Source organism: Microbacterium sp. cx-59, assembly GCF_020805625.1.
GTDB lineage: Bacteria > Actinomycetota > Actinomycetes > Actinomycetales > Microbacteriaceae > Microbacterium.
Map to the genome: position 1 here is coordinate 113,662 of NZ_JAJHGO010000003.1, position 89,511 is coordinate 203,172.

At 68.2% G+C, this 89,511-nt stretch carries 80 protein-coding genes, 5 tRNA genes and 1 other RNA gene; 51 read left to right on the top strand and 35 right to left on the bottom strand.

Annotated features, from left to right (window positions below; genetic code table 11):
- Positions 1-79 precede the first annotated feature (79 nt).
- Positions 80-583, top strand: coding sequence for a DUF3145 domain-containing protein (locus tag LMI96_RS02980; protein WP_223721126.1), 504 nt, complete (start codon positions 80-82; stop codon positions 581-583).
- 151 nt (positions 584-734) lie between these two features.
- On the opposite strand, the gene LMI96_RS02985 is transcribed toward LMI96_RS02980, so the two are convergent.
- The 10 genes from LMI96_RS02985 to LMI96_RS03030 form a co-directional block, all read right to left on the bottom strand.
- Entirely contained in the window at positions 735-1,973 is a 1,239-nt protein-coding gene (locus LMI96_RS02985; RefSeq protein ID WP_223721127.1) for a beta-ketoacyl synthase, read from the bottom strand.
- A 49-nt stretch (positions 1,974-2,022) separates the two neighbouring features.
- The gene (locus LMI96_RS02990) at positions 2,023-2,271 is read right to left on the bottom strand and encodes an acyl carrier protein (RefSeq protein WP_223721128.1); all 249 of its coding nucleotides are present in this window, start codon (positions 2,269-2,271) and stop codon (positions 2,023-2,025) included.
- Positions 2,272-2,340: 69 nt separating this feature from the next.
- Positions 2,341-3,342, bottom strand: coding sequence for a beta-ketoacyl-ACP synthase III (locus LMI96_RS02995; RefSeq protein ID WP_223721129.1), 1,002 nt, complete (start codon positions 3,340-3,342; stop codon positions 2,341-2,343).
- Entirely contained in the window at positions 3,339-4,259 is a 921-nt protein-coding gene (locus LMI96_RS03000; protein ID WP_228360423.1) for an ACP S-malonyltransferase, read from the bottom strand. The genes LMI96_RS02995 and LMI96_RS03000 overlap by 4 nt, the downstream gene beginning before the upstream one ends.
- 86 nt (positions 4,260-4,345) lie before the next feature.
- Positions 4,346-5,563, bottom strand: a complete 1,218-nt coding sequence (locus tag LMI96_RS03005) for a CdaR family transcriptional regulator (protein ID WP_228360424.1) — start codon at positions 5,561-5,563, stop codon at positions 4,346-4,348.
- Positions 5,564-5,565: 2 nt separating this feature from the next.
- A complete protein-coding gene (gene aceE / locus LMI96_RS03010; protein WP_228360425.1) occupies positions 5,566-8,292 on the bottom strand; it encodes a pyruvate dehydrogenase (acetyl-transferring), homodimeric type in 2,727 nt (908 codons plus the stop codon).
- Positions 8,293-8,821: 529 nt separating this feature from the next.
- Positions 8,822-8,894, bottom strand: a tRNA-Val gene (locus tag LMI96_RS03015).
- Between the two features lie 34 nt (positions 8,895-8,928).
- A complete protein-coding gene (locus LMI96_RS03020; protein WP_228360426.1) occupies positions 8,929-9,753 on the bottom strand; it encodes an ABC transporter permease in 825 nt (274 codons plus the stop codon).
- 26 nt (positions 9,754-9,779) lie between these two features.
- The gene (locus LMI96_RS03025; protein WP_228360427.1) at positions 9,780-10,787 is read right to left on the bottom strand and encodes an aliphatic sulfonate ABC transporter substrate-binding protein; all 1,008 of its coding nucleotides are present in this window, start codon (positions 10,785-10,787) and stop codon (positions 9,780-9,782) included.
- 55 nt (positions 10,788-10,842) lie between these two features.
- A complete protein-coding gene (locus LMI96_RS03030) occupies positions 10,843-11,649 on the bottom strand; it encodes an ABC transporter ATP-binding protein (RefSeq protein ID WP_228360428.1) in 807 nt (268 codons plus the stop codon).
- Between the two features lie 145 nt (positions 11,650-11,794).
- On the opposite strand from LMI96_RS03030, the gene LMI96_RS03035 reads away from it, so the two are divergent.
- From LMI96_RS03035 to rnpB, 3 genes are all read left to right on the top strand, one after another.
- Positions 11,795-12,526: a zinc ribbon domain-containing protein gene (locus LMI96_RS03035; protein ID WP_228360429.1), complete on the top strand. Its 732-nt coding sequence runs from the start codon at positions 11,795-11,797 to the stop codon at positions 12,524-12,526.
- Complete coding sequence (locus LMI96_RS03040; RefSeq protein WP_374197903.1) at positions 12,462-14,264, top strand: bifunctional 3'-5' exonuclease/DNA polymerase; 1,803 nt, start codon at positions 12,462-12,464, stop codon at positions 14,262-14,264. Before LMI96_RS03035 ends, LMI96_RS03040 begins: the two co-directional genes overlap by 65 nt.
- Positions 14,265-14,279: 15 nt before the next feature.
- Positions 14,280-14,649, top strand: an RNA gene (gene rnpB / locus LMI96_RS03045) — RNase P RNA component class A.
- Between the two features lie 81 nt (positions 14,650-14,730).
- On the opposite strand, the gene ppgK is transcribed toward rnpB, so the two are convergent.
- The gene (gene ppgK, locus LMI96_RS03050; protein WP_228360431.1) at positions 14,731-15,528 is read right to left on the bottom strand and encodes a polyphosphate--glucose phosphotransferase; all 798 of its coding nucleotides are present in this window, start codon (positions 15,526-15,528) and stop codon (positions 14,731-14,733) included.
- Positions 15,529-15,594: 66 nt separating this feature from the next.
- Between ppgK and LMI96_RS03055 the strand changes: the two genes are divergently transcribed.
- From LMI96_RS03055 to LMI96_RS03070, 4 genes are all read left to right on the top strand, one after another.
- Positions 15,595-15,777 carry an SPOR domain-containing protein gene (locus LMI96_RS03055; protein WP_223721139.1) on the top strand — a complete coding sequence of 61 codons (183 nt, stop codon included), beginning with the start codon at positions 15,595-15,597 and terminating at the stop codon, positions 15,775-15,777.
- A gap of 104 nt (positions 15,778-15,881) precedes the next feature.
- Positions 15,882-17,219 (top strand): type I glutamate--ammonia ligase, encoded by a 1,338-nt coding sequence (gene glnA / locus LMI96_RS03060; protein WP_223721140.1) that lies wholly within the window; start codon positions 15,882-15,884, stop codon positions 17,217-17,219.
- Positions 17,220-17,226: 7 nt separating this feature from the next.
- Positions 17,227-20,226, top strand: coding sequence for a bifunctional [glutamine synthetase] adenylyltransferase/[glutamine synthetase]-adenylyl-L-tyrosine phosphorylase (locus tag LMI96_RS03065; protein WP_228360432.1), 3,000 nt, complete (start codon positions 17,227-17,229; stop codon positions 20,224-20,226).
- A gap of 53 nt (positions 20,227-20,279) precedes the next feature.
- A complete protein-coding gene (locus LMI96_RS03070) occupies positions 20,280-20,789 on the top strand; it encodes a GNAT family N-acetyltransferase (RefSeq protein WP_228360433.1) in 510 nt (169 codons plus the stop codon).
- Here the strand turns inward: LMI96_RS03070 and LMI96_RS03075 are convergent.
- Together LMI96_RS03075 and glnA (LMI96_RS03080) are read right to left on the bottom strand one after the other, a co-directional pair.
- Complete coding sequence (locus LMI96_RS03075) at positions 20,780-21,112, bottom strand: YbjQ family protein (protein ID WP_223721143.1); 333 nt, start codon at positions 21,110-21,112, stop codon at positions 20,780-20,782. The genes LMI96_RS03070 and LMI96_RS03075 overlap by 10 nt on opposite strands.
- Positions 21,113-21,261: 149 nt before the next feature.
- Positions 21,262-22,686, bottom strand: coding sequence for a type I glutamate--ammonia ligase (gene glnA, locus LMI96_RS03080; RefSeq protein ID WP_223721144.1), 1,425 nt, complete (start codon positions 22,684-22,686; stop codon positions 21,262-21,264).
- Between the two features lie 133 nt (positions 22,687-22,819).
- Here glnA (LMI96_RS03080) and LMI96_RS03085 point away from each other — a divergent pair, with 133 nt between their 5' ends.
- The gene (locus tag LMI96_RS03085) at positions 22,820-23,221 is read left to right on the top strand and encodes an RDD family protein (RefSeq protein WP_228360434.1); all 402 of its coding nucleotides are present in this window, start codon (positions 22,820-22,822) and stop codon (positions 23,219-23,221) included.
- A gap of 198 nt (positions 23,222-23,419) precedes the next feature.
- On the opposite strand, the gene LMI96_RS03090 is transcribed toward LMI96_RS03085, so the two are convergent.
- The gene (locus tag LMI96_RS03090; RefSeq protein WP_228360435.1) at positions 23,420-24,130 is read right to left on the bottom strand and encodes a DUF4191 family protein; all 711 of its coding nucleotides are present in this window, start codon (positions 24,128-24,130) and stop codon (positions 23,420-23,422) included.
- A 119-nt stretch (positions 24,131-24,249) separates the two neighbouring features.
- Here LMI96_RS03090 and LMI96_RS03095 point away from each other — a divergent pair, with 119 nt between their 5' ends.
- On the top strand, positions 24,250-25,605 hold the full coding sequence (locus LMI96_RS03095) for a hypothetical protein (RefSeq protein WP_228360436.1): 1,356 nt from the start codon (positions 24,250-24,252) through the stop codon (positions 25,603-25,605).
- A 17-nt stretch (positions 25,606-25,622) separates the two neighbouring features.
- On the opposite strand, the gene sucB is transcribed toward LMI96_RS03095, so the two are convergent.
- The 3 genes from sucB to LMI96_RS03110 are packed head-to-tail and all read right to left on the bottom strand — an operon-like array spanning position 25,623 to position 30,276.
- Positions 25,623-27,383 carry a 2-oxoglutarate dehydrogenase, E2 component, dihydrolipoamide succinyltransferase gene (sucB, locus tag LMI96_RS03100; RefSeq protein ID WP_228360437.1) on the bottom strand — a complete coding sequence of 587 codons (1,761 nt, stop codon included), beginning with the start codon at positions 27,381-27,383 and terminating at the stop codon, positions 25,623-25,625.
- 54 nt (positions 27,384-27,437) lie between these two features.
- On the bottom strand, positions 27,438-28,802 hold the full coding sequence (gene lpdA / locus LMI96_RS03105) for a dihydrolipoyl dehydrogenase (RefSeq protein WP_228360438.1): 1,365 nt from the start codon (positions 28,800-28,802) through the stop codon (positions 27,438-27,440).
- Between the two features lies 1 nt (position 28,803).
- The gene (locus LMI96_RS03110; protein ID WP_228360439.1) at positions 28,804-30,276 is read right to left on the bottom strand and encodes a leucyl aminopeptidase; all 1,473 of its coding nucleotides are present in this window, start codon (positions 30,274-30,276) and stop codon (positions 28,804-28,806) included.
- 64 nt (positions 30,277-30,340) lie between these two features.
- On the opposite strand from LMI96_RS03110, the gene LMI96_RS03115 reads away from it, so the two are divergent.
- The 6 genes from LMI96_RS03115 (at position 30,341) to LMI96_RS03140 (ending at position 36,616) form a co-directional block, all read left to right on the top strand.
- The gene (locus LMI96_RS03115) at positions 30,341-31,270 is read left to right on the top strand and encodes a proteasome assembly chaperone family protein (protein WP_223721151.1); all 930 of its coding nucleotides are present in this window, start codon (positions 30,341-30,343) and stop codon (positions 31,268-31,270) included.
- Positions 31,271-31,465: 195 nt separating this feature from the next.
- On the top strand, positions 31,466-32,851 hold the full coding sequence (locus LMI96_RS03120; protein ID WP_228360440.1) for an RNA polymerase sigma factor: 1,386 nt from the start codon (positions 31,466-31,468) through the stop codon (positions 32,849-32,851).
- Between the two features lie 7 nt (positions 32,852-32,858).
- Positions 32,859-34,154 carry a MurT ligase domain-containing protein gene (locus LMI96_RS03125; protein ID WP_228360441.1) on the top strand — a complete coding sequence of 432 codons (1,296 nt, stop codon included), beginning with the start codon at positions 32,859-32,861 and terminating at the stop codon, positions 34,152-34,154.
- Complete coding sequence (locus tag LMI96_RS03130) at positions 34,151-34,906, top strand: glutamine amidotransferase (protein WP_228360442.1); 756 nt, start codon at positions 34,151-34,153, stop codon at positions 34,904-34,906. The genes LMI96_RS03125 and LMI96_RS03130 overlap by 4 nt, the downstream gene beginning before the upstream one ends.
- Before the next feature lie 7 nt (positions 34,907-34,913).
- A complete protein-coding gene (locus tag LMI96_RS03135) occupies positions 34,914-35,585 on the top strand; it encodes an alanine racemase C-terminal domain-containing protein (RefSeq protein WP_228360443.1) in 672 nt (223 codons plus the stop codon).
- Positions 35,582-36,616: an alanine racemase gene (locus LMI96_RS03140; protein WP_228360444.1), complete on the top strand. Its 1,035-nt coding sequence runs from the start codon at positions 35,582-35,584 to the stop codon at positions 36,614-36,616. The genes LMI96_RS03135 and LMI96_RS03140 overlap by 4 nt, the downstream gene beginning before the upstream one ends.
- A 7-nt stretch (positions 36,617-36,623) precedes the next feature.
- Here LMI96_RS03140 and LMI96_RS03145 read toward each other — a convergent pair whose 3' ends face one another.
- The gene (locus tag LMI96_RS03145; RefSeq protein ID WP_223721157.1) at positions 36,624-36,848 is read right to left on the bottom strand and encodes a hypothetical protein; all 225 of its coding nucleotides are present in this window, start codon (positions 36,846-36,848) and stop codon (positions 36,624-36,626) included.
- A gap of 167 nt (positions 36,849-37,015) precedes the next feature.
- On the opposite strand from LMI96_RS03145, the gene LMI96_RS03150 reads away from it, so the two are divergent.
- Positions 37,016-39,094, top strand: a complete 2,079-nt coding sequence (locus LMI96_RS03150; protein ID WP_228360445.1) for a type IIA DNA topoisomerase subunit B — start codon at positions 37,016-37,018, stop codon at positions 39,092-39,094.
- A gap of 453 nt (positions 39,095-39,547) precedes the next feature.
- Here LMI96_RS03150 and LMI96_RS03155 read toward each other — a convergent pair whose 3' ends face one another.
- On the bottom strand, positions 39,548-42,013 hold the full coding sequence (locus LMI96_RS03155) for a DNA topoisomerase (ATP-hydrolyzing) subunit A (protein ID WP_228360446.1): 2,466 nt from the start codon (positions 42,011-42,013) through the stop codon (positions 39,548-39,550).
- A 60-nt stretch (positions 42,014-42,073) separates the two neighbouring features.
- On the opposite strand from LMI96_RS03155, the gene LMI96_RS03160 reads away from it, so the two are divergent.
- Positions 42,074-43,189 (top strand): alkaline phosphatase family protein, encoded by a 1,116-nt coding sequence (locus LMI96_RS03160; RefSeq protein ID WP_228360447.1) that lies wholly within the window; start codon positions 42,074-42,076, stop codon positions 43,187-43,189.
- Positions 43,190-43,206: 17 nt separating this feature from the next.
- Here LMI96_RS03160 and sepH read toward each other — a convergent pair whose 3' ends face one another.
- Positions 43,207-44,220, bottom strand: coding sequence for a septation protein SepH (gene sepH / locus LMI96_RS03165; protein WP_228360448.1), 1,014 nt, complete (start codon positions 44,218-44,220; stop codon positions 43,207-43,209).
- 210 nt (positions 44,221-44,430) lie between these two features.
- On the opposite strand from sepH, the gene LMI96_RS03170 reads away from it, so the two are divergent.
- The gene (locus LMI96_RS03170; protein ID WP_223721162.1) at positions 44,431-44,724 is read left to right on the top strand and encodes a DUF4193 domain-containing protein; all 294 of its coding nucleotides are present in this window, start codon (positions 44,431-44,433) and stop codon (positions 44,722-44,724) included.
- Here LMI96_RS03170 and LMI96_RS03175 read toward each other — a convergent pair.
- Positions 44,697-45,194: a DUF3093 domain-containing protein gene (locus LMI96_RS03175; protein WP_228360449.1), complete on the bottom strand. Its 498-nt coding sequence runs from the start codon at positions 45,192-45,194 to the stop codon at positions 44,697-44,699. The genes LMI96_RS03170 and LMI96_RS03175 overlap by 28 nt on opposite strands.
- Positions 45,195-45,206: 12 nt before the next feature.
- Between LMI96_RS03175 and dut the strand changes: the two genes are divergently transcribed.
- The 5 genes from dut (at position 45,207) to dxs (ending at position 52,103) form a co-directional block, all read left to right on the top strand.
- Positions 45,207-45,659, top strand: a complete 453-nt coding sequence (gene dut, locus LMI96_RS03180) for a dUTP diphosphatase (protein WP_228360450.1) — start codon at positions 45,207-45,209, stop codon at positions 45,657-45,659.
- Positions 45,656-46,255, top strand: a complete 600-nt coding sequence (locus tag LMI96_RS03185; protein ID WP_223721164.1) for a DUF3710 domain-containing protein — start codon at positions 45,656-45,658, stop codon at positions 46,253-46,255. Before dut ends, LMI96_RS03185 begins: the two co-directional genes overlap by 4 nt.
- A complete protein-coding gene (locus LMI96_RS03190; protein WP_228360451.1) occupies positions 46,252-47,013 on the top strand; it encodes a DUF3159 domain-containing protein in 762 nt (253 codons plus the stop codon). The genes LMI96_RS03185 and LMI96_RS03190 overlap by 4 nt, the downstream gene beginning before the upstream one ends.
- Positions 47,014-47,152: 139 nt before the next feature.
- Positions 47,153-50,020 carry an aconitate hydratase gene (locus tag LMI96_RS03195; RefSeq protein ID WP_308015744.1) on the top strand — a complete coding sequence of 956 codons (2,868 nt, stop codon included), beginning with the start codon at positions 47,153-47,155 and terminating at the stop codon, positions 50,018-50,020.
- A 124-nt stretch (positions 50,021-50,144) separates the two neighbouring features.
- Complete coding sequence (dxs, locus tag LMI96_RS03200) at positions 50,145-52,103, top strand: 1-deoxy-D-xylulose-5-phosphate synthase (RefSeq protein WP_228360453.1); 1,959 nt, start codon at positions 50,145-50,147, stop codon at positions 52,101-52,103.
- 59 nt (positions 52,104-52,162) lie between these two features.
- Here the strand turns inward: dxs and LMI96_RS03205 are convergent, their stop codons facing one another.
- The 4 genes from LMI96_RS03205 to LMI96_RS03220 all read right to left on the bottom strand — a co-directional run bounded on the left by LMI96_RS03205 (position 52,163) and on the right by LMI96_RS03220 (position 57,379).
- Positions 52,163-54,310, bottom strand: coding sequence for a 3-hydroxyacyl-CoA dehydrogenase NAD-binding domain-containing protein (locus LMI96_RS03205; protein WP_228360489.1), 2,148 nt, complete (start codon positions 54,308-54,310; stop codon positions 52,163-52,165).
- Positions 54,311-54,321: 11 nt separating this feature from the next.
- Positions 54,322-55,530 (bottom strand): thiolase family protein, encoded by a 1,209-nt coding sequence (locus LMI96_RS03210; RefSeq protein ID WP_228360454.1) that lies wholly within the window; start codon positions 55,528-55,530, stop codon positions 54,322-54,324.
- 72 nt (positions 55,531-55,602) lie between these two features.
- A complete protein-coding gene (locus LMI96_RS03215) occupies positions 55,603-56,799 on the bottom strand; it encodes an HRDC domain-containing protein (protein WP_228360455.1) in 1,197 nt (398 codons plus the stop codon).
- Positions 56,792-57,379, bottom strand: a complete 588-nt coding sequence (locus tag LMI96_RS03220) for a DUF3000 domain-containing protein (protein ID WP_228360456.1) — start codon at positions 57,377-57,379, stop codon at positions 56,792-56,794. The genes LMI96_RS03215 and LMI96_RS03220 overlap by 8 nt, the downstream gene beginning before the upstream one ends.
- A 25-nt stretch (positions 57,380-57,404) precedes the next feature.
- Between LMI96_RS03220 and LMI96_RS03225 the strand changes: the two genes are divergently transcribed.
- Positions 57,405-58,628, top strand: coding sequence for a S9 family peptidase (locus LMI96_RS03225; protein WP_228360457.1), 1,224 nt, complete (start codon positions 57,405-57,407; stop codon positions 58,626-58,628).
- Here the strand turns inward: LMI96_RS03225 and LMI96_RS03230 are convergent.
- The 3 genes from LMI96_RS03230 to LMI96_RS03240 form a co-directional block, all read right to left on the bottom strand.
- Positions 58,597-59,304, bottom strand: coding sequence for a dihydrofolate reductase family protein (locus LMI96_RS03230; protein WP_228360458.1), 708 nt, complete (start codon positions 59,302-59,304; stop codon positions 58,597-58,599). The genes LMI96_RS03225 and LMI96_RS03230 overlap by 32 nt on opposite strands.
- A 7-nt stretch (positions 59,305-59,311) precedes the next feature.
- On the bottom strand, positions 59,312-59,752 hold the full coding sequence (locus LMI96_RS03235; RefSeq protein WP_223721173.1) for a SufE family protein: 441 nt from the start codon (positions 59,750-59,752) through the stop codon (positions 59,312-59,314).
- 78 nt (positions 59,753-59,830) lie between these two features.
- On the bottom strand, positions 59,831-60,733 hold the full coding sequence (locus tag LMI96_RS03240; protein ID WP_228360459.1) for a sulfurtransferase: 903 nt from the start codon (positions 60,731-60,733) through the stop codon (positions 59,831-59,833).
- A 123-nt stretch (positions 60,734-60,856) separates the two neighbouring features.
- Here LMI96_RS03240 and zapE point away from each other — a divergent pair, with 123 nt between their 5' ends.
- The 5 genes from zapE to LMI96_RS03265 all read left to right on the top strand — a co-directional run bounded on the left by zapE (position 60,857) and on the right by LMI96_RS03265 (position 64,440).
- Positions 60,857-61,894 (top strand): cell division protein ZapE, encoded by a 1,038-nt coding sequence (gene zapE, locus LMI96_RS03245; RefSeq protein WP_228360460.1) that lies wholly within the window; start codon positions 60,857-60,859, stop codon positions 61,892-61,894.
- Positions 61,895-61,899: 5 nt separating this feature from the next.
- Positions 61,900-63,126, top strand: coding sequence for an ammonium transporter (locus LMI96_RS03250; RefSeq protein WP_228360461.1), 1,227 nt, complete (start codon positions 61,900-61,902; stop codon positions 63,124-63,126).
- A gap of 22 nt (positions 63,127-63,148) precedes the next feature.
- The gene (locus LMI96_RS03255; protein ID WP_228360462.1) at positions 63,149-63,640 is read left to right on the top strand and encodes a type II toxin-antitoxin system PemK/MazF family toxin; all 492 of its coding nucleotides are present in this window, start codon (positions 63,149-63,151) and stop codon (positions 63,638-63,640) included.
- Between the two features lie 111 nt (positions 63,641-63,751).
- Positions 63,752-64,030 carry a hypothetical protein gene (locus LMI96_RS03260; RefSeq protein WP_228360463.1) on the top strand — a complete coding sequence of 93 codons (279 nt, stop codon included), beginning with the start codon at positions 63,752-63,754 and terminating at the stop codon, positions 64,028-64,030.
- Between the two features lie 77 nt (positions 64,031-64,107).
- Positions 64,108-64,440, top strand: coding sequence for an ATP-dependent DNA ligase (locus LMI96_RS03265; RefSeq protein ID WP_223721179.1), 333 nt, complete (start codon positions 64,108-64,110; stop codon positions 64,438-64,440).
- A 737-nt stretch (positions 64,441-65,177) separates the two neighbouring features.
- On the opposite strand, the gene LMI96_RS03270 is transcribed toward LMI96_RS03265, so the two are convergent.
- A complete protein-coding gene (locus LMI96_RS03270; RefSeq protein WP_228360464.1) occupies positions 65,178-66,260 on the bottom strand; it encodes a P63C domain-containing protein in 1,083 nt (360 codons plus the stop codon).
- A gap of 376 nt (positions 66,261-66,636) precedes the next feature.
- On the opposite strand from LMI96_RS03270, the gene LMI96_RS03275 reads away from it, so the two are divergent.
- Complete coding sequence (locus LMI96_RS03275) at positions 66,637-66,858, top strand: hypothetical protein (RefSeq protein ID WP_228360465.1); 222 nt, start codon at positions 66,637-66,639, stop codon at positions 66,856-66,858.
- Positions 66,859-67,012: 154 nt separating this feature from the next.
- Here LMI96_RS03275 and LMI96_RS03280 read toward each other — a convergent pair whose 3' ends face one another.
- Positions 67,013-67,618: a hypothetical protein gene (locus LMI96_RS03280; protein WP_228360466.1), complete on the bottom strand. Its 606-nt coding sequence runs from the start codon at positions 67,616-67,618 to the stop codon at positions 67,013-67,015.
- Here LMI96_RS03280 and LMI96_RS03285 point away from each other — a divergent pair.
- Positions 67,589-68,431, top strand: coding sequence for a site-specific integrase (locus tag LMI96_RS03285; RefSeq protein WP_228360467.1), 843 nt, complete (start codon positions 67,589-67,591; stop codon positions 68,429-68,431). The genes LMI96_RS03280 and LMI96_RS03285 overlap by 30 nt on opposite strands.
- Positions 68,432-68,486: 55 nt before the next feature.
- Here LMI96_RS03285 and LMI96_RS03290 read toward each other — a convergent pair.
- Positions 68,487-68,562: transfer RNA gene (locus tag LMI96_RS03290), tRNA-Val, on the bottom strand.
- A 157-nt stretch (positions 68,563-68,719) separates the two neighbouring features.
- Here LMI96_RS03290 and LMI96_RS03295 point away from each other — a divergent pair.
- The 6 genes from LMI96_RS03295 to LMI96_RS03320 all read left to right on the top strand — a co-directional run bounded on the left by LMI96_RS03295 (position 68,720) and on the right by LMI96_RS03320 (position 71,662).
- A tRNA-Gly gene (locus LMI96_RS03295) sits at positions 68,720-68,792 on the top strand.
- Between the two features lie 53 nt (positions 68,793-68,845).
- Positions 68,846-68,919: transfer RNA gene (locus tag LMI96_RS03300), tRNA-Cys, on the top strand.
- Between the two features lie 25 nt (positions 68,920-68,944).
- Positions 68,945-69,019: transfer RNA gene (locus tag LMI96_RS03305), tRNA-Val, on the top strand.
- A 318-nt stretch (positions 69,020-69,337) separates the two neighbouring features.
- Complete coding sequence (locus LMI96_RS03310) at positions 69,338-70,051, top strand: alpha/beta fold hydrolase (protein ID WP_228360468.1); 714 nt, start codon at positions 69,338-69,340, stop codon at positions 70,049-70,051.
- Positions 70,052-70,073: 22 nt separating this feature from the next.
- Positions 70,074-71,213 carry a helix-turn-helix domain-containing protein gene (locus LMI96_RS16280; RefSeq protein WP_228360469.1) on the top strand — a complete coding sequence of 380 codons (1,140 nt, stop codon included), beginning with the start codon at positions 70,074-70,076 and terminating at the stop codon, positions 71,211-71,213.
- 59 nt (positions 71,214-71,272) lie between these two features.
- Positions 71,273-71,662, top strand: coding sequence for an ester cyclase (locus LMI96_RS03320; RefSeq protein WP_228360470.1), 390 nt, complete (start codon positions 71,273-71,275; stop codon positions 71,660-71,662).
- A 24-nt stretch (positions 71,663-71,686) separates the two neighbouring features.
- Here the strand turns inward: LMI96_RS03320 and LMI96_RS03325 are convergent, their stop codons facing one another.
- Complete coding sequence (locus LMI96_RS03325; RefSeq protein ID WP_228360471.1) at positions 71,687-72,838, bottom strand: SLC13 family permease; 1,152 nt, start codon at positions 72,836-72,838, stop codon at positions 71,687-71,689.
- 312 nt (positions 72,839-73,150) lie between these two features.
- Here LMI96_RS03325 and thrS point away from each other — a divergent pair, with 312 nt between their 5' ends.
- From thrS to LMI96_RS03340, 3 genes are all read left to right on the top strand, one after another.
- Positions 73,151-75,154 carry a threonine--tRNA ligase gene (thrS, locus tag LMI96_RS03330; protein ID WP_228360472.1) on the top strand — a complete coding sequence of 668 codons (2,004 nt, stop codon included), beginning with the start codon at positions 73,151-73,153 and terminating at the stop codon, positions 75,152-75,154.
- On the top strand, positions 75,151-75,711 hold the full coding sequence (locus LMI96_RS03335; protein ID WP_228360473.1) for an HIT domain-containing protein: 561 nt from the start codon (positions 75,151-75,153) through the stop codon (positions 75,709-75,711). The genes thrS and LMI96_RS03335 overlap by 4 nt, the downstream gene beginning before the upstream one ends.
- An 80-nt stretch (positions 75,712-75,791) precedes the next feature.
- Positions 75,792-76,355, top strand: coding sequence for a hypothetical protein (locus tag LMI96_RS03340; RefSeq protein WP_228360474.1), 564 nt, complete (start codon positions 75,792-75,794; stop codon positions 76,353-76,355).
- A 15-nt stretch (positions 76,356-76,370) separates the two neighbouring features.
- On the opposite strand, the gene pdxY is transcribed toward LMI96_RS03340, so the two are convergent.
- Together pdxY and LMI96_RS03350 are read right to left on the bottom strand one after the other, a co-directional pair.
- On the bottom strand, positions 76,371-77,222 hold the full coding sequence (gene pdxY / locus LMI96_RS03345; RefSeq protein ID WP_228360475.1) for a pyridoxal kinase PdxY: 852 nt from the start codon (positions 77,220-77,222) through the stop codon (positions 76,371-76,373).
- 7 nt (positions 77,223-77,229) lie between these two features.
- Positions 77,230-78,576 (bottom strand): aminotransferase class I/II-fold pyridoxal phosphate-dependent enzyme, encoded by a 1,347-nt coding sequence (locus tag LMI96_RS03350; protein WP_228360476.1) that lies wholly within the window; start codon positions 78,574-78,576, stop codon positions 77,230-77,232.
- A gap of 89 nt (positions 78,577-78,665) precedes the next feature.
- Here LMI96_RS03350 and pdxS point away from each other — a divergent pair, with 89 nt between their 5' ends.
- The 10 genes from pdxS to LMI96_RS03400 all read left to right on the top strand — a co-directional run bounded on the left by pdxS (position 78,666) and on the right by LMI96_RS03400 (position 88,897).
- Positions 78,666-79,556, top strand: a complete 891-nt coding sequence (pdxS, locus tag LMI96_RS03355; RefSeq protein WP_228360477.1) for a pyridoxal 5'-phosphate synthase lyase subunit PdxS — start codon at positions 78,666-78,668, stop codon at positions 79,554-79,556.
- Positions 79,546-80,148, top strand: a complete 603-nt coding sequence (pdxT, locus tag LMI96_RS03360; RefSeq protein WP_228360478.1) for a pyridoxal 5'-phosphate synthase glutaminase subunit PdxT — start codon at positions 79,546-79,548, stop codon at positions 80,146-80,148. Before pdxS ends, pdxT begins: the two co-directional genes overlap by 11 nt.
- 41 nt (positions 80,149-80,189) lie before the next feature.
- On the top strand, positions 80,190-80,948 hold the full coding sequence (locus LMI96_RS03365) for a YebC/PmpR family DNA-binding transcriptional regulator (RefSeq protein WP_228360479.1): 759 nt from the start codon (positions 80,190-80,192) through the stop codon (positions 80,946-80,948).
- Between the two features lie 48 nt (positions 80,949-80,996).
- Positions 80,997-81,578 (top strand): crossover junction endodeoxyribonuclease RuvC, encoded by a 582-nt coding sequence (ruvC, locus tag LMI96_RS03370; RefSeq protein ID WP_223721190.1) that lies wholly within the window; start codon positions 80,997-80,999, stop codon positions 81,576-81,578.
- 44 nt (positions 81,579-81,622) lie between these two features.
- Complete coding sequence (gene ruvA, locus LMI96_RS03375) at positions 81,623-82,243, top strand: Holliday junction branch migration protein RuvA (protein WP_228360480.1); 621 nt, start codon at positions 81,623-81,625, stop codon at positions 82,241-82,243.
- The gene (gene ruvB, locus LMI96_RS03380; protein WP_228360481.1) at positions 82,236-83,264 is read left to right on the top strand and encodes a Holliday junction branch migration DNA helicase RuvB; all 1,029 of its coding nucleotides are present in this window, start codon (positions 82,236-82,238) and stop codon (positions 83,262-83,264) included. The genes ruvA and ruvB overlap by 8 nt, the downstream gene beginning before the upstream one ends.
- Before the next feature lie 79 nt (positions 83,265-83,343).
- Positions 83,344-83,799, top strand: coding sequence for a preprotein translocase subunit YajC (yajC, locus tag LMI96_RS03385; RefSeq protein ID WP_223721193.1), 456 nt, complete (start codon positions 83,344-83,346; stop codon positions 83,797-83,799).
- Between the two features lie 39 nt (positions 83,800-83,838).
- On the top strand, positions 83,839-85,590 hold the full coding sequence (gene secD / locus LMI96_RS03390; RefSeq protein ID WP_228360482.1) for a protein translocase subunit SecD: 1,752 nt from the start codon (positions 83,839-83,841) through the stop codon (positions 85,588-85,590).
- On the top strand, positions 85,590-86,579 hold the full coding sequence (secF, locus tag LMI96_RS03395) for a protein translocase subunit SecF (RefSeq protein WP_223721195.1): 990 nt from the start codon (positions 85,590-85,592) through the stop codon (positions 86,577-86,579). Before secD ends, secF begins: the two co-directional genes overlap by 1 nt.
- A gap of 65 nt (positions 86,580-86,644) precedes the next feature.
- Positions 86,645-88,897, top strand: a complete 2,253-nt coding sequence (locus LMI96_RS03400; protein WP_228360483.1) for a bifunctional (p)ppGpp synthetase/guanosine-3',5'-bis(diphosphate) 3'-pyrophosphohydrolase — start codon at positions 86,645-86,647, stop codon at positions 88,895-88,897.
- Here LMI96_RS03400 and LMI96_RS03405 read toward each other — a convergent pair.
- A complete protein-coding gene (locus tag LMI96_RS03405) occupies positions 88,884-89,426 on the bottom strand; it encodes a type IV toxin-antitoxin system AbiEi family antitoxin (protein ID WP_228360484.1) in 543 nt (180 codons plus the stop codon). The genes LMI96_RS03400 and LMI96_RS03405 overlap by 14 nt on opposite strands.
- Positions 89,427-89,511: the final 85 nt, after the last annotated feature.

The following is an 89,511-nucleotide window of genomic DNA, read 5'->3' on the forward strand; positions in this document are numbered from 1 at the left end:
ACCGTGTAACAATCGCATAACCAGCCTCACTCCGAGGCGCAGGTCGTAGGGGAAGACGTACCTGAGGATCGGAGAAAAGATGGCTGCTCACATGGCGCGCGGAGTGGTACTCATCCACTCGGCGCCACGCGCGTTGTGCCCCCACCTGGAGTGGGCTGTCGGTCGTGCCCTCGGGCGCGCAGTCAACTTCGACTGGATCGATCAGCCGGTACTGCCGGGCAGTCGGCGTGCCGAGTTCTACTGGGAAGCCCCGGGCGGCACCGGCGCGGCGCTCGCCAGTGCGATGCACGGGTGGGAGCACCTGCGCTTCGAGGTCTCGGAGGACCCCACTCCACGCAGCGACGGCGGTCGGTGGTTGCACACGCCCGACCTCGGCATCCATTTCGCCCAGACCGACACGGCGGGCAACATCGTCGTCGGTGAGGACCGCATCCGGTACGCCATGGAGATCGCCGCCGGTGACCCGATCGAACTCCAGCGCGAGCTGTCGGTCGCGCTGGGCGCGGCATGGGATGAAGAACTCGAGGCGTTCCGGCACGCCGGTGATGAAGTTCCGATCGTCTGGCTGCACAAGGTCGGCTGAGCCCCCACGCTTCGGGCGGCGGGAGTGCTGCTACCGGAGGTCGGTGATACGTCCCGGCACCGGGAAGGCGCACCGCCGCCCGACAGAAACGAGAGATGCCCCCGGAGCGTACTCCGGGGGCATCTCTCTGCGGTGATCGTCTCGGGACGGCTCAGACCGACGCGAACGCGGCGACGGCGTTGTGCCCGCCGAAACCGAACGAGTTGCTGATGGCGAGCTGATCGCCGGAGCCGAGGCTCTGCACCTCACCCGACACGCGGAACGGTACGGCCGGATCCTGAGTGGTCAAGTTGATCGTCGGGGGAGCCTGACGGTCGCGGATGGCGAGAATGGTGAAGATCGCCTCCAGCGCACCGGTCCCGCCGAGCAGGTGCCCGGTGGAAGCCTTGGTCGCCGACACCGGGATCTCGTCGATCCGCGCTCCGAAGACCTGGCGCAGCGCCTGATATTCGTTCGGATCGCCGACCGGCGTCGACGTCGCGTGCGCATTGATGTGGGTGACGTCGTCAGGAGATGCGCCCGCCATCTCCAGCGCGAGCGTGACCGCGCGCGCTGCGCCGTGCCCCTCGGGGTCGTTCGCCGTGATGTGGTACGAATCGGCGGTCACGCCACCGCCCACGACCGCCGCGTAGATCTTCGCACCGCGCGCTTTTGCGTGCTCCTCGGTCTCGAGGATGAGCGCCGCAGCGCCCTCGCCCATGACGAAACCGTCACGATCGATGCTGGTGGGACGGGATGCCGTGGCCGGGTCGTCGTTACGCTTGGAAAGCGCCTGCATCGAGGCAAAGGACGCCATTGTGATCGGGTGGATGGCGGACTCGGTGCCGCCGGCGATTACCACGTCGGCGAGACCCGCACGCAGATGCTCGACGGCGTTCACAATCGACTCGATGCTCGACGCGCACGCGCTGGCGACCGTCCGTGCGAAGGCTCGGGCACCGAAGTGCAGAGAGAGATTTCCGGCCGCCGCATTCGGCATGAGCATCGGCACCGTCATCGGCATGACGCGCCGCGGACCCTTCTCACGCAGGGTGTCCCACGCGTCGAGCAGGGTCCATACGCCGCCGATACCGGTCGCGAAGTCGACGCCCAGACGGACGGGATCGACCTCCGGGGCACCGGCATCCGCCCACGCTTCCATCGCGGCGATCAGCGCGAACTGCGAGGCGGGGTCGAGCCGCTTTGCCACGGGACGCGCAAGCACCTCTTCCGGGCGAACGATCGCCTCCGCAGCGAAGGTCACGGGCAGTCCGTACTTCTCCACCCATTCGTGCTCGAGGGTGCGAGAACCGGAGGCGCCGCCGAGCAAGGCGGTCCAGCTCTCCGGTGCGGTGCCGCCGATGGGCGTGGACGCACCGATTCCGGTGACGACGATGCGAGACGGGCTCATGTTCTCTCTCTGGTCGGTGCGGTGGGGACGAGGTCCCCACCGCGTCGGCTCACGCCTGGTTGCTGGTGATGAACGTGACCGCGTCGCCGACGGTCTTGAGGTTCTTGACCTCGTCGTCGGGGATGGTCACGGAGAACTTCTCCTCGGCGTTCACGACGATGGTCATCATCGAGATGGAGTCGATGTCGAGGTCATCGGTGAACGACTTCTCGAGGGCGACCTCGTCGGCCGAAATGCCGGTCTCATCGGTGATCAGCTCGGCGAGGCCCGCGAGAACTTCGTCAGTGGTGAAAGCCATGGTGTCTCCTTATGTTGAGGCTTAGGGGGTCGGTGACCGCGAATCAGTCTAGATGCGTCGCTTCGTCCGTCATGGGAGCACCACGACCTGGGCGCCGAAGACGAGTCCCGCGCCGAACCCGATCTGCAGGGCGAGACCGCCGCTGAGCTCGGGGTTCTCTTCCAGCAACCGGTGGGTGGCGAGCGGGATGGATGCCGCCGACGTGTTGCCGGTCGTGGCGATGTCGCGCCCGATGATCACCGTCTCGGGAAGCCCGAGCTGCTTGGCGAACTCATCGATGATGCGCATGTTGGCCTGGTGGGGCACGAACGCGGCGAGATCGGATGCCTCGATTCCCGCGGCCTCGATCGCGCGTCGCGCGACTTTCACCATCTCCCACACGGCCCACCGGAACACGACGGGCCCGTCCTGGCGCAGGGTCGGCCACGGGGCAGCGCCGTCGCGGAACTCGGTGAGGGTCGCGTCCATGCCGACCGCATCCGCCTTCGAGCCGTCCGATCCCCACACCGTAGGGCCGATGGCGGGAGTGTCGCTCGGTCCGACGACGACGGCGCCGGCACCGTCGCCGAGCAGGAACGAGATGCTGCGGTCGGTCGGGTCGACGACATCGGAGAGCTTCTCCGCGCCCACGACGACGGCGTAGTGCGCGGCACCCGCGCGGATGAGGGCGTCGGCCTGTGCGACCGCGTACGTGAATCCGGCGCAGGCGGCGTTGGCATCGTAGGCCGCCGCCGGGTTGGCGCCGATCCGATCGGCCACGACCGCAGACATCGACGGCGTCTGCCGCGAGTTGCTGATCGTAGCGATGATCACGAGATCGATCTGGTCGGGGGCGATACCGGAGCGTTCCACCGCCTCGGTCGCGGCGATCGTGGCCAGGTCGGTTGCGCTGGTCTCCGGCACCGCGCGCGTGCGCGTGATGATTCCGGTGCGCTGACGGATCCACTCGTCGCTCGAGTTGATGGGCTCGATCAGGTCGTCGTTGGTCACCGCGACCTCACCGCGGGCGGCCCCGTAGGAGTAGATCCGCGTGTAGGCGGGTCCCTGGGACTGCCGGATGGTGGGGGTCATGCGTTCTCCTCCGCGAGCAGCGCGACGGCCGCATCGAGATCGTCGGGCGTCTTGACGGCGACGGCGGGGGTGCCGCGCAGGCCGCGCTTGGCGAGGCCGACGAGGGTTCCGGCGGGCGCGAACTCGATGAGCCCGGTCACGCCGTGTTCCGCGAAGGAGGCCATGTCGAGGTCCCAGCGCACGGGCGCGGCGACCTGGCCGACGAGCAGGTCGAGCGCGGCGCGGCCGTGGGCGACGACGGAGCCGTCCGAGTTGGTCCAGAGCGTGCGGTCGGGGTCGTTCGGCGCCAGCGCCGCCGCAGCGCGCGCGAGAGCGTCGACCGCGGGCTGCATGTGGTGCGTGTGGAAGGCTCCGGCCACCTGCAACGGTACGACGCGGGTGCCGCGCGGGGCATCGGACGCCAGCGCCGTCAGTGCGTCGAGCGCGCCGGCAGCGACGATCTGACCGCCTCCGTTGCGGTTGGCGGGCGTCAGATCGAGCTCGGCGAGTCGCGCGAGCACCGTTTCCTCGTCGCCGCCGAGGATCGCGCTCATCCCGGTGGGCGAGACAGCGGCTGCGGCAGCCATGGCGCGGCCGCGAATGCCGACCAGACGAAGAGCGTCGTCGTCCGTGAGGACTCCGGATGCGGCGACCGCGGCGAGCTCGCCGACCGAGTGTCCGGCGACACCGCCGATCACGGCGTCGGTGCGCTCAGCGAGTGCGTGCCACGAGAGGAGCGCGGCGGCGACGATCAGCGGCTGTGCGATCTTCGTGTCGCGGATCTCGTCGGCATCCGCGTCGGTGCCGGCGGCGATCAGGTCGACCTGCGCAGCATCCGAGTAGGCCGCCATGCGCTCGCGGGCGCCCTCGAGTTCGAGCCACGGCGAGAGGAACCCGGGCGTCTGAGACCCCTGCCCGGGGAAAAGACCGATGATCACAATTCCATCCTGTCAAGATCGGGAGCGGCATTCTGGTGGAATCCAGACAAGAATCCGATCTTCCTTTGGTGCCGATCGATAGTCGGTCAGCGCGGGCGGCGTGTTGCCGACGAGCGTCGCCGTGTCGTGTCGGTTCCGATCGCCCCGAGAATGAGCGCGGTCTGCAGAATCAGCGCCTCGCGGGGGCCGGTCGCGTCCCATCCGATGACGTCCGAAACCTTCTTGAGCCGATAACGCACGGTGTTGGGATGCACGAACAGCTCGCGCGCGGTCGCTTCGAGCGATCGGCCGTTGTCGAGATAGCTCCAGAGCGTCGTGACGAGGTCGGCACTGTGGGCACGGAGCGGGCGGTATACGCGCTCGACGAGGGTCTGCTTGGCGAGCGGGTCGCCGGCGAGCGCGCGCTCGGGCAGAAGATCATCGGCCTCCACGGGCCGCGGCGCGTTCCGCCAGGCACGTGCGACAGCGAATCCGGCCAACGCCGCGCGGGCGCTCTGACTCGCGTCGACGAGAGCAGGAACGGTGGGGCCGAGGATGAGGTGGCCGGGGCCGAATCCCGGCTCGAGACGCTTCGCGATCTCCGCGAGCGAAAGATCGGTCTCGTCGTCGTGTGCCTGGTGCGACGGATCCGTCCGTCCGATGACCAGCACGAGGCGCGACCCTTGCACGCCGACGAGAACGTCGACGCCGAGCTTTCTGGCACGCCGCCGAAGCTGATCGACGTCGAACTGCGGGGGCGTCGTGCCGACGAGTACCGAGACCTCGCCGTGGCCGTGCCAGCCGAGCGCCGCGATGCGACTGGGCAGCTCTTCGTCGGCTTCACCCGTGAGGATGGAGTCGACCACGAGGGCTTCCAGGCGCGCGTCCCAGAGACCGCGAGCTTCCGCCGCGCGGGCGTACACGTCGGCGGAGGCGAAGGCGACGTCACGCGAGTACAGCAGGATCGCCTCGCGGAGATCCTCTGCGCGACCGGCGACGCGCTCTTCCGTGACCTCGACGGTCACTCGGATCAGCTGGAGCGTCTGCTGCAGGCTGACGCTCCGCAGCAGCTCACGCGGAGCGCTGGCGAAGATGTCGGCAGCGATCCAGGGTGTCGATGTCGGATCGTCGTACCACTGGATGAATGCGGTGATGCCCGCCTGTGCCACCAGCCCCACCGACGACCGCCGCGCGGGCGGCATGTCGGCGTACCACGGCAGCGTGTCTTCGAGCCGCTTGATGGTGATGGTGGCCAGATCCCCGGAGATGCGCCGTAGCCAGGCGAGTGTCTCCGCCTTGTCTGGCGACTCCGGGGATCGGCTCATCCTCAGCTCTCGCCGCCCGCGTTCCCGGAGGTGCCGGCGGTGACGTCGTTCAGGCGGTACTTCTCAATTGCCTGCGCGATGACGGAGCGATCGATGACGCCTTCTTCGGCTAGGCCCTGCAGGGTGCGGACCACGACCGACGGGCCGTCGATCTTGAAGAACCGGCGGGCAGCGGCGCGGGTGTCCGAGAAGCCGAAGCCCTCGGCGCCGAGCGTCAGATACCGGTTCGGCACCCACTGGCGGATCTGGTCCTGCACGGCGTGCATGAAGTCGCTGACCGCGACGACCGGTCCCTGCGCGTCGCGCAGCTTCTCGGTCACGTAGGCCGTGCGCGGCTCGTCGGACGGGTTGAGGAACGTGTGCTCGTCGGCGGCGAGGCCGTCACGGCGCAGTTCGGTCCACGAGGTGACCGACCAGACATCCGCCGAGACGCCCCAGTCGTCACGCAGCAGCTGCTGCGCCTCGAGCGCCCACGGCACGCCGACACCCGACGCGAGGATCTGCGCACGGTGTCCGTTGCCGGAGCCTTCGGAGATGCGGTGGATGCCGCGGACGATGCCCTCGACGTCCACGCCCTCGGGTTCCGCGGGCTGCACGATCGGCTCGTTGTACACGGTGATGTAGTACATGACGTTCGGGTCGGAGTGCTCGCCGCCGTACATCCGCTCGATGCCGGACCGCACGATGTGCGCGATCTCGTAACCGTAGGCCGGGTCGTACGAAACGGTGGCCGGATTCGTGGACGCCAGCAGGTGCGAGTGTCCGTCGGCGTGCTGGAGGCCTTCACCCGTCAGAGTGGTGCGACCGGCCGTCGCGCCGATGATGAATCCGCGCGACATCTGGTCGCCCGCCGCCCACTGGGCGTCGCCCGTGCGCTGGAAGCCGAACATCGAGTAGAAGACGTAGACCGGGATGAGCGGCTCGCCGTGCGTCGCGTACGACGTCGCGGTCGCGGTGAACGCGGCGACCGCGCCGGCCTCGTTGATGCCGACGTGCATGATCTGACCCTGCGGGCTCTCCTTGTAGGCGAGCAGCAGCTCCCGGTCGACCGAGGTGTAGTTCTGGCCGTTCGGGTTGTAGATCTTGGCGGTCGGGAAGTACGCGTCCATACCGAAGGTGCGTGCCTCATCCGGGATGATCGGCACGATCCGGTTGCCGAAGTCCTTGACGCGGAGCAGGTCCTTCAGCAGGCGGACGAACGCCATCGTGGTGGCGACCTCCTGTGTGCCGGAACCCTTCTTCGGCAGCGCGTACGCCTTGTCGTCCGGCAGGGTGAGGCCGACGTGCGTCGAGCGCCGCTCGGGCAGGAATCCGCCGAGCTCGCGACGGCGCTCCAGCATGTATTGGATCGTCTCGTCCTGGGCGCCGGGGTTGTAGTACGGCGGGGTGTACGGGTTCTCTTCGAGCTGCGCGTCCGTGACCGGGATGTGCATCGCGTCGCGGAAGTGCTTCAGGTCGTCGAGGGTCATCTTCTTCATCTGGTGGGTCGCGTTGCGGCCCTCGAAGTGCGGACCCAGGCCGTAGCCCTTGATGGTGTGCGCGAGGATGACGGTCGGCTGGCCCTTGTGCTCGACGGCGGCCTTGAAGGCCGAGTAGACCTTGCGGTAGTCGTGTCCGCCGCGCTTCAGGTTCCAGATCTGCTCGTCGGAGTAGTCCTTCACCAGGGCGGCGCTGCGCTCGTCCCGTCCGAAGAAGTGCTCGCGGACGTACGCGCCGTTCTCGGTCTTGTACGTCTGGAAGTCACCATCCGGAGTGACGTTCATGAGGTTACGGAGAGCGCCGTCGGAGTCGCGGGCGAGCAGCTCGTCCCATTCGCGGCCCCAGATGACCTTGATGACGTTCCAGCCCGCGCCGCGGAAGTAGCTCTCGAGCTCCTGGATGATCTTGCCGTTACCGCGCACCGGGCCGTCGAGTCGCTGCAGGTTGCAGTTGACAACGAACGCGAGGTTGTCGAGACCCTCGTTCGCGGCGACCTGGAGCTGACCGCGGCTCTCAACCTCGTCCATCTCGCCGTCGCCCAGGAAGGCCCAGACGCGCGAGTCGGACAGGTCCTTCACGCCACGGTTGGTGAGGTACTTGTTGGTCATCGCCTGGTAGATCGCGTTGATCGGGCCGAGGCCCATCGACACGGTCGGGAACTGCCAGTAGTCCGGCATCAGGCGAGGATGCGGGTACGAGGGGAGACCGTTCGCGCCGGCGGACTTCTCCTGACGGAAGCCGTCGAGCTGCTGCTCGGTCAGGCGACCTTCGAGGAAGGACCGGGCGTACATGCCGGGGGAGGCATGGCCCTGGAAGAAGATCTGGTCGCCGCCACCGGGGTGATCGGCCGCACGGAAGAAGTGGTTGAAGCCGACCTCGTAGAGCGCGGCGGACGACGCGTACGTCGAAATGTGGCCGCCGACGCCGATGCCGGGGCGCTGTGCCCGGTGCACCGTCATGGCTGCGTTCCAGCGGATCCAGGCGCGGTAGCGGCGCTCGATCTCTTCGTCGCCGGGGAACTCGGCCTCGTTCTCGGGCGCGATCGTGTTGATGTAGTCGGTGGTCGGAACCATCGGCACACCGAGGTGCAGATCACGGGAGCTCTTGAGGAGGCTGAGCATGATCTCGCGACCGCGAGCGTGCCCCCGCGCATCGACGAGCTGTTGGAGGGATTCCTGCCATTCGGCGGTCTCTTCGGGGTCGCTGTCTTGCGGGCCCTGCGAGTACGGATCCTGATCGTGGACAGTCACTAGACGCCTTTCATCACACGGCAGGTCTTGCCGGAAGGAACCATCAGATCGGTGCATGCCTTGTTCGGCGGCAACAACGCACCATCGACCAGCTTAGCCAACGGTCGGCGGCCCGGATCGCCCTGGCGTGAGATATGACTCCGGCCGGGGTCGACCGCGGCGCAGGGGTGCGCCGTGGCGGTCGGGGTGCCTCCCGCCGTGCGCGGGCGGCACGGACGCGGGCGCCGTCGGGCGTGACGGGGGAGAAGAGGAAGCTCGCGCCGTGCGCGCACCACATCCGGCTCTCGCGAGATTGCGCGCACCGCATCCGGTCCTCGCGAGATGAGGATGATCGGCTGAGACGAGGACGTCTGGGCCCGATATGCCCTCGTCTCGGCGGATGATCCTCATCTCAGGGGCCCCTGCTCGGTGGGCCGCCCCGTCGCTACCCCACACGTCGCATCCGCGACGCGCGGGGCCCCTCGCTCCGTGGGCCGCCCCGTCGCTACCCCACACGTCGCATCCGCGACGCGCGGGGCCCCTCGCTCCGTGGGCCCTGCCGGGATCGAACCGACGACATCCACGGTGTAAACGTGGCGCTCTACCAGCTGAGCTAAAGGCCCTCGGGAACAAGTCTACGCGGCGACTCCGCGGCCATCAGCCCCAGCGCCGCACGGCCCACTTCTGCACGACGGCGAGAAGCGAGTCGGTGAGCTTTCCGAGCACGGCCAACAGGATGATGGCGAGCACGATCTGGTCGACGCGGCCGTTGTTCTGCCCACGCAAGAGCAGGAACCCGAGTCCCATCGACGCGCCGAGCAACTCGGCCGCAACGAGGAACAGCCAGGCCTGCACGAGCGCCAGACGGAGACCGGAGAAGAGCGAGGGGAGCACGGCAGGCAACTGCACCGTGAAGAAGAGCCGGAGACCTCCGAAGCCGAACGACCGGCCGAGTTCGACCAGGTGCGGGTCGACGTGGCGCAGGGCCATCGAAACCGTCGTGAAGACAGGGAAGAACGCGCCGATCGCGATCAGGATGATCTTGGACTGCTCTCCGATCAAGAACCACACGATCAGGAGCGGAATCCAGGCGAGGCTCGGGACGGCTCGCACAACTCCCAGCGTCGGCGAGAGCGCTGCATCCCAGAACCTGGATAGGCCGATGAGACCGCCGAGTGCGATACCCAGAAGCGCGCCCACGGCGAACCCGATGATCACGCGCTGCAACGAGATGGCGGTGAACTGCCAGAGTTCACCCCGTTCAGCGAGATCGACGCCCGCCTGAATGACGGCCGCAGGGCTGGGGAACTTGTACGGGGGGACGATCGGGTCGCCGGGCAGCGTGAGGAAGAACCACACGACGAAGAGCACGACCGGCACCACCGCGCCGACGATCACTCGCACGCCCGGTCGGGCGAGGAGTCCTCGTCCGGTTCGGGGCTCTGCGGAGTCTCGTACGGGCTTGGTGCCGGTCGTGCTCATGAGCGTCGTCCTTTCGGCGGCCGGCGTCAGCCGGCGGCGTTTTCGGCGAACTGCGGTGCGAACAGCTCGTCGAGCGCCTTGTCGATGGCTGCCTGATCGGCCACGTCTCCGAGCGAGACCTGGATCGCGCCGATCGGCGCAAGCACCTTGTTCAGGGCATCGCCGGGAACCGGGTCGGTGTCGAGGCCTTCGCGCTCGTCGATGACCTTCTGGGCGACCGCGAGATCGATGGATGCGGCATCGGCGAGGATCTGCGCCGTGTCCTCCGGGTTCTCGAGCGCCCAAGCACGGGCACGTTCGTAGGCGTCGACGACGTCTTGGACCGCATCCGGGTTCTGCGTGATGATGTCCTCGCTCGCGTTCAGCACGCTGTAGGAGTTGAAGTCCAGGTTCCGGTACGCGAGCGTCGCGCCGCTCGCCTCAGCGGTCGCCATGATCGGGTCGAGGCCCGACCACGCGTCGACCGAACCGGACTGCAGAGCTGCCCAGCCGTCTGCGTGCAGCAGGTTCTCGACGGTCACGTCGTCGACCGACAGACCGGCTTCCTCGAGCGCCTGCACGAGGAAGAAGTACGGGTCGGTGCCGAGCGCTGCCGCGATGCGCTTGCCCTTGAGGTCCTCGACGGAGCTGATGTCGGAGCCTGCCGGCACGACGAGCGCGGCCCATTCGGGCTGTGCGACGACGTCGACGATCTGCTGCGGTGCGCCGTTCGCGCGGGCGAGGAGCGCCGCCGACCCCGCCGTCGAACCGAAGTCGATCGCGCCGGCGCGGAGGGCTTCGTTGGCCTTCGAGGACCCGAGCGACTGCACCCATTCGACGGTGTAGCCCTCCTCCTCGAGCCAGCCCTGGTCCTTCACGATCAGGCTGAGCGGGTTGTAGGTCGCCCAATCGAGTCGGAGGGTGGTTCCTTCGGCAGAGGCACCGGATGCGGCCGGCTCGGCGGGAGAGTCTTCGCCGGCGACGCAGCCCGTGAGAGCGAGCGCGGCGAGAGCGACACCGGCGGTGAAGCCGAGTGCGCGACGGGACAGAGACATGTGAGTGCCTTTCGGGGTGCGGTGAGGGAGGACGTGCGGTGCGTGCACGTCGAGGTCAGTGAGCGTGACGGTCGATACCGAGAGCGCCGAGAAGGTCAGCGCGCATCTCGGCCAACTTCGCCGACCCGCGGTCGCGCGGGCGGTCGCCGGGAACGGTGAGGAGTTGCTGGATGCCGGCGCCGGCGACGCCGTCCTGCAGCCCGAGCACGATGATGCGGTCGGCCAACTGCAGGGCTTCGTCGACGTCGTGCGTCACCAGGAGTGTCGTGGTCGGCGCCTCGGCGAGCACCGCCAGGAGGAGATCCTGCATCCGGAGCCGCGTGAGCGCGTCGAGCGCGCCGAACGGTTCGTCGAGGAGCAGCACGCCCGGGCGCCGCGCGAGAGCGCGCGCGAGGGAGGTGCGCTGCGCCATGCCACCGGAGATCTGCCGGGGACGATGGGAGGCGAAGTCGGTGAGGCCGATGAGGTCGAGGAGGTCGGCGATCCTGGCGTCGCGCTCGGCGCGGGGCAGCCCGCGCGGCAGGCCGAGAGCGATGTTCTCGGCGACCGACCGCCAGGGGAGCAGGCGCGGTTCCTGGAACCCGACCGCGATGCGCGCGTCGATCCCCGTCACCGGGTCGTCGTCGATCAGAACGTCGCCGGTGCTCGCGCGGTCGAGTCCGCCCGCGATGCGAAGAAGCGTCGACTTTCCGGAACCGGAGGCTCCGAGGATGGCGACGAGCTCGCCCGGCTGGACCTCGAGGTCGATGTCGGACAGCACGACGTGTGTACCGAACGTCCGGCCGAGTGCGCGGAATCGGAGCCGCGCGGCCGGAACCTCGCGGGATCCGGTTGTCGGGATGTCGGTGAGAGCGGCGGTCATGCGGAGCTCCTCTCGACGCACAGCGGGTGGGATGTGTCGAAATTAACGAGCTTCCTCGCCGGAAGCACGACGAGCGACACGCGAGGTAACACGGGTTCACGTGGGCGCCCCGGCCGAGGCGCGTGTGCTGGCGTAGGTTGGGAGAGTGAATGCCGCCCCTGCCGATCAGCTTCGTCTTCTGGATCTCGCCGCCACCGACACACGCCGGACGCAGGCGGATGCCGCGCGGCGCAACCCCCCGCAGGCTCCCCGGCTGCGCGAGCTCGCCGCCGACCGTCAGGCGCTCGCCCGCGAGCTCGGTCAGAGACAGGGGACCGTCGACGATCTGCAGGCGGAACTGCGCCGCATCGAATCCGATGTCGCCGTCGTTGACGCGCGACGCGCGCGCGACAACGAGTTGATGCGCACGACGTCGAGCGCGAAAGACGCGACGGCGATCGAGCACGAGCTCGCGTCGCTGCAGCGCCGTAAGGACGACCTCGAAGAGACACAGCTCGATCTGATGGAGCGTCTCGAGGCGGCCCAAGCCGCGGTCGACGAGCAGCAGGCGGTTATCACCGCGGCGTCGGACGAATACGCGCTTCTGGCGAGCGCTGCCGAGCAGCACATCGCCGAAGCTGCGGCCCGCCTTGAGCAGCTGACCCGCGATCGCGCGGCCGTGGCCTCGGGCATTCCTGCGGCTCTCGTCACGCTCTACGACAAACTGCACGAGCGGAGCGCGGGGGCAGCGCTCGTGCAGGCGCGTACCTGTCTCGGTTGCCACATGATGCTGACCGGCAGCGACCTGAACGTCATCCGCCAGGCGGCGGAGGATGCGGTGGTCACCTGCCCGCAGTGCGACTGCATCCTGGTACGTACCCCCGAGTCCGGGCTCTGACCCGCTCGGTTTCTCGCGGCGGCCGCCGGTGAATCCCGACGCGATCCGCTGGAGTGTCATCGCCCGCACGGGCGCCGGTGCTCTCGACCTGGTGGATCTGGACAAGGACGGCGAGGTTCTCTCTCGGGCGCCGTGGGTGGCCTCCGAAGCCGCCTCGGTCGTCGCCGCGCGCCCGCTGACGCGCTGGGTGTGGGCCGACACTGCCCGCACATACCCGGGCATGCTCGCGGCCGGCGTGCGGGTCCCGCGCGCCTGGGATCTGCGTTTGTGCCACCGCATCCTGCGCTCCGCGCTCCCCGGCGCCGAGCTCGGAGCCGAGCGCCGTTGGGCGGGCGCGGCGACCCCCGTCGACCGCGATGACGGTCTGTTCGCCGTCGACGACGAGCTGGTCCCGGATGCGGACGAGGTACGGGCGGAGCTCCGTCGACAGTGGCGCGCAGTGGCCGCGGCTCCCGACCCCGGGCGGCTTCGGATGCTGCTGCACGCGGAGTCCGTCGGGGCGCTCATCGCGGAGGAGATGCGCGCCGGCGGCTTGCCGTGGGATGCCGCGGAGCACGACCGCATCCTGGTGCGCGAGCTCGGCGAACGTGCGCTTCCGGGCGGCACGCCGCGGCGGATGCAGGAGCTCGCCGTCCGCATCCGCGCGGAACTCGGCGACGATACCGTGTCGCTCGACTCGCCCCCGAAGCTGCTGCGTGCTCTCCGCCGTGCGGGCATTCAGGTCGCCTCGACGAGCCGGTGGGAGCTGGCGGAGCATCCGCATCCGGCCGTCGAACCGCTCCTGGAGTACAAGCGGCTGAGCAGGTTGCTCGTGGCGAGCGGTTGGGCGTGGCTGGATGAATGGGTGCACGCGGGGCGGTTCCGGCCCGTCTATGTGCCGGGCGGCGTGGTGACCGGCCGCTGGGCGTCGAGTGGTGGGGGCGCACTCCAGATCCCGCGTCTTCTTCGCCCCGCGGTACGTCCCGATCCGGGATGGGTGGTCGTCGACGCCGACGTCGCGCAGCTCGAACCCCGTGTGCTCGCCGCGATGTCGCGAGACCTCGCCCTGGCGTCCGCGGCGCGGGGTCGTGATCTCTACTCCGGCATCGTCGATTCGGGCGCGGTCGCGACCCGCGAGGAGGCGAAGTACGCCGTGCTCGGTGCGATGTACGGGGCGACGACGGGCGAAAGCGGTCGGCTGGTGCCACGGCTGCGCCGGGCCTATCCGATCGCGATGGCGCTCGTCGACGATGCGGCCGCGACGGGTGAAGACGGCGGGGTCGTCCGCACGTGGCTGGGCCGGACGTCGCCGCCTCCCGAGCTCGCCCTGCAGGAGCTCTCGGCCGCGGCGAGCGCAGAAGGCGCCGACGCCGCGACGGCCGAACTCGCCCGCCGGGGAGGCCGGGATCGAGGCCGATTCACCCGCAACTTCGTCGTGCAGGGATCGGCGGCGGAGTGGGCGCTGTGCTGGCTCGCAGAGATCCGTGCGCGTCTCGATGCTCTGGGCGCGGTGACGGATCCGCTCGCCGAGCGTGCCGGACCGGTGTTCGAGAATCGCCCGCACCTGGTGTTCTTCCTCCACGATGAGGTCATGGTGCACGCGCCCGCGTCGATGGCGGATGCGGTCGTCCAGGCGATCAGAGATGCTGCGGATGCTGCCGGGCGACGCCTGTTCGGGACGTTTCCGGTGGACTTCCCGCTCGACGTGGAAGTAGTGCGTGATGGCGCCTCAGACGTTGAGGCTCCTGGGCCCGGATAGACTCGGCGGTGCGAATGGGTCGGCTGGACGGTCGCGTCGCGCGCGGTTCGCCGTGTCGCGCCGAGGAACGTCCGGGCTCCGTAGAGCAGGGCGGTGGGTAACACCCACCCGGAGTGATCCGCGAGACAGTGCCACAGAAAACAGACCGCCACGGTTTCGACCGCGGTAAGGGTGAAACGGCGGTGTAAGAGACCACCGGGGTCATGGTGACATGACCCGCAAGGTAAACCTCGCCCGGAGCAAGGTCAGACAGAGGATGTTGACGCGGCTCGCCGAGTCCTCGGGTAGGCCGCTGGAGCGGCACGGCAACGTGTCGCCGAGAGAGATGACCGTCCACGGGGTTCACGCCCCCGGACAGAACCCGGCGTACAGGCCGACCCATTCGCCCTCTCGCCTCACTTCACTTGCCCCAATTACACGCCGCGACGAGCGTTTCGCGTGTATCTGAGACAAGTGAAGCGGGGGGCTACGCGCCCGTGACGGTGCCGTCGAGCTCGGGCGACGCGCCGAGCGACAGCGCCGCGGCACCGATGATGCCCGCGTTGTTGCGGTGCACGGCCGGCACGATCGGCGTCCGCAGCTTCAGCAGGTGCAGGAACTTGTCGGCGTGCTTGGAAACGCCGCCACCCACGATGAACAGGTCGGGGCTGAAGAGGAACTCGACATGGCTGTAGTACCACTGCAGCCGTGCGGCCCACTCGTCCCACTCCAGCTTGTCGCGCTCCATTGCCGAGTATGCGGCGTAGGCCTCCGCATCCTTCCCGTGCTTCGCGCGCTGCAGGTGTCCGAGCTCCGAGCTCGGGATGAGGACGCCGTCGTAGATCATGGCGGAGCCGATGCCGGTGCCGAGGGTCGTGAGAATCGTCAGGCCGCTGACGTCTTTGGCCGCGCCGAAACGCATCTCGGCGACGCCGGCGACATCCGCATCGTTGGCGAAGTGGATGTCGCGTCCGAGTCCCTGCTCGAAGAACTCCTCGGCGGGGAAGTCGATCCACTTGTCCGACACGTTCGCCGCCGACAGGGTGCGGCCGTTCTTCACGATCGCGGGGAAGGCGACCCCGAGCGCGTAGTCCGAGTCCGACGCGCCGAGCGTCTCGAGGACGGAGCGAACCGCGACGAGAACGTCGTCGGGCTCCGCTCCCGCGGGGGTGGAGACCTTGACCCGGTCGCTGAGCAGCTGACCGTTCTCGAGATCGACGATGCCGCCCTTGATGCCCGTACCGCCGATGTCGATGCCGACCGCGCGGGTCTTCTCTGTAGCCATGCCTCCAGCCTATCCAGGACGACACGAGTCATCAGTAGGATCGACTCAGACAGCGAGGAGTTCGTGGTGAGCGAAGAGAACGAGAAGTACTGGTTCAATCTGACGACCGGTGAGGTCGAGCGCGGCTACGAGTCGCCCGCCATCGATCGTGCGGGCCCGTTCGATACCGCCGAAGAAGCGGCGAACGCTCCCACCCTCCTGAAAGAGCGCTCGCGCCAGTGGGCAGAGGACGACGCGGACGACGAGTGAGACGGAGCGCGTCCCCAGCGACGTGCCCCGCGAAATGACCTGCACCGGCTCGGCCGGTGGATGACGACACCGAACCGGCGATGCCGGCGGGCAGAGGGGAAACGATGGACAAGCAGCGGGACTTCGTGTTGCGCACGATCGAAGAGCGCGGCGTCAAGTTCGTCCGGCTCTGGTTCACCGATGTGATCGGCACCCTGAAGTCGGTGGCGATCGCGCCCGCCGAAGTCGAGGGAGCCTTCGCGGAGGGACTCGGTTTCGACGGATCGGCCATCGAGGGGCTCACCCGCTCGTACGAGTCCGATCTGCTCGCACACCCCGACCCGACGACGTTCCACACCCTGCCGTGGCGCGGTGAGATCGACCCGACCGCGCGCATGTTCTGCGACATCACGACGCCCGACGGCGAGCCCGCCGTGGCCGACCCGCGGCACGTTTTGAAGCGCACGCTCGCGAAGGCGGCGGATGCGGGCTTCACCTTCTACACGCATCCCGAGATCGAGTTCTACCTGCTGAAGTCCTCGACCTTCGGCGCGGAAGGCCCCGAGCCGGTGGACTCCGCGGGCTACTTCGACAACGTCCCCGGAGGCACGGCGCACGATTTCCGTCGCCGGTCGGTGCGGATGCTGGAAGACCTCGGGATCTCGGTGGAGTTCAGCCACCACGAGGGCGGCCCGGGTCAGAACGAAATCGACCTCCGTTATGCGGATGCACTGACGACCGCCGACAACATCATGACGTTCCGTACCGTGATCAAAGAGGTCGCGATCGAGCAGGGCGTCTACGCGACGTTCATGCCGAAGCCACTGAGTGGTCAGCCCGGAAGCGGCATGCACACGCACATGTCGCTGTTCGAGGGCGACATGAACGCGTTCTACGAGGAGGGCGCTCAGTACCAGCTCTCGAAGGTCGGCCGTCAGTTCATCGCCGGGCTCCTGCGCCACGCGAACGAGATCTCGGCCGTCACCAACCAGTTCGTCAACTCCTACAAGCGTCTCTGGGGCGGCGACGAGGCTCCGAGCTTCATCTGCTGGGGCCACAACAACCGCTCCGCGCTCGTTCGCGTGCCGATGTACAAGCCCAACAAGGGCCAGTCGTCTCGCGTGGAGTACCGTGCGCTGGACTCCGCGGCGAACCCGTACCTCGCCTACGCGCTCATGCTCGCGGCCGGGCTGAAGGGCATCGAAGAGGAGTACGAGCTTCCCGCGGAGGCAGAAGACAACGTGTGGTCGCTCTCCGAGTCGGAGCGTCGTGCCCTCGGCTACGCGCCGCTGCCCGCGAGCCTCGACCAGGCGCTGCACTACATGGAGGATTCCGAGCTCGTCGCCGAAACTCTGGGCGAGCAAGTCTTCAACTACGTGCTCCTGAACAAGCGCAAGGAGTGGGCGGGCTACCGCTCGCAGGTCACGCCCTTCGAGTTGAAGAGCAACCTCGAGATGCTCTGAGACCGGCGTGTCCGGTCTCGATCGATCCTCCGCCCGCACCTTCCTGGTGCGGCTGGGGATCGGTGACGTCACGACAGCGCTCGACACGCTCGACGAGCTCAGCGAACTGCTGTCGGTCGAGCGGGACGTGCTCACGGAGGACCTCGGGCGGGCCGCTGATCCGGACGGGGCCCTCCGGGCGGTCGCCCGGATCGCGCGTCGCGCCCCCGATGTCGTGCGGCGCGTGATGGGCGATGCGCTGGAACGCCCGGCGCTCTGGGCGCTGCTCGGCGCCTCCGAAGGCTACGGGGACTTCTACTTCCGGCATCCGGAAGAGATCGACAATCTCGCCGGTGCCCGGGCGGGTCTTCCGACGCTCGACCTCATGCGGGCCGAACTGCTGGCGTCTGTCGGCGACGACAACGGGTTCGCGAGCGCCGGCGACGAAAGCGCCTGGTGTGCGCTGCGCATCGCGTATCGACGTATCGTCGCGCGGATCGCGGTCTACGACCTGTCGGCCGCGGACGCGGAAGCGGTTCTCGCGCCGGTCGCGGCAGCATTGGCGGATGCGGCCGCCGCAGCCCTCGAGGCATCGCTCAGCGTTGCCCGCACCCGGATTTCCCGGGGCCGCCCCGGCGGACTCTTCCCGCGCGAGCAGGTCGCGGCGACCCGCCTGGCGATCATCGGGATGGGCAAGACCGGCGCCCGAGAGCTCAACTACGTGAGCGACGTCGACGTGATCTTCGTGTGCGCGGCGGAGGACACGGAGCTCGAGGACTTCGGTGAGAGTCGGGTCATCGACATCGCCACGCGCCTCGCGGCGCAGACGATGCAGGGCATCTCGGGCGTCGAGATCGAGCCGCCGCTCTGGGAGGTCGACGCGAACCTCCGCCCCGAAGGGAAGCAGGGCGCTCTCGTTCGCACCCTCGACTCGCACCTTTCGTACTACGCACGCTGGGCGAAGAGCTGGGAGTTCCAGGCGCTCCTGAAGGCTCGCGCTCTCGCCGGCGACATGGCGCTGGGCGATGAGTACGTCGCCGCCGTGCAGCCCAAGATCTGGACGAGCGCGGCCCGCGAGAACTTCGTCGACAGCGTTCAGCGGATGCGGGAGCGCGTCACCGACAACATCCCCGCCGCTGAGCTCGCCTCGCAGATCAAGCTCGGGCCCGGCGGCATCCGTGACATCGAGTTCACGGTGCAGCTGCTGCAGTTGGTGCACGGGCTGACGGATGACCGCATCCGGCAGCGCGGCACGCTCGACGCACTCGAGGCGCTGGTCGCGGAGGGCTACATCGGCCGCGCGGAGGCGGCGATCTTCGCCCGGGACTACCGTGTCCTGCGCGTACTCGAGCACCGGATGCAGTTGCGCGCGCTGCGTCGCACGCACCTCATGCCCGACCGCCCCGATGACCGGCGGATCCTCGCGCGGGCGAGCGGGTTCGCCACGACCGGGCAGGGGATCTGGGAGCTCTGGGAGGGCGTGAAGCGCGAGGTGCGCGACATCCACGTGCGGCTGTTCTATCGCCCGCTGCTGTCGGCGGTCGCCTCGCTGCCGGAGGGGGAGCGGACCCTTTCGACGGGGCAGGCGCATGACCGGCTCGCGGCGATCGGATTCCAAGACCCGGCCGGCGCACTGCGCCACATCGGTGCGCTCACCAGCGGTCTGAGCCGCAAGGCCACCATCCAGCGCCACCTCATGCCGATCATGATCCGGTGGTTCGCGGACGGCGTCGACCCGGATTACGGCCTGCTGTCGTTCCGGCGGATCAGCGAGCGGCTGGGGAACACGCCGTGGTTCCTCCGGCTGCTGCGGGATTCGTCTGCGGCGGCGGAAAGTCTCACGCGCGCGCTTTCGGGCTCCCGGTACATCGGGGAGCTGATGGAGTGGATCCCCGAGTCCGCCGCGTGGCTCGACGATGACGATCTCCTCCGACCTCGATCGGGCCAGGCGCTGGAGGAGGAAGCCCGCGCCATCCAGACCCGACACGACACGATCGAAGACGCCATGCGCTCCGTGCGAGCGCTGCGCCGGCGTGAGCTGCTGCGCACCGCGATGGCTGCGGTCGTCGGCGTGCTGACGATCGAGGAGCTCGCGGACGCACTGACGACGATCACCGAGGTCACGATCCAGGCGACGATCCGGGCCGTTCGACGCGAGGTGGTCCCCGCCGAAGACAAGGCGCTCGATTTCGCCGTGATCGCCATGGGCCGTTTCGGCGGGCGAGAACTCGGGTTCGGTTCGGATGCCGATGTGCTGTACGTGTACCGGCCGAACGGGGTGGATCCGGAGCGAGCGCACGCGCTCTCACTGAAGCTCGTGGCGGGCCTGCGAACTTTCTCCGAAGACCACCGTGTGCCGCTCGACCTGGACGCGGACCTTCGCCCCGAGGGACGCAACGGTCCGCTCGTGCGTTCGCTCGAGTCCTACGCGGAGTATTACGGACGCTGGTCGCTGTCGTGGGAGGCGCAGGCGCTGCTGCGCGCGCGGGGCGTGGCGGGGAGCGTTTCTCTGATCGCGGCGTTCACCTCGCTGGCGGATCGCGTGCGATACCCGGTGCGGGCCGATGCGCAGGGCCTGCGTGAGATCAAACGCATCAAAGCGCGCGTCGAGAGCGAGCGCCTGCAGAAGGGCGTCGATCCTGCGCGGCACCTGAAGCTCGGGCCGGGTGGGCTCAGCGACGTCGAGTGGCTCGTGCAGCTGCGTCAGCTCGAGCATGCGCACGCGCACCCGGGCCTGCGCACCACGTCCACCATCGCGGCGCTCGAGGTGCTGGGCGCGACGGGGCTGCTGCCGGAGACCGACGTTCCGCGACTCCACAACGCGTGGCGGCTCGCCAGTCGGTTGCGCTCGGCGAACACGTTGCTCTCCGCGCAGACGAGCGATGTGCTGCCGACGGATCGGCGGCGGCTCGATGGCATCGGCCGGCTCCTCGAGTACCCCGAACGTTCCGCGAGCGCCGTCGAGGAGGACTGGATGCGGGTCTCCCGCGTGGCCCGTCGAGTGTTCGAGAAGCAGTTCTACGGCTGACCCGCCGCGCCTGGCGTGCGTAGGCGCACGACCGGTCGGCATACGCTCGTCGGGTGCGTCATCCTCACTCCCTTACGTTCACCGTCGCGGATCCAGCGTCGCTTGAGGGCCGCGCGATCCTGACCCGCTTCTTCGAGGATCTCGTCGCGAGCTACTGGGGGCGACCGGCGACGTCTGCGGAGGTCACCCGGGCGATGCGAAACGAACCGAGCGATGACCTGCGAGACGGCACGGGGTTCTTCCTCCTCATCCGAGATGATGACCGCATCATCGGATGCGGGGGAGTGCGCCTGATCGATGAGACCACGGGAGAGGTCACTCGGGTGTTCGTCGCGCCGGAGGCGCGCGGCTCGGGAGCGGGCCGCGCGCTCCTTCAGCAATTGGAGTCCGCGAGCGCGCAGCGGGGTCTGCGGCGCCTCCGGCTCACTGTTCGAGAGGACCTTACGCCGGCGCGGAGCCTCTACGAAGCGTGCGGATACGGGGCGGTCGAATCGTTCAGCACGTCGCCGTACGCCGACCACTTCCTCGCCAAGACGATCGGCACGAGTGAACCTCAGGCCTGAGGAGGCGTGATCGGCTCGATGAGCACGGCCGTGCCGTACGCGCAGAACTCGGTGAAGTTGCCGATGGCGCCCGAGTCGAAGCGCATCGCGACGACAGCGTTCGCGCCGCGCTGCTGGGCCTCGGTCCACATCCGCTGCATGACTTCGAACCGCGATTCGTAGATCACCTTCGTGTACTCGGGCATCTCACCCCCGGCGAGTGACCGGAAACCGGCGGTGAAGTTCTGACCGAAGTTCGCGGAGCGAACGGTGAGCCCCATGACCTCTCCGAACACCTGCGTGATCCGGTAGCCCGGAACGTCATTGGTGGTGACTGCGAACATGTTCGACCTCGAATCTCGTCGTGCGTCCCCGGCGGACGCGGGCGTTGATGACGGAACGATCGTAAGGGGCGGCGGGCGTCCCGTGTGCGCGACACAGACATGAGAAGAGCCCGCCAGCTGAGTGCTGGCGGGCTCTTCTCACACGGGCGTCAGACGCCGAAGTACAGCTCGAACTCGAACGGGTGCGGACGAGCCGCGAGCGGCTTGATCTCGTTCTCGATCTTGTACTCGATCCACGTCTCGATGAGCTCGGGCGTGAACACGTTGCCGCGGGTCAGGAACTCGTTGTCGGCACGCAGCGCCTCGAGCGAGTCGAGCAGCGAGTTCGGAACCTGCGGAATGTTCTTCGCTTCCTCGGGGGGAAGCTCGTACAGGTCCTTGTCGACCGGCTCGTGCGGCTCGATGCGGTTCAGGATGCCGTCGAGGCCAGCCATCATCTGGGCAGCGAACGCGAGGTACGGGTTGCCCGAGGCATCCGGTGCACGGAACTCGATGCGCTTGGCCTTCGGGTTCGAGCCGGTGATCGGGATGCGGATCGCCGCGGAACGGTTGCCGGCCGAGTAGACCAGGTTGACCGGAGCCTCGTAGCCCTTCACCAGACGGTGGTAGCTGTTCAGCGTCGGGTTCGTGAAGGCGAGCACGGCGGGCGCGTGGGCGAGCAGGCCGCCGATGTACCAGCGAGCGAGGTCGGAGAGTCCGCCGTAGCCCTTCTCGTCGTAGAAGAGGGGCTTGCCGTCAAGCCACAGCGACTGGTGCGTGTGCATGCCGGAACCGTTGTCACCGAAGAGCGGCTTGGGCATGAAGGTCGCGACCTTGCCCCACTGCTCGGCCGTGTTCTTCACGACGTACTTGAACTTCAGGATGTCGTCGGCCGCGTGCACCATGGTGTCGAAGCGGTAGTTGATCTCCTGCTGACCGCCGGTGCCCACCTCGTGGTGCGAACGCTCGAGGAGCAGGCCCGCCTCGATCAGCTTGAGGCTGATGTCATCGCGGAGGTCGGCCGTCTTGTCGACGGGTGCGACGGGGAAGTAGCCACCCTTGTACGGGGTCTTGTTGGCGAGGTTTCCGCCTTCTTCGGAGCGGCCCGTGTTCCAGGCGCCCTCCTCGGAGTCGACCGAGTAGAAGCTTGCGTTCTGCTTCACCTCGTAGCGCACGTCGTCGAAGATGTAGAACTCCGCCTCGGGGGCGAAGAACGCCGTGTCGGCGATGCCGGTGGAGGCGAGGTACTTCTCGGCCTTCTTGGCGACCTGACGCGGGTCCTTCGCGTAGATCTCACCGTTGCGCGGGTTGTAGATGTCGAAGATCATGACGAGGGTCTTCGCCTCGCGGAACTGGTCGACGTACGCCGTCGAGACGTCCGGAATCAGCTGCATGTCCGACTCGTGGATGTTCGCGAATCCTCGAATCGAGGAGCCGTCGAACAGCTGGCCGACCGTGAAGAATTCTTCATCGACGGTAGCGGCGGGGATGTTGAAGTGCTGCTGCACACCAGGGAGGTCCGTGAACCGGATGTCGAGGAACTTGACGTCCTCGTCCTTGATGAACTTGAGCACCTCTGATGAATCACTGAACATGGGGACTCCAGAGGTAGGGCATTCGGGATTCCGCCCGCCGAAGCGGGCCTGCCTTGACGCTATCGAGAAGGCATTGCTCGCCAGTGTCCCATATGTTTCCGGCAGGTTACGCCTCGATGGTTAGGCTCGTGTCATGGCTGAAACCCCGCTCGAATCCCGTTATCCCGGCGAGCGGTTGGGGCTTCCGGCGACAGGATCGGGGTCGGTGGCCCGGGTCGGACGCCGCATCGGCGCTCTGGCGATCGACTGGGCCTGCGCCGTCATCGTCTCGGTGGCCTTCTTCGCCTACGACTCCCTGGCGACGATCGCGATCTTCGCGCTCGTGCAGATCGTCTTCATTCCCACTCTGGGAGGCAGTCCGGGGCACCGGCTGCTCGGAATGCGGCTCGTCCGCCTCGGCGGCAGCTGGGTCGGGGTCTGGCGCCCGATCGTGCGCACCTTGCTTCTGGTGCTCGTGATTCCTGCCGTCGTCTGGGATCCCGATCAGCGGGGACTGCACGACAAGGTCGTCGGCACGGTGCTCCTCCGCGCGTAAGCCCGCGGCGTAGTTCGGGGGCGTCGCGCACGGCGAGTGCTCTGTCCTGCGCGAACGGCAGGGGCGACGCTCGTGCGATAACTCCTCCACATCGAGTGTTCGACGGGCGGGATCGGCTCGGAGTACGGCCTTTTGCGGGAGTTGCAGTGAGGACCCGGCGGCAAGACGACTTGGCTGTTCGTCGCGGAAGCCGCGCGATCAGCGGGGACGCGGCGCGCGAACCTTGGTGGGGTCGATCCCCTTCGGGATCGGCATCGATGCCAGGGACTGCGACACGGACTCGATGCGCTTGATGACTGCGGCCATCGTGGTGCGGTCGATCTTCTTCGGCAGCGCCTTGATGGTCGAGGACAGCTTGGCGATCGGCACTTCGTCGTCGCCGTGTCCGACGTAGATCACGGTCACGGGAACTCCGGACGCGACGCGCTGTGCCTTCGCCCGCTCGTCGCCGACCAGGCGGGTGAGCCGGCCGCGGGCGCCCTCGCCGACGATGACGACGCCACCACGACCTACCGCGCGGTACACGGCCTCCTGGGTGCGGGGGTTCACACCGACGGGCATGTCGCCCGACTGCCAGTTGCGACCGAGCGAGGTGGACAGCACGTGCCCGGCGGCGCCCGGCATTCCGTCGATCTTCGTGTACATCGCGCTCGTAGAGAGGCGCGTCATGGTCATCAGAGACGCCAGCACTCCGAGGAGAAGGCCGGTGAAGCCCCACAGGATGACGCTCCACACGGCGACCGGCGGCACCAGGAAGCCGATGCCGACGCCGAGCGCGATACCGGCGAGCAGGATGCCGGCGAGCGCGAACGGCAACCAGCGGTAGGCCTCCACCGTGAACGTGTAGAGGGTCTTGAGCTGGGAGAAGAACCCGGGACGCTTCTCGGGTGCTGAACTGCGCGCTGCCATGTGTCCCAGCCTACCGTCGAGCGCTCGTCCTCTCCTCCCCAGGCGATGACCGTCGCGGGTTTTTCCCGGATGAGCTCCCGAGCGGGCTCCTCTGTCGCGACGTGGTCGAGGGTGGATGGATGACCGCATCCGTCCACACCACCCTGCTCCCGTTGCTCGACGAGCCGGTGCTGCGCGCTGTGCCGGCCGGTGCCGGGCCCTACCCGGGCGAGGTCATCGCGTGGGGGCCTCGACCGGCGACCCGCGTGCGTGCGGAGGACGCCGCATCCGATGCGCTTTGGAATGCCGCGGGCGAACACGTCGCGACCGTCTGGGAGGTGCTCCGCACGACAGACGGTCATGCCGTAGTACTGCCACAGTGCACCCGCTCGGTCGTCGACCTCGCCGGCGCTCGTCTCGGGGCGTGGCACCCGCTCTCACCGGGCGAGGTGGTGACGCTGGCGGTGAGCGTCGTCCGCGGAACCGTCGCCGAGTTCGCCGAGCACGGCAGCGTCGAGTGCCACGGTGAATGGTGGGTGGATGCGGACGGCGAGCCGCTCTTCGTGCACCGCCCCGACGCTCCGACTGCGGATGAAGCGGCGATCCAGGCCGTACGCGCGATCACCGATGCGTGCGATCCGGATGCATCCGTGGTTCCCGCGCTCGACCGCGTCGGGCGCGCTCTTCTCGACGTGGAGCGTCTGCCGCAGGTGGCGGCGGCGCGAGAAGCCGATCTGTTCGCGCAGGCGTCCCCGGAGGCGATCGGCACTCAGGTGTTGGCGCGTCGGGCCCGTCCGGCCTCGGAGTCGACCGGACGATCGGCGGCCGCACCCGCCGATCGTCCGGCATGGCAACGACTCGCGTCGGCCGCGGACGCGGGGGTGGCGGAGATGGTGTCCCAGGCTGTGACGAGCGTGTGGCGCGCGGTGCGTTCACGCCCGCCAGGTGCGAAACGCTCGCGGCGAGGCGCCGTGCTCGCCGGACTCGCGTGCGCGGCCCTCGTGCTTGCGGTGGGTCTGCTCTGGCCGACCGGCGAGAGCGACCGAGAATCCGCGACTTCGACGAGCGCGCCATCGATGTACCCAGACACGGCGGCGGATGCCGTCACATCACCCGCACCGGATGCGCCGGCGGCCCCGGCACCGGAGGCGCCCGCCGCGCCTGCATCGCCGCAGAAATCCGACGACGCGGTCATCGCCGTCGGAGCGCTGTTGGATGCGGCGCGGGACTGCGGGGGAGACGTGGGGTGTCTGCGGCCGTTGCTCGACGAGGACGGGGCGCTCGCGGGCGACGGCAGCGCCGGGTACGCGGAGGGGGCGGCCTTCGCCGACGACGCGTCGCGGCAGCTCAGCCTGTTGGACGACGTCGGCGGGCTCGTGCTGGTGCGTGCCGACGATGCGACGGGAGCGCGCCCGTCACAGGTGGTGGCAGCGGTGCGCGGAGAAGAGAAATGGGTGCTGCGCGACATTCACGATGTCGCGCAGCACCCGGGGTGATGCAGAGGTGTCGAGCCTCAGATTCCGAGAACGCCCGCGAAGTCGGCTGCCTCGAGGCGGGACTTCATCGCCGAGAGGAAACGGGCCGCATCCGCGCCGTCGATGATCCGGTGATCGTACGAGAGCGCCAGGTAGACGTAGGAGCGCACCGAGATGGCATCCTTTCCGTCGACCGAGACGACGCCCGGACGCTTCACCACGACACCGAGGCCGAGGATCGCCGACTGGGGAAGGAACACGATCGGCGTGTCGAACAGCGCGCCGCGCGAACCGGTGTTGGTCAGCGTGAACGTGCCACCCGCGAGCTCGTCGGGCTTCAGCTTGTTGTCGCGGGTGCGTGCGGCGAGATCGGCGATCTCGCGAGCGAGCTGCGCGATGTTCTTGTCGCCGGCGTCACGCACGACCGGCGTCAGCAGACCGCGCTCGGTGTCGACGGCGATCGAGATGTTCTCGGATGCCGGGTACACGATCTTGTCGCCGTCAACGGTCGAGTTGACGATCGGGTACGCCTGCAGCGCCTCGATCGCGGCAATCGCGAAGAACGGCAGGAAGGAGAGCTTGTCGCCCGTCTTCTGCTGGAACTCGCCCTTGACCGCGTCGCGGTAGTTCGCGAGCTTCGTGACGTCGACCTCGACCACGGTCGTCAGCTGGGCTGTGGCCTGCATCGACGCGACGGCACGCTCGGCGATGACCTTGCGCAGGCGCGACATCGGCTGGGTGGTGCCGCGCAGCGGCGACACCTCGAGTGCCGGCGCGGCGGGAGCAGCAGGCGCGGCCGGAGCAGCAGCGGGAGCGGGCTTCTCCGCAGCCTTGAGCACGTCTTCCTTGCGGATGCGGCCACCGACGCCGGAGCCGGTGACCTTCGCCAGGTCGACACCCTGCTGCTGAGCGAGGCGGCGAACCAGCGGCGTGACGTACGCGCCGCCATCATCGCCGGATTCGGTCGTCGCGGGTGCAGCGGCGGCCGGAGCCGGAGCGGGCGCAGCGGGCGCGGGCGCAGCAGGCGCGGGCGCAGCGGCCGGAGCCGGTGCCGCGGGCGCAGCCTCGGCCTCTTCCGCCTCGACGGGCTTCTCGGTCGACGGTGCCTCGGGTGCCGTCTCGGCGACCGGCGCCTCCGCGGCGGGCGCCTCCGCGGCGGGCGCCTCGGCCGGGGCCGGGGCCGGAGCGCCATCGCCGATACGAGCGAGGGGGCTGCCGACGCTGACCGTCTCGTCCTCCTGGACGAGGATCTCCTGCAGCACACCGGCGAACGGCGCGGGGATCTCGGTGTCGACCTTGTCGGTCGAGATCTCGAGGAGCGGCTCGTCGACGGCCACGTCATCGCCCACGGCCTTCAGCCAGCGGGTGATGGTGCCCTCGGTCACGCTCTCGCCGAGCTCGGGGAGCACGACATCGCGGCCGCCGGATGCTGCCGGGGCAGCCGCTGCGGGCGCCGGTGCCGCAGCCGGGGCTGCGGGCTCGGGGGCCTTCTCGGGCTCCGGAGCCGCGGCGGGCTCTTCGGCGGCGGGCTCGGGGGCCGCAGGCGCGGCGGATGCGCCGGAGCCATCGCCGATCTTGACCAGAACGGCGCCGACCTCGACGGTGTCGTCTTCCTGGACGAGGATCTCTTCGATCACTCCGCTGACCGGCGACGGGATCTCGGTGTCGACCTTGTCGGTCGAGATCTCGAGCAGACCCTCGTCTACCTCGACCGTGTCGCCGACGTTCTTGAGCCAGCGGGTGACCGTTCCCTCGGTGACGCTCTCTCCGAGCGCGGGGAGGACCACGGAAGTGCTCATGGGATTTGCTCCTTTGAAATGCGAATTCTTGTCTAGCTTAGTGATGCCGTGCGATCAGAGGACGTGCAACGGCTTGCCGGCCAGGGCGAGGAATGCCTCACCCAGCGCTTCGCTCTGAGTCGGATGTGCGTGAATGAACGGGGCGATGTCCTCGGGGTGCGCGTCCCACCCGACGACGAGTTGCGCTTCGGAGATGAGCTCTCCGACGCGCGGTCCGGCGAGGTGCACGCCGATGACGGGGCCATCGACGCGGCGGATGACCCGGGCGGTGCCGGATCCGCCGATGATCTCGGTGCGGGCGTTGCCGGCCAGGTTGTAATCGACGACGGCGATGCCGTCTTCTCCGAAGCGCTCGACCGCCTGGGCTCGGGTGAGCCCGACCGAGGCGAGTTCGGGACTCGTGTAGACGACCCGCGGGACGAGCTCATCGGACACCGGTACGGGATGCTGGCCCGCGATGCGCTCGGCGACCTGAATACCGTGCTGGAATCCGCGGTGCGCGAGCTGCGGTCCGGCGACGACATCGCCGACGGCCCAGATTCCCGGCGCCGTGGTGCGAAGGTCCGCATCCGTCACGATGAAGCCGCGGTCGATCTGCACGCCGGCATCTTCGAGTCCGAGACCCGCGGTGACGGGAGCGCGGCCGACCGCGACCAGCAGGTAGTCGGCGTGCAGCTCGTCTCCGCCCTCGAGCGCGACCGTGACACCCGTGTCGGTCTGCGCCACCGATGCGAATCGCGCGCCGAGGCGGGTCTGGATGCCGCGCTTGCGGAAGGCGCGCGCGAGCTGTGTACGCAGCGCGTCGTCCTCGGTGGGGACGAGGTGGTCCAGTGCCTCGACGATCGTCACCTCGGCGCCGAGCGAACGCCAGAGGCTCGCGAACTCGACTCCGATCACGCCGCCGCCCAGCACGATGACCGAGCCGGGGATCTCATCGAGCGCCAGCGCCTGCTCGCTCGAGAGCACTCGCCCGGAGATTTCGACGCCGGGCAGCGTTCGCGTCTGCGCGCCGGTGGCGACGATGATGTCGGATGCGGTGATCTCGACGTCTCCCGCGCGCACTCGGCCCGGCGCGACGACCGTGCCTTCTGCGATCACGGTCTCGACTCCGCGGGCGCGGAGGAGACCCTCCAGGCCCTTGTACTTCTTCGCGACGATGCCTTCGCGGAACGCGTGCATGCGCGGCACGTCGAAGCCCTGCAGATCGGCCAGGACGCCGAGTGAGGTCGCTTCGCGCACGGAATCGGCCGTCTCCGCGACGTGCAGGAGCGCCTTCGTCGGGACGCAGCCTCGGTGCAGGCACGTTCCGCCGACCTTGTCCCGTTCGATGATCATGACCCGCTTGCCGAGTTCCGCCGCACGCAAGGCCGCGGCGTAGCCGCCGCTTCCGCCGCCGATGACGACGATGTCGGTTTCCACCTCAGGCCTGACCGGTGAGGAGCTCGATGAGGCTTCGAACCGTTGCGCCGGTCGGGCCCTTTTCGGTGAAGCCGTAGCCGCCGCCCTTGTTCATGCCGACACCGGCGATGTCGAGGTGCACCCAGGGGATGCGCGGTGCGTCGGCGTCATCGCTCGCGCGTCCGACGAAACGCTGCAGGAACAGACCCGCGAACAGCGACCCGCCCGCCGGGTCGCCGATCTTCGCGTTCACCATGTCGGCGATCGGCGAGTCGAGGTCGTCCTCCATGTGCGGGGGCAGCGGCAGTCGCCACGCCAGTTCGCCGGCCCGTTCGGATGCCGCGAGGTACTCGGCGACGGCGGCGTCGTCGCCCATGACTCCCGCGTGACGGTTGCCGAGCGCGACCGTGATCGCGCCGGTGAGCGTGGCGACATCGACGATCAGGTCGGGGTGCTCGCTGCTCGCCGCGACCAGGCCATCGGCGAGGACGAGTCGACCTTCTGCGTCGGTGTTGAGTACCTCGACGGTCGTGCCGTCCTTGATGCGCAGCACGTCACCGGGGCGGATGGCGCGTCCGGAGGGCATGTTGTCGGCGATGCAGAGCCATGCCGTGACGTGCACGGGGGCGCCGAGTTCTGCGGCGGCGGCGAGGACGGCGAGAGCGGTCGCGGCCCCGCACATGTCGTACTTCATGCCGACCATCGACGACGCCGGCTTCAGCGACAGCCCGCCGGTGTCGAAGGTGATGCCCTTGCCTACGAGCGCGACATGCCGCGAGGCCCCCTCGGGCGCATAGTCGAGACGCACGAGACGGGGCGGGCGGTCCGATCCTTGACCGACGCCGAGGATTCCGCCGTAGCCCTCGGTGCGGAGGTCGTTCTCGTCGAGCACGGTGATCTCGACCGGGAGGTCCGAGACGACCTCGGCGGCCCGCTGTGCGAAGTCCTCCGGTCCGAACCACTCGGCCGGGATCGAGACGAGGTCCTTTACGAGCGCCGTCGCCGAGGATGCGACCTGCGCGACACGCAGGTCTTCGTCGGAGCCCTCGGCGTGGATGGTGACGGTCGCGGCGCGCTTCTTTGCGCCGTCGGCCTTGTACCCCTCGAAGCGGTAGCCGCCGAGGCCGGCGCCCTCCGCGAGGGCACGCGCATTCCCTGTGACACCCGGCGCGATGACGCTGACGGTGTCGAACCCGATGAGCGAGCGGATGCCGGCGCCGACGGCGAAACGCAGGGCGTCCGCATCCGGTGCGGATCCGGTGCCGACGACCGCCACCGGGACGTTCTCGAGGCCCGGGACGAGGACACGCTGGAACACGCCCGGGGCGCCGGAGAATCCGACGGCTTCGAGTGCCGTGCGGATGGCGGGCCAGTCGCCGTGCGGCGACGTGGATTCGAAAAGGGATGCGTCGAGCGGCGGCAGGGCGAGCAGCACCGCGTCCGCGGTGGTCTCGTTCAGTGGCGCCGAAGTGAAGTGGAGTTCCGGATGCGGCATGACTCCATCCTAAGGACGGTGCCCGCGCGGAGCCCGCCCCCACCACGCCTCGTACCATTGGGGTATGCCCTGGAACCCGTCGCTCTACGCCGACGCAACCGACGCGCCTCCCGTGCCCGTCGGCCTCCCGCTCGTCGTGATGCTCACCGGCTTCACGGACGCGGGGTCTGCGGTCTCCCAGACGATCTCTTACCTGCGCGACGAACTGTCGCCGACGGTGCTGCGCCGCTACGAGAACGATCTGCTGCTGGACTACCGTGCGCGCCGCCCCACGGTGGCGTTCGAGGAGGACCACCTCACCGATTACATTCCGCCGAGGCTCGAGCTCGCGCTCGCACACGATGCGCTCGGCCAACCGTTCCTCGTGCTGACCGGGTACGAGCCGGACTTCGCCTGGGAGGCCTTCACCGCATCCGTGGTGGCAGCCGCGGCCGAGTACTCGGTGGCGACGGTGACGTGGGTGCACTCGATCGGAATGCCGGTGCCGCACACCCGTCCGCTCGGTGCGACGGTGTCGGGCACCCGTGCCGAGCTCGCGGAACTGCACTCGGTCTGGAAGCCGCGCACGCAGGTGCCGGCCACCGCCGGACACCTTCTCGAGTACCGCTTGGCGGAGGCCGGGGCGGCCGTCGCCGGTTTCGTGCTCCTCGTGCCGCACTATCTCGGCGACGCCGAGTACCCCGCATCCGCCATCGCGGCGCTCGACAGCGTGACCGCGGCGACCGGTCTCGTGTTCACCGTCGATGATCTGCGTGCCGACAACGAGGAATTCCTCGGCAAGGTGTCCCAGCAGATCGAGGCGAGCGACGAGCTCACGACCATGCTGCAGAACCTCGAAGAGCGCTACGACGCGTACATGGCGGGGGCAACCCAAGCGTCGCCGCTGCTGCACGAGGCGGATCTGCCGAGTGCCGACGAGATCGCTGCGGAGCTGGAGAAGTTCCTCGCCACCGGGTCGCACGACGACGACTCACGCGGGCCGGCATTCGGCTGACCCTGTGGAATAGCGGTGGTCGCCGCGACGTTTACCCGATGACCGGGTGCCGCGTCAATGCTGTGTCCGGGGTATGCGACAATAGAGGACCGACCCGTTGTCAATCGGGGACGTTTAGGCGTCCTCGAGACTTGACAAGGGTCTTACTAGTGTCCGAGACCGACCGTGGTGCTGATCCGCGGTGAAAGGCGAACCGTGACTCCAGTTACGAAGACCGACACCCGCTCGCGGACGGCAGCCACGACGGCTGAGTCCGACGGCGTCGTCGCCGAGGAGGTCGCCGCGGCGCCCGCGGCCAAGACGCCGGTAAAGAAGACCCCCGCGAAGAAGCCCGCCGCCAAGACGGCCGCGAAGCCCGCCGCCAAGGCAGCGGCGAAGGCGCCCGCGAAGAAGGCTCCCGCCAAGAAGTCCGCCGCCAAGGGCGAGGACGAGGAAGAATTCGACGACGAGGTCGAGATCGACGAGGCCGCACCCGAGGTCGACGAGACGGATGCCGACGAGACGCCCGAGGCGCCGGCCGCGGTCGTCGCGAAGCCGACCGATTCCGACGACGACTCGGAAGAAGAGGGCGCGAAGCCCGTCGCCGAGCCCCTGCCCGCGGGTGCGATCGTCATCTCGTCGAACGACGAGGACGACGTTCCCGTCTACTCCGCGCAGATCACCGGCGCGACGGCCGACCCGGTCAAGGACTACCTGAAGCAGATCGGTAAGGTCCCGCTCCTCAACGCTGCCGAAGAGGTCGAGCTGGCGATGCGGATCGAGGCGGGTCTGTTCGCCGAAGAGAAGCTCTCGAAGATGTCTGCGGCGGAGAAGTCCAAGCAGCTCGGTCTCGACCTGCAGTGGGTCGCGCGCGACGGTCAGCGCGCGAAGAGCCACCTTCTGGGCGCGAACCTCCGCCTCGTGGTCTCTCTCGCGAAGCGTTACACGGGTCGCGGGATGCAGTTCCTCGACCTGATCCAGGAGGGCAACCTCGGCCTCATCCGTGCTGTCGAGAAGTTCGACTACACCAAGGGCTTCAAGTTCTCGACGTACGCGACGTGGTGGATCCGTCAGGCGATCACCCGCGCGATGGCCGACCAGGCGCGCACCATCCGCATCCCGGTGCACATGGTCGAGGTCATCAACAAGCTCGCCCGCGTGCAGCGTCAGATGCTGCAGGACCTGGGCCGCGAACCCACGCCGGAAGAGCTCAGCCGCGAACTCGACATGACCCCCGAGAAGGTCATCGAGGTGCAGAAGTACGGCCGCGAGCCCATCTCGCTGCACACCCCGCTGGGTGAAGACGGCGACAGCGAGTTCGGCGACCTCATCGAAGACACCGAGGCTGTCGTTCCGGCGGACGCCGTCGGGTTCACGATGCTGCAGCGCCAGCTCGAGTCGCTCCTCGATTCGCTCTCGGAGCGCGAAGCCGGAGTGATCCGGATGCGTTTCGGCCTGGGCGACGGCCAGCCGAAGACTCTCGACCAGATCGGCGACACGTTCGGCGTCACGCGCGAGCGCATCCGTCAGATCGAGTCGAAGACGATGGCCAAGCTCCGCCACCCCAGCCGCTCGCAGTCTCTGCGCGACTACCTGGAGTGATCCGGGCGTGACGGGAAGCAGCATCCGTTATGTGCCGGCGGTTCTCGCCGGCAAGCTCGCCCGCTTCGCGACGCGTTTGCGCGGGGGAGGCTCCGCCTTCCCCGGGCACCTCGCGAATCGCTTGGCGCCGAACCTGCTGAGTTCGCTCGGCGGGCAGTTCCGTTACGGCGTGGTGTTCGTGCTGGGCTCGAACGGGAAGACCACCACCACGCACATGGTCAGTGAGATCCTGCGCGCCCACGGGCTGCGCGTCTTCACGAACCCGACCGGGGCGAACCTGCCGCAGGGCGTGACGAGCGCTCTGCTGGCCGACGCGACGCTCACCGGCCGCGTGCGCGCCGACGTGGCGGTCCTCGAGGTCGATGAAGGATTCGCCGCAGAGCTCGCCGACATCCTGTCGCCGCGCGTGATCGTGGCGCTCAACGTCCAGGTCGATCAGCTGTACCGGTTCTACGAGACCGAGCGCGTCGCCGACATGATGCTCGACGCAGCGCGACGCGCAGACGTCCGGGTCGTGATCAACCGTGACGATCCCTACCTCAGCAAGATCGACGAGTCGACGTTGAAGGCTCCGGTCTCGTTCTTCGGTGCGTCGCGTGACGTGGTCGGTGCCTCCGCGCACGGCCTCGTCAACGCGACCGACACGCGCAGCGGCGAGGCGGGGGCGCGTGAGCGCGCGGCCGAGTCCGAGGTCGTCTCCGTTGACGGCCGGTCCGTGACCCTGTCTCTGGAGGGCGACCAGTTCGCTCTCACTCTGCCCGCTCGCGGCCTGCACTACGCCGTCGATGCGGCGGCTGCGGTCAGCGTCGCGCGGCATGTGCTCGGCGGCGAGTTCCGCACGGAGGCTGCGGCGCAAGGATTCGCGCGTATGACTCCCGCGTACGGGCGCGGCGAGCTGGTGCCCCTTCGTCGCACGGGCGACGAGCAGGTCGAGTTCGTGATGTTCAAGAACGGCCCCAGCCTGCAGCTGAACGTCGACGCGCTCGACGGCGCTCCCGAACGTCTCCTGATGGCGATCGACGAGGGCACGCCCGACGTCTCCTGGTTGTACGACGTCGATCTGACCGGCCTCGACCACGTCGACGTCGTGTCGGGTGAGAAGGCCCACCAGATTGCGACACGGCTCGCGTATGCGGGTATCCCGATCGGCACGGTCGAGCCCGACATGGAGAAGGCCGCGGCGATCATGCGCGGCTTCGCGCCGACCGCCGGCGGACGCCAGGTGTGGTTCGTGAACTACGAGCTGATGATGATCGGCCGCCGCATCCTCGGACACGGCGACCAGGAGGTGGCACGGCGATGACCGCGATCCGAATCGTCCAGCTGTACCCCGACCTGCTCGGGGTGACCGGAGACCGCGGCAACGTCGAGGTGCTGGCGGCGCGCGCAGCGCTGTCGGGTCACGAGACCGAGGTCGTCCTGGTCGGTCGCGGTGAGACCGCGCCCGACACCGCCGACATCGTCGTGATCGGAAACGGTCCGCTCTCGGCGCTCCGCGTCGTCGGCGACGACCTCCACGGGCGACGTGATTGGCTGGCGGCGCAGCTCGCGTCCGGTGGCGTGGTCTTCGCTGTCGGCGGCGGCGCCGAGTTGCTGAGTACGGGAATCGATCTGCTCGATGGAACGGCGATCGAGGGCCTGGGGCTGCTTCCGGCGCGGGTCGCCCGCACCCGTCAGCGTCGCGTCGGGTACGTGGTGGCCGAGACGGTCACCGGGCGACTCGTCGGCTTCGAGGATCACGCGTCCGAGTGGACGCTGGCGCCGGATGCGGACCCCGCCGTGCGGTACGGAAGGGTGATCGCCGGCAACGGGGGATTCGCCGACGGGTTCGAGTCCATCGCGATCGGCGGCCTGTACGCCACGAACGTGCAGGGTCCGGCGCTTCCGTTGAATCCGCCCCTGGCCGATGCGCTGCTGGCCCGGGCTTTCGCCCGACAGGGCGTCGAGTACGCGTCGGGTGTCGCCCACCGCGCCGTCGATGTGCACGCGGAGGCCGCTCGCGCCGAGATCGAACGACTCGCCGTGAACAAGCGTTTCAACGCGATTCAGCTCTGAGGCCGGCGTGTCCACGGATGCCGACCCGCGCGCCCGCGTCTTCGCGACGGCGATCATCGCGAATGTCCGAGCGAGTGGCGGATCGGTCGTGGACGTGCGCCGCGACGCACGCGGGCATGGGCTCGCCGACGTCGCTGCCGTCCTGCTCGAGAGCACCGACGTGCTCCTGTTGGCGGATCCCGCTGACCTCGCGCGTCACGCTCTGAGCAACCCGAGGATCCTGACGTCCGGCGTGCTGCCCGATGTCGCGCCCGCGGTCGCCTTCGGCCTCCAGCCGGGCACACGTCCCGCGCTCAGCCTGCGCGGGACGGTGCTCGCCGTCAAAGATCTGAAGGCGGGCGAGGGCGTCTCGTACGGCTACGCCTTCCGCGCTCCCCAGGACACCCGGGTCGCCCTCGTCACCGGCGGGTACGCGCAGGGAATCCCGCGCTCGCTCGGCAACCGAGTGGCCGTGGGCGTGGGCGATGCGCGGCATCCGATCATCGGTCGGATCGCGATGGACGTCTGCGTGATCGACATCGGAGACGCGCGCGTTGCCCGCGGCCAGTCCGTCGTGTACTTCGGCGACCCGGAAGACGGCGCACCCGCGGTCGATCGATGGGCGGCAGAGTCCGGTCTCACGGCACTCGAGATCGTCGCGGGCGTCGGCCTGCACACGCGCAGGGAGTACGTTCGTTGACCGCGATCCTGACCGTTGACCTCGATGCCTTCGCCCGAAATCTCCGGGTGGTCCGCGATCGCGTTGCGCCGGCCGAGCTGATGCTGGTCGTGAAGGACGATGCCTACGGTCTGGGTCTCGATGAGATCGTCACGGCCGCCGTCACCCACGGCGTCCGATGGATCGGGGCGTTCGACGTCGCGTCAGGAGAGCGTGTGCGGCGCCGAGTCGGCGCGGACACCCGGATCTTCGCGTGGCGCGTCTCCGGACTTCCCGACGCCCGTGCGGGCATCGCGGCGCACCTCGACCTGGGGATCGGCGATGCACTCGGTCTGGAGGATGTCGTCTCCGCGGCACGCGAGGCAGACGTCGTTCCGCGCGTGCATCTGAAGATCGATACCGGGCTGCACCGGAACGGCGTGCGACCCGAGGACTGGGCGACGTTCGTCGGCCGCGCCGCGCAGTGCGCGAACGAGGGCATCATCGAGATCGCCGGGATCTGGAGCCACATCGCGGAAGCATCGGATGCGGAGGACGACGCCGCGCGGCGACTCTTCGAGGATGCGCTCGATACGGCACGTGCGGCGGGAATCGCGCACCCCGTTCGTCATCTGTCGGCCAGCGCGGCATCGTTCGCGCGTCCGGAGTTCCGCTACGACGTCGTGCGAGTGGGGGCGTTCTGCTTCGGCATCCGTTCGGCGGGTGGCCCCCACGAGGCGGAACTCGGGCTCGTACCGGTGGCGGCGCTCGATGCCACGGTCATCGAAGTGAACGACGACGAGATCGTCATCGACATCGGTTCTTCCGACGGCCTGCCCTCGTCGCTCGCCGGGAGATTCCCGGTTCGCACTCCCGCCGGCGCCCGCCGCATGACCGGTATCGGCGACCTCACCAGCACGGTAGAGCCGTGGGGCGAGGCACAGCCCGGCGACGTGGTCCGGATATACGGAGAGGGCGCCTCCTCACCGACCGACCTGGCCGAAACCATCGGATCGATCGGCGAGGAGATCGCCCTTCGTCTATCGCCGCTCGTGGAGCGGCGCTACCTCTGATCGAAGATCAGTTGGCGTCGACGAGACGCGCGGTCTCGTCGTGCCACGAGGTGGCAACGCTGCGGAGCTTCTCTTCGTACTTGCGCCCGTGGTGCGCGCAGAAGAGAAGCTCGCTGCCGTTGACCTCGGCGGCGATGTAGGCCTGGGCGCCGCACGAATCGCAGCGGTCAGCTGCGGTGAGGCGGTACTCGAGGACGGCGGTCTCTTCGGTGGGTGACGACATGGTGTTCATCGGGGACCTCCTCGGTGCGTCGTGCGGGGTGCGAGTCATGACATACAACCACGCGCTTCCGGGGTGCATGCCCCCGCGTCGGGGTGTTTCGCTCAGCGCGTACGCCGGCCCCGGTCTTCCGTGTCTGTGCACGGTTGTGTCGGAGGCCGCGGATAGCCTTGTCCTTTGTGACAGCCGAGTACTCCGCCCATCATCTGCAGGTCCTCGAAGGACTGGAGGCGGTACGCAAGCGCCCGGGCATGTACATCGGCTCCACGGACTCGCGGGGGCTGATGCACTGCCTATGGGAGATCATCGACAACTCCGTCGATGAGGCACTCGGCGGGCACGGTTCGCGCATCGATATCGTCCTGCACGCCGATGGCAGCGTGGAGGTCCGCGACCGGGCCCGGGGCATCCCCGTCGACGTCGAGCCCCGTACGGGCCTGAGTGGCGTGGAGGTCGTGTTCACGAAGCTTCACGCGGGAGGAAAGTTCGGCGGCGGTTCGTACGCCGCATCCGGCGGTCTGCACGGTGTCGGCGCCTCGGTCGTGAACGCGCTGTCCGAGCGGCTCGACGTCGAGGTCGACCGCGGCGGCAAGACGTGGGCGATGTCGTTCCGGCACGGCGAGCCGGGGCTCTTCGCCGACGAAAAGGGCGCCCGTGCGGACGCCCCGTTCCGTCCCTTCCGCGACAAGAGCGAGCTGCGGGTCGTCGGCAAGACCGCGAAGAGCGTGACCGGTACCCGCATCCGGTACTGGGCCGACTCCCAGATCTTCACGAAGGACGCGGCGTTCCACCTCGACGAACTCGAGCAGCGCGCACGTCAGACCGCGTTCCTCGTTCCGGGGCTCGAGATCGTGATCCGCGACGAGCGCGCGGCCGAGCACAAAGAACTCGTCTACCGCTACGACGGTGGCATCTCCGAGTTCGCCGAGTTCCTCGCACCGGATGCGGCCGTCACCGACACCTGGCGGCTCACCGGCACGGGTACCTTCACGGAGACGGTGCCCGTGCTCCAAGCGACCGGCGCCATGGTGGCGACCGAGGTGCAGCGCGAGTGCGAGGTGGATGTCGCGCTCCGCTGGGGCACGGGGTACGACACCACGATGCGATCCTTCGTGAACATCATCGCGACGCCGAAGGGCGGCACGCACCAGCAGGGCTTCGAGCAGGGCCTGATGAAGGTGCTGCGCACCCAGATCGAGCAGAACGCGCGCCGCCTGAAGGTGGGCAACGACAAGATCGAGAAGGACGACATCCTCGCCGGGCTGACCGCGGTGCTCAACGTGCGGTTGCCGGAGCCGCAGTTCGAGGGGCAGACGAAAGAGATCCTCGGCACGCCCGCGGTTCGCCAGATCGTGAACTCCGTCATCACGAAGGAGCTCACGGCGCGGTTCGCGTCGCCGAAGCGCGACGACAAGGCGCAGACGTCGCAGTTGCTCGAGAAGGTCGTGTCCGAGATGAAGGCGCGCATCTCAGCGCGCACGCACAAAGAGACGCAGCGGCGCAAGAACGCGCTGGAGTCCTCCTCCCTTCCGGTGAAGCTCGTCGACTGCCGTTCGACCGACATCGCCGACACGGAGCTCTTCATCGTCGAGGGTGACTCAGCGCTCGGCACGGCCAAGCACGCACGCAACAGCGAGTACCAAGCGCTACTGCCCATTCGAGGCAAGATCCTGAATGTGCAGAAGTCTTCCGTGAGCGACATGCTCTCCAACACGGAGTGCGCCGCGATCATCCAGTCGATCGGTGCCGGGTCGGGTCGGTCGTTCGAACTCGACGCTGCGCGCTACGGAAAAGTCATTCTGATGAGCGACGCGGATGTCGACGGCGCCCACATCCGTACCCTTCTGTTGACGCTGTTCTTCCGGTACATGCGCCCGCTGATCGAGGCGGGTCACGTCTATGCGGCCGTTCCGCCGCTGCACCGGGTCGTCGTGATGAACCCGGGCACCAAGCCCAACGAGACGATCTACACGTACAGCGAGCAAGAGCTCCACACCCTGCTCGCGCGCCTCACGAAGTCGGGCAAGCGCTGGCAGGAGCCGGTGCAGCGATACAAGGGTCTCGGCGAGATGGATGCCGATCAGCTCGCGGTGACGACGATGGATCGCGCCGGACGCATGCTGCGACGCGTGCGGGTGACGGATGCGGAAGCCGCGTCATCCGTGTTCGAGCTATTGATGGGCAACGAGGTCGCGCCGCGCCGCGACTTCATCGTGACCTCGAGTGACCGTCTCGGGCGCGAACGCATCGACGCCTGAGCACGGCCCCGGGAGGGCTTAACGGGCCGCCGGCATCGTCGGGCCGTTCGTCGCGCCGCCGCCCTCGCGTTCCCGTTCCTTCCCTCTCGCGTTCCCGTTCCTTCCCTCTCGCGTTCCCGTTCCTTCGCGTTCCCGTTCCGTCGCCCTCGCCCGCGCGCTCGAACCGCGCGCTCGAACCTCGCGCGGGTCCTCGACCCGGGGCTCACGTGGCGCAATCTGCGCGGGGCGCCGGCGGATTGCGACACGTGAGTGAGTCTCCCGCGTCCGTGTCGCGCTCACGCTTGGTGCTCACGTGGCGCGATCTGCGGGGTGTGCCGACCGATTGCGTCACGTGAGCGGGTCTTTCTACCCCGTGTCGCGCTCACGCTTGGTGCTCACGTGGCGCGATGTGCGCGGGGCGCCGGCGGATTGCGACACGTGAGCGGGTCTTTCGAGCCCGTGTCGCGCTCGCGATCAGGCGACGGCGGAGCCGACGGCCGCGATCACGGCGTCGAGGGGTTGACCCGAGGCGTCCCGCTTCGCGCCCGCATCCGGAAGCGCACGGACCGAACCGTCGGCGCCGACCGCGCGCGGCCCGGCACCGACCCACGCGAGGGTCAGCTCGTCTTCCCCTCGGAGGAACCGCTGCGCACGCACGCCACCGGTCGCGCGTCCCTTCGGGGGGAACTCGGTGAAGGCCGAGACCTTCGCGGATCCCGCGTCCGTTCCCGGCAGCGCCTGCGCCGAGCCCGCCAGCGTCACGACGACGACCTCCGCCGGGTCCGCGGTCACGACGTCGAAGGCGACCACTCGCGCACCATCGCCGAGTCGGATCCCCGCCATGCCGCCCGCCGCGCGTCCCTGCGGACGCACACTCGTGGAATCGAAACGCAACAACTGCGCATCGGAGGCGACGAACACCAGCTCGGCACCATCCGGTGCCGGTGCCGCCCCCACGACCCGATCGCCGGGCTTCAAGGCGATGATCTCGACATCGTGCTTGCCGGGGGGCAGTTCGCTCGCTGCGACCCGCTTGACGACTCCCTGCGCGGTGCCGAGGGCGATCACGGGTTCCGCCGTGAGCGGTACGACGGCGACGACGTGCTCGGATCCGGTGAGCCCCAGGTAGGTGTCTGCGCGGGTACCCGCCGCTAGCGCGACGGAGTTCGCCGGCACGGAGGGCAGATCGACGGGGGAGAAGCGGATGAGGCGCCCGGCCGATGTCACCGCACCGACGTCCCCGCGAACCGTGGCGTCCACCCAGGAACGCACGGCATCGTGCTTCGACCGCCGCGTCGGCGCCACGATGCCGCCGCCGGGCACATCCGCCACGAGTTCCGCGCGCACCATCCGACCCGTCGCCGACAGGAAGACGCGGCACGGAAGGTCGGCGAGCTGCAGATCGGCCGCGGTTGCGGCGCGTGCCGATGCTCGGGCGGTGACCGGTCCGCCGTTGAGCAGCAGTGTGCGCCGCGGAGTGCCGTACGTATCGGATGCGGTCTCCAGCTCGCGCGCTACCTGCGCACGCAGGAGCGCGTCATCGCCCAGCAGCTCGCGGAGGGCGGCGATATCGGCCTTCAACGCGTCCTGCTCGGCCTCAAGTTCCACGCGCGAGAACTTCGTGAGCCGCCGCAGTCTCAGCTCGAGGATGTACTCGGCCTGGATGTGCGTCAGGTCGAAGACGTCCATCAGCCGTGCGCGGGCCTCTTCCGAGTCGTCGGACGACCGGATCACCTGGATGACTTCGTCGATATCGAGGATCGCGATGAGCAGACCTTCGACCAGGTGCAGACGCTCGACCTTTCGGGCGAGGCGATACTCGCTGCGCCGCGTCACGACGCGCAGGCGGTGGTCGAGGTACACCCGCAGAAGCTCGCGGAGACCGAGAGTCTGCGGCTGACCGTCGACCAGCGCGACGTTGTTGATGCCGAAGGAGTCCTCGAGCGGCGTCAACCGGTAGAGCTGGTCGAGCACGGCCTGCGGATCGAAGCCGGTTTTGATGCCGATCACGAGGCGCAGACCGTTCCGCCGATCGGTCAGGTCGGTGACGTCGGAGATGCCCGTGAGCTTCTTCGCGTTGACCGCATCCTTGATCTTCTCGATCACGCGTTCGGGACCGACGAGGTACGGCAGCTCGGTCACGATGAGACCGGACTTGCGCGGCCCGAGCTGCTCGATGCTGACCTTGGCGCGCGTCCGGAACGAGCCACGGCCGTTCGTGTACGCATCCTTGATGCCGTCGAGACCGACGATGATGCCGCCCGAGGGCAGGTCAGGTCCGGGCACGAACTCCATCAGCTGCTCGAGAGTGGCGTCGGGGTGGCGCAACAGGTGCACGGCGGCCGCGACGACCTCGACGAGGTTGTGCGGCGCCATGTTCGTCGCCATGCCGACGGCGATTCCGGCGGCGCCGTTGACCAGGAGGTTCGGGTACGCGGCGGGGAGCACCTCGGGCTGCTGGAACTGCCCGTCGTAGTTGGGGATGAAGTCGACGACGTCCTCGTCGAGGTTCTCGGTGAGCGCGAGCGCTGCCGGAGCGAGCCGGGCCTCGGTGTATCGCGGAGCAGCCGGACCGTCGTCGAGGGATCCGAAGTTGCCGTGCCCGTCGACGAGCGGCACGCGAAGCGAGAACGGCTGGGCCAGGCGCACGAGGGCGTCGTAGATGGGCGCGTCGCCGTGCGGATGCAGCTTTCCCATCACCTCGCCGACAACGCGCGCGCTCTTCACGTGTCCGCGGTCGGGACGCAGGCCCATGTCGGCCATCTGATACAGGATGCGGCGCTGCACCGGCTTCAGACCGTCTCGCGCATCGGGGAGGGCGCGGGAGTAGATGACGGAATAGGCGTACTCGAGGAACGAACCCTGCATCTCGGCGGCGACGTCGATGTCTTCGATGCGTCCGTGATCTGCGGGGATGGACGGGGATCCGGAAGAAGGCATGACGTTCGAACCTCGGGTAGCGATGAGGGGCGTGTGCGCGGGTGTGCGAGACTGGCCCCGATGCCCCTCAGCCTACCGGCGGACCCGTCCCACGCCCGGAGCCTCACCGCGGTTCTGACGGACGTCCTTGCCGCCATCGACGGAGTGTCACCGACTCTGCCGCCCGTCCGGAGCGCCGTGGTCATGGTCGTCGATGGCCTCGGATCGCACGCGCTGGCCGCCCACGGCGGATATGCCCGCTTCCTCGCGTCTCGCAGCACGAAGAAGAGCGTGGCGACGACGGTGTTCCCGAGTACGACCGCGGCCGCACTGACGAGCCTCCTGACCGGCACCGACGTCGGCGCGCACGGGATCGTGGGATACCGGGCCCGTGTGCCGGCGACGGACCGGGTGTGGAATCAGCTGACCGACTGGGGGCCGGGCCAGCTCGATGCCGCAACCTGGCAGCGGTCCCCGTCGTTGCTGGACGCGCCGAACCGGTTCGTCGTTTCGAAGCCCGAGTACGCGCACACCGGGTTCACGACCGCCACCACGCGCGGAGCGCGCTTCATCGGCGAGCGGGATCTCGACGCGCGGATCGATGCGGCGGCGCACCTCGCGCGCATTCACCCCGGAGCGGCGATCTATCTCTACGTGCCCGAACTGGACTCCGCCGGCCACCGCTACGGGATGGACTCGGATGCGTGGCGGTCGGTGCTCGAGTCGGTCGATGCGGCTGCGCGGCGGCTGCACGGCGCGGTCGGTCCCGACGTGGGCGTTCTCCTCACCGCCGACCACGGCATGGTCGATGTCCCGTCCCACCGGCACGTCATCGTCGGGCACGGCGACGCGCGGCTCGACGGCGTCCGCGCACTCGGCGGAGAACCCCGGATGCTGCACATCTACGCCGAAGACGGTGCCGCCGCATCCGTCCGCGAGGCGTGGCGTGGCGAGGATGGCCGCTCGTGGGTCATGACGCGTGACGAAGCGATCGCTGCCGGACTGTTCGGGGCGACGGTCGCCGACGACGTGCGCCTGCGTATCGGCGACGTCCTGGTGGCCGCGCGAGCGGAGATCGCGTACTACGACGGCAGACTCGCTGACACCTCCGGACAGCGGATGGTGGGCCAGCACGGCTCGCTCACCGCGGACGAGCGGATCGTGCCGCTCCTGCGTCTCGGCGCCTTCGGGATCTGACGGACGGCGAGCCGAGCTCAGTTCTCGTCTGTACGAGCTCCGAAGACGATCTCATCCCACGACGGCATCGACGTACGACCCTTGCGACGTTGGGCGTCGCTTCCGGACGGTTCGGCCTGGGTCGGGGTCGGTTCTGCGGCGGGGGACGAGTCGTAGCCCGGCTCGAGGGCGTCGAACAATGCGACCGGAGCCGGCGAACGGGAGCCTTCCGTCTCTCCGACGGGTGCCGACGTGCGCTGGCCGCGCCGGCGACGAAGCGCCTCGAGGAGGTCGGCGGTCTCCGCCGACGTGACGGGCGCGTCCGGCGCGCGCTTGATGGCGGCATCCTGTACCGCCGCACTCGACGGCGGCGGCGAGGCGTGATTCTGCTCGGCGTCGTGCCGGGGACCGAAGGCGCCGCTGTCGAACCGCGACTCGTCCTTGATCCCCGATGTGTCGAGCGCACGAAGCCTCGGGATGAGTCCCTCCGGAAGCGATCCCTGTCGGGAGAGCTGGGTGGCGTCCGTGTTCAGCGGAGACAGCGAGCTGCGGCGCGGATCGAAACCCCAGCGCGCATCGCGCTCGACCTCGCCGGCGACGAAGAGCAGCTTCACGATCCAACCGGATGCTTCTTTCCAGCTCGACCAGCGCTCGGCGGTCGCGCCGGCCTCCGCGAGCTTGGCGCGGACGGCATCGCCGAAGGTCGTGGGTGCGTCGTCACCGAAATCCGCTCCGAGCAGCACCGGGACCGAGAGGGCCTGGCCGACGATGAACTCGCGCTCGGCGAGAACGGGAGGCTCGAACCGCACGACGTCTTCGAGCGTCGTGCCGAGTACCTCGGCGACCTCGCGTGCGGAAAGCCCCGCGCGGATCTGCGCCTGGATCTCACGCGGGCTCGGCCGGGGGCCGCGCGCGGGTTCTTCGCGCTCCTTGCGTGCGCGGCGGAGCTCCGCGCGCAGCACGTCGTCCACGACGAGGGAATACCGCTGGCCGGATTCGGATGAGACGACGAGTACGCCGTCCTCGGTGCCGATCACTCTGAGCTGTTCCATAGGTCACACGCCTCCGATCTGCCGTGTGGGGCCATGGTGTCACAGCGAGCAGGCGACACCGGGAATATCGTGCGCGTGGCGCGAGTTTCCTCGGCGTACACAATCACCCGACGGCACCGCGACGCATTTGCTTAATGGTCAGCCGTCATGCAAACTATGGCCGCCCGCCGCGATGGCGGACGCTCCACATCGATCAAGAGACACGGAAGCATGGCTACGGATTACGACGCCCCCCGCAAGACCGAGGACGACAGCGAGTCCATCGAAGCGCTCAAGGAGCGCGTGCCGGACAAGATGTCCGGTTCGGTCGATGTCGAGGATGCTGACAACCCGTCCGGCTTCGAACTTCCCGGCGCAGACCTCTCCGACCTCGACCTCGACGTCGTGGTTCTGCCCGCCCAGGAAGACGAATTCACCTGTGTCAACTGCTTCCTCGTGAAGCACCGATCCCAGGTGGACCACGAAGAGTCCGGCGGTTACATCTGCATGGAGTGCGCAGCGTAAGACTGCGCGCGACGCAGCGCTGCTGCGAGACGATCCGGAGTCCGGCTGGAGATGATCCAGAAGGGCGCCGGATCGTTTGCGTCGAGCACGGCGATGCGCACCGCTCCATCGATGCCGCCGCGAACGAGCGTCCACGACCGCGGGTCGAACTCGCGACCGCGCGCGGTGCGGGCCTCTTCGCCCGCGAGCGCTTCCGCATCCCCCAGCAACGCGACGTCGATGTGCGCGCGTCCCGCGCGCAGCTCACCGTCCGCGACGGAGACGGATGGCGAGAGCCAGATCAGCAGCGCGATGATCACGGCAGAGACGGCGACTCCGCCGATCAAGGCCAGGGTCAGATCGACCGGGCTGAGCGCGAGCGCGATCATCGGCGCGCCGAGCGCGGCGGCGACGAGCGTCCAGAGCGAGGGGCTGAGCTTTTCGCGGTAGACGGGGGCGGGGGAGCGGGTGTTGACGTGCATGATCTGCATTACCCTCGTTGGGTGGCCGAAAGCGTGAACGTACCCATTATCGCGTCGGTCGTCCCCGCGTACGCGCACCCCGGTGACGCCGGCGCCGATCTGGTCGCCACGGAGGCGGTCACGCTCGAGCCGGGCGCGCGTGCTCTGATCGGAACCGGCGTGCGAATCGCACTCCCCGACGGCTACGTCGCTTTCGTCGTTCCGCGCAGTGGACTCGCCGCGAAACACGGCATCACGGTGCTGAACGCCCCCGGAACGGTGGATGCGGGCTACCGTGGCGAGATCAAGGTGACGCTGCTGAACACCGACCGCGATACGGCCTACGAGGTGGCCGTCGGCGACCGGATCGCGCAGCTCATCATCATGACCGTTCCGCCGGTGCACTTCGTTCCCGTCGAAGAGTTGCCGGACAGCATCCGAGGTTCCGGCGGTTTCGGTTCCACGGGTTACGACACTCAGAGGAGTCCTCGATGACTGACGCGTCACTGGAACCGCTCGATAAGACCGCACCCGCCGATCGCGCCGTCGCCGGCCCCTTCGATGAGTCGGAGGTGAACCCGGTGCGTCCGTACATCGACCTCGGCGCGGTGAAGGTTCTTCCGCGCGAAGGCCTCAACCTCCGCCTCGAGGTCGAGGAGCAGACGAAGCGCATCGTCGCGGTCGGGCTCGACTACGTGGACTCCACGCTCCAGGTGCAGGCGTTCGCGGCCCCGCGCTCGACGGGCCTGTGGGAGGAGACGCGGGAGCAGATCCGCCAGCAGGTGCGCCAGCAGGGCGGTCGCGTCGAAGAGCGCGAGGGCCCGCTCGGGCCGGAGCTCCTGGCCGAGGTGCCGGTCGTCGTCGGCGGTGACGGTGGCTCCGCTGGCAAGCGGCTCGCGCGATTCGTCGGTGTCGATGGGCCGCGCTGGTTCTTGCGTGGTGTGATCGGCGGAGCGGCGACGTCCGACGTCGAGGCTGCCGCCCAGGTCGAAGATCTCTTCCGGTCGCTCGTGGTGGTTCGCGGCACGTCGCCCATGCCGCCCCGCGATCTGATTCCGCTCAAGATGCCCGCGACACCGGGCAGCGCGTGAGCGAGGGCGCCGACCCGCGCGAGCCGAAGGCATCCGAGCTGATCGGGGAGGCCCTCGGCACGGCAGCACGTCGCGCAGGACTCGATCCGTCTTCGTCCGCCACCACGGGTCACGTGGTGTGGAAGGCGATGGGCGGATGGCGCGGCGTCGTCGAGTCGGTGCTGCCGAGCCTCATCTTCGTCGTGGCGTACACGGTCTCGCGCGACCTGGTCGTCTCGCTCATCGCGTCGGTCGGGATCGCTGCCGTGTTCACGGTCGTCCGATTCGCCCAGAAGTCTCCGCCGGCGGCCGCGCTCGGCGGCCTGATCGCCGCCGCGATCGCCGCCGTGCTGTCGCTCCTGACGGGCAACCCGTCTGACAACTTCGTGCCGGGACTGCTCACCAACGCGGCCTACGGCACGGCGATGCTGGTCTCCGCGCTGATCGGGTGGCCGCTCATCGGTCTCGTCGCGGGGTACCTGATGGGCGAGGGTGTGGCGTGGCGCCGCGATCGCCGTAAGCGTCGCGCGTTCTTCTGGCTGACCATGGCGTGGGCGGCGCTCTTCGCCGTGCGCCTGGGCGTGCAGCTGCCGATCTACCTGAGTTCTCTCGATCCGGCGAACCGCGAGAGCGCCGTCGCCCTCCTCGGCACGCTGAAGATCGCGATGGGATTGCCTCTGTTCGCCCCGCTCGTCGCGGTGACCTGGCTGACCGCCCGCGCCCTGTACGTGCGCCGCGCGGCGACGCCGGATGCGGACGCCGCGGACGCTCCTCGGTGATATATTTATCTTGACGTCAAGATAAATATTCGGGCTACCGAGTAAGGCTTGCCTTGCTAGCTCCCCACCATGGCGGCGGGGAAGATGGGGTCTGCGGGCCCCGCGATGTCGCCCGTCCATGCCGACGAAGGAGACACACGTGTCCACTGTTGACAGCTTCGGTGCGAAGAGCACCCTGACGGTCGGCAGCACCGACTACGAGATCTTCCGGATCGACACGGTTCCGGGTTACGAGAAGCTCCCGTTCAGCCTGAAGGTCCTGCTCGAGAACCTCCTTCGCACCGAAGACGGCGCGAACGTGACGAAGCAGCAGATCGAGGCGCTCGGATCCTGGGATGCGGCGGCAGAGCCCGACACCGAGATCCAGTTCAGCCCGGCCCGTGTGGTCATGCAGGACTTCACCGGCGTTCCCTGCATCGTCGATCTCGCCACCATGCGCGAGGCGGTCGCCGCCCTCGGTGGGGAACCGTCCAAGATCAACCCGCTGTCTCCGGCCGAGATGGTCATCGACCACTCCGTCATCGCCGACCTGTTCGGCAGTGAGAACGCCCTCGAGCGCAACGTCGAGATCGAGTACCAGCGCAACGGCGAGCGCTATCAGTTCCTGCGCTGGGGCCAGACCGCCTTCAACGACTTCAAAGTCGTGCCGCCCGGAACCGGCATCGTCCACCAGGTCAACATCGAGCACCTCGCGAAGGTCATCTACGACCGCACGATCGACGGCACGCTGCGCGCCTACCCCGACACCTGCGTCGGCACCGACTCGCACACCACGATGGTGAACGGTCTCGGCGTGCTCGGCTGGGGCGTCGGCGGCATCGAGGCGGAGGCCGCGATGCTCGGGCAGCCTGTGTCGATGCTCATCCCCAAGGTCGTGGGCTTCAAGCTCTCCGGCACGATCCCGACCGGCGTCACCGCGACCGACGTCGTGCTGACGATCACCGACATGCTGCGCAAGCACGGTGTGGTCGGCAAGTTCGTGGAGTTCTACGGCGCGGGTGTGGCATCCGTGCCCCTCGCGAACCGCGCCACGATCGGCAACATGAGCCCCGAGTTCGGCTCGACGGCCGCGATGTTCCCGATCGACAGCGTGACGATCGACTACCTGCGTCTCACCGGGCGCAGCGAGCAGTCGCTCGCGCTGGTCGAGGCGTACGCGAAGGAGCAGCACCTCTGGCACGACGCGTCCGTCGAGCCGGTGTTCAGCGAGTACATGGAGCTCGACCTGTCGACGGTCGTGCCCTCGATCGCCGGCCCCAAGCGCCCCCAGGACCGCATCATCCTCACCGAGTCGAAGGAGCGCTTCGAGCAGGACCTGCTCGACTACGCGACTCCCGGCGCGCACACGGCCGTCGACGCGGCCGTGGAGGGCACGTTCCCCGCATCCGACCCCATCGGTTTCACCCCGCAGGACGAGACGAGCCAGGGCGAACCCCCCACCGAGGTGAGCCACGCGCACGAGCACGCGGCCCGTTCGCTGAGCCACGCGCCCTCGACGGTGTCGAAGCCGACCAAGGTCACCCTGGAGGGCGGCGAGTCCTTCACGCTCGACCACGGAGCCGTCACGATCGCAGCCATCACCTCGTGCACCAACACGTCGAACCCCTCCGTCATGCTCGCGGCCGGTCTGCTCGCGCGCAACGCGGTCAAGAAGGGGCTGAAGGCCAAGCCGTGGGTCAAGACCACGCTGGCCCCCGGATCCAAGGTCGTCACCGACTACTACGAGAAGGCCGGACTCACGAAGGACCTCGAGGATCTCGGTTTCTACACGGTCGGCTACGGCTGCACGACCTGCATCGGTAACTCCGGTCCGCTGATCGAAGAGGTCTCCACGGCCATCAACGACAACGATCTGGCCGTGACCGCGGTGCTCTCCGGCAACCGCAACTTCGAGGGACGCATCAACCCCGACGTGAAGATGAACTACCTCGCCAGCCCGCCGCTGGTGATCGCGTACTCGCTCGCGGGGTCGATGAACTTCGACTTCGAGGTTGACGCGCTTGGTCAGGACTCCGACGGAAATGACGTGTTCCTGAAGGACATCTGGCCGGATGCGGCCGAGGTGCAGTCGACGATCGACTCGTCGATCAACGAAGAGATGTTCACGCGTCAGTACGCGACCGTCTTCGAAGGCGACGACCGGTGGAAGAACCTGCCGACGCCCACCGGTGACGTGTTCGAGTGGGACGACGAGTCCACCTACGTCCGCAAGCCCCCGTACTTCGACGGCATGACGATGGAACTCACCCCGGTGCGCGACATCGAGGGCGCCCGCGTGATGGCGACGCTCGGCGACTCGGTGACGACGGACCACATCAGCCCCGCCGGAAACATCAAGGTCGACAGCCCCGCCGGGCGTTACCTCGCCGACCACGGCGTGGAGCGCAAGGATTTCAACTCCTACGGCTCGCGCCGAGGAAACCACGAAGTCATGATCCGCGGCACGTTCGCGAACATCCGCCTGAAGAACCAGCTCGTCGGCGCGGTCAACGACGGCGCGGTCGTCGAGGGTGGATACACCCGCGACTTCACGCAGGAGGGCGGCCCGCAGTCGTTCATCTACGACGCGAGCCAGAACTACCAGGCGCAGGGCACCCCCCTCGTCATCTTCGGTGGCAAGGAGTACGGCTCGGGATCGTCGCGCGACTGGGCGGCGAAGGGCACGAGCCTGCTGGGCGTCAAGGCTGTCATCACCGAGAGCTTCGAGCGGATCCACCGCTCGAACCTGATCGGGATGGGCGTCGTTCCGCTGCAGTTCCCGACGGGCGAGAGCTGGGCGTCGCTCGGCCTCGACGGTACCGAGATCGTCTCGATCTCGGGCCTGGAGAAGCTGAACGAGGGCGTGACCCCGAAGACGGTTCGCGTCACCGCCGCCCCGAGCGAGTTCTCCGCTCCCGGCAAGGAGACGGTCGAGTTCGACGCGATCGTTCGCATCGACACCCCCGGTGAAGCCGACTACTACCGCAACGGTGGCATCCTGCAGTACGTGCTGCGTTCGCTCGTGTGAGTGCATCGACGATGGCCCCGACGTTCGCGTCGGGGCCATCGTCGTCTGAGGGCCGGTGATTGCCGGCCCGGACCTAGACTGGGTCGACGCTCTGCGTAAGACTCTCGACGGCGAAAGGAGCGGGATGTCTCTGCTCACCTCTGTGGCCAGCCCGCGCGATCTCGACACTCTGAGCATCGAGCAGCTCGAGCAGCTCGCCGCGGAGACGCGGGCGTTCCTGATCGAGAACGTCTCCCGCACCGGCGGGCACCTCGGGCCCAACCTCGGTGTCGTCGAACTCACGATCGCGCTCCACCGCGTCTTCGATTCTCCTCGGGACCCGATCGTGTTCGATACGGGCCACCAGTCGTACGTCCACAAGATCCTGACGGGTCGTCGGGACTTCTCCGGTCTGCGCTCGCGTGGGGGCCTCGCCGGCTACCCGCAGCGCTCCGAGAGCGAGCACGACATCGTCGAGTCGTCTCACGCGTCGAGCTCGCTGAGCTGGGCGGACGGAATCTCCCGAGCGTTCGCACGAACCGGACGCAAAGACCGCCATGTCGTCGCGGTCGTGGGAGATGGCGCGCTCACCGGCGGGATGACGTGGGAGGCCCTCAACAACATCTCCGATGACAACGATCGGAATCTCGTCATCGTCGTGAACGACAACGGCCGTTCCTACGCCCCGACGATCGGCGGAATGGCGCGCTACCTCAACCGCGTGCGGACGGCGGACGCCTACCAGAGCCTCCACCGGAACTCGCGGAACCTGTTCACCAAGCTCGGGCCGGCCGCTCGGGCGGTGTACCGCGGCGTCCGCGGCGGAACGCACGGCTTCCTTTCGCGCTTCGTGAACAACGAGGCGCTGTACTCGAACCTCGACATCAAATACCTCGGCCCGATCCACGGACACGACCTGCCGACCCTTCTCGAAACCCTCGAGCTCGCCAAGAACTACGGCGCCCCCGTGATCGTGCACGTGATCACGGAGAAGGGCCGCGGGTATCAGCCGGCCATGGACGACGAGGCCGACCAGTTCCACGCGGTCGGGCGCATCGACCCGCTCACCGGTGAGACCCTCGGCGGCGACGCCGGTACGGCCTGGACGGACGTGTTCGCGGAAGAGCTGGTGCGGGTCGGCGACGCTCACCCCGATGTGATCGCCATCACCGCGGCCATGCTGCGACCGACCGGGCTCCTCCCCTTCGCGGTGAAGCATCCGGATCGGGTGTACGACGTCGGAATCGCCGAGCAGCACGCCGTCACGTCCGCCGCCGGCCTCGCGTATGGAGGACTGCATCCGGTCGTCGCGCTGTACGCGACCTTCATGAATCGCGCGTTCGACCAGGTGCTCATGGATGTGGCGTTGCATCGCGCCGGCGTCACGTTCGTGCTCGACCGCGCCGGCGTGACGGGACCCGACGGCCCGAGCCACCACGGCATCTGGGATCTCGCGATGCTCCAGCTCGTGCCGCGCATCCGGATCGCGGCGCCGCGGGATGCGACGCGCCTCCGCGAAGAACTCGCGGAAGCCGTTGCCGTGTCGGACGCACCGACGGTGCTGCGGTACCCGAAGGGTGCGGTCAGCCCCGAGCTTCCCGCCATCGAGCGTCTTCCGGACGGAGTCGACGTCCTCGTCCGGCCCTCCGCATCCGATGTTCTGCTCGTCGGTATCGGGCCGATGGCCCACGTCGCAATGGATGTCGCCCGGCGGCTCGGCGCCCAGGGAATCGGCGCGACCGTCGTCGATCCGCGCTGGGTGGTGCCGGTGGCGAGCTCGCTGATCGAACTCGCCGCTGAGCACCGGCTCGTCATCACGATCGAGGACGGCATCCGGGTCGGCGGCATCGGCACGCGCATCAGGCAGGTGCTGCGCGAAGCGGGGGTCGACACGGCGGTCGACGAGCTCGGCGTGCCCGACGAGTTCATCGACCATGCTTCGCGTGATCAGATCCTGCAGGACGCGGGTCTCACGGCCGCGAAGATCGCGCAGGACGTGATCGCTCAGGTGCTCGGCACCCGCATCCCGGTCGCTCGTCCCGCAAACGACGACGCCGATGCATCCTGGGCGCAGGCGGAACAGACCTCCGAGAATCGCGACTGAGGCGAACCGAAAGGGGCGGGGCCGGCTGACCGGTCCCGCCCCTCTTCGTTCGCCCGCGCTCAGCGCGAAACGATGCCGAGGATCGGCGGATGGTGGAACGTGTCGGCGAAGACGCGCTCGGACGCGCCCTCCCGGTCGAGGTAGGGCGATGCACCGCCGTCAATGAACGGCCAGCCCGCCCCGAGGATGAGGCACAGGTCGATGTCTTCGACCTCGGGCACGACACCCTCCTCGAGCATGAGGTGGATCTCCTGCGCGAGACCGTCCTGCACCCGCTGCAGGATGGTCGCCTCGGAGGACGGCGTCGATCCGACCGCACCCGTCAGCACCTTCTCGGCAGCCTTCGTCCAGCCGGTGACCCGTCCGGACTTGTCCTTCTCCACAACCTGCGACAACTCGGCCAACGAGTGGAAGTTCTCGGACGCGAAGAACCGCTCGGGGAAGGCGTGCGCCATCGTATCCTGCACGTGAGCGGCGACCTTCCACCCGACGAGGTCGATCAGCTGGAACGGCGACATGGGCAATCCGAGCGGCGCGAACGCCTTCTCGACGGTCATGAGGGGGGTTCCTTCGTAGACCGCACGCGCCGCCTCGCCCATGACCTTCGCCAGGAGACGGTTGACGACGAAGCCGGGCGCATCCGCCGTCAGAACGGCATTCTTGCCGAGTCCCCTCGCGACCACGAACGCGGTGGACAGCGTCTGCTCGTTGGTCGTCGGCGTCTTGACGACCTCGATCAGCGGCATGACCGCGACGGGGTTGAAGAAGTGGAAGCCGACGAGACGCTCGGGGTGGGCGAGGTGAGCGCCGATCTCCGCGACGGAGAGCGATGACGTGTTCGTCGCGAGGATCGCGTCCGGGGCGATGATCGGTTCGATTCCGGCGAACACCTGCTGCTTCACGCCCACCTCTTCGAATACCGCCTCGATCACGAAGTCGCAGTCGGCGAATTCGGATGTGTCGGTGGTGCCGCGGACGAGCGCACGGAGCTGGTTCGCCGTGTCGCCGTCGAGCCGACCCTTGGCCTCGAGCGCACCGATCTCGTCGTGGATGTGCGCCACGCCCTTATCGACGCGGGCCTGATCGAGGTCGGTGATCAGCACGGGCACCTTGAGTCGGCGCACGAACAGCAGCGCGAACTGGCTGGCCATGAGCCCCGCGCCGATGATGCCCACCTTGGTGACCTTCTTCGCCAGTGACTTGTCGGGCGCGCCGACGGGGCGCTTGGCGCGCTTCTGCACGAGATCGAACGCGTACATCGATGCCGCGAACTGGTCGCCCGCGACGAGGTCGGCGAGGGCGTCGTCCTCTCGGGCGAAACCCTCTTCTTTCGTGCCGCTCCGCGCCTTCTCGAGCAGCTCGAGGGCGACGTACGGCGAACGGGGGACGGTGCCGATTCGGCTCTCCAGCATGGAGCGAGCCATCTTGATCGCCACCGGCCACTTCGTGAGCCGCTCGATCTTGCCGGGCTCGTTCTTCCGGACGACCTTCTGAGCTCCCGTGAGCACCCGGTCGGCCCACGAGAGCGAGTCCTCCAGGTAGGTCGCCGGCGAGAAGATCGCGTCGAACATGCCGAGTTCGAACGCACGCTGCGGCTTGAGTGTGCGGTTCTGCTTCAACGGGTTCGAGATGACGACCTCGAGGGCGTTCTCGATTCCGATCAGATTCGGCAGAAGGTAGGCGCCGCCCCATCCAGGGATGATGCCGAGGAACACTTCGGGCAGCGCGATGGCGGCAGCGGACGAGTCCACGGTGCGGTAGGTCGAGTTGAGGGCAACCTCGACCCCGCCACCGAGCGCGAGCCCGTTCACGAACGCGAACGACGGAACGCCGAGCGTCGAGAGTTGGCCGAGCACCTGGTGTCCGCGCTGCGCGATCAGCTTCGCCGCATCGCGAGAGGGCACCTGCGAGACCTGGGAGAGGTCGGCGCCGGCCGCGAGGATGTACTGCTTGCCGGTGATGCCGACGGCCTGGATTTCGCCCGCGGCCGCGCGGGCACGCAGGGTGCTCAGCGTGTCGTTGAGCTCCGCGAGCGTGGCCGGCCCGAGGGTGTTCGGTCGGGTGTGGTCGCGGCCGTTGTCGAGCGTGATCAGTGCGAGAACGTTCCCGGAGGGCAGCCGGATGTCGCGAACGGGGGAGTGGGTCACCACCTCATCAGCGGTGAAGGCGTCGAGCGGCGAGAAATCGATGGCGTCGTAGTTCGTCACGGTGGTCGCGCTCACTTCTTCCTCTTCTTGCCGTCGAAGGACGGGTTCTCCCAGATGACGGACCCGCCCTGACCGAGACCCACGCACATGGCGGTGAGCCCGTACCGAACGTCGGGGCGCTCCTGGAACTGCGCAGCGAGCTGGATCATGAGACGGACGCCGGATGCGGCGAGCGGGTGCCCGAAGGCGATCGCCCCACCCCACGCGTTCACGCGGGGATCGTCGTCGTCGATACCGAAGTGGTCGAGCAACGACACGACTTGGATGGCGAACGCCTCGTTCAACTCGAACAGGCCGATGTCGTCGATCCCCAGGCCAGCTTTACGCAGCGCCTTCTCAGTCGACGGGATCGGTCCGATTCCCATGATCTCGGGCTGGACTCCGGCGTAGGCGAAGGACACGAGTCGCATCTTCGGGCGAAGGCCGAGCTCCTTGACTGCGGCAGCACCGGCCAAGAGGCCCATCGTGGCGCCGTCGGTGAGCGGGGAGGACGTGCCCGCCGTGACCCGGCCGTGCGGGCGGAAGGGCGTCTTCAAACCTGCGAGATCTTCCATCGTGGTCTGCGGGCGGCGCCCCTCGTCCTCGGTCGCCAGTCCCCACGCGCCGGAGGCGTCTTTCGTTCCGACCGTGACGAGATCCGGCTGGATCTTTCCCGCGTCGTAGGCCGCCTGCACCTTCTGCTGGCTGCGCATGCCGAAACGGTCGCTGCGCTCCTTGGTCAGATGAGGAAAACGATCGAAGATGCGCTCGGCGGTCACCCCCATGTTGAGGGCGCCGGGGTCCACCATCTTCTCGGCCACGAACCGCGGGTTGGGGTCGGTGTTCGCGCCGATGGGGTGGTGCCCCATGTGCTCGACACCGCCGGCCAGGGCGACGTCGTACATCCCGATGCCGATCGAACCGGCCATCGTCGTGACACTCGTCATCGCGCCCGCGCACATGCGGTCGATGGCGAATCCGGGAACGGTCATCGGCAGCCCCGCAAGGATCGCCGCTGAACGGCCCAGGGTGAGACCCTGATCTCCGGTCTGGCTCGTCGCGGCGATCGCGACATCGTCGATGCGATCAGCCGGAACGTCGGGGTTTCGCTCCATCACACCGATGATCGTCTTGACCACCAGGTCGTCCGCACGGGTGTTCCAGTACATGCCCTTCTCGCCGGCGCGACCGAACGGGGTCCGCATGCCGTCGACGAAATAGACGTCCGAAATTTCGGCCACTTTGCCTCCAAAGTCTGTGTGCTCTCGACACTATGGAGGCCCCTGCGGGGGCGGGAATCGGTTGGGCCGAACCTACGAATCGGTCTCGGCGGGCGACGGCGGCTCTTGCACGGAAGCCACAAAGGCATCCGCGATCATCTGTGCGGTTTCGTGCACCTGCCAGGATCGCGCGCCCAGAGCGCGCAGGGCTTCCCCGATGCCCTCGGCATCCGTCGGCTCCGGCGGTTCCCACGCCACGCGTCGGAGCAGCTCGGGCGTCAGCAGGTTCTCCGTCGGCATGCCGAGCTCGCTCGCTCGTTCTTCGACGATCGGGCGTGCGGCCTTCAACCGGAGATCCGCGGCCGGGTTGCGATCGGACCATGCGCGGGGAGGCGGTAGGGTGTCGCTCGGCACACGGTCGGGCGGGAGCACGGTGGCCGCGCGGCCGCGTTCGAAGGCCGCCCACCACCGGTCGAGCTCGGTACGGCTCGCCCGTCCGTTGAACTCCTTGATCGCGCTCAGTGCGCGTTTCGACTCGGGATCGGCGGCGATCGCGGCGACCAGCGAGCGATCCGGCACGAGGCGACCCGGCGAAACGTCCTGTGCGATCGCGAGCTCTTCGCGGGCTTCCCAGAGCTCCCGCGCGATCGCGAGCGTACGCCGGCCGCGCAGCGTGTGCAGACCGCTCAGCCGGCGCCACGGGTCGGTGCGCGGCGGTTTGGACGGGCGATCGAGCACCGCCTGGAACTCCTCCACGGCGATTTCCGTCTTCCCCTGCTCGGCGAGTTCGGCGACCAGAATGTCGCGCACGTCGATGAGATGCAGCACATCCAGCGCGGCGTACTCGAGCCACCCCTGCGGCAGCGGGCGCGTCGACCAATCCGCCGCCGAGTGCGCCTTCGCGAGGGTGATTCCGAGCGTCTCCTCCACGATGGCGCCCAGGCCCACGCGCTCGTGGCCGAGGAGCCGCGAGGCCAGCTCGGTGTCGAAGATGCGCGGCGGTTCGAGGCCCAGTTCCCGGAGCGAGGGGAGATCCTGACTCGCGGCATGCAGGACCCATTCATCGGTCGCGAGGACGCCCTGGAGATCGTCGTAGCGAGACAGCGCGGGCGGATCGAGCAGGAAGACCCCCGCGCCGCGGCGGAAGATCTGGATCAGGTACGCACGCTGCGAGTACCGGAAACCGGACGCGCGCTCCACGTCCACGGCGAACGGACCTTCGCCATCGGCGAGAGCGATGACCGCATCCGCCAGCGTGTCGTCGTCGGCGATCACGGGGTACTCAGCCACGCCTTGTTCCTTTCGTCCGGATGCTGTCGATGTTCTCCGAGCCCGGCGGAAGACCCGCCAGCATGCCCAGAAGCTCGGCCCATGCCTCGACGTGAGCAGAAAAACGCCCGTCGGGGGACCACGATGCCCGCAATTCGATCTGGGCGCCGTCGCCTTCTTCGGCGAGCCCGCCGAACCCCTTGGACAGGGTCTTCGTCGCGGTCCCGGATGCGGAATGGTGCGGCGCATCGTGGGCTCGAAGCGCGTCGACCAGCCACGACCAGGCCACGTCCGCGACGAGCGGATCGATGCCGATGTCGGCGTCGAGAGGCGCTTGCGCGAAACAGACGACGCGCCAGGGACCGCCCCAGGGGTCGGGCTCGGTCGGGTCGTGCAGCAGGAGGAAACGGCCCGTTCCGTACAACGACTCGCCGTGCTCGGACTCGGGACGGATGTCGCCGGCCAGCGCGATCGCGTTCGGGGCCAGCCCGGTCGGCGCGCTGATCTGCCGCACGGCCAGGTCATCGCGAAAGACGACCTGGGCCACATCCGCCACGGCATCCTCGAACGAGGAGGGTGACGGGGCAGAGGGGTGGGCCACGGCGACAGACTAGGCTGGTTCGACCATGAACAACTTCAGGCGCGCCGCTTCACACAGTGCCTCTCCCGTTCTGCGCGGGGCTCTCGGCGGTGCACTTGTCGGACTCGCGGCAGCGACCGCGATGACGAGTGCGTTGCTCGGCGCCGTTGCGCTACGGGTGGCTCGCCGCGTCGTGACGCCCGCCGCACGACGCGCCGACACCCGCATCCTCGCGGTCGACCCGAGCGCCCAGACCGTCACACTCGAGCGCACCCCCGACACCGAGTTGCCGGGCCGATACGGCTTGTTCACGACGGGCACCGAGGACTATGTGAAGCTCGGCAGCGTGCTCGATTCGAACGAGCACAGCGTGAAGCGGAAGCTCCTCACTCACGTCGGTCTGGATTCCCAGCTCGCCGCCGAAGCCGCCTTCAGCGGCTGGTACTACGACCGTCCCGAGCAGTTGCACCTCCCGTTCTCCTCGCAGCTCATCGGCTCGGCCGTGGGTCCTTGCCCCGCCTGGCTGTTCCCGGCCGAGGAAGCCACCGACCTCTGGTGCATCCAGGTGCACGGGCGGGGAACGACCCGCGCCGAGTGCCTCCGTGCCGTCCCCCTCATGCACGGCCTCGGAATCACGACCCTGGTCGTGTCGTACCGTAATGACGGCGAGGCTCCGCGAAGCCGCACGGGAACGTACGGACTCGGTGCGACCGAGTGGCGTGACGTCGACGCCGCGATCGGTTTCGCCCGCCGTCAGGGAGCACGCCGCGTCGTGTTGATGGGCTGGTCGATGGGCGGCGCGATCGCGCTGCAGCTGGCCCTGAGCTCGGCGCACCGCGACATGATCGCCGGCATCGTGCTCGACTCACCGGTTGTGGATTGGCGCGTCGTGCTGGACTACCAGGCGCAGGCCATGAAGCTGCCGCACGCCGTCACCTCGGTCGCCTACGCGGCGCTCGAGTCCGAGTGGGGAACCGCCTTCACCCGCACGGGCCACCCCATCCCGTTCGAGCGCCTCGATGTCGTCGCGCGGGCCAAGGAGCTGCGGGACCCCATCCTGATCCTGCACAGCGACGACGACGGCTTCGTGCCCTCCGACGCATCGCACGCGCTGGCCGACGCGCGTCCCGATCTCGTCGAACTCGACGTCTTCGAGGTCGCACGGCACACGAAGCTCTGGAACTACGACGAGAAGCGGTGGAGCGACAGCATCCGGAACTGGATGCGGCGCCACGAGCTCACGGTCGAGGGCGCAGCCTCAGATAGCTGAACCCCGCGTCGTCTACGAGCAGGGCCCGTGGCTCTGCCGCGATGTCGTGCTGCACGTGCAGGAACGGTGCCGGTGACGCGCCGATCCGCGGCGCGACCGTGACGCAGTACTCGTCGATCGCTCCCGCCGCGGCGAACTGCGATGCCAGCGCGGGTCCGCCTTCGCAGACCACTCGGGTCCACCCGCGATCGGCAAGTGACGCCACGATCGCTTCCGGGGTCAGGTCGCCATCGCCGGCGATCGGCAGCACCTCGATGGCCGACTCGGCAACGGTCGCGCGCACCGCTTCGGCACGGTCGGCCGGGCACAACACGACGACGCGTCCCGCATCCTCCGCCTCGATCCGAAGACCGTCGAGCCGGCCGGATGCGGTCACGATCGCGAGACGCGTGCGGCGCGGCACGATGTACTTCTCTGCGCGCACGGTCTGCGCACCCACGACCACGACGTCGGATGATGCCCGGATGATGCCGAGGACCGTGCGGTCGAGCGGGCTGGTGAGCGTGTCGCTCGTTCCGTCCGAACCCGTCGCGCCGCCGGTGAGCGAGGTCACCATGTTGAGGCGCACGAACGGGCCCGCCGGCGGTGCGTACGCGGCCTCGAGCCATGCCCGGCCCGCGTCGGTTCCGGCATCGACCGTCTCTGCGGGGCCCGGGATCACGCGAGTGATCAGCATCCGGAACTCAGGACCCGATCTTCGCGCGGACCTGCCGCTTGGCGCGCAGGAGCATGCCGGTCATGCCCGCTATCCGCAGCGGCGACACGGCCCGGGTGAGACCGATGCTCTGCGGGTAATCATCGGGCACCGCGAGAACCTCGTCGGCGGTGAGCCCGGTCAGACCCTGCACCAGGATGCTCGCGAAGCCGCGGGTCGTCGGCGCTTCGGCCGGTGCCGTCGCGTGCATCGCTACGATTCCGTCCGGCGATACGTCGACCACGATGTACACGGGGGACTGGCACTCCGCGACCCGCTCGCACAGCTCGGGGTGCCCGTCGTACTGCGCCGGGACGGGCGGAAGCTCCTGCGAGAACTCCAGCAGGAGCTGAAGCCGCTCGGCTTCGGGGAGCGCGAGGAAATCCTCGCGGATCTCGGCGAGGGCCTCGGGCAGTGCGGTGTCGCTCATCCCGGCCATCCTTTCACGAGGAGACCGCGCGAGGGCGGGCGCTCGGCCCGCGCCCACCCTCGCGACATCGGCGGTCGATCAGCTGCCGGGGACTGCGCCCGGCTCGGCGCCCGTGACGATCGGCACGCGCACCGCGCTGCCCCACTCCGTCCAGGATCCGTCGTAGTTGCGTACGTCGTCGAAACCGAGGAGGTGCTTCAGCACGAACCAGGTGTGGCTGGAGCGCTCACCGATGCGGCAGTACGCGACGACCGAGTCGCCATCGCGGAGACCGGCATCGCCGCGATAGATCGCATCGAGCTCCTCGCGGGGCTTGAATCCGCCGTCGGCGCCGACGGCACGCGCCCACGGCACGCTCTGCGCGGAGGGGATGTGGCCGGCGCGGAGCGCGCCCTCTTCGGGGTAGGCGGGGGCCGTGGTGCGCTCTCCGCTGTACTCCTCGGGGGAGCGCACGTCGATGAGCGGATTGCCGAGGTGCGCGAGCACGTCTTCCTTGTATGCGCGGAGCACGCTGTCGTCGCGTTCGACGACCGGGTAATCGGTCGGCGTGGGAGCCGACGCCTCCGTCGTGATGGGGCGCTCCTCCGCGATCCATCGGTCTCGACCGCCGTCCAGAAGACGCACGTCCTCGTGGCCGAACAGGGAGAACACCCAGAGCGCGTAGGCGGCCCACCAGTTGTTCTTGTCGCCGTAGATGACCACGGTGTCGTCGCGGGAGATGCCCTTCCGGCTCAGCAACTCCGCGAAGCCCGCGCCGTCGACGTAGTCGCGGACGACGGGGTCGTTGAGCTCGGTGTGCCAGTCGACCTTGACGGCGCCCGGGATGTGGCCGGTCTCGTAGAGGAGCACGTCCTCATCCGATTCGACGACGACCAGGCCCGGCGAGCCGAGCCGCTCCTGCAGCCAGTCCGCCGTCACGAGACGTTCCGGGTGGGCGTAGGCGGCGAACTTGTCGGACGTGGTGTCGGGTTCGACGGGCACGATTGCTCCTCGCGATCAGGGCGTACGGGACACGGCGTAGTGTGGTAGCCGTCTGCATCGACCCTAGATACCTCGGGTGGGAGACGCATCCGCATCCGTAAACAGGGGACACAGGACGCCCGCATGACCGCTACCGTGACGCCCACCGGCATCGTTCACCTCGTCGACCGGACCCCGCAGGTCTCGGGCACCGACATGGTCGCCGCACTCGTACCGCCCCCGCAGTTCGCCGACGCGACGTTCGAGTCGTATCGCGCCGATGACGCGCACCCGTCGCAGCAGGAGGCGAAGGACGCGCTGGTCGCCTTTTCCGGCGGATTCGTCGAATCCGGCGCGAAGCGCGGTCTGTTCCGCCGCGCACCGAAGGCTCCGGACCGCAAACCCGGGATGTACCTCGACGGAGGGTTCGGCGTCGGCAAGACCCACCTGCTCGCGGCGATCTATCACGCCATGCCCGCACGCCGGAAGTACTTCGGCTCGTTCATCGAGTACACCGCTCTCGTCGGTGCGCTCGGCTATCAGCAGACCGTGCAGCTCTTCCGCGGTGCGGATCTGTTGTGCATCGACGAGTTCGAGCTCGACGACCCGGGCGACACCATGGTGATGACCCGGCTGCTGGGTGAGCTCGTGGCCTCCGGTACGAAGCTCGCGGCGACCTCCAACACCCCGCCGAACGCGCTCGGCGAGGGCCGCTTCGCCGCGCAGGACTTCCTCCGCGAGATCAGCGCGATGTCTGCGAGCTTCGAGACGCTGCGCATCGACGGCGTCGACTTCCGCCAGCGTGCCGTCGACGGGCACGCCGTCGTCCTCACCGCCGAGGAGTACGAGTCCCGCGTGGCTGCGGTGGCGGAATCTGGCATCGCCTCCGACGACGCCTTCGCCGACCTCGTCGCCCACCTCGCCTCCGTGCACCCGTCGCGATACATCCGGCTCATCGACGGTCTCGCCGAGATCGGGCTCCGCGACGTCACGGTGCTCACCGACCAGTCGGCCGCCCTCCGATTCGTCGCGTTCGTCGACCGGGCCTACGACGCGCAGATTCCCGTGCGGGCGACCGGCGCACCGCTCGACACGGTGTTCGGCGAAGAGATGCTTGGCGGGGGATACCGCAAGAAGTATCTGCGCGCGGTCTCTCGGCTGATCGCGCTGACGCACTCCTAGCTCACGTGGACAGCGGAAATCTGGCGTGGGCGGTCGTCGCGACGGCGCTCGTGCTGCTCATGGCGCCCGGGGTCGCGCTGTTCTATGGCGGGCTCGTTCGGGCCCGGAGCGTCATCAGCATGATGATGATGAGTTTCGGCGCGCTCGGGCTGATCGGCGTGCTCTGGATCCTGTTCGGATTCCAGATGAGCGCCGTCGACACGACGTGGGCGTTCGCGGGTAATCCGTTCGCCGATGTCGGCCTCGCCGGAGCCGACGACGACACCCTTGTTCGTGCGGCGTATAGCGCGACTTTCGCGATCATCGCGGTCGCGCTCATCTCGGGCGCCATCGCCGACCGGGCGAAGTTCGGCGCGTGGATGCTGTTCGCCGGCCTCTGGGCGACGCTGGTCTACTTCCCGGTGGCGGCGTGGGTGTGGGGCGGCGGGTGGATCATGGGTCTCGGCGAGCAGCTCGGCTACTCGGTCGACGTGATCGATTACGCGGGTGGTACCGCCGTGCACATCAACGCGGGCGCGGCCGCCTTCGCGCTGGCATTCGTGTTGGGAAAGCGTATCGGGTTCCGGAAAGGACTCGCGAAGCCGCACAACGTCCCCTTGGTGATGCTCGGCGCCGCGATCCTCTGGTTCGGGTGGTTCGGGTTCAACGCGGGCGCGCAGGGAGTCGCGGGGCTGCTCGGCACCGACGAGTCCGCGGTGGGACTCATCGTGGTCAACACGCTGGGCGCGACGGCCGCCGCGATCCTCGGGTGGATGGTCGTGGAGAAGCTGAAGGATGGCAAGGCCACCTCGGTGGGCGCCGCATCCGGTGCCGTGGCGGGACTGGTCGCGGTGACTCCGGCGTGCGCGTCGCTCACTCCCGGATGGGCGCTGCTTCTCGGCGTGCTCGCGGGAGCGATCTGCGCGATCGCCGTGGAGCTCAAGTGGGCGCTCGGCTTCGATGACTCGCTCGACGTCGTCGGGGTGCACCTCGTGGGCGGACTCGTCGGAACCCTCTTTCTCGGGTTCTTCGCCACCGGCACGGGGCTGTTCCTCGGTGGCGGCTACGAACAGCTCGTGCTGCAGTTCGTCGCGGCGTTCGGCGTGCTCGTCTACTCGTTCGTAGTCGCCTGGCTGCTCGGGTTCGCGATCGAAAAGACGATCGGTTTCCGCATCCGGAACGAGGACGAGGTCGCCGGTGTTGACACCGCGGTGCACGGCGAGCGGGGATACTCGCTGACCGACGCCGACTGAACGCCGCCGATAAGGTGTGATCATGTCGACCGTCGGACGGTTTCTGTCGCGCGTGGCGCGTGTGTTCGGGCGTCCGCGCACGGCTCACACACCCGCGAGCGACTCCAGTGCCACGGTGGAGATCGATCCGACCCGGGTCTCGCCGTTGACGCTCGCCTACGCACCTCGCCGGGACGCGCGGGCGGATGCGGGCGAGATCGTGTGGACCTGGGTTCCGTACGCCGAACGCGACGGCCGGGGGAAGGATCGCCCGGTGCTCGTGATCGCGGGGGAGTCCGACGACCGCGTCTACGCCGTGAAGCTCACTTCCCGCTCGCACGACGGCGACCGCGAGTACGTGCCGATCGGCGCGGGGGACTGGGACGCCCAGTGTCGCCCCTCCTGGGTCGATGTCGACCAGCTGTACAGCGTTCACCAGCGGGGTCTTCGTCGCCAGGGTGCGCCGCTGGACGCCCGTCGCTTCGCGGGTGTCGCCGAAGTGCTTGCGCGCCGCTACGGGTGGAAGCGGCGCTGACGGAGCGCCGGGCTCTGCGCGAGCGGTGCGTGCGCCCGCGTCACGCCCTGCACGAGCGGAGTGTGCGCCGCAACCCCCAGAGCGACCGCGCCGACGCAGTACCGTGAAGTGGTGACAGATACGCAGACCATGGTGCGCACCGAAGTCCAGGTGAACGGCGACAGCTACCTCCTGGCGCAGGGGCAAGACGTCGACGACCTTTGCCGCCAGATCGAGCAGGCGGCGCGCGCCGGCGCCACCTTCGTCGAGTTCATCGTGGTCGGCAACCGTGCCACATCCGTCCTGATCACCTCGCACACCCAGGTCGTCATCTCCTCTCAGGCCGTGCAGTTCGATGCGCGAGACAACGGCGACGGCGAGGAGCCGTTCGGCGGGTTCTTCGACTTCTGAGCCGCAGCCCCTACCGGGGCGGGCCCGGCACTGATTCACCTGAAGCGCCGTCACGAGCGGCCGACCAGAAAGTTCGGATGGGAAAGTTCACCTACGACACCCAGATCAGCGCGACCTTCGACGATCGTCTGCTGGCGCATCTGCAGATCGTCATCGGTACGAAGCTCCGGCGATCCGAGCCGTTCTACTTCACATGGCGCGACGACGCCAGCGTCGGCTCCGGGCGCACAGCGGTCTGGATGCACGCCGGGGCGACGATGACGTTCAAGTTCCACGGCAGCCGCCAGCCGAAGATCAACCGGGCGTGGATCGAAGCGCTGACCGCGACGGCTGACTCGCCGCGGGGACTGTACGTCGTGAGCGAGCCGCAGTCCGTGGAGGCGGAGCAGGCACGCGTGCTCCTCGGTTAGCGCGGCTCGGTCCGTCTTCCCCGGGAAGCTGTCGGGGCGCCTGTTTCTTGGCGCGGCGCGTGAAGTGTCTGGCGCCGCGGCAGGTTTGTGGTGGCTCGGCGGGTGGCGGGTTTGGGTGCCGCGGCAGGTTTGGGGTGTTTGGTGTGCCACGGGGGTTTCGAGCGTCCGGAGCGAGGAGATCTGCCGGAGCGAGGTCCGCATCCGAGGTTCCGGTCCTCGCGTCGGCAGATCTCCTCGCTTCGGCCGCATATCTGTCGGGATCAGCGCGCGACGCGAGTTGCGGATGCGGAGGGAATGCGAAAGGCCCGGATCGCGCGTGTTCTTCGCGATCCGGGCCTTTTCTGGTGGGCGATGCCGGACTCGAACCGACGACCTCTTCCGTGTGAAGGAACTACAGGCGTTCCGTTTGGTTCCATATGTTCCGCCTAGTCCACGGGTTTGCCGCAATCCGGGATCCGACCAGGGCGATCGAAACCGTCTACTCCGTCCGCTGCTGTGTGGTCCGCACACACGCACGTGCATATATCGGCGACCTGGCTCAGGTCAGAGCGACACTACGACGGCCGGGCCGCGATAGCCGGCCCGAGCGATGATTCGCTATCCCGCACTCAGCACCGCGAACCGAGACGCCGTCGAGGTGTTCCTCATGGAACGTCACGGACTCTGATACTGACGCTGGACTAGAACGCCCCCGGCCACCTCGCGAGAGGCAGCCGAGGGCGTTCTAGTCGTGTCTGTCAGTTGTTCTTGTCCTCGTCGAGCCAGTCGTCGATGAAGTCTGTCAAGAACCCTTGCTCGGCGGTCTCTGTCACGCGCAGCACCTGGCGGTTCGGCGCTGCGGGGAACCGCCGATCAAACAGCGATCGGAACTGATCGATGTCTTCGCTCACCTGCAGCAACGTCACGACGGTGACGATCTGCTTATCGAGATGCTCGATTCCGGTGTCGACCGTGAGGTGCTGGTGGTGTTTACGCGACCGATGGCCAGAAGCGCCTCGCGGGTTCAGGCGCTCGAGCTCAGCGTGAACGCCCTCGGGCAGCTGCTTGTAGATGTGTTCGTTGATGAACTTGCCGATGTACTGGGGATGCTTGGTCTTCCCCTCCTTGTAGTCCCATCCGTACAGGCGGTAGAGCTCGCGGAAGAACTCGTTGGGGAAGACAGAAACCCAGCGTCGGAACGTCTCTGTCACATATTTCGAGAGCAACTGCTGAAGCTCGTCGCGCGCACGAACTTCCTGGTATCCAGTCGCCTCGTCCACGAGCGCCGTGATTCCGACCTGCGCGAGTGCGCGCATGAGCATCTCCGCAGCCTGGGCCGCACCCTGCTGACTCTCCTGAAGCTTCCCCGCCTGGCGCGCCGAGAGATACACCTCGAGAACTTTGGGGAGCGTCTCGGCCCGATACCCGGTGGAAATGAACTGCTGATTCGGGAGGCGGTACCGGATCGGCTCTAGGTCTGTGCTGAGGCCATCAGGGATGAACTCGTCGAGGTTGTTCGCGCTGAGGAATGGGGCGCGTCTTGGTGCGTCGCTACGGCGCACACCGCTACGGGTGGCGCGATCAAGCGCGGCCATCACCGTCCCCTGAGAAAGTACGCGGGTGCCATCGGGCAGCACCGCACATTCGATGCGCCTATCGCCGATCACGATCGCGCCCGTGTAGGCGGCTCGTGGGATAGTGCTGTCCCAGCGGGATTCAGCCGCGCGCTGCGCGATCTCGCGCCTGCGCTCGGGGCTCAGCTTGCGGGCTCGTGCCCGCCCGCCTTCACTGGCATCGAACAGCGTGGGGCTGTCTTCCTCGGGCTCTTCGAGTTCGTTCATGGGTCTCCTTGTCGGGATGCTTACTGAGCAAGCACGCACCATTATGCATGATTACCCCGACACTCGCGCGCCGGGACGCGCCGCGCAATTACGCGCAATGGCACCAATGATCGGCCAACCTTGCGCGCCGATGCTCGCAGCATGCATGCTAAGCACGCAGCGAGGCAGTTCTTTCAGTCTCACTCCTTCGAACGAGCTTCGACGGCGGACGCCCACACCCATGTCCGCATCGGCTTGCCCGCGACGTCGAACTGGATGCCGACGGCCCGGGATGTCCAGCGGAGTGCGAGCACCTCGACTCTCGTCGCGGTCTCTTTGGGTCGGACGCATGCGTGCAGCAGTCGAAGGCCGGATCTCGGTTGGATACAGTGCGGTCATGACTGAAACCCCGGACCGCATGACGCACGCCGAGGCACTCGAGCACGCCCAGTCCAGCTTCTTCACGGCGGAGCAGGCTGCTCGTCGAGCTATGAACATGCTCGAAGGGCGGAACGGTCCCCAGCACGAATTGGCGACCGCCATTGAGTCGCTCGCGTACGGCCTGAAGTTGGCCACCGCTGCCGCGCGCGGAGACGTGGTCAAGAGCAGCACGGACTGATGCCGTGCCGACGTACGAAGAGTGCCTCGCGGCCGCGTACGAGCAGATCTTTGGCGCGTGGCTGGACGAACACCCAGAGGCGCTTTGCGGCTCAGGCCCTGAGGCAACGACCGAGAGCACCCGCTAGACAGTTTCGCGCGGTACTCGGCCGGCACTAATCGCGCTGCGGCAAGAGCGCAGCTTCCTCAAGCTCGGTCGCAACCCGGCGCGCTCTGTTAGTCCGGAGTTTCTGTAGCTTTAGGGCGGCCGCGGCTGCGATGGACGAGAGCGTGTCGAAGGAACGGTGCAGAGTCTCCAGCTGCTCGGCAAGTGTTGGCTCACCCGCCCCTGCCCATAGCCGGATGATCGCGTGGCGCTTGGCGTGATCGGGAGCGTCTATCCCGATGAGCTCCTCGTCGAGCTCGAGTACGCGATCGTGTGTCGGCGCGCTCCAGTGGTTCCGGCTCACCGCGATGTGCCGCAGCGCTCGGGCGCGCCATCTCGCGGTTTCTCTCCGCACGGCCTCGAGCGTCGCGCCGGGGTGGCGTCTGGCGAGGTCTGCCGCGATCGCTCGAGTACTCGGCCAAGGGAGGTACCAGGCGCCGTCCTCGTTCAGCGCGTCAGCGACGCCCGTGAGGTCAGCAACCGGAACCCCAACGGCCTGCGAAAGCACTGCGATGTCGTGGACCTCGAGTACGCCGTTTCCGCCTCCTCCCTCGATGTCGGCGACGCTCGATGGAACGACGGGATCATGCGCATCAGCGACATCCGCCGGTACCATATCGTCGCGTTCTTTGACGAGCTCGCCGACAAAGGGCGCGGCGTCAGCACTCGACACAAGATCCTGGTCGTCCTGCGGGCGGCGTTCTCGTCCGCGCTCCTGGATGGCGTCGTGGACGTGAACCCCGCGCTGCGCATCCCGCTCGAGGCCGAGAAGCCCAAGCGATTCGAGCCTTGGAGCGGCGAGCAGGTCGGACAGTTCCTTGACGTCGCGGTGCAGCACCGGCTCGGCGCCCTGTACGAGGTCGCGTTCCTCACCGGCATGCGACGCGGCGAGCTCATGGGCCTCCGCTGGGACGCGGTCGACATGGCGTCCCGCACGCTACGCGTCGAGCACACCCGCGTGCAGGCGACCACGGGCATCGTGAGCTCAAAGCCGAAGACCGACAGCGGCGAGAGGACGGTGACACTCGAAGACGCGGCGATCGGCGCCCTGCTGTCGTGGCAACTGCGACAGAGAGCCGATCGCGCACTCTGGGCGGAAGCGTGGGTGGACAGCGGCTACGTCTTCACTATGGAGAATGGCGAGCCTGTGAAGCCGGATTACGCAACTCGTTTGTTCGAGACGCTGCGCAAGCGCGCGGGGCTCCCGAAGATCACGTTGCACGTTGCCCGCCACGAGCACGCGTCGCTCTGGATCGCCGGCGGGGGAGACGTCACGCAGCTGTCAAAGAGGCTCGGGCACTCGACCAGTCGCATCACCGCTGACCTGTACGTCTCGCGCGTCGGTGACGCTGATCGCGTGCATGCAGAACGGGTCGCTTCGATGATTCCGAGGGCCTCGTCCCACACACCGCACACACAATCGGTGTAATCGGCAACGAGAGAGGCCCGGAGTCACGCTACTTTCGCGCGATCCGGGCCTTTTCTGGTGGGCGATGCCGGACTCGAACCGACGACCTCTTCCGTGTGAAGGAAGCGCGCTACCAACTGCGCCAATCGCCCATCGGCCACGTGGGCCGGTAACCGAGCATACCGGATGCGGGCAGCGGTGCCGTGCACGTGCGGGGACCTCTGTGAGACACGCGCGGGGCGATTCTGGTTTTGCGTCGGTCTGGGATTGGGCTAATGTAATGCGAGTGCCCGAGCGATCGGAAAGCACGCGGATGTAGCGCAGTTGGTAGCGCACAACCTTGCCAAGGTTGGGGTCGCGAGTTCGAGTCTCGTCATCCGCTCGAGTGCGGGGGTTCTCTCTAGAGAGAATCACGACACGTGGGTCGAACCACATGGTGGCGTGGCCGAGCGGCTAGGCACCGGCCTGCAAAGCCGTTTACACGGGTTCGAATCCCGTCGCCACCTCCACTCCACAATAGAACAGCCTGTATAGGCGCGATTGGCGCAGCGGTAGCGCGCTTCCCTGACACGGAAGAGGTCACTGGTTCGATCCCAGTATCGCGCACCACCTAAAGCCCCCGAGAGATCGGGGGTTTTTGCTTTGCATGTAAGACGAAGCTCGTTGGCGTGGGACAAGTGGGCGCCTGGGGTGGTGTCGAACCCGCCGTACTGCGATGTGGGCAGCCTCGCACGGATGTCCTGCGCTGACTCCCGCGCTCGATGCTGATTCGACGACGATCCGGGCGTGTTGCTCCGCGCCGAACGTACGGTGAAGCTATGGCCGAACCGAGCTGAGCTCGGTTCACTCGAGTTCCTCTGACGCGATGACCACCGTGCGAGCACCCGCCCGCGCGAGCCGTGCACCACCGCTGAAGGGGAATACCTCATGTCGAACATCACCGTCGTCCTCGTCCACGGCGCCTTCGCCGAGTCGGCAAGTTGGAGCGGCGTGATCTCCGTTCTCCAGGAAGCCGGTGTGGCGGTCATCGCCACGCCCAACCCGCTTCGCAGCGTCGTGACCGACGCGGAGAACGTGCGGAGTGCGGTTGCCTCGCTGGGTACACCCGTCCTCCTCGTCGGACATTCCTACGGGGGCTCGGTGATCACGCAGGCTGCCGCGGGCGACGAGCACGTCAAAGGGCTCGTCTACGTCTCGGCGTTCGCCCCGGACCACGGGGAGACGGCGCTCGAACTGACCGGGCAGTTCCCGGGCAGCACCCTGGGCGACCGTGTACGCCCCTACCCGCTCGGGGACGGCACGAACGATCTGGTCGTCGATCGAGAGCTGTACCCCGACCAGTTCGCCGCCGATGTGCCTCTGGATCTCGCCCGCGTCTCCGCGATCACCCAACGCCCGATCCGCGATGCCGCACTCGGCGAGCCTCTCGCCGCCGAGACACCCGCGTGGAGGACCCTGCCGTCGTGGTTCGTCTTCGGCACGGGAGACAAGAACATCCCCGTCGAGGCCCTGACGTTCATGGCCGACCGCGCCGGATCCCGGAGAACCCACGTGATCGACGGCGCCTTGCACTCGTCGATGGTCTCGCATCCGGATGCCGTCGCGACCCTCATCCTGGAGGCGCTAGATCACCTCGCCTGATGTCACGAACCTGGGCACGCTCGTGGATCAGCTCGCCGCGACCCTCGCGCGCTCCGTGCTGGTCGGCGACCTCGCGCATCGGCCGCTCGCCTGGAGCGTGCAGTACGACGACATCGACGACATCCGGACCGATGCGCTTCTGAAGCGGTACACGCCGCGCGACGTGCGTACGCACCTCGATCGGCTCGCTCTGGCCGACGTCCATCGGCCGCTGACGATCTCCCTCGAGCCGTTCGGCGGTCGCGAACGCCTCGCCGTGCCCATCGAACGCGGCGGTCGGCGCACGGCGACGCTGTGGCTCATAACCGGCGGCATGCCGCCCCTGTCCGGTCGTGACCTCGCCGCCATCGACACAGCCGCGGAACTGATGGCGGAGACGCTCTCGGTGCCGACCGACGACGTCTTCGGCGCTGACCGGCGCTCGACGATGTCGCAGCTCCTCTCCTCCGATGCTCCGCAGGCCCGTCGGGCGTTCGCGGAGGCATCGTCGCGAGGATGGATCCACCCTCGCGACGGACTGACGGTGATCGCCGCCGGCGTTCCCGACCCTGCCAACGGCGTCGAACGCGCCTCTCTCGGCGTCCGCCTCGGGGCACGTGTCGCCGGGTCGACGTTCCTCGGTGCGAACGCGAGCATGCTGTTCGTGCTCGCGGCGACGGCCGCGGCGCGGGATACGGCACGGAGCCTCCGGCACGCGGCTGCACGCGACGGCACGGACGTTCTCGGAATGGGGCTCTCCGCCATCGATCCGGATGCCGAGTCCGCCTTGCCCGCCGCCGACCGTGCGGCGCGCGCAGCGGACATCGTGTCCCGGATGCCGACTCTCGGGCCGCAGGCCGACATCACCGACATCGGTCCCTGGGCCTTCCTGCACCGCACGAGAGACGACGCCGACGATGTGCCGTCGTTCTCCGCGGCCGCCTCGTTGCTCGTCCGCGAGGGGAACGAAACCGCACGTGAGCCGGTCGAGGTCTACCTCGACGAGGGCGGCAACGCGCGGCGCGCATGCGCCCGACTGCACCTGCATCGCACGAGCCTCTACTACCGCCTGGATCGGCTCCCGGCTCTCGTGAAGAACGCGCTGGATGACGGTCTGTCCCGCAGCACACTCCACCTGTGCTTGAAACTGCATCGCTTCGCCGAGCAGCGGGTGTTGCGGTGAGGCCGACGACGATGTGAGGGCTGCGCCTCCGCTCGTCGTTCGGCTCGGATAATGGAATCGTGGAGCCCTGGGAACTGCGCGAGTGGTACGCCGACTTCCTCGAGGCGTCCAACCGGCACGATCTCGACGCCATCCGCGCCTTCCTCGACGCAACCGTCCGACGGGCGCATCGGCCCGCGGGCGCGGATGCCTGGATCGACGATCTCGCCGAGCTCTTCGCCGCCTTCCCCGACTGGCGGTGGCGCCGCATCCAGTTGATCGTCGAAGAGGATCGGGTTGCCGCTCACCTGAGGGGGAGCGGAACCCACCTGGGCGCCTTCCGGGGGATCGCGCCCACCCGGAGGCATGCGAACGTCGCCGAGTTCGCGATGTACCGGGTGACGGCCGGCCGCATCACCGAGTTCTCCGGGTCCGACGCCTCGGAGCTCCTGGCTCAGTTGAGCGGATGATCCGCAGATGCCCGGCCCGGACGGCTACCGCGCGAGCGGTACGACGGCGAGCAGCACGACGAAGGGCGTCGCGAGCGCACCCCACAGGATGAAGCGCCGCCACGGCACCTCGATCCCGTCCGCGCTCAACCGCTGATACCACAGCAGCGTCGCGAGTGATGCCCACGGGGTGATCAACGGTCCGGCGTTCACCCCCACCAGAAGCGCCGCGAGGCGTTCGGGCGCACCGGATGCGGCCGGCTCGAGCGCGAGATACGCCGGCAGGTTGTTCACCAGGTTCGCCCCAATGGCGCCCGCGCCGGCCACGCCCCAGAGCGAGAACAGATCGTCTCCGGAGCCCAGCCATCCGGCCACGACATCGAGCAGTCCGGACGATTCCGCGACGCCCGCGACGAGGAAGAGTCCGGAAGCGAAGACGAGCAGCGACCACGGCACGAGCGTGACGCGGATCGTCCGGGGCGAACGCCACACGAAGACGACGAGCAGAACAACCGCGGCCCCGGATGCGGGAATCCACGGCTCGACGCCCGACACGAGAAGTGGCATCATCACCCCGACCACGACGGCGGCCACCGTGAACAAGGGGCGGTCGGCGATTCGGGGGAGCGGCGCCGGATCGAAGGTGCCGCGCAGCCGGGTCCGGTACCGCAGCCACAGGATCACCACCGTCACCAGGATCGCCACCGCGGCCGGCGCGGCCATGATGCTGACGAATCCTGCCGTGCCCGCATCCGTCAGCCGCTCCGAGGCGAGCAGGTTCGTGAGGTTCGAGACGGGGAGCACGAGGGATGCGGTGTTCGCCAACCAGACCGTCGCGAACGCGAACGGCAGCGGCGGGAGCCCGTTGGCGCGAGCGACCGCGACGACGACCGGGGTGAGCAGGACCGCCGTCGTGTCGAGGGAGAGGAACGCCGTCGCCAGCACCGCCAGCAACACGACGAACAGCCACAGCACCATCGTGCGCCCGCGAGCCAGGCGTGCGAGCAGGCCCGCGACAACATCGAACACCCCCGCGCGTGCGGCTAGTTCCGCGACGACCGTGACGGCGACGACGAAGGCGAGGATCGGCCACACCCGGTCGGCGATCGTCGCAACTTCGCTCCACGGCATCGCGCCGACCAGCAGCGCGATGACGGCCACAGCGACGAGGCAGCATCCGACGATCGCCAGTTTCACTGGTCCATCATGCGGCCTGCGTGCCCGAACTCCCGCCGTTCACGTGACGCAATCTGTCGTCGGCCCCGGCGTGTTGCGACACGTGAACCGATCGCCTTTCCGCTCACGTGACGCAATGCGCGGGGCGGGGCGGCGGATTGCGACACGTGAGCGAATCGGCGGACCGCGCAGACGTGAGCCGATCCCCATCCCGCTCACGTGGCGGAATCGGCGGGGCGGGGCGGCGGATTGCGACACGTGAGCCAGACGGGGGAAGCGACGAAGGCGGCACGGGCGACCGGTAGCCTGGAGAGGACCACCAGGAGTGTATTCGTGACTGATCTGACCCCCGCCGAGGTCGCGTACCCGGCCGACGGCTTCGCCCTCTTCTCCGACCGCTCGGTCGTCGCCCTGCGGGTGAACGGCGAGCTCAAAGACCTCGCGACGACCGTGACGGCCGATGATGCCGTCGAGCCCGTCACGATCGATTCACCGGACGGCCTCAGCATCCTCCGCCACTCCGCCGCGCATGTGCTCGCGCAGGCGGTACAGCGCATCAAGCCGCAGACGAACCTCGGCATCGGCCCGCCGATCACCGACGGCTTTTACTACGACTTCGGCACCGACACGCCCTTCACCCCCGAAGACGTCAAAGCCATCAAGAAGGAGATGGAGCGCATCGTCCGCGAAGGGCAGCGCTTCGTCCGCCGCGTCGTCACCGACGAAGAGGCCACCGCCGAACTCGCCGACGAACCGTTCAAGCTCGAACTCATCGGCCTCAAGGGCGGCGCCGACAAGACCGACGGCGCCTCCGTCGAGGTCGGTGCGGGCGAGTTGACGATCTACGACAACGTCACCCGCGACGGCACCGTGGCGTGGCGTGATCTGTGCCGCGGACCGCATGTGCCGAGCACCCGCACGCTCGGCAACGGCTGGGATCTGCAGCGGATCGCGGGAGCCTACTGGCGCGGCAGCGAGAAGAACCCGCAGCTGCAGCGCATCTACGGCACGGCGTGGCCAACCAAGGACGAACTGCGTGCCTACCAGCAGCGTCTCGAGGAAGCCGGAAAGCGCGACCACCGCAAGCTCGGCAAGGAGCTCGATCTCTTCTCCTTCCCCGACGAGATCGGTTCGGGGCTCAGCGTCTGGCACCCCAAGGGCGGTGTCGTCCGCGGCGAAATGGAGCAGCATGCGCGGCGCCGGCACGTCGAGGGCGGGTACACCTACGTCTACACGCCGCACATCTCGAAGGAAGATCTCTTCCTCCAGTCGAACCACCTCGTCACCTACCGCGAGGGCATGTTCCCCCCGATCCGCATGGACGAGGAGTGGGACGCGGACGGCAACGTCACCAAGGCCGGTCAGGACTACTACCTGAAGCCGATGAACTGCCCGATGCACATCCTCATCTACAAGGAGCGGGCGCGCAGCTACCGCGACCTGCCGATGCGACTCGCCGAGAACGGCACGGTCTACCGCAACGAGCTCTCCGGCGCGCTCCACGGTCTCACTCGCGTGCGCGGCTTCACGCAGGACGATTCGCACCTGTTTGTCACCCCCGACCAGCTCGAGGCGGAGACGACTCGCGTGCTCGAGTTCGTGATCTCGATGCTCCGAGACTTCGGTCTCGAGGACTTCGAGCTCGAGCTCTCGATGCGCGACGACGAGAAGTCCAAGTGGATCGGCAGCGACGAGTTCTGGGACTACTCCACGAACGCGCTCCGGAACGTGGCGCACGCGAGCGGTCTGAAAGTGACCGAGGTTCCCGGCGAGGCGGCGTTCTACGGCCCCAAGATCGACCTCAAGACCAAGGACGCGATCGGCCGCACCTGGCAGCTCTCCACCGTCCAGGTGGACGTCAACCTTCCCGAGCGCTTCGACCTCGAGTACACGGGTCCGGATGGTGAGAAGCACCGCCCGATCATGATCCACCGTGCGCTCTTCGGCTCGATCGAGCGATTCTTCGCGATCCTGCTCGAGCACTACGCGGGCGCGTTCCCGGTGTGGCTGGCGCCCGTGCAGGTCGTCGCGATTCCCGTCGCGGCCGACTTCGGCGACTACCTCGACGAGATCGTGCAGCGTCTTCGCGCTCAGGGCGTGCGGGCCGAGGTCGATCACTCCGACGACCGGATGCAGAAGAAGATCCGCACGCACACCACCCAGAAGGTGCCGCTGCAGTTGATCGCGGGCGAGCAGGACCGCTCCGGCGGGACGGTTTCGTTCCGGTTCCGCGACGGCACGCAGACCAACGGCATCCCGGTCGAGGATGCGATCGAACGCATCCTCGGGGCGATCGCTCAGAAGACTCTCGTCAACACCGCGGAGGACCTCGCGTGACGACCGATTCCGGTGACTCGGATGCGGTGCTGGCCGCCGCATCCGAGTTCGCCGGAGTGCCCGACGAGTTCCAGCGGCTCTGGACGCCGCACCGGATGGCGTACATCCAAGCGGGCCCGCAGCCACTGGTCGAGGAGTGCCCGTTCTGCGCCGCACCGGAGAAGACCGACGAAGACGCGCTGATCGTGCACCGCGGCGAACATGCCTACGTGCTGCTGAATCTCTTCCCCTACAACTCCGGTCATCTGCTCGTCTGCCCGTACCGGCACATTCCGACCTACGACGAGGCGACCCCGGCGGAGGTCGCCGAGATCGGCGCGCTCACCCAGACGGCCATGCGCGTACTGCGCGCCGTGTCGCGTTGCGACGGCTTCAACATCGGCATGAATCAGGGCGCCGTCGCCGGCGCGGGAGTCGCCGGACACCTGCATCAGCACGTCGTACCCCGCTGGGCGACGGACGCGAACTTCTTCCCGATCATCGCCAAGACGAAGGCATTGCCGCAGCTCCTGGGCGACGTGCGCATCGCGGTGGCAGACGCCTGGTCCGCACACTGAGCCGTCGCTCCGCAAGGGCCGTTCGGCCGCGCACCGCCGTCGTAGCGTGGCAGGACCGAACGATGGCCCAGGGGGACACCATGACCGCTCGACACACCCGCATCGCGATCCCGCTCGCGCTGACCTCTCTCCTTCTGCTCAGCGGATGCTCGCTCCTTCCCGCCGCCGCCCCCGATGCGCAGGCCTCGCCGAGTTCCACGCCCACGCCGTCTGCGTCATCGAGCACGGACAGCGGCGCGGGCGACGTGGGCGATGCGCTCGCGGAACGTGACGAATTCTTCGCCGCTCAGCAGCAGCTACCCGGCGAGAGCACGCTCGTGGCACGCACCGAGGCGCAGAAAGAACTCGTCGCCAACCAACGTGCGTACGTCGAGTCGCAGGGGGTCACCTGGTCGACTGAACTCGAGAGCATCACGCTCGCGCTGGGTCTCGACGCGTGCGAGACGTCGATTCTCAACTCGCACACGGTCGACGTGAACACCTTCCAGTCGCACGTCGCGACGTCTCCGCTGATCTCCGCCCTCGCCGGCGAGGATGCGGCAGCTCAGGCCGGTGTCGTCAGCATCATGATCTACGGCACCGGGTTCCTCTGCCCCGACGACGCGCCCCAGTGGCAGGCCGCCGCCGGCGAAGCCGGCTTCTGAACGACGGATGCCGCGTCAGCGCACCTGACGCACGGTGAACTGCATGCGCGGGTGAGCGTAGAACTCCTGCGACTCGATCAGCTGCAGCTCGCGTTCTTCGGACTCGTGCGTCTTCGCGAGCAGGTCGTAGACGCTCGACGTGGTGCGAGCGAGCGCGTCCGCAGCATCGCCCGTCGAGCCGTAGTGCGCGGTGAACAGGGCGGCCGTCACGTCGCCGGAGCCGTTCGCCTTCATCGGCAGGAGCGGTGTCTGCACGATCCACGCGCCGCGGTCGTCGACGACCATCATCTCGATCGTGCCGTCCTCCCGGTCCGGGCGCTCGACGCTCGTCACGAGCACCGTGCGAGGGCCCATCGCCCGGGCGAGGTCGGCGGACGCGAGGGTCTCCTCGATCGTGGCCGGCGAGGTGCCGGTGAGGAATCCGAGCTCGAACTGGTTCGGGGTGATGATGTCGGCCACCGGAACCACGCGTTCGCGGAGCAGTTCGGGGATGGCCGGTGCGACGAAGCATCCGGACTTCGCGTTGCCCATCACGGGATCGCACGCGTAGATCGCCGACGGGTTCGCGGCCTTGACCCGCGCGACGGCGTCGATGATCACGTCGCCGATTCCGGCGCCGCCCTGATAGCCCGACAGCACCGCGTCGATTTCGCCGAAGACACCGCGCTCCTCAATGCCGAGGAGCACCGCGGCGACGTCCTCGGGGGCGATCAGCGGTCCGCGCCAGGCGCCGTACCCGGTGTGGTTGGAGAAGTTCACCGTGTACACGGGCAGCACCTCGACTCCGATGCGCTGCAGGGGGAACACGGCTGCCGAGTTGCCGACGTGGCCGTACGCCACCGCCGACTGGATCGAGAGGATCTTCACCCGTCGATCATCCCACTTCCGCGGCGGTCGCCTCCCCGACGGCGATCGCGAGATCGGCGGCCAGGCGTTCCGCATCCGCGTCATCCAGGTCGTGCACGGTGAGGCGCAGACGTCTGCTCGCGGCAGGATCCGACAGCACGAACTCGTCACCGGTGCGGGCGAGCCACCCTCGGCGCATCAGCCGCGCCGAAACCGCGCGCGCGGCAACGGGCAGCTCCACCCACAGGTTCAGGCCGTCGCCGACCGACGCCGGCACGCCCTGTGCGACGAGAAGCCGGGCGAAGGCCGCGTTGCGTGCGGCGTAGTGCGCAGCGGCCTCGGACACCGTGCGCGTCGCGTCGGCATCCGTCGCCAGGGCGTGCACGAGCCGCTGCAGAAGGTGGCTGACCCACGTGGTGCCCGGGCTCAACCGCATGGCGAGTCGCCCCGCCGTATCGGGATCGGATGCCGTCACCGCCAGGCACATGTCGGGTCCGAAGAACTTCGACACCGACCGCACGAGCGCCCAGCGTGCATGGTCGGCGCCGATGATCGAGTGGAACGGCTGCGACGACAGCAGGGAGAAGTGATCGTCTTCGATGATGAGGACGTACGGGTAGTCCGCCAGCACGGCTCGCAACTGCGCCGCGCGCTCCGCCGTCAGGCTCGCACCGGTCGGGTTCTGGGCGCGCGGTGTGCAGACGATCGCCCGGACGCCGGCCTCGAGCGCCGCCTGCACCCCGGCGACCGTCATGCCCTGGTCATCGACCGGCACCGCAACCGCGCGGTACCCCCCGAGCCGGACGGTCTGGATGCTGGCGAGGAAGCACGGGTCTTCGAGCGCGACGGGATCATCGCGGGTGAGAGCCTGCGCGAGAAGCCGCTCGACGGCGTCGACGGCGCCGCTCGTGATCGTGAGGCGCATCCGATCCGCGGGGGCGAGACCCGCGCGCATCCACTCCGTCGCCCACGCCTCGAGCCCGCGGTCGATGACGGGTTCGCCGTACAGCACCGGTCGACCGACGACGCCGGCGAGCGCGGCGGATGCGTCGGGGATGCGCGCCGGATCCGGGTTGCCGGTGCCGATGTCGCGCAGCACCGTGCCGGTCGCGAAGCCCTCCTGGGCGACGGGGGAGCGCGGCGCGATCAGGGTGCCGCCGCGGCCGCGGGTCACGACGATGCCGGCCGCGGCGAGTTGGCGGTACGCCGAGACGATCGTGTTCCGGTTGACGTGCAGGGTGTCGGCGAGCGTGCGCACGGGCGGGAGGGAGTCGCCGGATCCGAACGCGCCGCGTTCGACGAGATCCCGGATGCTGTCGGCGATCTCGGCGGCGGAATCGCCCCGGATGCGGCTCGTTCCCTCGGTCGTCGTCACACGCGGAGTCTACGTGTCAGACATGCTACCTTTTGGCCTAGGTCAATCGAGCCCGTCGATCGACCGCGTTTCGGCAGAAGGATTCGACCATGGCTACAGGCGACACCGGCTCAACGCGCGTCAAGCGCGGACTCGCAGAGATGCTGAAGGGCGGCGTCATCATGGACGTCGTGACCGCCGAACAGGCGCGCATCGCCGAGGACGCCGGCGCGGTCGCCGTGATGGCGCTCGAGCGGGTACCCGCCGACATCCGGGCACAGGGCGGCGTCTCGCGGATGAGCGACCCGGACATGATCGACAGCATCATCGAGACGGTGTCGATTCCGGTGATGGCCAAGGCGCGGATCGGACACTTCGTGGAGGCCCAGATCCTGCAGGAGCTGGGTGTCGACTACATCGACGAATCCGAAGTGCTGTCGCCCGCCGACTACGTCAACCACATCGACAAGTGGAAGTTCACCGTTCCCTTCGTGTGCGGCGCGACGAACCTCGGCGAAGCGCTGCGTCGCATCAACGAGGGCGCGGCCATGATCCGGTCCAAGGGTGAAGCCGGTACCGGTGACGTGTCGGAGGCGATGAAGCACATCCGCAAGATCCGGAGCGAGATCAACGTGCTGCGTTCGATGTCGAAGGACGAGCTGTACGTCGCCGCCAAAGAACTGCAGGCGCCCTACGAACTCGTCGCGGAGATCGCCGAAACCGGCACGCTGCCCGTGGTCATGTTCGTGGCCGGCGGCGTCGCGACGCCCGCCGATGCCGCGCTGATGATGCAGCTGGGTGCGGACGGCGTCTTCGTCGGATCGGGCATCTTCAAGTCCGGCAACCCCGCCGAGCGCGCCGCTGCGATCGTGAAGGCGACGACGTTCTTCGACGACCCGAAGGTCGTCGCTGAGGTGTCGCGCGGACTGGGTGAGGCCATGGTCGGCATCAACGTGAGCGACCTGCCCGCCCCGCACCGGCTCGCCGAGCGTGGCTGGTAAGCCGCCCCGCGTCGGAGTCCTCGCCCTGCAGGGTGACGTCCGCGAGCACGTGAACGTGCTGGAATCGCTCGGCGCGGAGGCCGTCCGCATCCGCCGTCCCGACGAGCTCCGCACGGTGGACGGGCTGATCATCCCCGGCGGCGAGTCCAGCGTGATCGACAAGCTCGCCCGCAGCTTCGGGATGGCGGAGCCCGTCCGCGCGGCGATCGCCGACGGTCTCCCGGTCTACGGAACGTGTGCCGGGCTCATCATGCTCGCGGACTCCATCGCCGACGGCATCGAGGGGCAGCAGAGCTTCGGCGGCCTCGACGTCGTCGTGCGACGAAACGCCTTCGGCGCCCAGGTGGAGTCCTTCGAGACAGACCTGGACGTGCCGGAGCTCGGCGATCCTCCGGTGCACGCCGTCTTCATCCGTGCTCCGCTCGTGGAGAGCGTGGGACCGGCGGCACGCGCGCTGGCCTCGCTGGCGGATGGCCGTGTGGTCGCGGTGGCACAGGGCAACGTGCTCGGCACGGCCTTTCATCCGGAGGTCACGGGCGAGACGCGCTTCCACGAACGCCTGCTCGAGATGGTCCGCGCGCGACTGAACTAGAATCGACCACGGACTTTCCAGCCGCTGAACACGGGAGATTCATGTCCGGGCATTCCAAGTGGGCGACGACGAAGCACAAGAAGGCTGTCATCGACAGCCGTCGCGCGAAATCGTTCGCCAAGCTGATCAAGAACATCGAGGTCGCCGCGAAGATGGGCGGCGCCGACCTGTCGGGTAACCCGACCCTGTACGACGCCGTACAGAAGGCGAAGAAGACCTCGGTGCCGAACGACAACATCGACCGCGCGATCAAGCGCGGCGCGGGAATCGGCGGCGAGGCCGTCGAGTACACCACGATCGTCTACGAAGGCTACGGCCCGAACGGCGTCGCCCTCATGATCGAGTGTCTGACGGACAACAAGAACCGTGCAGCGGCCGAGGTGCGCACGGCGCTGTCGCGCAACGGTGGCACTCTCGCCGACCCGGGGTCGGTCGCGTACAACTTCGCCCGCAAGGGCGTGATCGTCGTCTCCGGCGAGGGTGCGAACGAAGACGACGTGATGCTCGCCGCTCTGGAGGCGGGCGCGGAGGAGATCGAGGCGCACGCCCAGGGCTTCGAGGTCGTGACCGAGGCCTCCGACCTCGTCGCGGTCCGTTCTGCGCTCCAGGGTGCGGGGCTCGACTACGAGTCGGCCGACGTCGAGTTCGTTCCGAGCTTGAAGATCGAGGTGGATGCCGACACCGCCCGCAAGGTGTTCCGGCTCATCGACGCGCTCGAAGACAGCGACGACGTGCAGAACGTCTTCAGCAACTTCGACCTGACCCCCGAGGTGCAAGCCGAACTCGAGAACGACGAGTAAGGCGCGCCGCAACGGCCGAGACGCCGGGCTGCGCTTAGCGTGGTCGAGATGAGCTCTGTGCTGCGTGTCATGGGCGTCGACCCCGGCCTCACCCGATGCGGTGTGGGTGTGGTCGACGTGGCACCCGACCGCAGCGCGCGTCTCGTGCACGTGGGCGTCGTGCGGTCGGGCGCGGAACTGCCCATCGCCGAGCGGCTGCACATCATTGCGGAGGGCCTCCGTGCGGCGGTCCGCGAATTCGGACCGGCCGTGATCGCCGTGGAGCGCGTCTTCGCGCAGCACAACCGGAGCACGGTGATGGGCACCGCGCAGGCGAGCGGCATCGCGCTGCTCGTGGCGGCCGAGAACGGACTGGGCGCGGCGACCCACACCCCCAGCGAGGTGAAAGCGGCCGTGACCGGATACGGTGCCGCCGACAAGCTGCAGGTGCAGACCATGGTCGCCCGCATCCTGCGCCTCGACGCCCTCCCTCAGCCCGCGGATGCGGCGGACGCCCTCGCCCTCGCGCTGTGTCACGCGTGGCGGGGCGGAGCGAACCGCGGAGCGGGCGTCGGCCCGGGTGCGGACGACGCCGCGCTGACACCGGCGCAACGGGCGTGGCAGCGCGCCGAGCGATCCACGCGACGCTGAGCGTGTCGATCGAACAAACATGCGAACCCGCTTAGGCTGGTCGAATGATCGCTTCGCTGCGCGGCACCGTCGTCCATCTCGGCCTCGATGCGGTCGTGCTCGAGGTATCCGGAGTCGGATACGCCGTGGCCGTGACGCCCGATGTCTCCCGGGCGGCGCACCTCGGTGACGAACTCCTGCTGTACACGCACCTGATCGTCCGAGAAGACGCGCTCTCGCTCGTCGGCTTCCCCTCGCGGGAAGAGCTTTCCGTGTTCGTGGCTCTGCTCGCCGTATCGGGCGTCGGTCCGAAGTCCGCGCTCGGGGTGCTCGCCGACCTCAGCATCGAGCAGATCGCGCAGGCCGTCGCCGACGAGGCCGACGCCCCCTTCCGCAAGGTCTCCGGCATCGGTCCCAAGACCGCGAAGCTCATCGTCGTGCAGCTCGCCGGCAAGCTCGCCCCGCCCACTCCGACCTCGACGAGCGGTCGCGCGCACGCGGCCCCGGACCTCGCCGCCCAGGTGGCGCAGGCCCTCGTCGGTCTCGGCTGGACGGAGCGGGTCGCCGCCGAGACCGCGGATGATGTCGTGGCGAGCGCCGATCCGCAGGAGCGGACCGTGGCGGCACTCCTCCGCCGCGCCCTCGCGGAACTCGGGCCCGCCCGCACGGAGGTGTCCCGTGGATGAGCTCCGTGACGCTGCGGCCCCGGCGGAGGATTCGGAACTCGCGATCGAGGGGGCTCTGCGCCCGTCATCTCTCGCCGAGTTCGTCGGCCAGCAGAAGGTTCGCGCGCAGCTGCAGCTCCTGCTGGATGCGGCCCGCATCCAGCAGCGTCCGCCCGACCACATCCTGCTCTCCGGTCCGCCCGGACTCGGCAAGACCACGCTCGCGATGATCGTCGCGCACGAAAGCGGCCGAGCACTGCGGCTCTCCAGCGGTCCCGCCATCCAGCACGCCGGCGATCTCGCCGCCCTGCTGTCGTCGCTGACTCCGGGGGAGGTGCTCTTCATCGACGAGATCCACCGGATGGCGCGATCCGCGGAAGAGATGCTCTATCTCGCGATGGAAGACTTCCGCATCGACATCATGGTCGGCAAAGGGGCGGGCGCCACCAGCATCCCGCTCGATCTCGCCCCGTTCACGCTGGTGGGGGCCACCACGCGGTCCGGTCTGCTGCCGAACCCGCTGCGCGATCGCTTCGGGTTCACGGCCCACCTCGAGTACTACGAACCCGAAGAACTCGAGCGGGTGATCGAACGATCGGCGGTCATGCTCGGCGTCGGCATCCCGGGCACGGCCCGCGCCGAGATCTCCCGGCGCTCCCGCGGCACCCCGCGTATCGCGAACCGCCTACTGCGCCGCGTACGCGACTACCTGATCGTCCACGCCGATATCGCCGCCGGCGATATGGCTGCCGTCGACGCGGCACTCGACCTCTACGACGTCGATGTGATCGGGCTCGACCGCCTGGATCGCGCCGTCCTCGATGCGCTCATCCGCCGATTCCGCGGCGGACCGGTGGGCCTTGGCTCGCTGGCTGTCGCCGTCGGTGAGGAGGCCGACACGATCGAGTCCGTCGTGGAGCCCTACCTCGTGCGGATCGGCTTCATGAGTCGCACCCCGCGCGGACGCGTCGCCACCCCCGAGGCCTATGCCCACCTTCGCGTGCCGCACTCGTCGGGGACGCTTCCGATCGATGACCTATAATCGGCGGAGGCTTTCGCCGCACTACACCTGATCAGCGCCGCCCTCGTGGACGCTGCCCCTGAAAGGCCCCGACCTTCCCATGGATTTCGCGAACTTCTTTGCCAACTACGGCCTGATCATCCTTCTGGTCATCCTGCTCGTCTTCATGTTCTACAGCTCCCGTCGACGGATGCAGAAGGCGAAGGCCGAGCAGGAGGCGAAGTCCGCTCAGACCGTTCCGGGCGCCGAGGTTCTGCTGCAGGGCGGCCTCTACGGCACGATCGTGGAGTACGACGGCGAGAACCTCGACCAGCCCGCGATCGTCTCCATCGCGCCGGGCGTGGAGATCAAGGTGCACAGCCAGGCGATCCTCCGCGTGGTCGACCCGACCGAGGGCGTCGTGACCGAAGACGAGTTCATCGAGGCCGAGACCAGCGAAGCCGAGTACATCGCGGGCGTCGCCGACGGTGACATCACCTCGATCAGCGACGACCACAAGTACTCGGCGCACACCGACGACGCGGACCCTGACAAGAAGAACAAGCCCGAGGCCTGAGTCTTCGTCCCCGCTGCACCACGAGAAAGCTGACTGTCCGTGGCGACACCCACCCCTGTCCGGCATGCCTGGCGCGCCCTGATCGGCCTCTTGGCGATCACCGCGATCCTGTTCGGAATCAACGCCCTCGGCGTCTACGCCTTCAAGACGTCTGCCGGTGAACCGGCGAGCTCCTGGATCCCCGAGCTCGCGCTCGACCTCCAGGGCGGTACGCAGATCATCCTGCAGGCGCAGACCGCGGATGGCGCTGCCCCGAGCACGGAGCAGATGAACCAGGCCGTGACGATCATGCGCCAGCGCATCGACGCCACGGGCGTCGGCGAGGCCGACGTCACGACCGAGGGCGGCACGAACATCGTCGTGCAGATTCCTGGCGAAGCCGACGAGGAGACGCGTCAGCGCATCCAGTCGGCGGCTCAGCTGCAGCTGCGTGCGGTGCTCTTCGTGTCGGGCGAGGTCAGCGGCTCCTTCGTCGGCGAAGACGGAACGGCGACCCCGTACCCGACCGCCGACCCGGCTCTGCCTTCGACCCCGACGGCGAGCCCCACGAGCGGAAGCGACGTCAGCTGGATCACGCCCGCGCTGCAGGCGCAGTTCCAGGCCTACAACTGCGATGATCCGGCGAACGATCCGGCCAACGAGCCGGCGGACCAGCCCCTCATCACCTGCGATGCCACGGGTTCGGCGAAGTACATCCTCGGGCCGGTCGAGCTCGACGGCGACTCGATCTCCGACGCCAGCGCCGGAGTGGTGCAGACCTCGGGTGCGTGGGCGATCAACATCGTCTTCAACGACCAGGGCACGGAGCAGTTCGCGACGATCAGCCAGCGGATCTACCCGCTCACCTCGCCGCTGAACCAGTTCGCCTTCGTGCTCGACGGCGACGTGCTCTCCGCTCCGTCGATGAACGCCATCATCACCGACGGCAAGCCGCAGATCACCGGCAGCTTCACGCAGGAGACGGCGCAGACCCTGGCCGACCAGTTGAAGTACGGCGCCCTGCCGCTCAGCTTCTCGGTGCAGAGCTCCGACACGATCTCGGCGACGCTCGGCTCCCAGCAGCTGATGATCGGTGTGATCGCCGGCCTCATCGGGCTCGCGCTCGTCGCGATCTACTCGCTCGTGGTCTACCGCGCGCTCGGCACCGTCATCATCGCCTCGCTCCTCGTCATGGGTGTTCTGACCTACATCGCGCTCTGCATCCTGGCGTGGCGGATGGGCTTCCGTCTCTCGCTCGCCGGAGTCGCGGGGGTGATCGTCACGATCGGCTTCACCGCGGACTCGTTCATCGTCTACTTCGAGCGAATACGAGACGAGATGCGCGACGGCAAGTCGATCACCTCGGCGGTGGAAGACGGCTGGAACCGCGCGAAGCGCACGATCTACATCTCGAAGTCGATCAACATCCTCGCGGCCGTGGTGCTTTACATCCTCGCCGACGCCACGGTGAAGGGCTTCGCGTTCACGCTGGGTCTCACGACCGTGATCGACATCGTCATCTTCATCCTGTTCACCCACCCCGTGATGCAGCTGCTCGCCCGCACGCGGTTCTTCGGCGGCGGACACCCGCTCTCCGGCCTCGACCCGACGGCTCTCGGCGCGGTGTACCGCGGTCGGGCGCAGTTCCGCGCTCCCGCGGCCGCCGTGAAGGGCCGCACCGCGCGCTCGCGTGGCGAAGCGGAGCGCCGGCAGACGATCGCCGAGCGTAAACGGGCCCTCGAGAGCGGCTCGAGCGCATCCACCACCGAGGCCTCGAAACCCTCGAACGACGCGAAGGCGGGACGCGACTGATGCGCTCCATGGGCCAGCTCGGCAACGACCTCTACTCGGGGAAGTCCTCCTTCCCGTTCATCCCGCGTCGGCGGCTGTGGTTCACCATCGCGGCGCTGCTCGTCATCGGTTCGGCGCTTGTGCCGCTGTTTCGTCCCGTCCAGTTCTCGATCGAGTTCACCGGCGGTTCGCAGTTCACGGTCACCGGCGTGTCCTCGCCCGATCAGGCGATCGCGAGCGACGCCGTCGAAAGCGTCGTGGCGAACGCGGAGACGAAGGTCTCCACGGTCGGGTCGGATGCGGTCCGTATCCAGACCGACCAGATGACGCCCGAGGAGACGCAGGCCGTCTCGGCCGCGCTGGCGGAGGCGTACGGCGTCGATTCCAGCGAAGTGACGTCGTCGTTCATCGGACCCAGCTGGGGTGCCGATGTGACCCGGCAGTCGCTCTGGGGCCTCGCGATCTTCCTCGCCCTGACCTTCCTCATCCTCGCGCTCTACTTCCGGACCTGGAAGATGTCGGCGGCGGCTGTCGTCGGGGTCGTGGACGTGCTGATCATCACGGTCGGCGTGTACGCGCTCTGCGGCTTCCCGATCTCGCCGGCGGCCGTGATCGGCTTCCTGACGATCCTGTCGTACTCGCTGTACGACACGACCGTGGTGTTCGACAAGATCAGGGAGAACACGCGCGAAGACGGCGAGATCTCGTCGCGGACATTCGGTGAGTCCGTCAACCTCGCGGTCAACCAGACCCTGATCCGCTCGATCAACACCACCGTCGTGGCGATCCTGCCGACCGGAGCGATCCTGTTCATCGGCGCATTCTGGCTGGGCGCGCAGACGCTGACCGACATCTCGCTGTCGATCTTCGTGGGCACGATCGTCGCCGCGTACTCGACGGTCTTCGTCGCCGCCCCGCTCTACGCGCTCTTCCGCGAGGGCGAGCCGCGGGTGAAGGCCAACGACGCGCGCGTCCTCGAGGCGCGCGAGCGCGCGGGCGTCCCGGCCTGAGCGGGTCGATGGCACTCTGCGGCGGCGTAGGATGATTCGATCCGGCGGAGGGTGGTGATTCGAGCATGGCGGAGACCGTTCCTCCCGGCACGCAGCCCTCGTCGCTGCGACGTCTGATCCCTCGGATCTTCTCGCGTGCGGCGCGTCGCGATGACGTCGAGAAGCTCGTGCGGACGGTGCGGACGCACCATCCGAAGGGCGATATCGCGATCATCGAGCGCGCGTACGCGGTCGCCGAGAAGGCCCATGACGGGCAGAAGCGGCAGAGCGGCGAGCCGTACATCACGCATCCGCTCGCGGTCGCCCAGATCCTCGCTGACCTGGGGCTCGGCCCGAAGGCCATCGCCGCGGCCCTCCTGCACGACACGGTCGAAGACACCGGGTACGAACTCGGCACGCTGAGCGCCGAGTTCGGCGACGAAGTCGCGATGCTGGTCGACGGCGTCACGAAACTCGACAAGGTCAAGTACGGCGAGAGCGCGCAGGCCGAGACCGTTCGCAAGATGATCGTCGCGATGTCGCGCGACATCCGCGTGCTCCTGATCAAGCTCGCGGATCGGCTGCACAACGCCCGCACCTGGGGTTTCGTCCCGCCCGAGAAGGCCGCGAAGAAGGCCACCGAAACGCTCGAGATCTACGCGCCCCTCGCGCACCGGCTCGGCATCCAGGCCATCAAATCCGAACTCGAAGATCTCTCGTTCGCCGTGCTCCACCCGAAGCTGTACGTCGAGATCGACAGTCTGGTGAAGCAGCGCACGCCGCAGCGCGAACAGTACGTGCAGAACGTCATCCAGTCGGTCGAAGAAGACCTGCGGGAGCTCCGCATCCGCGGCCGCATCGCCGGGCGTCCGAAGCAGCTCTACTCCGTCTACCAGAAGATGGTGGTCCGAGGCCGCGAGTTCGACGACATCTACGACCTCATCGGCATCCGGGTCATCGTGGGCACGGTGCGCGACTGCTACGCGGTGCTCGGGGCTCTGCACGCCCGCTGGACACCGATCCCGGGCCGGTTCAAGGACTACATCGCCACACCGAAGTTCAACCTCTACCAGTCGCTGCACACGACCGTGATCGGCCCCGGCGGGCGCACCGTCGAGATCCAGATCCGCACCAACGAGATGCACCAGCAGGCCGAGTTCGGTGTCGCCGCGCACTGGAAGTACAAGGAGCGGATGACGGGTCGGAGTGTCGATCCCAAGTCCTCCGACACCGACATGGCGTGGCTGGCGCACATCTCCGACTGGCAGGCCGAAACGGCCGACCCGGGGGAGTTCCTCGATTCGCTGCGCTTCGAGATCGGCGCGAAAGAGGTCTACGTCTTCACCCCGAAGGGGCGCGTGATCGGTCTTCCCGCGGGAGCCACGCCGGTCGACTTCGCGTACGCCGTGCACACCGAGATCGGCCATCGCACGATGGGCGCGAAGGTGAACGGCCGACTGATCCCGCTCGAGTCGGAATTGCAGTCCGGTGACGTCGTCGAGGTCTTCACCTCGAAGAATCCGGATGCGGGGCCCAGCCAGGACTGGCTCGGCTTCGTCAAGAGCACCCGCGCGCGCAACAAGATCCGCGGGTGGTTCACCAAGGAGCGACGCGAAGAGGCGATCGAACAGGGCCGCGAGTCGATCGCCCGTGCCATGCGTCGACAGAACCTGCCGCTTCAGCGGTTGATGAGCCAGGATTCCTTCTCTCAGGTCGCGCAGCTGCTGCGCTACGAAGACGTCTCCGCGCTCTACGCCGCGGTCGGCGAAGGCCATGTCTCGACGCAGTCCGTGATCGAGAAGGTGACGTCGCTCGTCGCCGATCAGGACACCACGACCGGTCCGATCGATATTCCGCACATCGGGCGCGGCGGCGCGCCGCGCGACGGCGATTCGGGAGTGCTCGTGCGCGGTGCGCCCGACATCCTGGTAAAGCTCGCGAAGTGCTGCACGCCGGTTCCGGGCGATGAGATCGTCGGCTTCGTGACGCGCGGGAGCGGTGTGTCCGTCCACCGCAGCGATTGCACCAACGTGAAGTCGCTCATGAACGAGCCCGACCGGGTGATCGACGTCGACTGGGCGCCGACGACCAAGAGCGTGTTCCTCGTGCAGATCCAGGTGGAAGCGCTCGACCGTTCCGGACTTCTGAGCGACGTGACCCGAGTGCTCAGCGAGCATCACGTCAATATCCTCTCCGCGACGGTGTCGACCTCGAACGATCGGTTGGCGATCAGCAAGTTCGTGTTCGAGATGGGCGACACCGTGCACCTGGACAGGGTGCTCAACGCGGTCCGTCGAATCGACGCCGTCTACGACGTCTACCGGTTCACGTCGTCCTGATCAGATCCTCGAGGATCTCGATCGCGGCTCGCTTGTGCGGCATCCGGGTCGAGGTGCGCAGCAGTCCGCATCCGTCCGCCAAAACCTGCGGGTCGGTATCGACGAAACCTTGGAGCGCCGCCAGGTCGGCGGGCGTCGCGCTGCGGGCGAGGTCGGCGACCGTCCGTGCCGGCGTCGTCACCGCGACCTCGGCGATCCGGACGATGTCGCCCGCCGGAAGCTGCGGATCGCGGTAGACGAATCGGCGGCCGATGGGCTCGTGGATCCGCTGCGGACTGGCGCGTTGCAGCCGGTGCCGCGCGGGAGGATCCGCGAGAGCGCCGTGCACCCACGCCGCACTCGTCAGGATCGCCGCGAGCTCGGTTCCGGCGATCGCGCGGAGCGACGCCGCGCGCAGCCACGACGTTTCCACGGTGTCGGCGGGCACGTACCCTTCGCCGAGCTCGACCAGGTGCCCGTCGAGGCAGGCCGCGCTGAGTTCGGCCGAGCTCAGCCGCTCTCCGGGGAAGTACACGAACAACGACGTCATGGCACCAGTGTCGCCCGCGACGCCCTCTCTTCGGGGGGGGGCGGGCGCCCCGTGGGCAGACCCCCGGTGACAGAAAACCGGGGGG

Excerpts from the sequence above, each read along its gene's own strand:
- LMI96_RS03340 (WP_228360474.1), top strand. The coding sequence starts at position 75,792 with ATGACCGCTCGACACACCCGCATCGCGATCCCGCTCGCGCTGACCTCT.
- LMI96_RS03115 (WP_223721151.1), top strand. The coding sequence starts at position 30,341 with ATGCCCTGGAACCCGTCGCTCTACGCCGACGCAACCGACGCGCCTCCC.
- LMI96_RS03020 (WP_228360426.1), bottom strand. The coding sequence starts at position 9,753 with ATGAGCACGACCGGCACCAAGCCCGTACGAGACTCCGCAGAGCCCCGA.
- pdxS (WP_228360477.1), top strand. The coding sequence starts at position 78,666 with ATGGCTACAGGCGACACCGGCTCAACGCGCGTCAAGCGCGGACTCGCA.
- LMI96_RS03090 (WP_228360435.1), bottom strand. The coding sequence starts at position 24,130 with ATGGCAGCGCGCAGTTCAGCACCCGAGAAGCGTCCCGGGTTCTTCTCC.
- LMI96_RS03170 (WP_223721162.1), top strand. The coding sequence starts at position 44,431 with ATGGCTACGGATTACGACGCCCCCCGCAAGACCGAGGACGACAGCGAG.
- LMI96_RS03365 (WP_228360479.1), top strand. The coding sequence starts at position 80,190 with ATGTCCGGGCATTCCAAGTGGGCGACGACGAAGCACAAGAAGGCTGTC.
- LMI96_RS03405 (WP_228360484.1), bottom strand. The coding sequence starts at position 89,426 with ATGACGTCGTTGTTCGTGTACTTCCCCGGAGAGCGGCTGAGCTCGGCC.
- LMI96_RS03280 (WP_228360466.1), bottom strand. The coding sequence starts at position 67,618 with ATGGTACCGGCGGATGTCGCTGATGCGCATGATCCCGTCGTTCCATCG.
- LMI96_RS03075 (WP_223721143.1), bottom strand. The coding sequence starts at position 21,112 with ATGTTCGCAGTCACCACCAATGACGTTCCGGGCTACCGGATCACGCAG.
- ppgK (WP_228360431.1), bottom strand. The coding sequence starts at position 15,528 with ATGGCTACAGAGAAGACCCGCGCGGTCGGCATCGACATCGGCGGTACG.
- LMI96_RS02985 (WP_223721127.1), bottom strand. The coding sequence starts at position 1,973 with ATGAGCCCGTCTCGCATCGTCGTCACCGGAATCGGTGCGTCCACGCCC.
- LMI96_RS03275 (WP_228360465.1), top strand. The coding sequence starts at position 66,637 with ATGACTGAAACCCCGGACCGCATGACGCACGCCGAGGCACTCGAGCAC.
- yajC (WP_223721193.1), top strand. The coding sequence starts at position 83,344 with ATGGATTTCGCGAACTTCTTTGCCAACTACGGCCTGATCATCCTTCTG.
- LMI96_RS02990 (WP_223721128.1), bottom strand. The coding sequence starts at position 2,271 with ATGGCTTTCACCACTGACGAAGTTCTCGCGGGCCTCGCCGAGCTGATC.
- LMI96_RS03005 (WP_228360424.1), bottom strand. The coding sequence starts at position 5,563 with ATGAGCCGATCCCCGGAGTCGCCAGACAAGGCGGAGACACTCGCCTGG.
- glnA (WP_223721140.1), top strand. The coding sequence starts at position 15,882 with ATGGACAAGCAGCGGGACTTCGTGTTGCGCACGATCGAAGAGCGCGGC.
- sucB (WP_228360437.1), bottom strand. The coding sequence starts at position 27,383 with ATGAGCACTTCCGTGGTCCTCCCCGCGCTCGGAGAGAGCGTCACCGAG.
- secF (WP_223721195.1), top strand. The coding sequence starts at position 85,590 with ATGCGCTCCATGGGCCAGCTCGGCAACGACCTCTACTCGGGGAAGTCC.
- LMI96_RS03310 (WP_228360468.1), top strand. The coding sequence starts at position 69,338 with ATGTCGAACATCACCGTCGTCCTCGTCCACGGCGCCTTCGCCGAGTCG.
- LMI96_RS02980 (WP_223721126.1), top strand. The coding sequence starts at position 80 with ATGGCTGCTCACATGGCGCGCGGAGTGGTACTCATCCACTCGGCGCCA.
- ruvA (WP_228360480.1), top strand. The coding sequence starts at position 81,623 with ATGATCGCTTCGCTGCGCGGCACCGTCGTCCATCTCGGCCTCGATGCG.
- LMI96_RS02995 (WP_223721129.1), bottom strand. The coding sequence starts at position 3,342 with ATGACCCCCACCATCCGGCAGTCCCAGGGACCCGCCTACACGCGGATC.
- LMI96_RS03025 (WP_228360427.1), bottom strand. The coding sequence starts at position 10,787 with ATGTCTCTGTCCCGTCGCGCACTCGGCTTCACCGCCGGTGTCGCTCTC.
- LMI96_RS03400 (WP_228360483.1), top strand. The coding sequence starts at position 86,645 with ATGGCGGAGACCGTTCCTCCCGGCACGCAGCCCTCGTCGCTGCGACGT.
- LMI96_RS03130 (WP_228360442.1), top strand. The coding sequence starts at position 34,151 with ATGACCGCGATCCGAATCGTCCAGCTGTACCCCGACCTGCTCGGGGTG.
- LMI96_RS03175 (WP_228360449.1), bottom strand. The coding sequence starts at position 45,194 with ATGCAGATCATGCACGTCAACACCCGCTCCCCCGCCCCCGTCTACCGC.
- LMI96_RS03155 (WP_228360446.1), bottom strand. The coding sequence starts at position 42,013 with ATGCCTTCTTCCGGATCCCCGTCCATCCCCGCAGATCACGGACGCATC.
- glnA (WP_223721144.1), bottom strand. The coding sequence starts at position 22,686 with ATGTTCAGTGATTCATCAGAGGTGCTCAAGTTCATCAAGGACGAGGAC.
- LMI96_RS03085 (WP_228360434.1), top strand. The coding sequence starts at position 22,820 with ATGGCTGAAACCCCGCTCGAATCCCGTTATCCCGGCGAGCGGTTGGGG.
- LMI96_RS03265 (WP_223721179.1), top strand. The coding sequence starts at position 64,108 with ATGGGAAAGTTCACCTACGACACCCAGATCAGCGCGACCTTCGACGAT.
- dxs (WP_228360453.1), top strand. The coding sequence starts at position 50,145 with ATGTCTCTGCTCACCTCTGTGGCCAGCCCGCGCGATCTCGACACTCTG.
- sepH (WP_228360448.1), bottom strand. The coding sequence starts at position 44,220 with ATGGAACAGCTCAGAGTGATCGGCACCGAGGACGGCGTACTCGTCGTC.
- LMI96_RS03145 (WP_223721157.1), bottom strand. The coding sequence starts at position 36,848 with ATGAACACCATGTCGTCACCCACCGAAGAGACCGCCGTCCTCGAGTAC.
- LMI96_RS03285 (WP_228360467.1), top strand. The coding sequence starts at position 67,589 with ATGCGCATCAGCGACATCCGCCGGTACCATATCGTCGCGTTCTTTGAC.
- LMI96_RS03225 (WP_228360457.1), top strand. The coding sequence starts at position 57,405 with ATGAACAACTTCAGGCGCGCCGCTTCACACAGTGCCTCTCCCGTTCTG.
- LMI96_RS03095 (WP_228360436.1), top strand. The coding sequence starts at position 24,250 with ATGACCGCATCCGTCCACACCACCCTGCTCCCGTTGCTCGACGAGCCG.
- LMI96_RS03040 (WP_374197903.1), top strand. The coding sequence starts at position 12,462 with ATGCGGTGGTCACCTGCCCGCAGTGCGACTGCATCCTGGTACGTACCC.
- zapE (WP_228360460.1), top strand. The coding sequence starts at position 60,857 with ATGACCGCTACCGTGACGCCCACCGGCATCGTTCACCTCGTCGACCGG.
- LMI96_RS03235 (WP_223721173.1), bottom strand. The coding sequence starts at position 59,752 with ATGAGCGACACCGCACTGCCCGAGGCCCTCGCCGAGATCCGCGAGGAT.
- LMI96_RS03185 (WP_223721164.1), top strand. The coding sequence starts at position 45,656 with ATGACTGACGCGTCACTGGAACCGCTCGATAAGACCGCACCCGCCGAT.
- LMI96_RS03255 (WP_228360462.1), top strand. The coding sequence starts at position 63,149 with ATGTCGACCGTCGGACGGTTTCTGTCGCGCGTGGCGCGTGTGTTCGGG.
- LMI96_RS03110 (WP_228360439.1), bottom strand. The coding sequence starts at position 30,276 with ATGCCGCATCCGGAACTCCACTTCACTTCGGCGCCACTGAACGAGACC.
- LMI96_RS03160 (WP_228360447.1), top strand. The coding sequence starts at position 42,074 with ATGCCCCTCAGCCTACCGGCGGACCCGTCCCACGCCCGGAGCCTCACC.
- LMI96_RS03230 (WP_228360458.1), bottom strand. The coding sequence starts at position 59,304 with ATGCTGATCACTCGCGTGATCCCGGGCCCCGCAGAGACGGTCGATGCC.
- LMI96_RS03270 (WP_228360464.1), bottom strand. The coding sequence starts at position 66,260 with ATGAACGAACTCGAAGAGCCCGAGGAAGACAGCCCCACGCTGTTCGAT.
- LMI96_RS03030 (WP_228360428.1), bottom strand. The coding sequence starts at position 11,649 with ATGACCGCCGCTCTCACCGACATCCCGACAACCGGATCCCGCGAGGTT.
- ruvC (WP_223721190.1), top strand. The coding sequence starts at position 80,997 with ATGAGCTCTGTGCTGCGTGTCATGGGCGTCGACCCCGGCCTCACCCGA.